Annotated in this window: 111 protein-coding genes, 2 tRNA genes and 1 CRISPR repeat array (2 of these 114 cut by a window edge); of the genes, 68 read left to right on the top strand and 45 right to left on the bottom strand. The window is 40.8% G+C overall.

The window, feature by feature from the left end; all coding sequences use genetic code 11:
- From argC to HKX39_RS01170, 4 genes are all read left to right on the top strand, one after another.
- A protein-coding gene (gene argC / locus HKX39_RS01155; RefSeq protein WP_171679476.1) for an N-acetyl-gamma-glutamyl-phosphate reductase crosses the window boundary here: on the top strand, positions 1–455 show its 3' portion. The gene continues 595 nt to the left of window position 1, outside the view; only the last 455 of its 1,050 coding nucleotides appear in the window; its start codon lies off the left edge, out of view; it ends in the stop codon at positions 453–455.
- Positions 455–1,177, top strand: a complete 723-nt coding sequence (locus HKX39_RS01160) for a DUF6776 family protein (protein WP_171679477.1) — start codon at positions 455–457, stop codon at positions 1,175–1,177. The genes argC and HKX39_RS01160 overlap by 1 nt, the downstream gene beginning before the upstream one ends.
- 70 nt (positions 1,178–1,247) lie before the next feature.
- The gene (erpA, locus tag HKX39_RS01165) at positions 1,248–1,613 is read left to right on the top strand and encodes an iron-sulfur cluster insertion protein ErpA (protein ID WP_216605009.1); all 366 of its coding nucleotides are present in this window, start codon (positions 1,248–1,250) and stop codon (positions 1,611–1,613) included.
- Positions 1,614–1,818: 205 nt separating this feature from the next.
- On the top strand, positions 1,819–3,381 hold the full coding sequence (locus HKX39_RS01170) for a Fic family protein (protein ID WP_246225945.1): 1,563 nt from the start codon (positions 1,819–1,821) through the stop codon (positions 3,379–3,381).
- Positions 3,382–3,383: 2 nt separating this feature from the next.
- On the opposite strand, the gene HKX39_RS01175 is transcribed toward HKX39_RS01170, so the two are convergent.
- A complete protein-coding gene (locus HKX39_RS01175) occupies positions 3,384–4,499 on the bottom strand; it encodes an anhydro-N-acetylmuramic acid kinase (RefSeq protein WP_246225947.1) in 1,116 nt (371 codons plus the stop codon).
- 137 nt (positions 4,500–4,636) lie between these two features.
- Here HKX39_RS01175 and tyrS point away from each other — a divergent pair, with 137 nt between their 5' ends.
- The 9 genes from tyrS to HKX39_RS01220 all read left to right on the top strand — a co-directional run bounded on the left by tyrS (position 4,637) and on the right by HKX39_RS01220 (position 13,059).
- A complete protein-coding gene (gene tyrS / locus HKX39_RS01180) occupies positions 4,637–5,860 on the top strand; it encodes a tyrosine--tRNA ligase (protein WP_171679479.1) in 1,224 nt (407 codons plus the stop codon).
- A 16-nt stretch (positions 5,861–5,876) separates the two neighbouring features.
- Positions 5,877–6,509 carry a YbhB/YbcL family Raf kinase inhibitor-like protein gene (locus HKX39_RS01185; protein ID WP_171679480.1) on the top strand — a complete coding sequence of 211 codons (633 nt, stop codon included), beginning with the start codon at positions 5,877–5,879 and terminating at the stop codon, positions 6,507–6,509.
- Between the two features lie 24 nt (positions 6,510–6,533).
- Positions 6,534–7,778 carry a serine hydroxymethyltransferase gene (gene glyA, locus HKX39_RS01190; RefSeq protein WP_171679481.1) on the top strand — a complete coding sequence of 415 codons (1,245 nt, stop codon included), beginning with the start codon at positions 6,534–6,536 and terminating at the stop codon, positions 7,776–7,778.
- A 2-nt stretch (positions 7,779–7,780) separates the two neighbouring features.
- Entirely contained in the window at positions 7,781–8,233 is a 453-nt protein-coding gene (gene nrdR, locus HKX39_RS01195) for a transcriptional regulator NrdR (protein WP_171679482.1), read from the top strand.
- An 8-nt stretch (positions 8,234–8,241) separates the two neighbouring features.
- On the top strand, positions 8,242–9,375 hold the full coding sequence (ribD, locus tag HKX39_RS01200; RefSeq protein WP_171679483.1) for a bifunctional diaminohydroxyphosphoribosylaminopyrimidine deaminase/5-amino-6-(5-phosphoribosylamino)uracil reductase RibD: 1,134 nt from the start codon (positions 8,242–8,244) through the stop codon (positions 9,373–9,375).
- A gap of 32 nt (positions 9,376–9,407) precedes the next feature.
- Complete coding sequence (locus HKX39_RS01205) at positions 9,408–10,022, top strand: riboflavin synthase (protein ID WP_171679484.1); 615 nt, start codon at positions 9,408–9,410, stop codon at positions 10,020–10,022.
- A tRNA-Ser gene (locus tag HKX39_RS01210) sits at positions 10,022–10,109 on the top strand. Before HKX39_RS01205 ends, HKX39_RS01210 begins: the two co-directional genes overlap by 1 nt.
- A gap of 26 nt (positions 10,110–10,135) precedes the next feature.
- On the top strand, positions 10,136–11,731 hold the full coding sequence (locus HKX39_RS01215; RefSeq protein ID WP_171679485.1) for an inorganic phosphate transporter: 1,596 nt from the start codon (positions 10,136–10,138) through the stop codon (positions 11,729–11,731).
- An 83-nt stretch (positions 11,732–11,814) separates the two neighbouring features.
- Positions 11,815–13,059, top strand: coding sequence for an O-antigen ligase family protein (locus HKX39_RS01220; RefSeq protein ID WP_171679486.1), 1,245 nt, complete (start codon positions 11,815–11,817; stop codon positions 13,057–13,059).
- 2 nt (positions 13,060–13,061) lie between these two features.
- On the opposite strand, the gene HKX39_RS01225 is transcribed toward HKX39_RS01220, so the two are convergent.
- Positions 13,062–13,577, bottom strand: a complete 516-nt coding sequence (locus HKX39_RS01225) for an exonuclease domain-containing protein (protein WP_171679487.1) — start codon at positions 13,575–13,577, stop codon at positions 13,062–13,064.
- A gap of 91 nt (positions 13,578–13,668) precedes the next feature.
- Here HKX39_RS01225 and rfbB point away from each other — a divergent pair, with 91 nt between their 5' ends.
- From rfbB to HKX39_RS01260, 7 genes are all read left to right on the top strand, one after another.
- Positions 13,669–14,733 carry a dTDP-glucose 4,6-dehydratase gene (rfbB, locus tag HKX39_RS01230; protein ID WP_171679488.1) on the top strand — a complete coding sequence of 355 codons (1,065 nt, stop codon included), beginning with the start codon at positions 13,669–13,671 and terminating at the stop codon, positions 14,731–14,733.
- Positions 14,734–14,742: 9 nt separating this feature from the next.
- Complete coding sequence (gene rfbA / locus HKX39_RS01235; protein ID WP_171679489.1) at positions 14,743–15,630, top strand: glucose-1-phosphate thymidylyltransferase RfbA; 888 nt, start codon at positions 14,743–14,745, stop codon at positions 15,628–15,630.
- Positions 15,627–16,532, top strand: a complete 906-nt coding sequence (rfbD, locus tag HKX39_RS01240) for a dTDP-4-dehydrorhamnose reductase (protein WP_171679490.1) — start codon at positions 15,627–15,629, stop codon at positions 16,530–16,532. The genes rfbA and rfbD overlap by 4 nt, the downstream gene beginning before the upstream one ends.
- On the top strand, positions 16,529–17,062 hold the full coding sequence (gene rfbC / locus HKX39_RS01245; RefSeq protein ID WP_425500261.1) for a dTDP-4-dehydrorhamnose 3,5-epimerase: 534 nt from the start codon (positions 16,529–16,531) through the stop codon (positions 17,060–17,062). Before rfbD ends, rfbC begins: the two co-directional genes overlap by 4 nt.
- A gap of 73 nt (positions 17,063–17,135) precedes the next feature.
- Positions 17,136–17,708 (top strand): AAA family ATPase, encoded by a 573-nt coding sequence (locus HKX39_RS01250; RefSeq protein ID WP_171679492.1) that lies wholly within the window; start codon positions 17,136–17,138, stop codon positions 17,706–17,708.
- Entirely contained in the window at positions 17,698–18,609 is a 912-nt protein-coding gene (locus HKX39_RS01255) for an AAA family ATPase (protein WP_171679493.1), read from the top strand. The genes HKX39_RS01250 and HKX39_RS01255 overlap by 11 nt, the downstream gene beginning before the upstream one ends.
- A gap of 58 nt (positions 18,610–18,667) precedes the next feature.
- Positions 18,668–19,159, top strand: coding sequence for a hypothetical protein (locus HKX39_RS01260; RefSeq protein WP_171679494.1), 492 nt, complete (start codon positions 18,668–18,670; stop codon positions 19,157–19,159).
- 16 nt (positions 19,160–19,175) lie between these two features.
- On the opposite strand, the gene HKX39_RS01265 is transcribed toward HKX39_RS01260, so the two are convergent.
- Entirely contained in the window at positions 19,176–21,749 is a 2,574-nt protein-coding gene (locus tag HKX39_RS01265; RefSeq protein WP_171679495.1) for a hypothetical protein, read from the bottom strand.
- A 2-nt stretch (positions 21,750–21,751) separates the two neighbouring features.
- Positions 21,752–22,768, bottom strand: coding sequence for a UDP-glucose 4-epimerase GalE (gene galE, locus HKX39_RS01270; RefSeq protein ID WP_171679496.1), 1,017 nt, complete (start codon positions 22,766–22,768; stop codon positions 21,752–21,754).
- A 171-nt stretch (positions 22,769–22,939) separates the two neighbouring features.
- Between galE and HKX39_RS01275 the strand changes: the two genes are divergently transcribed.
- The 14 genes from HKX39_RS01275 to tviB are packed head-to-tail and all read left to right on the top strand — an operon-like array spanning position 22,940 to position 41,172.
- A complete protein-coding gene (locus HKX39_RS01275; RefSeq protein ID WP_171679497.1) occupies positions 22,940–23,884 on the top strand; it encodes a Gfo/Idh/MocA family protein in 945 nt (314 codons plus the stop codon).
- On the top strand, positions 23,884–24,459 hold the full coding sequence (locus tag HKX39_RS01280) for an acyltransferase (RefSeq protein WP_171679498.1): 576 nt from the start codon (positions 23,884–23,886) through the stop codon (positions 24,457–24,459). The genes HKX39_RS01275 and HKX39_RS01280 overlap by 1 nt, the downstream gene beginning before the upstream one ends.
- Positions 24,460–24,462: 3 nt before the next feature.
- Complete coding sequence (locus HKX39_RS01285) at positions 24,463–25,542, top strand: DegT/DnrJ/EryC1/StrS family aminotransferase (protein ID WP_171679499.1); 1,080 nt, start codon at positions 24,463–24,465, stop codon at positions 25,540–25,542.
- 3 nt (positions 25,543–25,545) lie between these two features.
- The gene (locus HKX39_RS01290; RefSeq protein WP_171679500.1) at positions 25,546–28,602 is read left to right on the top strand and encodes a hypothetical protein; all 3,057 of its coding nucleotides are present in this window, start codon (positions 25,546–25,548) and stop codon (positions 28,600–28,602) included.
- 8 nt (positions 28,603–28,610) lie between these two features.
- Positions 28,611–29,873, top strand: coding sequence for a lipopolysaccharide biosynthesis protein (locus HKX39_RS01295; RefSeq protein WP_171679501.1), 1,263 nt, complete (start codon positions 28,611–28,613; stop codon positions 29,871–29,873).
- Positions 29,863–31,287, top strand: a complete 1,425-nt coding sequence (locus tag HKX39_RS01300; RefSeq protein ID WP_171679502.1) for an O-antigen ligase family protein — start codon at positions 29,863–29,865, stop codon at positions 31,285–31,287. Before HKX39_RS01295 ends, HKX39_RS01300 begins: the two co-directional genes overlap by 11 nt.
- Position 31,288: 1 nt before the next feature.
- Positions 31,289–32,434 carry a glycosyltransferase gene (locus HKX39_RS01305; protein WP_171679503.1) on the top strand — a complete coding sequence of 382 codons (1,146 nt, stop codon included), beginning with the start codon at positions 31,289–31,291 and terminating at the stop codon, positions 32,432–32,434.
- Between the two features lie 5 nt (positions 32,435–32,439).
- Entirely contained in the window at positions 32,440–34,266 is a 1,827-nt protein-coding gene (locus HKX39_RS01310; RefSeq protein WP_171679504.1) for a glucosamine 6-phosphate synthetase, read from the top strand.
- Between the two features lies 1 nt (position 34,267).
- On the top strand, positions 34,268–35,500 hold the full coding sequence (locus HKX39_RS01315) for a glycosyltransferase family 4 protein (protein ID WP_171679505.1): 1,233 nt from the start codon (positions 34,268–34,270) through the stop codon (positions 35,498–35,500).
- A gap of 49 nt (positions 35,501–35,549) precedes the next feature.
- Positions 35,550–36,164: a sugar transferase gene (locus tag HKX39_RS01320; RefSeq protein WP_171679506.1), complete on the top strand. Its 615-nt coding sequence runs from the start codon at positions 35,550–35,552 to the stop codon at positions 36,162–36,164.
- A complete protein-coding gene (locus tag HKX39_RS01325) occupies positions 36,157–36,777 on the top strand; it encodes an acetyltransferase (RefSeq protein WP_171679507.1) in 621 nt (206 codons plus the stop codon). The genes HKX39_RS01320 and HKX39_RS01325 overlap by 8 nt, the downstream gene beginning before the upstream one ends.
- 15 nt (positions 36,778–36,792) lie before the next feature.
- On the top strand, positions 36,793–37,971 hold the full coding sequence (locus HKX39_RS01330) for a DegT/DnrJ/EryC1/StrS family aminotransferase (protein ID WP_171679508.1): 1,179 nt from the start codon (positions 36,793–36,795) through the stop codon (positions 37,969–37,971).
- A 59-nt stretch (positions 37,972–38,030) separates the two neighbouring features.
- Positions 38,031–39,875, top strand: coding sequence for a polysaccharide biosynthesis protein (locus HKX39_RS01335; protein ID WP_171679509.1), 1,845 nt, complete (start codon positions 38,031–38,033; stop codon positions 39,873–39,875).
- Between the two features lie 22 nt (positions 39,876–39,897).
- Positions 39,898–41,172: a Vi polysaccharide biosynthesis UDP-N-acetylglucosamine C-6 dehydrogenase TviB gene (gene tviB / locus HKX39_RS01340; RefSeq protein WP_171679510.1), complete on the top strand. Its 1,275-nt coding sequence runs from the start codon at positions 39,898–39,900 to the stop codon at positions 41,170–41,172.
- Positions 41,173–41,237: 65 nt separating this feature from the next.
- Here tviB and pgi read toward each other — a convergent pair whose 3' ends face one another.
- On the bottom strand, positions 41,238–42,794 hold the full coding sequence (pgi, locus tag HKX39_RS01345) for a glucose-6-phosphate isomerase (protein WP_171679511.1): 1,557 nt from the start codon (positions 42,792–42,794) through the stop codon (positions 41,238–41,240).
- A 129-nt stretch (positions 42,795–42,923) separates the two neighbouring features.
- Between pgi and galU the strand changes: the two genes are divergently transcribed.
- A complete protein-coding gene (galU, locus tag HKX39_RS01350; RefSeq protein ID WP_171679512.1) occupies positions 42,924–43,763 on the top strand; it encodes a UTP--glucose-1-phosphate uridylyltransferase GalU in 840 nt (279 codons plus the stop codon).
- A gap of 95 nt (positions 43,764–43,858) precedes the next feature.
- Here galU and HKX39_RS01355 read toward each other — a convergent pair whose 3' ends face one another.
- Positions 43,859–44,947 (bottom strand): LPS O-antigen chain length determinant protein WzzB, encoded by a 1,089-nt coding sequence (locus HKX39_RS01355; protein ID WP_171679513.1) that lies wholly within the window; start codon positions 44,945–44,947, stop codon positions 43,859–43,861.
- Positions 44,948–45,133: 186 nt separating this feature from the next.
- On the opposite strand from HKX39_RS01355, the gene HKX39_RS01360 reads away from it, so the two are divergent.
- From HKX39_RS01360 to HKX39_RS01420, 13 genes are all read left to right on the top strand, one after another.
- Entirely contained in the window at positions 45,134–46,510 is a 1,377-nt protein-coding gene (locus tag HKX39_RS01360) for a hypothetical protein (protein WP_171679514.1), read from the top strand.
- Positions 46,511–46,603: 93 nt separating this feature from the next.
- Positions 46,604–48,379 carry an ABC transporter ATP-binding protein gene (locus tag HKX39_RS01365; RefSeq protein WP_171679515.1) on the top strand — a complete coding sequence of 592 codons (1,776 nt, stop codon included), beginning with the start codon at positions 46,604–46,606 and terminating at the stop codon, positions 48,377–48,379.
- A 15-nt stretch (positions 48,380–48,394) separates the two neighbouring features.
- Positions 48,395–49,903, top strand: a complete 1,509-nt coding sequence (locus HKX39_RS01370) for an ABC transporter substrate-binding protein (protein WP_171679516.1) — start codon at positions 48,395–48,397, stop codon at positions 49,901–49,903.
- Positions 49,904–49,908: 5 nt separating this feature from the next.
- Positions 49,909–50,835 carry an ABC transporter permease gene (locus HKX39_RS01375; protein WP_343043404.1) on the top strand — a complete coding sequence of 309 codons (927 nt, stop codon included), beginning with the start codon at positions 49,909–49,911 and terminating at the stop codon, positions 50,833–50,835.
- Positions 50,836–50,838: 3 nt separating this feature from the next.
- Positions 50,839–51,672, top strand: coding sequence for an ABC transporter permease (locus HKX39_RS01380; RefSeq protein ID WP_171679517.1), 834 nt, complete (start codon positions 50,839–50,841; stop codon positions 51,670–51,672).
- A gap of 1 nt (position 51,673) precedes the next feature.
- Entirely contained in the window at positions 51,674–53,356 is a 1,683-nt protein-coding gene (locus HKX39_RS01385; protein ID WP_171679518.1) for a M14 family metallopeptidase, read from the top strand.
- A gap of 103 nt (positions 53,357–53,459) precedes the next feature.
- The gene (locus HKX39_RS01390; RefSeq protein ID WP_171679519.1) at positions 53,460–54,575 is read left to right on the top strand and encodes an AAA family ATPase; all 1,116 of its coding nucleotides are present in this window, start codon (positions 53,460–53,462) and stop codon (positions 54,573–54,575) included.
- Positions 54,572–55,333 (top strand): hypothetical protein, encoded by a 762-nt coding sequence (locus HKX39_RS01395; protein WP_171679520.1) that lies wholly within the window; start codon positions 54,572–54,574, stop codon positions 55,331–55,333. The genes HKX39_RS01390 and HKX39_RS01395 overlap by 4 nt, the downstream gene beginning before the upstream one ends.
- A 292-nt stretch (positions 55,334–55,625) precedes the next feature.
- Positions 55,626–58,685 (top strand): type II CRISPR RNA-guided endonuclease Cas9, encoded by a 3,060-nt coding sequence (cas9, locus tag HKX39_RS01400; RefSeq protein WP_171679521.1) that lies wholly within the window; start codon positions 55,626–55,628, stop codon positions 58,683–58,685.
- Complete coding sequence (cas1, locus tag HKX39_RS01405; RefSeq protein WP_246225950.1) at positions 58,686–59,609, top strand: type II CRISPR-associated endonuclease Cas1; 924 nt, start codon at positions 58,686–58,688, stop codon at positions 59,607–59,609.
- Positions 59,610–59,618: 9 nt separating this feature from the next.
- A complete protein-coding gene (gene cas2 / locus HKX39_RS01410) occupies positions 59,619–59,945 on the top strand; it encodes a CRISPR-associated endonuclease Cas2 (protein WP_171679522.1) in 327 nt (108 codons plus the stop codon).
- Positions 59,946–60,009: 64 nt separating this feature from the next.
- Positions 60,010–60,967: a CRISPR direct-repeat array (repeat unit 37 nt; unit sequence AGTTTAGCAGATTAAGAAATGAACTCTAAGCGGAACA).
- Between the two features lie 121 nt (positions 60,968–61,088).
- Positions 61,089–61,367: a type II toxin-antitoxin system TacA family antitoxin gene (locus HKX39_RS01415; protein ID WP_171679523.1), complete on the top strand. Its 279-nt coding sequence runs from the start codon at positions 61,089–61,091 to the stop codon at positions 61,365–61,367.
- A complete protein-coding gene (locus tag HKX39_RS01420; protein ID WP_171679524.1) occupies positions 61,368–61,865 on the top strand; it encodes a GNAT family N-acetyltransferase in 498 nt (165 codons plus the stop codon).
- Positions 61,866–61,917: 52 nt separating this feature from the next.
- On the opposite strand, the gene HKX39_RS01425 is transcribed toward HKX39_RS01420, so the two are convergent.
- Positions 61,918–61,993, bottom strand: a tRNA-Phe gene (locus HKX39_RS01425).
- A gap of 267 nt (positions 61,994–62,260) precedes the next feature.
- Between HKX39_RS01425 and hemA the strand changes: the two genes are divergently transcribed.
- From hemA to HKX39_RS01450, 5 genes are all read left to right on the top strand, one after another.
- Positions 62,261–63,571, top strand: coding sequence for a glutamyl-tRNA reductase (gene hemA, locus HKX39_RS01430; RefSeq protein ID WP_171679525.1), 1,311 nt, complete (start codon positions 62,261–62,263; stop codon positions 63,569–63,571).
- A 99-nt stretch (positions 63,572–63,670) separates the two neighbouring features.
- A complete protein-coding gene (prfA, locus tag HKX39_RS01435; RefSeq protein WP_171679526.1) occupies positions 63,671–64,750 on the top strand; it encodes a peptide chain release factor 1 in 1,080 nt (359 codons plus the stop codon).
- Positions 64,743–65,573, top strand: coding sequence for a peptide chain release factor N(5)-glutamine methyltransferase (prmC, locus tag HKX39_RS01440; protein WP_171679887.1), 831 nt, complete (start codon positions 64,743–64,745; stop codon positions 65,571–65,573). Before prfA ends, prmC begins: the two co-directional genes overlap by 8 nt.
- Positions 65,574–65,659: 86 nt before the next feature.
- Positions 65,660–65,989, top strand: a complete 330-nt coding sequence (grxD, locus tag HKX39_RS01445) for a Grx4 family monothiol glutaredoxin (protein ID WP_171679527.1) — start codon at positions 65,660–65,662, stop codon at positions 65,987–65,989.
- Positions 65,982–66,545 (top strand): UbiX family flavin prenyltransferase, encoded by a 564-nt coding sequence (locus HKX39_RS01450; protein ID WP_171679528.1) that lies wholly within the window; start codon positions 65,982–65,984, stop codon positions 66,543–66,545. The genes grxD and HKX39_RS01450 overlap by 8 nt, the downstream gene beginning before the upstream one ends.
- 38 nt (positions 66,546–66,583) lie before the next feature.
- On the opposite strand, the gene HKX39_RS01455 is transcribed toward HKX39_RS01450, so the two are convergent.
- From HKX39_RS01455 to mpl, 7 genes are all read right to left on the bottom strand, one after another.
- Positions 66,584–67,420 (bottom strand): symmetrical bis(5'-nucleosyl)-tetraphosphatase, encoded by an 837-nt coding sequence (locus HKX39_RS01455; protein WP_171679529.1) that lies wholly within the window; start codon positions 67,418–67,420, stop codon positions 66,584–66,586.
- The gene (lptG, locus tag HKX39_RS01460; RefSeq protein WP_171679530.1) at positions 67,410–68,564 is read right to left on the bottom strand and encodes an LPS export ABC transporter permease LptG; all 1,155 of its coding nucleotides are present in this window, start codon (positions 68,562–68,564) and stop codon (positions 67,410–67,412) included. Before lptG ends, HKX39_RS01455 begins: the two co-directional genes overlap by 11 nt.
- A gap of 102 nt (positions 68,565–68,666) precedes the next feature.
- The gene (gene mtgA / locus HKX39_RS01465) at positions 68,667–69,389 is read right to left on the bottom strand and encodes a monofunctional biosynthetic peptidoglycan transglycosylase (protein ID WP_171679531.1); all 723 of its coding nucleotides are present in this window, start codon (positions 69,387–69,389) and stop codon (positions 68,667–68,669) included.
- A complete protein-coding gene (aroE, locus tag HKX39_RS01470; RefSeq protein WP_171679532.1) occupies positions 69,377–70,204 on the bottom strand; it encodes a shikimate dehydrogenase in 828 nt (275 codons plus the stop codon). The genes mtgA and aroE overlap by 13 nt, the downstream gene beginning before the upstream one ends.
- Before the next feature lies 1 nt (position 70,205).
- Entirely contained in the window at positions 70,206–72,089 is a 1,884-nt protein-coding gene (locus tag HKX39_RS01475) for a ribonuclease catalytic domain-containing protein (protein WP_171679533.1), read from the bottom strand.
- A gap of 6 nt (positions 72,090–72,095) precedes the next feature.
- The gene (locus tag HKX39_RS01480; RefSeq protein WP_246225952.1) at positions 72,096–72,650 is read right to left on the bottom strand and encodes a YqiA/YcfP family alpha/beta fold hydrolase; all 555 of its coding nucleotides are present in this window, start codon (positions 72,648–72,650) and stop codon (positions 72,096–72,098) included.
- A gap of 8 nt (positions 72,651–72,658) precedes the next feature.
- A complete protein-coding gene (gene mpl, locus HKX39_RS01485) occupies positions 72,659–74,020 on the bottom strand; it encodes a UDP-N-acetylmuramate:L-alanyl-gamma-D-glutamyl-meso-diaminopimelate ligase (protein WP_171679535.1) in 1,362 nt (453 codons plus the stop codon).
- A 111-nt stretch (positions 74,021–74,131) separates the two neighbouring features.
- Between mpl and HKX39_RS01490 the strand changes: the two genes are divergently transcribed.
- The 7 genes from HKX39_RS01490 (at position 74,132) to HKX39_RS01520 (ending at position 80,082) form a co-directional block, all read left to right on the top strand.
- On the top strand, positions 74,132–74,674 hold the full coding sequence (locus HKX39_RS01490) for a TlpA family protein disulfide reductase (protein ID WP_171679536.1): 543 nt from the start codon (positions 74,132–74,134) through the stop codon (positions 74,672–74,674).
- 139 nt (positions 74,675–74,813) lie between these two features.
- Positions 74,814–75,245 (top strand): type II 3-dehydroquinate dehydratase, encoded by a 432-nt coding sequence (aroQ, locus tag HKX39_RS01495; RefSeq protein ID WP_171679537.1) that lies wholly within the window; start codon positions 74,814–74,816, stop codon positions 75,243–75,245.
- A gap of 62 nt (positions 75,246–75,307) precedes the next feature.
- Positions 75,308–75,769, top strand: a complete 462-nt coding sequence (gene accB, locus HKX39_RS01500) for an acetyl-CoA carboxylase biotin carboxyl carrier protein (RefSeq protein ID WP_171679538.1) — start codon at positions 75,308–75,310, stop codon at positions 75,767–75,769.
- 18 nt (positions 75,770–75,787) lie between these two features.
- Positions 75,788–77,137 (top strand): acetyl-CoA carboxylase biotin carboxylase subunit, encoded by a 1,350-nt coding sequence (accC, locus tag HKX39_RS01505; RefSeq protein ID WP_171679539.1) that lies wholly within the window; start codon positions 75,788–75,790, stop codon positions 77,135–77,137.
- A gap of 87 nt (positions 77,138–77,224) precedes the next feature.
- Positions 77,225–78,133: a 50S ribosomal protein L11 methyltransferase gene (prmA, locus tag HKX39_RS01510; RefSeq protein ID WP_171679540.1), complete on the top strand. Its 909-nt coding sequence runs from the start codon at positions 77,225–77,227 to the stop codon at positions 78,131–78,133.
- 4 nt (positions 78,134–78,137) lie between these two features.
- The gene (locus HKX39_RS01515) at positions 78,138–79,136 is read left to right on the top strand and encodes a zinc-ribbon and DUF3426 domain-containing protein (protein WP_171679541.1); all 999 of its coding nucleotides are present in this window, start codon (positions 78,138–78,140) and stop codon (positions 79,134–79,136) included.
- A 10-nt stretch (positions 79,137–79,146) separates the two neighbouring features.
- Positions 79,147–80,082 (top strand): carbohydrate kinase family protein, encoded by a 936-nt coding sequence (locus HKX39_RS01520; protein WP_171679542.1) that lies wholly within the window; start codon positions 79,147–79,149, stop codon positions 80,080–80,082.
- Positions 80,083–80,181: 99 nt separating this feature from the next.
- Here HKX39_RS01520 and HKX39_RS01525 read toward each other — a convergent pair whose 3' ends face one another.
- The 3 genes from HKX39_RS01525 to gltX form a co-directional block, all read right to left on the bottom strand.
- Positions 80,182–80,736, bottom strand: coding sequence for a YggT family protein (locus HKX39_RS01525; protein ID WP_171679543.1), 555 nt, complete (start codon positions 80,734–80,736; stop codon positions 80,182–80,184).
- A 244-nt stretch (positions 80,737–80,980) separates the two neighbouring features.
- Positions 80,981–81,763 carry a hypothetical protein gene (locus HKX39_RS10600; RefSeq protein ID WP_216605010.1) on the bottom strand — a complete coding sequence of 261 codons (783 nt, stop codon included), beginning with the start codon at positions 81,761–81,763 and terminating at the stop codon, positions 80,981–80,983.
- A 508-nt stretch (positions 81,764–82,271) separates the two neighbouring features.
- Positions 82,272–83,663: a glutamate--tRNA ligase gene (gltX, locus tag HKX39_RS01535; protein WP_171679544.1), complete on the bottom strand. Its 1,392-nt coding sequence runs from the start codon at positions 83,661–83,663 to the stop codon at positions 82,272–82,274.
- 104 nt (positions 83,664–83,767) lie between these two features.
- Here gltX and HKX39_RS01540 point away from each other — a divergent pair, with 104 nt between their 5' ends.
- Entirely contained in the window at positions 83,768–86,224 is a 2,457-nt protein-coding gene (locus tag HKX39_RS01540) for a bifunctional acetate--CoA ligase family protein/GNAT family N-acetyltransferase (RefSeq protein WP_171679545.1), read from the top strand.
- Positions 86,225–86,387: 163 nt separating this feature from the next.
- Here HKX39_RS01540 and HKX39_RS01545 read toward each other — a convergent pair whose 3' ends face one another.
- The 6 genes from HKX39_RS01545 to HKX39_RS01570 form a co-directional block, all read right to left on the bottom strand.
- Positions 86,388–87,107, bottom strand: coding sequence for a pyrimidine 5'-nucleotidase (locus HKX39_RS01545; protein ID WP_171679546.1), 720 nt, complete (start codon positions 87,105–87,107; stop codon positions 86,388–86,390).
- Positions 87,108–87,117: 10 nt separating this feature from the next.
- Complete coding sequence (gene argB / locus HKX39_RS01550; RefSeq protein WP_171679547.1) at positions 87,118–88,005, bottom strand: acetylglutamate kinase; 888 nt, start codon at positions 88,003–88,005, stop codon at positions 87,118–87,120.
- A 9-nt stretch (positions 88,006–88,014) separates the two neighbouring features.
- Positions 88,015–88,506, bottom strand: a complete 492-nt coding sequence (locus HKX39_RS01555; RefSeq protein WP_171679548.1) for a peroxiredoxin family protein — start codon at positions 88,504–88,506, stop codon at positions 88,015–88,017.
- Positions 88,507–88,508: 2 nt separating this feature from the next.
- The gene (locus tag HKX39_RS01560) at positions 88,509–89,201 is read right to left on the bottom strand and encodes a BON domain-containing protein (RefSeq protein WP_246225954.1); all 693 of its coding nucleotides are present in this window, start codon (positions 89,199–89,201) and stop codon (positions 88,509–88,511) included.
- The gene (locus HKX39_RS01565) at positions 89,198–89,791 is read right to left on the bottom strand and encodes a phosphoheptose isomerase (RefSeq protein ID WP_171679549.1); all 594 of its coding nucleotides are present in this window, start codon (positions 89,789–89,791) and stop codon (positions 89,198–89,200) included. Before HKX39_RS01565 ends, HKX39_RS01560 begins: the two co-directional genes overlap by 4 nt.
- 114 nt (positions 89,792–89,905) lie before the next feature.
- Complete coding sequence (locus HKX39_RS01570; protein WP_171679550.1) at positions 89,906–90,355, bottom strand: YraN family protein; 450 nt, start codon at positions 90,353–90,355, stop codon at positions 89,906–89,908.
- A 53-nt stretch (positions 90,356–90,408) separates the two neighbouring features.
- Here HKX39_RS01570 and rsmI point away from each other — a divergent pair, with 53 nt between their 5' ends.
- Entirely contained in the window at positions 90,409–91,335 is a 927-nt protein-coding gene (gene rsmI, locus HKX39_RS01575; protein ID WP_171679551.1) for a 16S rRNA (cytidine(1402)-2'-O)-methyltransferase, read from the top strand.
- 4 nt (positions 91,336–91,339) lie between these two features.
- Here rsmI and HKX39_RS10710 read toward each other — a convergent pair whose 3' ends face one another.
- From HKX39_RS10710 to HKX39_RS01625, 10 genes are all read right to left on the bottom strand, one after another.
- The gene (locus HKX39_RS10710; protein WP_281356397.1) at positions 91,340–92,035 is read right to left on the bottom strand and encodes a septal ring lytic transglycosylase RlpA family protein; all 696 of its coding nucleotides are present in this window, start codon (positions 92,033–92,035) and stop codon (positions 91,340–91,342) included.
- Positions 92,032–92,916, bottom strand: a complete 885-nt coding sequence (rapZ, locus tag HKX39_RS01585; protein WP_171679552.1) for an RNase adapter RapZ — start codon at positions 92,914–92,916, stop codon at positions 92,032–92,034. Before rapZ ends, HKX39_RS10710 begins: the two co-directional genes overlap by 4 nt.
- Before the next feature lie 13 nt (positions 92,917–92,929).
- Positions 92,930–93,856: an HPr(Ser) kinase/phosphatase gene (gene hprK, locus HKX39_RS01590; protein ID WP_171679553.1), complete on the bottom strand. Its 927-nt coding sequence runs from the start codon at positions 93,854–93,856 to the stop codon at positions 92,930–92,932.
- A 60-nt stretch (positions 93,857–93,916) separates the two neighbouring features.
- Positions 93,917–94,363, bottom strand: coding sequence for a PTS IIA-like nitrogen regulatory protein PtsN (ptsN, locus tag HKX39_RS01595; protein WP_171679554.1), 447 nt, complete (start codon positions 94,361–94,363; stop codon positions 93,917–93,919).
- 177 nt (positions 94,364–94,540) lie between these two features.
- Positions 94,541–94,858, bottom strand: coding sequence for a ribosome hibernation-promoting factor, HPF/YfiA family (gene hpf, locus HKX39_RS01600; RefSeq protein ID WP_171679555.1), 318 nt, complete (start codon positions 94,856–94,858; stop codon positions 94,541–94,543).
- Between the two features lie 136 nt (positions 94,859–94,994).
- A complete protein-coding gene (gene lptB, locus HKX39_RS01605; RefSeq protein ID WP_171679556.1) occupies positions 94,995–95,756 on the bottom strand; it encodes an LPS export ABC transporter ATP-binding protein in 762 nt (253 codons plus the stop codon).
- Between the two features lies 1 nt (position 95,757).
- A complete protein-coding gene (lptA, locus tag HKX39_RS01610; protein WP_171679557.1) occupies positions 95,758–96,360 on the bottom strand; it encodes a lipopolysaccharide transport periplasmic protein LptA in 603 nt (200 codons plus the stop codon).
- A complete protein-coding gene (gene lptC, locus HKX39_RS01615; RefSeq protein WP_171679558.1) occupies positions 96,357–96,968 on the bottom strand; it encodes an LPS export ABC transporter periplasmic protein LptC in 612 nt (203 codons plus the stop codon). Before lptC ends, lptA begins: the two co-directional genes overlap by 4 nt.
- 10 nt (positions 96,969–96,978) lie before the next feature.
- Complete coding sequence (locus tag HKX39_RS01620) at positions 96,979–97,575, bottom strand: KdsC family phosphatase (RefSeq protein WP_171679559.1); 597 nt, start codon at positions 97,573–97,575, stop codon at positions 96,979–96,981.
- Positions 97,576–97,586: 11 nt separating this feature from the next.
- Positions 97,587–98,561 carry a KpsF/GutQ family sugar-phosphate isomerase gene (locus HKX39_RS01625; protein ID WP_171679560.1) on the bottom strand — a complete coding sequence of 325 codons (975 nt, stop codon included), beginning with the start codon at positions 98,559–98,561 and terminating at the stop codon, positions 97,587–97,589.
- 117 nt (positions 98,562–98,678) lie between these two features.
- Here HKX39_RS01625 and HKX39_RS01630 point away from each other — a divergent pair, with 117 nt between their 5' ends.
- Positions 98,679–99,215: an adenine phosphoribosyltransferase gene (locus tag HKX39_RS01630; RefSeq protein ID WP_171679561.1), complete on the top strand. Its 537-nt coding sequence runs from the start codon at positions 98,679–98,681 to the stop codon at positions 99,213–99,215.
- 74 nt (positions 99,216–99,289) lie between these two features.
- On the opposite strand, the gene ilvA is transcribed toward HKX39_RS01630, so the two are convergent.
- Genes ilvA through phoB form a run of 6 tightly spaced genes read right to left on the bottom strand, consistent with a single transcriptional unit; the run spans position 99,290 to position 105,292 of the window.
- Entirely contained in the window at positions 99,290–100,798 is a 1,509-nt protein-coding gene (gene ilvA, locus HKX39_RS01635; protein WP_171679562.1) for a threonine ammonia-lyase, biosynthetic, read from the bottom strand.
- Complete coding sequence (locus HKX39_RS01640) at positions 100,795–101,538, bottom strand: LamB/YcsF family protein (protein ID WP_171679563.1); 744 nt, start codon at positions 101,536–101,538, stop codon at positions 100,795–100,797. Before HKX39_RS01640 ends, ilvA begins: the two co-directional genes overlap by 4 nt.
- A 12-nt stretch (positions 101,539–101,550) precedes the next feature.
- Entirely contained in the window at positions 101,551–102,561 is a 1,011-nt protein-coding gene (locus tag HKX39_RS01645) for a 5-oxoprolinase subunit C family protein (RefSeq protein WP_171679564.1), read from the bottom strand.
- 1 nt (position 102,562) lies between these two features.
- On the bottom strand, positions 102,563–103,291 hold the full coding sequence (gene pxpB / locus HKX39_RS01650; protein WP_171679565.1) for a 5-oxoprolinase subunit PxpB: 729 nt from the start codon (positions 103,289–103,291) through the stop codon (positions 102,563–102,565).
- The gene (phoR, locus tag HKX39_RS01655) at positions 103,288–104,589 is read right to left on the bottom strand and encodes a phosphate regulon sensor histidine kinase PhoR (protein ID WP_171679566.1); all 1,302 of its coding nucleotides are present in this window, start codon (positions 104,587–104,589) and stop codon (positions 103,288–103,290) included. Before phoR ends, pxpB begins: the two co-directional genes overlap by 4 nt.
- A gap of 7 nt (positions 104,590–104,596) precedes the next feature.
- Positions 104,597–105,292: a phosphate regulon transcriptional regulator PhoB gene (phoB, locus tag HKX39_RS01660; protein WP_171679567.1), complete on the bottom strand. Its 696-nt coding sequence runs from the start codon at positions 105,290–105,292 to the stop codon at positions 104,597–104,599.
- Positions 105,293–105,410: 118 nt separating this feature from the next.
- Here phoB and ubiE point away from each other — a divergent pair, with 118 nt between their 5' ends.
- The 5 genes from ubiE to rfaE2 all read left to right on the top strand — a co-directional run bounded on the left by ubiE (position 105,411) and on the right by rfaE2 (position 110,043).
- The gene (gene ubiE, locus HKX39_RS01665; protein ID WP_171679568.1) at positions 105,411–106,172 is read left to right on the top strand and encodes a bifunctional demethylmenaquinone methyltransferase/2-methoxy-6-polyprenyl-1,4-benzoquinol methylase UbiE; all 762 of its coding nucleotides are present in this window, start codon (positions 105,411–105,413) and stop codon (positions 106,170–106,172) included.
- A gap of 125 nt (positions 106,173–106,297) precedes the next feature.
- Positions 106,298–107,275 (top strand): Tim44 domain-containing protein, encoded by a 978-nt coding sequence (locus HKX39_RS01670; RefSeq protein ID WP_171679569.1) that lies wholly within the window; start codon positions 106,298–106,300, stop codon positions 107,273–107,275.
- Between the two features lie 109 nt (positions 107,276–107,384).
- Positions 107,385–107,990 (top strand): ubiquinone biosynthesis accessory factor UbiJ, encoded by a 606-nt coding sequence (locus HKX39_RS01675; RefSeq protein WP_171679570.1) that lies wholly within the window; start codon positions 107,385–107,387, stop codon positions 107,988–107,990.
- Positions 107,991–109,550 (top strand): ubiquinone biosynthesis regulatory protein kinase UbiB, encoded by a 1,560-nt coding sequence (ubiB, locus tag HKX39_RS01680; protein WP_171679571.1) that lies wholly within the window; start codon positions 107,991–107,993, stop codon positions 109,548–109,550. It begins immediately after the preceding gene.
- Positions 109,551–109,563: 13 nt separating this feature from the next.
- Positions 109,564–110,043, top strand: a complete 480-nt coding sequence (rfaE2, locus tag HKX39_RS01685) for a D-glycero-beta-D-manno-heptose 1-phosphate adenylyltransferase (protein WP_171679572.1) — start codon at positions 109,564–109,566, stop codon at positions 110,041–110,043.
- On the opposite strand, the gene HKX39_RS01690 is transcribed toward rfaE2, so the two are convergent.
- From HKX39_RS01690 to thiD, 6 genes are all read right to left on the bottom strand, one after another.
- Positions 110,040–110,846, bottom strand: a complete 807-nt coding sequence (locus HKX39_RS01690) for a heme ABC transporter ATP-binding protein (RefSeq protein WP_171679573.1) — start codon at positions 110,844–110,846, stop codon at positions 110,040–110,042. The two genes, rfaE2 and HKX39_RS01690, sit on opposite strands and share 4 nt — an antisense overlap.
- Positions 110,843–111,832 (bottom strand): FecCD family ABC transporter permease, encoded by a 990-nt coding sequence (locus HKX39_RS01695; RefSeq protein WP_171679574.1) that lies wholly within the window; start codon positions 111,830–111,832, stop codon positions 110,843–110,845. Before HKX39_RS01695 ends, HKX39_RS01690 begins: the two co-directional genes overlap by 4 nt.
- The gene (locus tag HKX39_RS01700) at positions 111,832–112,665 is read right to left on the bottom strand and encodes a heme/hemin ABC transporter substrate-binding protein (protein ID WP_171679575.1); all 834 of its coding nucleotides are present in this window, start codon (positions 112,663–112,665) and stop codon (positions 111,832–111,834) included. Before HKX39_RS01700 ends, HKX39_RS01695 begins: the two co-directional genes overlap by 1 nt.
- Before the next feature lie 3 nt (positions 112,666–112,668).
- Positions 112,669–113,697 (bottom strand): hemin-degrading factor, encoded by a 1,029-nt coding sequence (locus tag HKX39_RS01705; protein ID WP_171679576.1) that lies wholly within the window; start codon positions 113,695–113,697, stop codon positions 112,669–112,671.
- 155 nt (positions 113,698–113,852) lie between these two features.
- The gene (locus HKX39_RS01710) at positions 113,853–114,530 is read right to left on the bottom strand and encodes a protein-L-isoaspartate O-methyltransferase family protein (RefSeq protein ID WP_171679577.1); all 678 of its coding nucleotides are present in this window, start codon (positions 114,528–114,530) and stop codon (positions 113,853–113,855) included.
- Positions 114,531–114,587: 57 nt separating this feature from the next.
- On the bottom strand, positions 114,588–115,343 hold the 3' portion of the coding sequence (gene thiD / locus HKX39_RS01715) for a bifunctional hydroxymethylpyrimidine kinase/phosphomethylpyrimidine kinase (RefSeq protein ID WP_171679578.1). It continues 69 nt past the right edge of the window; the window shows 756 of its 825 coding nt (coding positions 70–825); the start codon falls outside the window, past its right edge; it ends in the stop codon at positions 114,588–114,590.

Raw genomic sequence — 115,343 nt, forward strand, 5'->3', positions numbered from 1 at the left:
AAGCATCAGATAACTTTAAGGCTTATGGTGTGTCGGGTCATCGTCACCATCCAGAGATTACTGAGCAGTTGAGCAAATTGGCCAAAGAGCCTGTACAGCTCTTATTTGTACCTCATTTGGTGCCGATGATTCGCGGTATGTTATCGACGATCTATGTAAAAATTAAACCTGAGGCATTACAAACAGATTTCCAAAAGCTCTACGAAGAACGTTATGCTAAAGAAGCCTTTGTTGATGTTATGCCTGCTGGCAGTTTGCCCGAAACGCGTAGTGTTCGTGCATCTAACCAGTTGCGTATTGCTTTGCATCGTCCTGGCAATGGCGATACTTTAGTTATCGTGGTTGTTCAAGATAACTTAGTTAAAGGTGCCTCAGGTCAGGCTGTTCAGAATATGAATGTTCTTTTTGGTTTGCCAGAAGATACTGGTCTAGGTCATGTGGCGGTATTGCCATAATGATTGCTCGTTCTTTTTTATTGTTTGTGGGTATTGCCATTGGTGGCGTAGCGGTACATTATTACGACCGAGCAGAGTGGCAAAAGGCTCAGGATGCTATTGATATTGCACACCAGGCGGCGATTAAGCAGGCGCAAGAGCAAGGGAGTGTTGAGGTAAAAGCCTTACAGCAGCGTCTTGATGAGTTTGAGGTTAAGGCTTTGCTTGACCAGTTGATGATTGATCGGTATACCCGAGAGATTGCTAAGCTACAAGATGAGCTTAGTAGCGTAAAAAGTGATTTGGAGTTTTATGAGCAAGTGTTACCTTCTGGTCCTGCAGGTGGCGTAAGTGTGCGAAGCTTTGAGGTTGTACAAGAAGGGCCTATGCTTTCGTATAAGCTGTTACTATCGCGTCATGCCGTGGAAGGTTCGACTTTTAAGGGGAGATTGCAATTTATTGCGAAAGGACGCTTAAATGGTAAGCCAGAAACAGTTGATTTAGTACCAGCGGTGATGAATGCCGAAAATGAGTTGGCTGTCCCCAGTGATAAAGCGGATACAAAGACACTCTTGAAAGACAGAGCAACGAGCACCATATTATCGTTACAGTTTGAACGTTGGCAACAAGCCAAGGGTAATTTAGTGCTTCCTGCAGGATTTGAGCCAGAAGAGATTGTGCTTAATGTCCTCGAAGGTAAGCATGTCCGTGCTAGTAAAACGGTTATAGTTCAAGCCCCTTAGGCTTTATGCTAAAATGGTCTAACCTATTTTAAAATTATTTAACGGTGATGTTTATCACCCGGAGCTAATAATGAGCGTTATTGAGTCAGTAGATTTACAAACACCACCGCAGATGTTGGTGTTTACCGATGCTGCTGCCACAAAAGTCAAAGACTTATTAATTGATGAGGGCAATGCAGATTTAAAATTGCGTGTCTTTGTTCAGGGCGGTGGTTGTTCAGGCTTTCAGTATGGTTTTACTTTTGATGAAAGCGTAGCAGAAGACGATACAGTAATCGATAAAGATGGTGTGCAGCTATTGGTGGATCCCATGAGCTTACAATATCTCGTCGGTGCAGAGATTGATTACAAAGAGGATATCGAAGGTTCTCAGTTTGTGATTCGCAACCCTAATGCGAGTACAACATGTGGTTGTGGATCATCGTTTAGCGTGTAAGCAATCTGAGTTTATCGGATTATTGGCTCAGCTGTTTTTTATAATAGCTGGGCTTTATTTTTGATGAAAGTTTAAATGATGTAAAGTATTCCATAGCACGAAATAAAATTAGCGATTTTCTGCAAAATAACCAAATAATTATTAATATTTTGCAGAAATGAATAAAATTTGCCATAATGTCGAGAACATTATTAATTTTCTATAAATGATGAGAGAAAATATTCAGGATCCTATAGGGGCGCAATGGTTAGTAAATTATTATGGTATCCAGGTATTGCAACCCTTGAGTGTATTGAGTGGTATCGCCTCTCGTCGCGTATCACAATATGATGAGGGTAGGCGGTTAGAGTTCTATCAGGAGCGGCAACGACCAGAGTCAACTCCTGTGGCTCATCTGCAATTTTTCTTACGACATGAGATTCCTCATTTTGAATTTTTATCTCGACTTTTCCAAAAGATGGGGAATCAACCTATTCAACAGTGGGTGAATCAAGAACCGACAGGACAATATGCGAGAAGAGCGGCTTTTTTATTTGAGTTTTTTACAGGTCAGGAATTAGTCCGACCAATGGCATTGGGGGGTGCCTATGTAGATGCCATAGATTCGGATAAAGTGCTCAGTACTTCAGCTGCTGCTGTGGAGAAAGTGAGTAAGTGGCGTATCAATAATAACCTCGCTGGCAATCGTTATTTTTGTCCAACCTTTGTTAAAGATAATAAGACCTTGGAGACTATAAGTGTAGATGTTAAGGCACTTTTGCGGGAGCTTAATCAAGAGGTTGGTGAGGATTTCTTGGTGCGCTCGGCAGTATGGTTTACTTTAGGTGAGAGTAGGGCTAGCTTTAAAATTGAGGGCGAAGGTCATCAGCTCACACGAATCCAACGTTTTGCTGATGTGATGGAGAGGTTCACGGGGAATTTGGATATCCCCTTGGATTTGGGTATGCTGCAAAGAGAAATTCTGGGAGATAAAACGCTTATTCAACAGTTTGGAGTACGCCAGTCGCCGGTGTTTGTCGGCAAGACACGTAATTTCCGAGAGGAGGTGCATTATATCGCCCCATCTTTCGATTTGTTAGAAAAACAGTTAGAGGGTTTGTATCTTTTCTGGAATAAAACAACAGGACAGTCGCCTGTTGTAAGGGTCGCCGTCATGGCATTTGCATTTGTCTACCTTCATCCTCTTGCTGACGGTAATGGACGATTGCATCGCTTCCTATTCAATCATCTCTTGCGTAGTTTAGGAGAAACCGCAGCACCTATTATTTTACCTATTTCAGGGGTAATTGCCGAGAGTGCAGAGGAACGGTTGGCATACGCCAAAACGCTAGAGATATTGTCAAAACCTTTGATGAGAGGTCTAGAGGGAACTTATTCTTTTGTTGCAGAGGAAACCCAATATGCTGATGGGATTTATTCAAATTTAGTATTTGATGGAGAAGAAATAGCTAAACCTGTTTGGTTCTATATGGATTTGACGCAGCATGTGATTTATTTTGCGAGATTGATTCAAAAAACCATCGCCGTGAATATGCGCCAAGAATCCTTATATTTACGTAATTATGATAAGGCAAGAGAGGCTTTACAAGAGGTTATTGAAATGCCGGGGCATTATGCGGATAGAGTGATTCGTAGTATTCTAGATAATCAAGGTATACTGAGTCAAAAACTTAAAAAAGAGATGCCTCTTCTAGAAGAGGAGGGTGTTTGGCAACAGTTAGTCGATATCGTTCGCACTTATCTCGGAGAAGAGACTCAATCCCATTAAATCTATCTCGGATATAGAGCTCCTGCAATAGTGGCATGTCGAGAGCCAGTTAACTCAGGAAAGTTAAGTGGCTCTTTGTCATAAAAGGCTTTGGCTAACCAAGCAAAAGCTAGAGCTTCAATCGCTTGACTATCAAAACCGTATTGTTCAATTGCATTTACTTCACAGCCCATTAACGCTTTTAGTTCTTGCATAAGGGCGATATTTTTTACGCCTCCACCACAGACAATAATCTCATCAACCTTATCGCTATGACGCGTAATTGCTTGAGCAATGCTATGCGTGGTCAGTGCGCGTAAGGTCGCCATAATATCCACCGCAGGAATATGCTCGTTAAAAGCGACTACATGTTGGTCTAACCATAAGGGGTTAAATAAATCACGGCCGGTTGATTTGGGCGCTGATTTAGCAAAATAAGGTTCGCTGAGTAGTTGAGTGAGCAGACCATTGTGGATATTCCCAGATGCTCCCCATGCACCATCTTTATCAAAGGTTTTACCTAGGTGCTTATCAATCCAGTAATCCATTAAGGCATTTGCTGGACCCGTATCAAAACCTAAGAGGGGCTGATGTGGGGCGAGTAGCGTGATATTGGCAATCCCACCCAGATTGAGGATAACGCGAGTTTTTGTTGTATCGCTAAACAAGGCTTGATGTAAAAGAGGAGCAAAAGGGGCTCCTTGTCCACCGGCAGCGACATCACGACTTCTAAAATCAGCAATCACATCAATCTTGGTGAGCTCAGCCAGACGAGCTGGGGCATTGAGTTGAATGGTAAACCCTAAATCGGGGCGATGACGGACAGTTTGGCCGTGAGCGCCAATAGCCGTGATGTGTTCGGTGGAAAGTTGAGATTGTTTTAATAAATCATGGCAGCATTCAGCATATAAATCAGCAAGTCCATTGGCGGCTAGGTATGCTTGTTCAAGCTCATTGTCGCCTGCCTTGTTTAGTGTTAGAAAGGTGTGGCGTAAGTCACTCGGCATTGCTAGGCTAGAGAAAGCGATAATACGAGGAAAGGTATCCTTTTGAAAGGCAACTAAGGTACCGTCCACACCATCCGTACTGGTTCCTGACATTAAACCAATAAAATACTGTACGTCTGAATGAGTATTCATCTGATAACTTCCTCTAAACATAGGTATAATGTCGATATTGTAAATGAAAGTCGATGTTTTAAAACTCAATCGCTACTGAGTCTATCGAATAGGTAACTGAGTAAGCCTATTCATTCCTTTTGAATTAGAGCAAAACAATGTCAGAAGAAATTAAAATGAGTGCCGAAGTTGAGCGTGATATGCGTACGGTATTACGCGGTGTTGATGAATTACTAGTAGAAACGGAGTTTGCCCAAAAGTTGCAAAAGAGCCGTGATACAGGGGTTCCGCTCCGCATTAAATTAGGTATGGATCCGACAGCACCAGATATTCACTTGGGGCATACGGTGGTACTGACAAAAATGCGTCAGCTACAAGATTTGGGGCATCAGGTCATTTTCTTGATTGGAGACTTTACCGCAGCGATTGGTGATCCAAGTGGTCGTAATAGTACTCGTCCACCGCTCTCGCGTGAGCAAATTGAAGTTAATGCTCAGACGTACTACGAGCAAGCCGCTAAAATCCTCGATCCTGCACGTACAGAGATTCGCTATAACTCGGCATGGTGTGACCAACTGGGCGCACGTGGCTTGATTAAACTTGCCTCGCATTACACAGTAGCGCGTATCATGGAGCGTGATGATTTTACTAAGCGTTTCAAAGGCGGAATTCCTATCTCTGTCCATGAGTTTTTATATCCATTACTACAAGGCTATGACTCTGTCGAGCTTAAAGCAGATTTGGAACTCGGTGGTACTGACCAAAAGTTTAATTTATTGGTAGGTCGAGAGCTACAAAAAGAATACGGTCAAGCACAACAGTCCGTATTGACGATGCCTTTATTGGTTGGTTTAGACGGCGTGGAGAAAATGTCTAAATCAAAAAATAATTACGTAGGCATTACAGAGACGCCTGATAGCATGTTCGGTAAGATTATGTCGATTTCCGATAGCTTGATGTGGAATTACTATGAGCTATTATCTGCTAAAACATTAGATGAAATTGAGACTTTAAAACAAGCGGCAGCGGCAGGTGAGAATCCTCGTAATATGAAAGTCGCTTTGGCACAAGAAATTATTACGCGTTTCCATAATGCCGCTGCCGCAGAAAAAGCCTTGGCAGATTTTGAAGCACGTTTCCGTGATGGACAGATTCCAGAAGATATGCCAGAGGTGACGTTGCCAGCGGGGCCATTGGGAATTGTGGCTGTGTTACGCGAGGCAGGCCTTGCACCTTCAGGTTCTGAAGCTACACGTAATATCCAACAGGGTGGTGTGAAAGTAGACGGTCAAAAAGTAGAAGATAAAGCGTTACAATTAAGTGCAGGTACTTACGTCGTTCAAGTGGGTAAGCGTAAATTTGCCCGTGTAACGATTGCTTAGTTTTGAGGAATAGACGATGAAATTGACAAGTTTAGGTATTATTAATGGGCAGGCGATTCATCCTCGTTATGCATTTGGCAAACAAGATAAAGAGAATCGTGTAGCACTTTCTACCAATCTCAATCCAGACTTCTCTTGGACTGATATCCCTGTAGGCACTAAGTCTTTTGCTTTAATTATGGTGGATGTTGATGTGCCGACCAAACCTGATGATGTGAATCAGATTGACCGAGAAGTTCCAGCGGACTTGCCTCGCACAGACTTTTATCATTGGACCTTGATTGATATTCCTGCTAATGTCAATGAGATTGCAGAAGGGGAATTCTCATCGATTGTGACCCCAAAAGGTAAAGCAGGTCCATTAGCGGGTAAAGGCGATATGCGTCACGGCTTAAATAATTACACCGAGTGGTTTGCGAGCGATTATGATATGCAAGGGGAGTATTTTGGTTATGACGGCCCATGTCCGCCATTTAATGACTCTATCGTACATCACTATCATTTTACTGTTTACGCCCTAGACGTGGAAACCCTTCCTGTTGAAGGCACATTTACCGCACAAGACGTACTTAAAGCCATGGAGGGGCATATCCTTGGACAGGCTACGTTAGTTGGCACCTATTCTTTAAATCCACGCTTAACAGCGTAATCCAGTATCTATTAGGAGAAATATATGTTTGATCGTTCGCTAACGCTTGATAAACAAGACCCAGAATTATGGGCAGCGATTCAAAAAGAGGACGTACGTCAAGAAGAGCATATTGAGCTAATTGCATCTGAGAACTACACTAGCCCAGCGGTGATGCAGGCTCAAGGTTCTCAATTAACGAATAAATACGCAGAAGGTTATCCGGGTAAGCGCTATTACGGTGGTTGTGAATATGTGGATATCGTTGAGCAATTAGCGATTGATCGTTTGAAAAAAATGTTTGGTGCTGAGGCGGCCAACGTTCAACCTAATTCAGGCTCACAAGCTAACCAAGCTGTCTATATGGCGGTTCTAAAACCGGGTGATACGGTATTGGGGATGAGCTTGGCTGAGGGTGGTCACTTAACGCATGGCTCACCAGTCAATGCCTCTGGTAAATTATACAACTTTGTGTCTTATGGCTTAAATGACAAAGAAGAAATTGATTATGAGCAGTTAGAGCGTTTAGCAAAAGAGCACAAACCTAAATTAATCGTTGGCGGTGCTTCTGCTTATGCATTGCGTATTGATTTTGAGCGTATGGCAAAAATTGCGCGTGATAACGGTGCTTTATTTATGGTGGATATCGCTCACTATGCAGGTTTAGTTGTGGGTGGACAATACCCTAACCCAGTACCACATGCTGACTTTGTGACATCTACTACGCATAAATCATTACGTGGCCCACGTGGTGGCGTGATTATGATGAAAGCAGAACACGAAAAAGCGATTAACTCAGCTATCTTCCCAGGTATTCAGGGTGGTCCATTAATGCATGTGATTGCTGGTAAAGCGACGGCCTTTAAAGAAGCCTTATCGCCAGAGTTCAAAGACTACGCCGCACAAGTTGTTCGTAATGCACAAGTGATGGCAGATACTCTCGTTAAGCGTGGTTTACGTATTGTGTCTGGTCGTACAGAAAGCCATGTGATGTTGGTGGATTTGCGTAGCAAAGGTATCACGGGTAAAGTGGCGGAAGAAGCCCTAGGTAAAGCACATATTACAGTTAATAAAAATGCTATCCCTAATGATCCAGAGAAGCCTTTTGTGACGAGTGGTATTCGTGTGGGTACACCTGCAGCGACAACCCGTGGCTTTAAAGAAGCTGAAATTGAAATCACAGCTAACCTTATTGCGGATGTATTAGATAATCCAACGGATGAGGCTAATTTAGCGGCGGTTCGTGCCAAGGTTCATGAGTTAACGAAGCGCTTCCCTGTGTATAAATAATTATGAAATGTCCGTTTTGCTCTAATGCAGATACCCAAGTAACCGACACACGTGTTTCAGAAGATGGTTTTACGATTCGTCGTCGCCGTCGCTGTTATGCGTGTGAAAAACGATTTACGACCTATGAGCGTATGGAGTTGAGTATGCCTGTGGTTGTTAAGCGTGATGGTTCACGTATGGAATTTGATGTGGATAAACTCAAATCGAGTATGCGCTTGGCACTACGCAAAAGACCCGTGCCGGCAGAAAAGCTTGATGAAGCGGTATCTCGCATTCAAGATCGCTTAGCGAATTCGCAAAGCAAAGAAATCCATACAGAGCAAATCGGACAGCATGTGATGCAGGAACTGCGCCAATTGGATCAAGTCGCCTATGTGCGATTTGCATCCGTGTATCAGAGCTTTGAGGATATTCAACAGTTTGTCCAAGCTATCCAAGAAATTCAAACCCCTTAGAATGCCAGATGTCGTTTTCTGAACAAGATCATGCGTATATGCGCCGAGCCTTAGCATTGGCAGAAAAAGTCTTATATTTAACCGATCCTAATCCTCGTGTCGGGTGTGTTATTGTTAAAGATGGGATAGTCATTGGTGAGGGGGCTACACAAAAAGTCGGTGGCCCGCACGCAGAGGTCATGGCAATACAGGATGCCAAACATCGAGGGTATGCTAATCAGCTTGCTGGGTCAACCTTTTATGTGACGTTAGAGCCATGTAGTCATTTTGGACGAACGCCTCCTTGTGCAGATGCTTTAGTGACACATCAAGTAGGGCGCGTAGTAGTGGCGAGTTTAGACCCCAACCCCTTAGTCGGTGGAAAAGGGATTGCCAAGCTGAGAGAAGCTGGCATTCAAGTCGATTATCCTTTGCTGGCAGAGGAGGCTTTGGCGATTAATACAGGCTTTATTTCCCGAATGGCTGCACAACGACCATGGACATGGACAAAATTAGCGTGTTCGCTGGACGGTAAAGTTGCCTTGAATAATGGTGTTTCCCAATGGATTACAGCAGAGCCTGCTCGACGAGATGGGCAACATTGGCGTGCGCGTAGTAGTGTTGTATTGACAGGTATCGGGACTATTCTAAAAGATAATCCTTTGCTCAATGTTCGAGCCATAGCAACCGAGCGTCAGCCGATTAGAGCGGTTATTGATGGGCAGTTTCAAATTCCCGAAGACGCTCAGATTTTTAATGGTTCACCTGTGTGGATTTTTACCCATACAGATAATTCTGCTAAGCGAGTACGTCTACAAGCAAAGAATGTAGATGTTATCGTATTGCCTAAAAAAGGCGAATATATTGATTTAGCTGAAGTATGGCAAGTCTTGATGCAGCGAGGCATTAATGAGGTCCATGTAGAGGCAGGTCCTACATTAAATGGTGCGCTATTGGAAGCAGGATTGATTGATGAGTTACTGATCTATATGGCACCTAAAATCTTGGGACCGGGACAGTCGTTATTTAATCTTCCGGCTTTATCAGATTTGAGTGCTGTTAAGCAATTCACATGGGTAGAGCAGTTAGCTGTGGGTCAAGATTTACGTTTGCGCTTAAGAGCAAAAGAGCGCTGGAATACTTTATTGCAAGCCATTGTATAATAACGCTACCTATTAATACGTAAGGAATAGAAATGTTTACCGGAATCATCTCTGCCATTGGTCAAATCACTCACGTTAGTCCACTGGGAACAAGTGCAAATGACGGCGTTCGTCTTACTGTACAAGCGAATGATTTTGATATGAGTCGCGTTAAACTCGGTGATTCTATTGCGATTCAAGGGGCATGTATGACAGTGGTAGAGTTTGATCAACATTGTTTTAAAGTAGACGTTTCGCGTGAGAGCTTGAATAAAACGCGAGGTTTGGATAGTATTGGTGAAGTTAATTTAGAGCATGCTATGCGCTTGTCGGATACCGTGGATGGTCATTTGGTTTCAGGGCATGTCGATGGTATTGCTGAGGTAGTGAGTTTTGAACCCGTAGGAGAATCGCAGCAATTACGAATTCAAGTGCCTACAGATTTAAGTATCTACCTTGCGTATAAAGGCTCTGTGACCATTAATGGTGTTAGCTTGACGGTCAATAGCGTAGAGGATAATGAAAAAGGATGTATTATTTCGATTAATCTTATTCCTCATACTGTTCAGGTGACGACATTAAAACATCTGCGTGCGGGCAGTCTTGTTAATTTAGAAATTGATACAATCGCACGTTATGTGCAAAGAATGTTAAAATTAGCAAATTAGGATCGGTGGCCGAGTGGCTTAAGGCACACGCTTGGAAAGCGTGCATACGGAAACGTATCGGGGGTTCGAATCCCCCCCAATCCGCCATTACTTTTGTTCCATAGGGATTTCAGATGCCAACCACCCAATCAGTCAGTAGTATCCAGAAATTTACTAGCGTTGTTTTCGCCGCCTTACTTATCGGTATGGTCGGCTATTTTATTATCTGGGGCTTGGGTTATACCCATGGTAACTCGCCAACCTTATTTGTGTTGGCGACGCTGTTTGGGGTCTTTATGGCCTTTAATATCGGGGGCAATGACGTTGCTAACTCCTTTGGTACCAGTGTAGGCGCAGGGACATTAACGGTACCCCAAGCGTTAGGGGTTGCCGCGGTCTTTGAAGTATCAGGTGCGGTGATTGCTGGTGGAGAGGTGACACGGACGATCCGCTCTGGTATTGTGGACTTACAAACACTTAATGTTCAGCCGATTGATTTTGTATTTATTATGATGGCGGCATTATTAGCCTCCGCATTATGGCTTTTATTTGCCACCAAAAAAGGCTGGCCTGTTTCGACAACACACTCCATTATTGGTGGTATTGTCGGTGCCTCATTGACCTTGGGGTATCTTCTTTCCGCCGATACAGGTGCTAGCAGTTTGGATATGGTGCAGTGGGGAAAGATAGCTGAGATTGCTATTTCTTGGGTCTTATCACCTGTTTTAGGCGGTCTGATGGCGTATGTGCTGTTTCGCCAGATTAAGACTTATGTCTTAGATTACAATGAGCGTGTTGATGCTCAGCTAAAAGAGCTCAAAAAAGAGAAAAAAGCCCATAAAGAAGACTATCGTGCACGTTTTGAAGCGTTACCTGAGCATGAAAAAGTAAAAGTGGCTTCTGCCATGGCACGTGATGCCCAGACCTATGGTGACCGCGAAAATACAGAAGAAGAATTAGAACTTGAATCCGATTATTACAAAGGGCTTTACGCCTTAGAAAAACGCCGTCATGCTCTTGGTGCTCACAAGGCATTACAACATTGGGTGCCGATGATTTCGAGTATCGGTATTATGATGATTACTGCTATGCTCTTATTTAAAGGTCTGAATAACCTTAAATTAGGGTTGAGTGCATTACATAACACCTTGATTGTGGTGATGGTGGGTGCATTAGTATGGATGGGGACGTATATTTACGCACGCACCTTAAAGCATAAAGATTTGGTTAAATCGACTTTTATTATCTTTAGTTGGATGCAAGTATTTACGGCGGCAGGTTTTGCGTTTAGCCATGGCGCTAATGATATCGCCAATGCCGTAGGTCCTTTTGCGGCTATTTTAGATGTATTGCGTACAGGTGAGATTGCGAGTACTGCCAGTATTCCACCCGTGGTGATGATTACCTTTGGTATTGCATTGATTGTAGGTTTATGGTTTATCGGTAAAGAAGTTATCCAGACCGTAGGAACGAATCTTGCCGAAATGCACCCAGCCTCAGGTTTTACAGCAGAGTTAGCGGCAGCAACCATGGTGATGTTGGCTTCGTTACTAGGCTTGCCCGTCTCGAGTACACATATCCTAGTCGGTGCGGTATTGGGTATTGGGATTGTCAATCGTAATGCAAACTGGCAGTTGATGAAACCTATCGCCACCGCTTGGGTGGTGACATTGCCTTCAGCTGCGATTATGGCGATGTTGGTGTTTTTGGGGCTAAGGGCTGTTTTTTAATTGATTTGTCGTCAAATTTCTTAAAAATCGAACTTTATGTCAATGATATGGGTTCGGTTTTTTTGTTTTAGTGTCACGAATTTATGTTTCCTACTATTAAATTTAATGCCTCTTTCTTTATTCATTTAGCGTTATTTATCCTGTTTTCCTTGGGGATGGTTATTCCTAAAGGTTATTCATGGGGTGTGGGGCTGCTGTTGGTAACAGCACTTTATATTGTGTTGCGCTACCGAAAAGAGATTGATTTTAAATCAGAGAAATCTTTGGTATATATGCTACTAGCTTATGTGCTGGTGAGTGTTAGTGTGAACTTAATTGCAGGACATTCAGGACGTGATTATGAGTTGGATGCTAAGGTTTTTTTGACTATTCCTATCTTATATGCGCTGGTTTATCGAGGATTTAACCGAAACTATTTGATTTTAGCCTTTGGTTTAGGCGGTGTGGCGATGGGTCTAGACTCAATCTATGAGTTTTATGTGTTGAAGGTGCCTCGTGTAGGTTTATATCCTATTCGCTATGGGTATATTGCGGCTTGGTTAGCAGTGGCTTCTTTAATTAGTCTGATATTTTTTGCTAAAACCTCACGTGTATTTATAAGAGTTGTTTTGGTATTGGGGATTTTAGGTGGTGTAACGGCAGCTATTTTATCGGGGGCACGAGGCAGTTGGTTGTTTTTTATTGTGGCTTGTTGCTTGTTGACAGTATATGGTTGCTTTTATACCCAGGGTAAAACAAAGATTTTACTATTATCCATTTTAGCAAGTTGCTTTATGGCAATGCTGGTGATAGGACTGACGGATAACCCTATTTTCCAGCGAGTTGGACATGCTGTTGCCGAAGTACAGAAATACAAACCGAATGATCCGTCAGCAGGAACATCATTAGGAATGCGACTAGAGTTATTTAGATTATCAGAGGAAATTATTCGTGAACATCCTATTCTCGGTATTGGCACAGATGAATTTCGAGGAAAAATAGTCCAATTTGTTCAAGAAGGGAAGGCGCAGCCCTATATGACGGCACTTAAGCATACACATAACGATTTTGTTGATAAGGCGGTCAAAACAGGCTTGATTTCTGCCGTAGCGATGATGCTTTTTTTATGTCTTTATCCTTTTATTTTCTTTGTAAAAAGGATACGCCATCCACATCAGGACATACGTTATTATGCCTTAATGGGTAGTTTGTTGGTTATCGCATGGGTTGAGTTTGGTATGACAAATATCTTCCTGACGACGAATCAAGGAGCGATTTATTATCTGGTGAGTTTGGCGATATTTTGGACAGGTATCCGTCGCGTAGAAAAAGGCGCATCGACGGGTTAAGCCTACTTATGTGGCCATTTATCAAGTGATTTGCCAGAAACCTTTAATGCCTCACAGAGAATTTGACCGCAGATAATGGCATCCTCAAGTGCATCATGGTGCTGAGTTTGTGGGATATCCAGAAAAGTCGCCATCTTATTGAGAGCAAATCCTCCTTTATCAAATTGTGGCCACACTTTACGTACAATAGCGGTGACATCATACCAGTGTGTTTTAAAACTATCTGGATAATTGCTATAAATCGCATGTCGATCAAAAAGACCGTAAGAGACCACCGCTTGGCCGTCAAGGTAGTGACGCAAATCGTCGATAATCTCGTGTTTTTTAGGTGCTTGATAAACTGTCCATGCGTCAATACCATGTAACTTGGTATTAAAAGGATTAAAGTCTTCTACTGGATCGATATAACTATCCCAAGTCTCTACTAATTTACTGTCTTCAAATACCGCAATCCCAATCTGACAAATTGAAGATAGATGATGGTTGGCAAGTTCGATATCGATGGCAGTAAAGTACATGGTAATTCTATGAAAAGAAACTTGTTTTATTTTACTATGTTAGCATCATACTTAAAGTATGATATGACAGTAAAAATTTTTTGAGACTTCTATGCGAGTTTTAGTCACTGGTGGTGCAGGTTTTATTGGTTCAGCGCTTATTCGTTATATTATTCAGCACACAAAAGATAGCGTAATCAATGTGGATAAGCTCACCTATGCAGCTAATCTACAGTCCTTAGCAACTGTTTCTGATAATGAGCGGTACGCTTTTGAACAAGTCGATATTTGTGATACTCAAAGTATGCAACAGATTTTTCATCATTATCAGCCCGATTGTGTAATGCATTTGGCTGCTGAAAGTCATGTTGACCGCGCTATTGATGCGCCAGCTGCTTTTATTCAAACGAATATTGTGGGTACTTATACATTATTGGAAGTGACACGCCAGTATTGGCAGGGTTTGGAACGAGATAAAAAGTTGGCTTTTCGTTTTCATCATATTTCTACAGATGAAGTATATGGTGACTTAGGTGGTACGGATGATTTATTTACAGAAATGACAGCTTATGCACCGAGTAGTCCTTATTCAGCCTCTAAAGCCTCTAGTGATCATTTGGTGCGTGCTTGGTACCGTACTTATGGTTTACCTACAATCATTACGAATTGTTCAAATAACTATGGTTCTTATCAGTTTCCAGAAAAACTGATCCCACTGATGATTTTAAATGCGCTAAAAGGTTGCTCTTTACCTGTTTATGGTGATGGCTCACAGACTAGGGATTGGTTGTTTGTGGAGGATCATGCACGGGCTTTGTATGCCGTTATTACGCAAGGAAAGATAGGTGAAACCTATAATATCGGTGGTTACAATGAAAAAACGAATTTGGAAGTTGTGCAGACGATTTGTGGATTATTGGAAGAGTTGGTGCCCAATAAACCTGACGGTGTTAAATACTATAAAGATTTAATTCGTTATGTAAAGGATCGTCCAGGACATGATTTACGTTATGCAATTAATGCGAGCAAAATAACAAAGGAGTTAGGTTGGCGACCACAAGAGACTTTTGAGTCGGGAATTCGTAAAACAGTACAGTGGTATTTACAGCACAAAGACTGGTGGAGTCCTATTCTAGAAGTCTCTTATCGATTGGAACGCTTAGGTAATAGCAATTAGGGAGAGGTCATGAAAGGAATTATTCTAGCCGGAGGATCCGGAACTCGCTTGTATCCTATTACTCGTGGCGTTTCCAAGCAGTTACTGCCAGTCTATGATAAACCAATGATTTATTATCCTTTGTCTGTGCTTATGCTTGCTGGTATTAGGGAGATATTGATTATTACAACTCCCGAGGATAGTACCGCTTTTCAGCGATTATTAGGTGATGGTAGTGATTTTGGTATATCGTTGCAATACGCTGTGCAACCTAGTCCAGATGGTTTGGCTCAGGCTTTTCTGATTGGGGAGTCTTTTATTGGGGATGATAATGTTTGTCTGGTGTTAGGAGATAATATCTTTTTTGGACAACATTTTACTGTAGCGCTTAAAGAGGCAGCGGAAGCCGTTGCTGAGAAAGGAGCAACCGTTTTTGCTTATAAAGTAAGAGATCCTGAGCGATTTGGTGTTGTGGAGTTTGATGAAAGCTTTCGAGTACGGTCTATCGAAGAAAAACCTAAGCAACCTAAGTCGAATTATGCGGTAACGGGGTTGTATTTCTATGATAATCGAGTGATTGATTTTGCCAAAAAAATTAAACCCTCTGCCCGTGGTGAATTAGAAATTACAGATATTAATGACTTATATCTACAAGATGGTTCTTTAAATGTACAGTTACTTGGTCGAGGGTTTGCTTGGTTAGATACAGGAACGCAAGAGAGTTTGCATCAAGCAGCTGCATTTGTACAAACAGTACAGAATATTCAAAATATGCAAGTGGCGTGTTTAGAAGAAATTGCATGGCGTAATGGTTGGTTGAGTGATAGGCAGTTGATGGCACAAGCGCAAAAAATGGCTAAGAATGAGTATGGACAATATCTTTTGCGCTTATTGTGTGATGGTCAGGGTAAGCGATGACAAAGCGTGTGTTGCTCACAGGGGCTAATGGGCAGATAGGAACTTGGTTATATCAGCGATTGAGGGAGGATACTCAATATGAGTTATTCGCTTTTAATCGAACGGAACTTGATATCACGGACGAGTCATTGGTTAAGCAGCTGATGGCTACTGTAAAGCCAGATGTGGTGATTAATGCTGCGGCTTATACGGCTGTCGATAAAGCAGAAAGCGAAGTGGATAAGGCGATGCAGGTTAATGTGGAGGGGGTTAAGTATTTAGCCCAAGCCGCCAAACAACATGATGCACTATTAGTGCATTTATCCACGGATTATGTCTTTCGTGGTGATAGTGATGTTCCTTATGTAGAGCAAGATAAGCCTTCACCACTCACACATTATGGGCGTAGTAAGTGGTTGGGAGAGGAGGCTGTTATTGCAGAGAGTCCTGCTTATATTATTTTGCGAACAGCATGGGTATTTGGCGAATATGGGCATAATTTTGTGAAAACCATGTTGCGCTTGGGGGCAGAACGAACTCATCTCAATATCGTCAATGATCAATTGGGTGGACCTACCTATGCGGGTGATATTGTTAATGCTATTTTAGTGATATTGCAGCGATACTTTACGGATGGTTCTAGGATAAAGAGTGGGATATATCATTTCACAGGAATACCTTATATGAGTTGGTATGATTTTGCTAAGGCAATTTTTATTGAAGCAGTGGCTCAAGGCGTGTTACAGCAAGCACCGACAGTGAGCGCTATTTCGAGTGCAGCATATCCAACGCCTGCACAACGCCCTGCTAACTCACGATTAGCGCTAGATAAAATTGCAAAAGACTTTGGTATCGCTCCGAGTGATTGGCAAGCTGCTTTACAACAGGTAATCAGTGATTATAAAAAGAAGATACAGGAATAGAAATGAAAGTTATTGATACAAGCATCCCCGATGTGAAGCTACTAGAACCTCGAGTCTTTGGTGATGAAAGGGGTTTTTTTATGGAAACTTTTCGTGACCAATGGTTTCGAGAGCATGTCGCTGATCGAGTATTTGTTCAAGAAAATCATTCCTTATCAAGAAAAGGTATTTTACGAGGACTGCATTACCAAACGGAGAATGCACAAGGGAAATTGGTGCGTGTGGTGGTGGGAGAGGTTTTTGATGTGGCAGTCGATTTGCGTCAAAGCTCACCGACTTTTGGGCAATGGGTAGGGGAAGCTCTTTCTGCTGAGAATAAACGTCAGTTATGGGTACCTGAAGGCTTTGCGCATGGGTTTTATGTATTGAGTGAGGTGGCTGAGTTGCTCTATAAATGCACAGATTACTATAACCCTAGTGCAGAGCATACTTTACTGTGGAATGATGAAATGGTGGGGGTTAACTGGCCTTTGAATGGAGAGCCAGTTTTGTCGGAGAAGGATAAAAAAGGGAGAAAATTGCTAGGATAATAATAGCATAGGGGTGGTATATAAAATTAAAAATCCGTACACTTAATACGATGAAATTCTTTCTGGAGTGATTATGCATTTTAACTTTGCCAATATAGGTAAGATTCAAAAGGCAGATATTGAATTAAAACCTTTAACGATTTTTATTGGTAAAAATGGTAGTGGCAAGACTTATGCTGCAACGGCATTATGGACAGTGATTTCATATATCAAAAAGCAGACCGCGAGACAGCTTCTGTCGAGAAAAACCTACCAAGATCTTGAAAATGCGTTTTATGCAACATTAAAAACACTATCGAATGAATCCACTACAGAGTTAAGCATTTCATTGCAGGAATTGGAAGACATCGTTTATGAGGTTAATAGCCATCTTCAGCAAAGTTTCTCCGAACTACTTAAGAGAACTTTTAATGCTGATGTTTTTCAAGAGGCTACTCTTTACTTACGTAACGAGATTTTAGGGCCGTTGAGGGTATATTTCCGAGTAGTTAAGAAGAATCACTTATTGATAGATAAGGAAGAGCATACTGGTACACAATTGGATATTAATTTTCTCTTAACAGAGACTTATCGGCAGGGATATACATTCTTGTCTAGTGCCATCAATGAGTTATTGTTCCCTAGGAGTAGTGGTATTGAGAGATAGTGCAACCAGTGAGCAGATATTGAACTTTTTGATAAAAGAGGTGATAGAAATTGCCGTTTTTTATCGATTATCTAAACAGTTCACTCGACTGATGTATATGCCAGCAGCAAGAACAGGGCTAATGTTTGGCTACCATAATATTGTGCAAAATGACTTTCGGAAGAACAATGAACAATGGAGTCTTCAAGTAGAGTCTATCAATAGAGATAATGCTGAATTAACCATGCCTTTGAAGAGTTTTGTTGCGGATTTGAATGATCTTCGACATTATCACAGTTATCACCAGAATCACGGGCTGATTAATCCTTTGGAAACACGGCTGATGGAGGGCAATATCTGCATCAATCCGGATAAGCAAATTTATGAATTTAAACCAGAGGGATTGCAAAATTCCCTTCCTTTGTCGGCTAGCTCATCCTTAGTGACGGAGCTGGCTGCATTATCTATTCAATATAATCAGCTTAATAATCACTCGAGTTTTGTTATTTTTGAGGAACCCGAAGCACATTTACATCTGTCAGCGCAAAGGGAAATGGCAAAGTTAATCGTTGGTTTGGTTAATCAAGGAACATATGTTTTACTCACGAGTCATAGCGATACTTTTTTACAGCAAATCAATAACCTAGTACTTTTGAATCGATTGCAAGACCAAGCATTATTAGAACAACTGCAAATTAAAGACTATGAAACGTTATCAGCAGAAAAGGTAGCACTATATGACTTTAAGGTAGAAGAGGGTAAAACCAATGTTCAACGTATTGAATGCGGTGAGTATGGCTTTGTTGCACCTTCAATTAATGAAGAGTTGTTTCAGTTATTACAAGAAACTAACTTAATCCTTGATAGAGTGAGTAAAGATGAACAAGACACAGCAGTTACAACGGACAAAGAAGGTAGTTAATGAATTATTAAATGCATCCTACGTATCATTTGAGGAGGGAACATTTTTTATAGAGGAGATGGTTGACTCAGGAAAGGGAAGAAGTTTCTTTCATTCAACGGCTCCCGTATTATTGATGAAATCTAATCATCAAGGTCCTTTAATATGGGCTTTGGATAATAAGAAATGTGCAGAAGGGGGATTCATTGTTTTTAATGATGATGGTTTGACATTGCACTTATTAGAAATGAAGAGTCAATTGAGAAGGAGAGATTGGTCTCGCGTTAAAGAACAGTTAATGGGGATGTATTTAGCCTCAATTGCCATTATGCATATTTTGCGGCTGGAATGTCCTATTTCTGTGATAGCATATGTGGCGTATACGGAAGACAAAACTCAGCAAAGAGATGAGCGTTCTTACATCAATAATAAAACGATAAATCCAGCACAAGATATTGAATTGCGAGAGTGGTCTCAAGGCAAACTTCATTTGCCCCATGGCATAGTCGCTGAGATCAGAAAAGGATTGAGGAACAGTACAGGGGATATTGATTTTGGATGGGTGAATTAAGATATTAACTGCTACTTTAGCAGAGTGGTTTGTTTGCATTGATAGGTAGAAAAGATTGTTTAACATTAATATGAGGATTTGTTTTGCTCATTAGGTGATGAAAAACCTCTACTTTTCTATGAGAGAGAGTTTTTTCAAAATTGGTGCCAAGAATTACCTCATTCACCATTTTTGTGGCATCACCAAATGTTAGGAAGGTAGAGTTAGTAACGTTGCAATACTGAATGTCTTTTGATGAAATATTGGAAAGTTTGATGCTTCGGAATTCTTCTTCATCAATAAAAGCGAAGTCCTTAAATAGGTAACGTATGTATTCTAATGCTTGATAGTCATCAGAAGAAAGAGGCTGCTGGTGAAAGTATTTTTCTAATTGCATTAATGCTATTTTTAGTTGATTTAATCGCAGAGATTGCCATGCATTGCTTGAATGAACTTGTCTGAGTGTAATACCAAACAATTTTTGATTATGAGTGTTAAGTTCAAAGTTAATTTTCTTGGTATCGGTATATTCATCAATCATTGTTACATAGACCACTTGATATAGTGAGGGGGCAATAGGTGGTGTCCTGACAGCGCTAATTTTGTTAAGTATATTATCAGTAGAGACAAGAGTGGCTAATTTTCTGTAAGAAGGAGCCTCTTGGAAGTAGGAGTCTTGGATGTTTGGGTGTCGTAGCCAGTTCCCATGTTTATTAAATATTAAACAGCATCCAGATGCTTCTACACCATTTTCTTTTCCATAAAGTCGGAACTGATTTAAGTCATTTACTCTTGTTGAGAAACAGGTAAAAAATGCTAAACGGCGATGAGAAAATGTGTACTGATTTATGGAACTGGAAGTTTGGTTTAACAGAGAAAGAAGACTTTTCCCTTCTTGAGGATCATTCATATAGGTAGCACTGTTCATTCGTAAATCTTGCCTAGACTGTTGGATTCCTAAGAGGATTTCCGTTACAGCGGGGCTGGTATAGTGCGCGATAGGTGTATTGTCTAACTCTGCAGGGAGTATGTGTAATACAGCAAGAATGCTGCTTAATACATCGGTAAACTTAATTTTTTCTGATTGATTGTTAAATAGTTTGTTGTGGATAGTTTGTTTTTTCGATTCAAAGTATTCATCAAAACGCTCTAAACAAAAGAGTATTTCTTGATATTTTAGGGTAAAAACCTCTTCTATGTGCAAAAGTTCATCATCTGTAAGATTGAATTCACTTAGTAGAGAAATTCCTTTTTTGCAGTTTTCTAATGCATCACAAAGAAGATTGTGTTTTACTTCCTTATCTGAAACATATTGGCTAAGATCCTTTTGACATACAGCTAGATGATATAGGAAAGTTGCTTGTGAATCATTTTGTGTTTGATTGGAATTTTCTAAGTTATGTTGAGTTAAAAAAGCAATCGTGTCTTCCAGTATACTCTTAGCGATTTGCTTGTTAGATAGTGTTCTTGCTTGCATAAAACTCACTATGCTGAGCATGTTTAATGATGCTAAGACCTCTTCTTCTGGATGCTTGATGGAGTCTTCTGCAAGGTGATAAACAGAGTTTTTAAAGAATTCTCTTGCTTGTTGGCAATAGATTAGTTGTTTTTCAGGGATGTGATGAAACTGCATTTTAGCGAAGTATGCACAACCTAACCAAAAATTAGCACGGGCTATTTCTATAGTTAATCCTTCGTTTTTTGCACTTTGTAGCTGAGATTTAAAGTGATGTATTGCATGATGGATAATGTTTAGAGTATTGTTATTTTGAAGATATAAAGCCTCTTCTAAAAAACATCGACCTATCCAAGAGTTTGCTTGAGATACGTTATCTCCAGGTTGTTCTAGTGTTTCTGCAAGGGATAAAAATGTTAGAAAAGAGGAGCGTGCTTTCTGTAAATAGATAATTTTATTGTCATCTTCATAGGTATCCGCTTGCAAGAAGAAACAGTGAGCATATAGGTGATGTACCTTGATTTGCTCATGAATCATATCGATGGGATTCGAGATATTGTTAGAAAAACTTAATTTCTTGTTTAATTGTTCTCTAGCTTTTTCGAAAAAAAATGTTTGTTCCTCGTTATTGGTACTGCTTCTAGCCTTAGCTAAAAAGGTTTGATAAAGCCAGTAGTAAGTACTGAGATTGTTAGAGGTATAAATATGTTGGTTGCTGTTACACTCTTTAATCGCTTCTGCTAAAGATACGAGATCTTCAAAATATTGATGTGCTTGATCTAAAAGCTGATGGGATTGTTGTGACTTATTGAGTGTGGTCGCTTCAGTATAGGTAATCTGACCTAATAGGGAGTTGATATTGTATTGCGATTGCAACTTGTTTGATAGGATGTGGTTTTGATAAGCGTAATCTAGACTTTTTTTTAAATAAGTTTTTGCTAAGGCGAGCCTTCTATTTTGTCGATGAAGGATTTTTTTAGCTAATTCAAAATGACAGTAAGCTAACCAATAGTAGGTATTAAATAGAGAGAGGTTGTCTTCTTCTGAAGGACGAGTCTTAAATTGGTATTGTAGTAATCTACGCAAGCAGCTTAGATTAGGAATTGCTTCCTTGTAACGATGGTTGTGTAGTAATTCTTCAATAAGCTCAATCATAATCACCCCTCAAACCCATTCGGATTCTTTTGTTGCCAGTTCCAACTATGTTTGACCATGTCCTCTAGTGTATATTGCGCTTGCCAACCTAGTTCGCGAGTGGCTTTTTCTGGATTAGACCAATAAGCCGCAATATCGCCAGGGCGACGAGGGGCGAGTTTATAGTTAATTGTGATGCCATTCTCTTTTTGGAATGCATTGACAATATCTAAGATAGAGTAACCCACACCTGTTCCTAGATTCCAGATATGACATCCTGTCGAATGATTTAAAAAGTCTAGTGCTTTTAAGTGTCCAATCGCTAAATCAACTACATGGATGTAATCACGCACCCCAGTCCCATCATGTGTTTCATAATCAGAGCCAAACACAGAGAGTTCAGGTAATTTACCAATAGCGACTTGTGTAATAAATGGCATTAGATTATTAGGAATTCCATTGGGGTTCTCTCCAATTAAACCACTAGGATGTGCACCAATAGGATTGAAGTAGCGAAGGATGCCAATTGACCAGTCTGGTGCTGATTTAGCAAAGTCCTCGAGAATTTGCTCTACCATCAGTTTTGATGTCCCATAAGGGCTGGTTGGGCGAGATGTAGGGCAGGTTTCAGGGATTGGCACAATAGCAGGGGTGCCATAAACAGTTGCGGATGAACTAAAGACTATACGATGTACTCCAGCAGCTTGCATCGATTCTAATAAGGTAATAGTACCAGCAACATTGTTGTCGTAATACATCAGCGGATTTTGTACGCTCTCGCCCACCGCTTTAAGACCTGCAAAGTGAATCACGGCATCAATTTTACGTTGATTGAAGGTCTTGTCTAAGCAATCTCTATCACGAATATCACCCTTAACTAAGGTGGTTTTTTGTTGAGTGATAGCTTCTACTGCTGATAGGGCTTTAGGTGAGCTATTACAGAAGTTGTCTAAGATAAAAACAGAGTGATTATTATTAAGTAGCTCAACAACAGTATGTGAGCCGATATAGCCGGCTCCGCCAGTGACGAGGATGTTCATTATCTATTATATTAATTATAGAGAAAGTTTGGTAGATACATGGTAGCGAGAAGGATGAAATGTTATTTTCTACTTTGTAAAAGAGTGAAAATTTACCATCGCTTTGCTATTCATAGGGTGTAGGTTATTGTACAATCTGCAATAGTACCATTTTCAATAAAAGGCATAAAAATGAAAAATTTTGCACTTATTGGTGCCGGCGGTTATATTGCACCTCGACATATGCAAGCTATTAAGGCTACGGGTAACAAGTTGGTTGCTGCTTATGATGTTAACGACTCTGTTGGGATTATGGATAGCCATAATCCTGATGCTGAATTCTTCACAGAATTCGAGCGTTTTGACCGTTTTGTAGATAAGATTCGTCGTGCTAATGATGCTCGTAAGATTGATTATGTGTCTATCTGTACGCCAAACTATCTGCACGATTCTCATATGCGCTTTGCTTTGCGATCTGGCGCAGATGCCATTTGTGAAAAGCCACTCGTGTTGAACCCATGGAATATTGATGGCTTATTAGATATTGAGAAAGATACAGGACAAAAAGTCAATACTATTCTTCAATTGCGCGTGCATCCTGCAATTATTGCTTTACGTGAGAAAGTACAAAATTCATCTAAAGATAAGAAATATGATGTGGATTTAACTTATATTACTTCTCGTGGGAAGTGGTATCTTCAGTCTTGGAAAGGGGACGTGAAGAAATCAGGCGGTATTGCGACAAATATCGGTGTACATTTTTTTGATATGTTGCATTATATTTTTGGTGCATTACAGCAGAATGTTGTTCATTTGTGTACAGAAACTAAGGCAGCAGGTTATTTAGAGTATGAAAATGCTCGCGTGCGTTGGTTCTTGTCGGTGGACTTTGAAGATGTTCCTGCTAAACAACAGGATGAGGGGCAGCGTACATTCCGTTCAATTACTGTGGATGGTGAAGAGATTGAATTCTCAGGAGGTTTTACCGATTTGCATACTCGTAGTTACGAGGAAATTCTGGCAGGTCGTGGCTTTGGTTTAGAGGAAAATCGCACGGCAATTACTACAGTAGCACATATTCGTAATGCTGATATCGCACCATTAACTGGTGATTATCATCCATATTTGAAAAAATAATGAGTTTCTATAAACATGAAAGTGCCATTATTGACGATGGCGCAGTAATTGGAGAGGGCTCTCGTGTATGGCATTTTGCACATGTCTGCGCTGGGGCTCGCATTGGCAAAGGCGTATCTTTAGGTCAGAATGTTTTTGTGGGCAATAAGGTCAGTATTGGGGACCATTGCAAAATTCAAAACAATGTCTCTGTGTACGATAATGTATACTTAGAAGAGGGCGTGTTCTGTGGCCCGAGTATGGTCTTTACTAATGTCTATAATCCTCGTTCCTTAATTGAGCGAAAAAGTGAGTACCGGGATACTTTTGTCAGAAAAGGCGCTACATTAGGTGCAAACTGTACCATTGTTTGTGGGGTAACCGTAGGCGAATTTGCTTTCGTTGGTGCTGGTGCGGTTATTAATAAAGATGTTAAACCTTATGCCTTAATGGTAGGAGTTCCAGCCAAACAAATCGGTTGGATGAGTGAGTATGGTGAGCAGTTGGATTTGCCTGTTGAAGGTGATGGCGAAGTGGTGTGTTCTCATACTGGCGCAAAATATATTTTACGTAATTCATTTTTAAGCAAAGAGTAAATCATGCAATTTATTGATTTGGCAGCACAACAAGCACGTATTAAAGATCAAATTGATACAAATATCCAGAAAGTCTTAGCTCATGGGCAGTATATCTTGGGGCCAGAGGTCTCTGAATTGGAAGAAAAGCTTGCGGCTTACGTGGGTGCTAAGTACTGTATTTCTTGCGCGAATGGGACAGATGCATTGCAGATTGCATTGATGGCATTAGGCGTTGGTGTAGGTGACGAGGTTATCACGCCAGGATTTACTTATATTGCTACGGCAGAGACGGTTGCTTTGCTTGGTGCTAAGCCTGTATATGTCGACGTAGACCCTAAGACATATAACTTAGACCCAGCTCTACTAGAAGCGGCTATTACACCAAAAACTAAGGCAATTATCCCGGTTTCTCTATACGGTCAATGTGCTGATTTTGATGTTATCAATGCTATTGCTGCAAAACATAGCTTGCCTGTTATCGAGGATGGAGCACAGAGTTTTGGTGCTACCTATAAAGGTTGTAAGTCATGTAACCTAACGACAATTGCTTGTACGAGTTTCTTCCCTAGCAAACCTCTTGGTTGTTATGGTGATGGTGGTGCAATTTTTACCAATGATGAGCAGTTAGCCATTGTGCTACGTCAGATTGCGCGTCATGGACAAGATCGTCGTTATCATCATATTCGTGTGGGAGTGAACAGTCGCTTAGATACTTTACAGGCTGCTATTTTATTGCCTAAATTAGCCATTCTTGATAATGAGGTTCAGTTACGTCAAGAGGTGGCTGATCACTATAATCGCCTTTTTGCAGAGGAGGGTGTTGATACTACGCCTTTCATTGAGTCTCATAATACGAGTGTATATGCACAGTATACTATTCGAGTTAAAAATCGCGATCAGGTGATTGCCAAGTTAAAAGAGGCGGGTATTCCTACTGCCGTTCATTATCCTATCCCTTTAAATAAACAGCCTGCCGTTGCTTCTGCTGCAATACTGCCTGTCGGTGATTTAATTGCCGAAGAAGTGATTAGTCTACCATTCCATCCTTATATGAGTAAGGCTGATGTGGCTAAAGTTGTTGGAGCTTTTTTAAAAGGGTAGAAGTTGATTGTACGAAAATGGTTAATAGGTTGCTTAGTAATACTAACTTTCTGTCTTATTGGTTGGTATATTCATGCTTTTAATAGTGATAAAGGTATGGATGGGGGCGGTGTTTATGTAACTGCTGATACTAAAGAGATATATCAACGACTCAAGAATAGTTTAAATATTGACTATCCTGGCTATGGGGTTAGTGACTATGGCGACAATGATGTTGCTCATATTCCTAAAGCGTATGCAATGGTCTTGTCTTCGGAACTATTGCAGTATTATAAATCTTTTGGTAAGTATGACCTGACACTAGCCAATAAAGCGGGTCGTTGGCTTTTAGACAATTATGATCTTAATAAAGATGGTATAGCTGGTTGGGGAGTACCTATAGCTTGGGACGCTTTTGGTGATGGAACTGTTAATCCTGCTAACTCAGAATATACTATTACCACAGGGATTGTATTAAATGCGTTGTTAGATTGGGTAGAATTAGCCCCTGATACTGCCCCTAAACAAGAAATTTTTCAACGTATTCGTGCGGCAATAGAGCCCTATCTGGACGATGCTATTTTTTCGAACTCTGGACTTTTTAATTATTCTTTAACAAGACAGGACAGAAAATATAATGTATTTAATGCTGCCGCTTATATGGCGGGACAAATGCAGCGTTTTCATCGCTTTTTGGAAGATGATTATTTGAAGAAAAGAATTGAAAAAGTTACTGATAGGGTCATGTTGGCTCATTTTTATTTTAAGCAAATTGACGCTAATGGGGGATGGTTTTGGTCGTACTCTATTGAGGAGGCGAATACACCAAACGATTTGGCTCATGCAGGTTATGTTATTGAGGGTATTTTGAGTTACATGGATAACCAAGGTAACTTAGCGGGTTTATTCGATAGAGCGGCCATATTAAAGCATTTGGAATTGTTTGCAAATACAGATTATTCGGAATGGTTTTTTTTGCCTCATACTTATGGAAGTAAGCCACTTGGTGCGAGATTATACGGTTTGGGCTTTACGTTGCATATTTTGTCTAAGTATTTTGCTGAGGATGACAGAATCTCTCCATTAATTGCTTTTTTAGAAAAGTATAGACAAGGTGAAGAATACAGTAGATGGCAAAATGAAAAAATAGTTATTACAGAGTATTTGACGTATGTTATGTATGGTTTGGCGTCAGTGGATGCTTACCCCATCATAAACAATACGGTTTTTTTAAAAAAAGCGGAGCAGTCAGGTGCTGTCTTAGAGGATGATTCTTATAAAAATGAAGTCCCTATTGCGTTAGCGAGTTTTTTAGATGGAGTCAAGGTATCTTTATCAAGGAGTACTTTGCAAACAAACATAGCCTTTGAAGGTCACAAGGTTTTGTTAGATAAAATACAAGCAGTGCCCCTTAAAATTATTGAGGATGGTGACCGTTATCTTGTTTTGATGCGAGAATTGCTGACTAATCATCTGTACTTGGTATCTTTGAATAAGTTGAATTTACAAGTTACTTATCAGTATATTGATGATTATACTGATTCGTTTCTAGATTTTAGAGAGGGTCTTTTTCACCAAGAACAGTTACTAATAGTGGCGTATGATAGTTTACGAGGCAGAAATATTTTAAAAGTATTTGTTGAGAATGACAGAGAGTTTAAAGAAAAACAAACTATTGAGTTACCTTCTGTCAAGGATCCTGCGGGTTCTACGTATGAGGTAATACCTAAGTTTTTTTTATTACCGAGTTATCACGAAAAATTTAGGGTTCATATCATGGCAGGTCAGTTGTACATGATATATGATGGACATTCTCTTATAGAGAAACCATTGGTAGATGATATAGAAGTATTTGTTGAGGTTATAAAAAACCATCATGATGAGTTGTTTGCTTTAGTTAAAACTACAATGTCACTGTTTGCTATATATGATTTTCAGAAAAATCAGATTGTACATTCTTTTGAGTATGGGGATATTCCCTTCAATCTTGACTTTTATGGTAATCGAGTCCAGTATCAATTGTTAAATACTAAAAATGATATAAAAGAGTTATTTATCAAAGACTTTTTGGCTAACAAAGCAAATGGTATTTTATATTTAGGCAGTAATAATATAGAGGGGTGGAGTGCTTGGGCACAAGTTTATTATTTAAATGGTTTACTTAGTTTTTTAGAGTTAGCCCGTGACGATATAGATTTTTTTGAAGTTTTTAAAGATTATGTGATATTTGTAAAGCGTAGAGTAGAACTGGAGATGTTGCTGTTAACACATCAGCTGAATTCCGCTGACGGATTGCGGGTGCGAGTTTTTAGTGTGGACAGAAGTTTAGCTACGTTTGCTGTACAGAGTAGTCGATTTGCCCTGTTGTATAAACGTTATCTTCGGTTATTCCCCCATGATACTTCAGCAAAAGAAGCTTTACGAGTTTTGGATAATGAGGTGGTTCATTTAACTAATCACATGGAGGTGTTAGAGAAGGGAGTTGGAAAAACAGTCTCTAAGCAGTGGAATAGTGAAGATGCTTATTATCTTGCATGGCCTTATGGTAATGCGTTTTATTTTGATGGTGTACCAGTACCTTATAATCATCAAAATGAATGGGCAACTTATGTAATACAAACAGATAAACATGAGGTTGCGGATAGTGTCATTAATCTATTTGTTAATCATATTACTGACTATCGCAAGCGGGAAGGGTTACCTAAAAAAGCAATCTGGCCGTATTGGTGGGCGAAGGCCTGGGAAGGTTGGAGTGAACAAGAAGAAATATCAGTTAATAAGCCTACTTATGCTGGAGATAAAGGTGATGGTTGGATTTCTTTTAGAACGATTGATACTATTGCAATGCTGAAATTGTTCGCAGCTAGACATGAGTACCAGTATGTGAATCAAGTAATGGATTTTGTTCGAGAAGGAGATGTATATCCTTTTGTCGCAAAAGAGTTAATTTCTTTTAATCGTGTACCTGTTTTTTTAGATAGTACCATTTCTAGATTTATTCGCTTTACATCTCCTTGGGAGCTGGATAATGTTGTCTGGTCATATTTTGGTTTTATCAAGAAGATGAACAAAACATATTGAGTGAAGAGATGCGTAGCAATTGGCAGGACTTTTTTAAAAATACATTTACGATAGCACTTGGTTCTGGATTTGCACAATTAGTCACAGTTTTGGTTAGTCCAATTCTGACCAGACTTTTTTCTCCCGAGGATTTTGGTCTATTAGCATTGTATGGTGCTATGGTGTCTGTGCTAACAACGGTTGCAACTTTACGTTACGAGCAGACTATTGTTTTGCCTGATAGCGATAAAAAATCAATGGCGTTAGTCGTTTTGTCATTATTAATAACGACTGGTTTGAGCGTTTGTGTATTTTTATTAATCTGTATATTTGAAGAGAAAGTTGTTAGCACCTTTAGAGTGACAAATATAGTAGATATTCTATATTGGGTACCTTTGGCATTGTTTGGTAACGGAGTCTATCAAACCTGTAGTTACTTTTCTATCAGAAAGAAGCAGTTTAAGCAGATTTCGGGTGCACAAATCACGCAATCTTTGGTGGCGGCATCTGGACAAGTTGGTATGGGGTTAATCTCTATCAAAGGGGGGTTGATTTTAGGGCAGCTTTTGGGATTATTTGGTGCTTGTATCATCTTGGGTAGAACGTTGCATAGGATGATTTGTGCATCCTCATCTAAAGTAACAGGGAAGGATTTATTTGGCGTGGCAATTGAGTATAGGAGTTATCCGACATTTTCTCTAATAGGAGCTTTATCTAACTCTCTTTCAGCACAACTACCTATTTTTTTTATCGTACGTTATTTTGCTGATAGTGTAGTAGGCATATATGCATTTTCTTACAGAATAGTGACTTTACCCATAAGTATTTTGGGGCAGGGAGTATCGCAGGTTTTTTTGCAGAGAATTTCTACATTACAACATACACATCCAGAAAGAATTTATGGTGAAGTATGTAAAATGTCAGCTGTTTTGTTTGTGCTGATGTTACCTGTTGCTATTGCGGTGTGGGTTTGGGGAGAGAGTTTATTTGCAATGGTATTTGGAGAGCTTTGGAGGGAAGCTGGTGGTGTTGCTGGTATGTTGATCATTGCCGTTATCTTTCGTTTTCCTGTGAGTGCTTTAAGTGGTGTACTCGTTTTGAAAGAAACTTTGAAGTTTGGAGTTGCTTGGCAAATGGTTTATTTATTGACGTTATTAATTACTTTAATGTGTTTGCAATCATTTTCATTTCATGCATTTTTGATTGTTTTTGTATCTCATGAGGTATTACAATCCCTTGTGTACTTATGGTTTATTTTAAAAGGTGCGAGGAAATTAGGTCATGTTAAATAAATTTAATGATGAGAGTCGGCAGTTTTCTCCGTCGGGTATATGGTGGAGCTCTTTTTTTGCTGCACTGAGTGTATTGTTGCCTTCAGCACCTTTTATGCAGGGTATGACTGTTGTTAGACCTTTGATTGTGGCCGGAATTCTTTTTTTCTGTGCAATACTCATTTTTTTTGCGTCAAGAGAAAAAACTCAGAATCAACAGTGGAGTTTGCCAGCAGATAATTTGGTGAGTACTAAATTTATTATTGTTAGTCTTATTGGATATGTTTTATGGATGCTATGTAGTGGATATTGGTCGTCAGGTAAAGAATATAGTGCTTTTCAATATTCGCAACGAGGGTTAGTTTATTTGATGCCAATGGTTTTTGTAGCATGGCTAGCAAGTCGTCATAAGAAAGCGGTGGAATGCGTGTTGTCTTTGGTAGGGGTTATTACCCTTATTGTGTATTATCAAAACATTGCAGCAGAAGGATTTGCTATGCGAGCAATCCTGCTATGTTTGAGTTGTTTTTTTATCGCCTTACTTGCGACAAAATCGATAAAGCCTGAATTATGGTTAATCGGTTTGGTCGGATTGGCAAGTATTTTGAAGTTTAATCAGATATTAGAGGGATTTCCTGTAGACTTGAATTTTTATGGAATAAAGGTTGGCAATTTGGTTATATACCAAGAGACAACAATGTATATTGGGTTTAGTGCAATATTTTTTTTATTAAAGTTTTACCATCATCGGAAAAAAAATAGCCTAGTTCAATCTATGTTTTTGGGGCTTTTTTTATTTGCCTTGTTATCTGTTTTTGATTCTGCGGCAAGATCTGCGATGGTTGCTTTGTCAGCGATTGTGTTGCTTTCTCTATATGGACAACCATCACGTACTAAAGTATCAATTATTTTGACTCTTATAGCAACTTTATGTATTTATCAATGGTTTTTTCCTTCGACGGGGATATATAGAATTGTTCAGATTAAAGATGATTTAACTTATCAGGTGAGTGAACAATTATTATCTTTAAATTCGATTGCAGTTGATGGAGTTGATTCTAGTTTAAGAATATTTTTATATACTTCTGTTGTGCAACAGTGGTTAGGTTCTATTGAGAGCATTGTATTTGGTAATGGATTGGCTTCTTTTCCTGTGTATATTGGAAAAGCATTAGAGTTGGGGTGGTACCCTCATAATTTTATTTTGGAGACCCTATCTGAAGGAGGGTTGATTGGTGCTTTTTTCTTGTCGATTGTTCTATTATCAGTTATCGTTAGATTTTTTAAGGAGCAGAAAACAGGTAGCTACTTAATGTATACAGCCATTTATGTGCTGTGTGTATATATGTTTATTGGTGGTATTCAAGTAATACACTTCATATTGTTTACCCCTTTATGTTTTTTATTTGCGATATTTAATAGGGTAAATACATAAAATGAATATTTTGCATTTAACCCACACCGATATTCGTTCTGACTCTCGAATTTTGAAAGAGATGGGTTGTTTAGCAAGGGAATATCCAGCTGCTAATATACTTGGATTGGGTATTATGCTAGAGGAGGAAGTTCATAAGACGGAGGAGTCTCTGCCTTTTGATGTTGTTTCTTTTAAGCTAATGAGTCGAAAGTGGTTTTTGTTGCCCAAAGCGATTCGTCATATCTTTATTTTAATAGAGTTAGTGATGAGGATGTTACTTCGTGCTCTCAAACATAAGCCACGGGTTATCCATTGTCATGATACAGTAGTTTTACCGCTTGGATGGTTACTTAAAAAACTCACGAAAGCAAAATTAATATACGATGCTCACGAGTTGGAGTCAGATAAAAATGGGCAAACTCCTTTAATGAGTAAGGGGACGTTGTGGATTGAGAAATTTGTCTGGCCTTGTGTAGATGCACTTATTGTTGTGAGTCCTTCAATTGCAGGGTGGTATGAACGGCATTTGGGTGTTGTAAAAACAGAAGTTGTTATGAACTCACCATATATTGATACTCAATTTCGGGAAGTGAACGCTTTTTATCTAAGAGATAAATTTAATATACCGCTTGAGGCTAAAATTTATATTTATATCGGTATATTAGGGTATGGCAGGGGTATTGAGTTAATTTTAGAGGTTTTTAAAAAAACGACTACTCAATCGCATGTTGTATTTTTAGGTTATGGTGAGTTAGCAGCACGTATTAAGCAGGATGGTCTGGATTATCACAATATTCATTATCATGAAGCTGTGCCTCATTCTCAAGTGGTAGGTATCGCAAGAAGTGCTGATTTTGGTTTTTGTCTCGTGCAGAATGTATCATTAAGTGATTATTATTGTTTACCCAATAAACTGTTTGAATATGCTTTTGCGGGTCTACCAGTGCTAGCCTCAAATTTTCCTGATATTTCTGCGCTGGTACAGGAGTATGATCTAGGTAAGTGTATTGAGTTAAGTATGACTAGTATTGGTGAAACTCTAGATTCACTTCAATTTCAAGAGAAGAAAATGATTAATACTTTGAGTTTGTATCCTTTAAGTTGGCAGGCTCAAGAGGAAAAAATTATCAATTTATATCATCAGTTATCAAAAGAGAATAGGTAAGTTATATGTGCGGCATTTTTGGTGTTATTGCGCAGCAAGCAATTGTTAAAGAAGATTTTAAAAAACTTGTTCAGCATTCTCGTCAACGGGGACGCGATTCAAGCGGTTTGGTGTATTTAGAAAATCATCAATATCGTATTTCACGAGCGGATTATGATGTGGTTAAATTGTTATCTAAAGAGAGACCTTATCATAGCCACGTGATATTGGGACATAGTCGGTTGATTACCAATGGTTTAGGTGATAATCAACCTGTGATTAGAGGGGATATCTGTGCTATTCATAATGGCATCATCGTAAATGATGATGAAGTTTGGGACAAATTAAAGGTTAATCGACAATATAAAATTGATTCGGAGGTGATTGTCGGTATTGCAGAGGAAATGCTGCAATATAATGCGAGCATAGAAGATATTCCGGCTAGGGTTTTAAGTTTATGTAAAGGAATTATTGCCTGCGCCTTGATGCTGCCAAGCAAGGGAAAATTATTACTCTTTTCAAATAATGGCAGTTTATATACGGGAGTAAAAAATAAACAAGTTTATTTTGCTTCAGAACGCTATGCGTTGGATTTGATTCATTGTGAAAATATACAACAGATTAAGGAAGATAGTGTTATTCTGGATATTCCCACCTCGGTGATGCCTTTTGTTGTGGAGGATCAGAAGAGTCGGAAAGAAAATCTTATTCCTGAGTTTATTTTTAATGCTCAGGAAGAGGCACTGTTAAAATACGAGCATCCTAATTTAAAACGCTGTACACGTTGTGTGTTGCCAGAGACGATGCCGTTTATTCGCTTTGATGAAGAGGGTGTTTGTAATTATTGCCATCATTATGAACCTCGTAATAATCCCAAACCAAAAGAGGAGTTATTTAAACTTGTGGAGCCTTATCGTCGAGCAGGGAAGGAGTTAGACTGTATTGTACCTTTTTCAGGGGGGAGAGACAGCTGTTATGGGCTTCATTTAATTGTAAATGAATTGAAGATGAAGCCTGTGACCTATACTTATGATTGGGGGATGGTAACAGATTTGGGGCGTCGAAATATTAGTAGAATGTGTGCGCAATTGGGCGTTGAAAATATTATTGTTGCAGCAGATATTTCTAAAAAAAGAGACAATATTCGTAAAAACCTAAAGGCATGGTTAAAATCCCCCCATCTTGGAATGATGGCGATGTTAACGGCTGGTGATAAGCATTTTTTCCGTTATGTTGAGCATATTAAAAAACAAACAGGAATTAATTTAAATCTGTGGGGAGTAAATCCGCTGGAAGTAACTTATTTCAAAACAGGCTTTTTGGATATACCTCCTGATTTTGAGGAGAAGCGTGTTTATAGCCATGGCTGGAGTAAGCAATTGGTTTATCATAAACAACGCTTTAAAGCGATGCTGGAGAGTCTGGGTTATTTTAATACATCATTGTGGGATACTTTGTCAGGGGAGTACTATCGTAGCTTTACTGAGAAAAAAGATTATTACCATTTGTTTGATTATTGGCGATGGGACGAGGAAGTTGTTGATGATACACTTTTAAATCAATATGATTGGGAAAAAGCAATAGATACAACGACAACATGGCGTATTGGTGATGGGACTGCCGCTTTTTATAATTACGTCTATTACACCGTAGCTGGTTTTACTGAACATGATACATTCCGTAGCAATCAAATTAGAGAGGGACAAATGACGCGAGAGAAAGCGTTGTCTCTAATCGCAGAGGAAAACAAACCACGTTATCAAAATATCCGCTGGTATTTGGATACATTAAATATGGATTTTGCTAGTGTAATTAGTGTTGTTAATAATATTCCTAAGCTTTATAAGGAATAATATGAATATTTGGTGTATTTCTAAATACGCAAGCCCTGCTAAGTATGCTAAGTCGCCGGCCCGCCTTTTTCATTTTTGCCAAGAATGGCAAAAATTAGGGCATGAGGTACACCTGTTTACTTCAGACTCTAATCATTTGGCACATTTTCCTGAAACAGCACAGGTTTACGAAAAAGAGTATATAGAGGGTGTTTGGGTGCATTGGTTTAAAACTAAGAAGTATTCGAAGACGGCTTCTATTGCACGTATTTTGAGTTGGTTTGACTTTGAAAGACGTTTATTTGGTTTTAAGCATCAACAGTTAAATCCTCCAGATGTAGTGTTGGTATCATCACTCTCTATTTTTAGTATATTGTATGGATATTATTTAAAGAAAAAATATGGAGGAATTTTAGTATTTGAGGTTCGTGATATTTGGCCATTGACAATGACGGAGGAAGGAGGAATTTCAAAGTATCATCCTTTGACTTTGTTAATAGGTGCTATTGAAAAGTTTGGTTATAGGGTGGCTGACTTGATTGTGGGTACTATGCCTAAACTAGATGAACATGTCAGAACAATTATTAAAAAGCGTCATTTTAATTTTCATTGTGCACCTTTGGGTTTTCATCCAGAAAATTATGTAGAAAGTTCGGTAAAAAAAAATATTTTTGTGGGACAGTTTCCTGAAAATAAAATTATTGTTGGTTACGCAGGAAGTATGGGAATTACTAATGCCTTGGAACCATATATAGAGGCGATTTATCAGCTACAGCATAATAATCGTTTTCATTTTGTCTTGGTAGGAGGCGGTGATTTAAGAACTCAGTTTGAGGGTCGGTTAAAGGGATGTGAGAATGTTACTTTCTTGCCTCGTATTGAGCAGGAGCAGGTTAAAGATTTGTTAGCATGTTGTGATGTGTTGTATCTTTCTACCAAAAACTCTAAGGTATGGGAATATGGTCAGTCGATGAATAAGGTGGTGGAGTATATGCTAGCAGCGAAACCTATAATTGCATCTTATACGGGTTATCCATCTATGATTAATGAGGCAGAGTGTGGTTATTTTGTTAAACCTGAAGAGGATGAGTCTTCTTCAGAGGCTATTATTAGAGTCCTATGTGAGGTAGCTGAGATGCCAAAGAGTGAACAGAAAATGATGGGAGAAAGGGGGAAGCAATGGATTTATCAATATAGAACGTATGCTTTGTTAGCCCAACAATATCTCGAAAAAATAAAATCCATTCAAAGGTAATAAATAGTTATTTATGGCGTTATAAAGTTGACTGTGTTGGAGCTATTTAATGTACCGCTATTTTTTGAAAAGAGTTTTCGATTTTATAGTAGCTTTGGTTTTATTGATATTCTTAAGTCCTCTATTTTTAGTTACTATGATAGCGCTTTGGGTTGTGAATAGAGGTAACCCATTTTTCATACAGCGTCGCCCTGGTAAAGACGGTAAAATATTTAATATTATTAAATTTAAAACCATGAGTGATAGACGAGATGCTGAAGAGAATCTGTTACCCGATGCTGAGAGATTAACTAAAACGGGTAGAATTGTACGTAAAACTTCTTTAGATGAAATACCTCAGTTGCTCAATGTTATTAAAGGAGACATGAGTTTAATAGGACCTCGACCATTGTTGGAGGAATATTTACCGTTATACAATATGGCTCAAGCGCGTCGTCATGAGGTTAGACCGGGGATTACTGGTTGGGCACAAGTCAATGGACGTAATGCGATTTCTTGGGAAGAAAAATTTAAATTAGATGTCTGGTATGTAGATAATTTATCTTTTAGTATAGATATAATGGTTTTGTTGAAAACTATTAAGAAGGTGTTTATTCAAGAAAATATTAATGCTGATGGACATGTGACCATTGCAAAGTTTACAGGTAATCACGACAATGACTGATATTTTAGCGATTTATGGTGCCGGAGGTCATGGTAAAGTTGTTGCTGATTTAGCAGAGGAGTTGGGTTATCAGAAAGTCGTATTTTTTGATGATGAATATGCGGTAAAAAAGAAACTGGAGCATTGGGATGTTAAGGGTGATTTTGCCGCTTTATTGGCAGATGTATCAAAATATGCTGGCGTGATTGTTGCAATCGGTAATAATCGTGTAAGACTGGAGAAAATTACACTACTGATTAATAAGGGGGCTAATGTAATTTCGTTAATACACCCCACGGCAAATGTAAGTAGATATGTTTCGCTTGGTATAGGTAGTGTTGTGTGCTCTAATGCCAGTGTTAACGCATTCGCAAAAATTGGGATGGGTGCTATTATAAACACCAATGCCAGTGTAGATCACGATTGTGTTTTAGGACAGGGTGTTCACATTTGTCCAGGAGCAAGTTTAGCAGGCAATGTCATTGTAGGTGATTTTTCTTGGATTGGGATAGGAAGTAGTATTATTCAGCAGGTTTCTGTTGGGTGCGACTGTTTTGTTGCTGCTGGCAGTGTCGTTGTGAAAGATGTGTTGGATTCTCAAAAGGTTAAGAGTAATCCCGCCAAACCTTATTAATATTAAGAGCATATCATGTTAAATACTCCATTTTCTCCTTGGCCTTCCTTTACGCAAGAAGAGGCTGATGCTGTTCAGCGCGTGTTATTGTCAAATAAAGTGAATTATTGGACAGGGAATGAGTGTCGTCTTTTTGAGAAAGAATTTGCTGAATATGTGGGTACTAAATATGCTGTGGCTTTAGCTAATGGTACTTTGGCATTGGATTTGGCATTGAAAGCTATGGAAATTGGAGAGGGAGATGAGGTAATTGTGACTTCTCGCACTTTTTTAGCCTCTGTTTCCAGTATCATTAATGCAGGCGCAACCCCCGTATTTGCAGATGTCTCTGCAGATACACAGAATATTACGCCGGAAACTATTAAGGCTGTTCTAACGCCTAAGACGAAAGCTATTGTTTGTGTTCACTTAGCGGGCTGGCCTTGTGATATGGATGGGATTATGGCGATTGCAGATGAGCATAAGCTATGGGTCATTGAAGATTGTGCACAAGCTCATGGTGCGTATTATAAAGGCAAAGCAGTAGGGTCGATTGGTCATGTGGGAGCGTGGTCTTTCTGTCAAGATAAGATTATGACAACCGGTGGTGAAGGTGGTATGGTTACCACTAATGATAAAGCATTATGGAGCAAAATGTGGTCTTATAAAGATCATGGTAAATCGTGGGAAGCTGTTTACGAGCGTGAACATCCCCCAGGTTTTCGTTGGTTGCATGAGAGCTTTGGCACCAATTGGCGCATGACAGAAATTCAAGCCGTTATTGGTCGTATTCAAACTGCACGTATGCCTGCTTGGCATGCCGCACGGATAGCGAATGCTGAAAAAATCTGGTCACTCGCAAGAACATTAAAGGGTTTGCGAGTTCCTACGATTCCTAGTGATATTGTGCATGCAGCTTATAAGTGTTATGTATTGGTAGAAACTCACTTGCTAAAAGAGGGGTGGTCTCGTGATCGCATTATGGCTGAAATTAATGCACAGGGAGTACCGGTATATTCAGGCTCCTGTTCAGAAGTTTATTTAGAAAAAGCATTTGATGATAAGCCATATAAACCAAAAAAATCGTTACCTATTGCAAAAGAGTTAGGAGAAACGAGCTTAATGTTTTTAGTGCATCCTACGTTGACAGAAGCAGAGATTGAGAAAACTTTATTAGTGTTAAAGAGTGTAATGTTAGAAGCTACTGCGACTTAGTTTTTCTTATTATGTGATATAACACTAGGATTTCTTGAAGAAAATGTACGGTTTATAAAATGGCTTTTAATCGCAAATTCCGATCAACATTGATTTTTATTTATGATCTTTTAGCGGTGTTAGTTGCCTGGATAGGGGCATACTTACTTCGGTTTAATTTTGATGTGTCTGCGGTATTGAGCCACAATCCAATTACATGGATGTTATTCGTGTTATTGGTCACTCAATATTTCGCCTGTCGTATGGTGAAACTATATCGAGGGATGTGGGTGTTTGCGAGTATCCTAGACTTGTTGAGAGTTTTCAAAGCCATACTGATTTCATTTTTCGTCTTACTGGCATTAGCGGCTTTCGTGCGCAATGATGACATTATTCCTCGTAGTATTGTTGTACTTTATCCTGTCTTATTGTTGTTTTTAATGGGGGGGGCACGTTTTACTTGGCGTATTTATAAAGAGTATTTAAAGTACGGGCGTGGTGTAGGCAAGGGTAAACCTGTTGTTGTGATTGGTGCTGGTACCGCTGGTGCGATGTTGATTCGAGAGTTAGATCGTACCCAAGAGTGGAATGTGGTGGCGATTCTCGATGATGATCGCACTAAGTGGGGGCTGGAAATTTTAGGCTGCCGTGTGGTGGGAGCTGTCTGTGAATTACCTCATGTGTTGAGTGATTATAATGCGCAACATGTAATCATGGCGATGCCTACGGCTCCTGCAGACGTATTGCAGTCTATCGCAAAGATGGCTAGTGAGGCCAAGGCAAGTGTATTTACCGTTCCAGGTCTAGCTGAGTTGATGAGTGGGCGTGTAGCAGTGAATATCATGCGTCCAGTTAAGATTGAAGACTTGTTGGGACGTGAACCAGTGCGTATCAATTCTGAACATGTCGAGCAGATGCTTTCTGAAAAAACGGTATTGGTGACTGGTGCAGGTGGTTCTATCGGCAGTGAGCTATGCCGTCAAATCTCACGCTTTAATCCCAAACGTATCGTATTGGTGGAAACAAGTGAGTTTGCGCTTTATATGATCGAGCAGTGGTTCCGTGATCATCATCCAGAAATTCATATTGAACCGCTTACGGGTGATGTAAAAGACGCGGTACGGATGAACGACATTTTTGCTACTTGGCAACCTCAAATTGTTTTTCATGCGGCAGCGTTTAAGCATGTGCCTTTAATGGAGGTGGGTAATGCTTGGCAAGCAGTTCGTAATAATAGTGGTGGTACATTGACGGTGGCTGAGGCGGCAGTGAAGCACGGAGCCCAGAGGTTTGTATTAATCTCTACAGATAAAGCTGTAAATCCAACTAATGTGATGGGGGCAACAAAGCGTCTTGCAGAAATGCTTTGTGAATTGATGCAAAAGCAGTATGGTGATAAAACCATTTTTAATATGGTGCGTTTCGGTAATGTGTTAGGTAGTACCGGTAGTGTGATTCCTAAGTTTAAGGAGCAGATTGCACGAGGAGGTCCAATTACCGTTACCCACCCAGAAATTAATCGTTACTTTATGTCTATTCCTGAGGCTGCACAGCTCGTCTTGCAAGCCGCCTCGATGGGGCAAGGTGGAGATGTATTCGTATTGGATATGGGTGAGCCTGTCAAGATTGTGGATTTGGCGAGGAATATGATTCGTCTATCGGGATTTACGGAAGATCAGATTCGTATTGAGTATACAGGTCTTCGCCCAGGAGAAAAGCTGTATGAGGAATTATTGGCAGATGCAGAGGAAACCAGAGATACGCCACATCCTAAATTGCGCATTGCTCGTTCAAGAGATGTCGATGATAACCTATTGACGGAGTTCAAAGAGTGGATTAGTACGGAAGTAGTGTCTGATAACGATGTTCGTACTTGCTTAAAAAAATGGATTCCAGAATATACTGCGATGAATATTAGTCAGTGACGAATTATGGGAGTGTTTTAAAATGCAATTACAAGACATCAAATTAGCCGTTGTAGGCTTAGGATATGTGGGCTTACCGTTAGCGGTAGAATTTGGTAAAAAGCGAGAAGTTTTAGGTTTTGATATTAACCAGAAACGTATTGCGGAATTACAATCGGGTGTGGATCATACCTTAGAGGTGTCGAGCGAAGAATTAAAAGAAGCGACCCAGTTACGTTTTAGTGCAGAAGGTGCAGAGCTTGCTAAAGCCAACACGTTTATCGTGACAGTGCCGACGCCGATTGATGAGTACAAACAACCGGATTTAACGCCCTTGGTGAAAGCCAGTGAGACGATTGGTAAGGTACTGAAAAAAGGTGATATCGTGATTTATGAATCAACGGTATACCCGGGAGCGACAGAAGAGGTGTGCGTACCTGTATTAGAGAAGGTATCAGGCTTAAAATACAATGTGGATTTTTACGCAGGTTATAGCCCAGAGCGTATTAACCCGGGTGATAAATTGCACCGTGTATCGACGATTAAGAAAGTGACCTCAGGTTCGACCCCAGCGATTGCCGATGTAGTGGATGAGTTATATCGCTCCATTATTACAGCAGGTACGCATAAAGCCTCTAGTATCCGTGTAGCAGAGGCAGCTAAAGTGATTGAGAATACGCAGCGCGATGTGAATATTGCGTTAATTAATGAGTTGGCATTGATTTTTAACCGTTTAGGGATTGATACGCAGGCGGTATTAGAGGCAGCGGGCACGAAGTGGAATTTCTTACCGTTCCGTCCGGGTTTAGTGGGAGGTCACTGCATTGGCGTAGACCCATATTACCTGACGCATAAAGCGCAAGCGATTGGTTATCATCCAGAGATTATTTTGGCGGGACGTCGCTTAAATGACAGCATGGGTACCTATGTGGTGTCGCAGTTAGTGAAAGCGATGACCAAGCGTAAGATTCAGGTACAAGGTTCACGCGTATTGGTGATGGGATTAACGTTCAAAGAGAACTGCCCAGACGTGCGTAACACACGAATAGTGGATATTGTGAAAGAGTTAGGTGAATACGATATTCAGGTGGATGTGTATGACCCATGGGTGGATGTAGAAGAGGCGCAGCACGAGTATGGGATTATGCCTATTAAGACACTAGAAAGAGGTGTTTATGACTCTATTGTCATCGGCGTAGCTCATGATGAGTTTAAAGAAATGGGGGTCTCTGCCATCCGAGCATTAGGTAAAGAGGAACATGTGCTTTATGATTTAAAGTATATTTTAAGTGCTGATGATGCGGATATACGCTTATAGTTGAGAGTCTGCTTTTTTGAAAATAGATAGCCTTCTGATAGGAAGGCTATTTTATTGAATGTTTTTTATTTAAACATCTCTACCCAATACTGCGTAGATGGGTTATGCTTTTCAGAGATAGGTGTCTCATCTTTAATTTCTTTTTCAATCCCTTGGGCGAGAACCTTACCTAGCTCAACACCCCATTGATCAAATGGATTCAGTCCCCACACTACTCCTTGAACAAAGACTTTGTGCTCGTAGAGGGCAAGTAATGCTCCCAGTGAAAATGGGGTCAGTTGCGGAAGTACTATTAGATTAGAAGGGCGACCACCTGGTTGCATGCGATGTTTGGCAATCAGGCGAGCCTTATTTTCACTCATACCAGTTTGAATATTTTCAGTATATGCTTCTTCTTCTGTTTTGCCATTAAGTAATGCTTCGCGTTGCGCAAGGCAATGAGCAAGTAACTGTTGATGATGCTCTTTCCAACGATGGTCTTCTGATTGACAGACAATAAAGTCAACAGGAGCACCGTCGGTACCTTGATGTAACCATTGGAAGAAGGTATGCTGTGCATCAGTACCTGGCATCCCCCAGACGACAGAGCCAGTGGGTACCTCAATCGCCTGACCATCAATATCAACAGATTTCCCTAGTGACTCCATCTCAAGTTGTTGGAGATAGGGAATAAGGTTAGCAAGTCGGGAGTCATAGACAGCTAGATTGCGAGAACCATAACCGAGTACGCTACGGTTCATAATCTCTGCCATGGCGAGTTGTACGGGTGCATTTTCTTCGATAGAGGCATGTAGGAAGTGTTGATCCATGGCGTGAGCCCCACTTTGTAGACCTGCTAAAACATTAGAGCCAACGGTGAGACCTGCCGCGACACCGACAGCTGACCAGAGTGAAAAACGACCACCAACCCAATCCCAGAATTTAAAAATATTATGTTTAGGGATACCCCATTTCTCAGCGACTTCAGGTTTTGCGGTGACGGCAATTATTTGATTATAAGGATTGGTGATATTGGCATCTTTTAGCCACTCAAGTGCGCGTTGAGCATTGGCCATGGTTTCTGCTGTGGTAAAGGATTTCGTCGCAACGACAATGAGTGTGTCTCGAGGATCTAATCCAGATAGTCCTGCTTCGATGGCATGACCGTCAATATTAGCCACATAACGAATATTACGCCAAGTACCTGCATAACCAAAAGCACTGTTAGCCAATCGTACACCCCAGTCACTCCCACCAATCCCAATATGGACAATATTGCGCCATTTGCGGTCACTGTCGGTGCGACGGATAAATTCAAGGATACGATTGCGTTCATAGGCAACTTCAGGAAGTGGTCGTGGCTCGCGTAGCATAGTGTGCCAAGCGGGACGATTCTCTGTGGTATTACAAATCTCTCCGTGAAATAGTGCATGACGCTGTCGAATGAAGTGTCTATCTTCGAGCAACTGCGCAATGGATGTTTGTAATTCGGCTGAATTGCGTTGTGCGCTAAAGTCAATGGTCAAGCCTGCTGCATTGACTAAGCGCAATGCATTTTTATCCAAAAAGGATGATTTGACGGCGTTAGTGAATGCATCCCAAGAGTGAAGCTGATGCAGAGGGCTTATCGTTGTATGGGTCATAAACTTTGCGAAAAATTAGAATTAACTCTACGAAATAATGAGGCGATTTTATGCCCATTGACTATAATAAGGATTATAAAATGGTTTCGTTTTTGTGATTGTTAATTTTCATCATTTGAGGTTTTTAGTATGAATCCTATTCGTAAGGCTGTTTTTCCTGTGGCGGGTCTTGGTACGCGCTTTTTGCCAGCAACGAAAGCCATGCCTAAAGAAATGTTACCTGTGGTAGATAAGCCATTAATTCAATATGCGGTAGAAGAAGCTGTTAAAGCAGGAATTACGGATTTGGTTTTTATTACGGGTAAGCATAAAAGGGCGATTGAAGACCATTTTGACCGTATTCCAGAGTTGGAAGCTGAGCTAGAGGCAAAGGGAAAGGTGGAGTTGCTGAATACTTTAAAAGGGATTATTCCTGATAATGTGAACTGTATCTATATTCGTCAACCCGCTCCTTTAGGTTTAGGGCATGCTGTTCTTTGTGCCGAGCCTGTGGTGGGCAATGAGCCTTTTGCCGTATTATTAGCGGATGATTTAATTGATGCGGATGTTTCTGTTACCCAGCAGTTAATTCAGGTTGCTCATGCGCAAGGTGGCAGTGTCTTAGGCACGCAGGAAGTACCTCAGGCGGAGACCAAGAAGTATGGCATTATTGCAGGGGATATGTGTGCAGACCGTACTATGCAAGTAGAGAGTATTGTTGAGAAACCAGATCCTTCAGTAGCGCCTTCTCGTAATGCTGTAGTAGGACGTTATATCTTAGAGCCTGAGATTTTTGAGCATTTACGTCATATTGGTCGTGGTGCTGGCGGTGAGATTCAGCTGACAGATGGTATTGCCGCTATGCTTAAAACGCGTAAGGTATTTGGCTATAACTATGAGGGAACGCGTTATGATTGTGGTAGTAAGGAAGGCTTTTTTAAGGCAAATATTGCTTTAGGTCAGAAATATCATGGTTTAAGTGTGGATTAAGCTTACAAGCCTAGAACGGATATTAGGGAGGCGTCATCAGATAATGAGGACGCCTCTTTTTGTTAATGGATAGAGGGTTTCTAGGTGGGGTATTTTTACAAGGGCTTACGACGGTTGCGTAGTGCCTGTTGTAGCAAGACAAATAGGCTACCTAAGACTCCCCCCAGTACAGCACCAGCAAGGAGAATAAGTGCTTTTTTAGGTTTATCCTTAGTTAATGGTAAACTTGGAGTACGAGTAAACTCAAAGGTTTCTCCGCCGGGTTTAATGGTTAGAATTTGTTTAAGATTTTGAATGTTCTCTTTGGTTTGATAATAATTGGCTGCGTAAATTAAGGGTGAGTTGTTTAATGCATCCAACTGTGCTTGCAGATAGTTCGTGCCTAATAAGAAAAGGTTATTATTGTTGGTGAGGTCTACAATATTATTGTTGGTGAAGTCTACAATCATCGTAGCGGATGTCTGACCTTTATAGTCCGAGATACCAGCAGATTGAGCAACTTGTAAGGCTTGTTTAAATTGTTCAATTTGGTTTTTGCGATTTTGTTCGGTTTCTTTTTGGGTATTGAGGACAGATTGTTCTAGTGTCGCAATACGATCTTCTACACGTTCAAAAAGATTCTCAAAGAGTTTTTGTTGCGTAACTTGATTGCTGTGAGTAATGAGTTTAGCGAGAGTATCGTGTGCATCATGGGCTGTTTCTGCTGTGAAGCTGATATCAAAAGAATCTTTTTTGTTCTTTTCTGTTTCTTGAATTTTAGTATCTTTAAAGGCGATATTTTCAAGTTGTAGTTGTTTGGCGGTTTCGTCTGTGATATCTGCAGTGATGGCTTGATAATATGCCGAGTCTTTGAAAAAAGCCAAACGATTGTCCGTTGCGCGTAGTGTTTGTATAAATGAAGCAAATGCGTTATTTAAAGAGTCTTGCAAGTCGAAGTCTTTTTCGATATCAGCGTAACGATAATAGCGACGCTCTGCTTCCAAGAAAGCGCCCAATTGGATAGCTTTAGCAGGCACAACTTGAGCCTTACTTGTCCATGCTTCTTTGGCGGTAAACGCATAGAGAGAAGCTAGGACGATTGTACAGGTAGTAAAGAGAATAATGGTGAGTTTATTCTTCCAAAGCGTAGCGAAGAGATCGAATAAATCAATTTCTTCAGTAGATGGCTGTGTATTTGTATGCATTATGAGTAAACCTAAATAGGTCAAAGATAGTTAACAGTGCTTCTCATTTTAGCAAAGATAGATAAGTGATATGGAAAAAGAGGTATCAAGGGCAAATCCTAACTTATTTATTATAAATATAAGGGGCATAATGAACTTAAGATGAATATGAGTGTCTAGATGAGAGTATTTAGAGAGGAGAATAAGATGTATAGAAACAGAGAAATACTAAAAAGACCCAAAGGAAATACAAGTTCTTTTATGCAAGAAAAGATGGAGAGTGAGCACAAGATAATCAATCTATGGGGGATTGTAGGAGGGTACCCAGGATTATTGGCGGGAATGATTTTTTTGGGGCTGCTATCTCTTTTTTTTATGTTGAAATCATTAAATGCAATTGAGCTTTGGGGGACGTTGTTATCTGACTCTAAGGTAGCAATCACAGTATTTTGTATTTACGCACTATTTTTTGCATATTTTATATTTATGTTGTTTGCTGCGCCTTGGATGTTGGCGAATGAGTTTTTAATAAGTTCAAAAGTGAGGCAATCATTTGAGGCATTAAAAATGAATGTTTTTATTTTGCCGATAAGTCTAAGTTTATGTTTTCTAGGTGCTTTATGGTTTAGCTTTTTAAATGGAATAGTTGGTTTTGTTTTGTGTATCGTTATAGCATTAAGTGTTTCGTCAGTTATAGCATTAGGTATTTATCCCGTGCTGAGATACTTGTTGAGTGGCCATTGTAAGAGATTACCTGTTAAATGTGTGTTTTTTTATTATGAAGGAGATATTTGGGGGTGTTTGAGGATTTGGGTGTTGAAGGTATTGCTTGTATTCATATGGATAGTTGTTTTTTATGTATTTCTGTTGCTTCCTGGGGATGATATAAATGGCATTATGCAAGTTCTAATTTTGGCTTTTATTTGGGGGATATACTTATCGGTGATATTGAGTCAACGTCATCGACTTTCAAGTCAGGAAGAGAGATTTTGTCTTTATGCTGTGGTTAGTTGTATATTGATTGGAGTCGTGATGTGGCTCTCTGGAAACTCTTTGAGTTACGGACTTTATCGTATGATAGATTTTATTCAAACAGAAAGTAATGCACGTACTTATCAGATTAGTCATGAATTTTTTAATACACAACAAAAAGAGGACTTGGCTGCGCGTTTATACATGCAAGAGCAATACGCCAAATTACATATGGCGAAATTTGTAAATCATCCAAAGGTACGAGTTTTTCAATCTATAACTCTTCACCTTGCTACGAAAGCATCTGAAGTGACAGGTTTTGGTCAATGTAGAGATATAGCAAGAAAACTAGTCAAGAGTCAGGGAGTTAATGTACCAGAGTCAAGAGATGAAGCTATTGCTCATATTAAGAAACAATTGGAAGCGCCATTTGAAGCCTATTTAGGGTGGAATTTGGGTGACAAGGTGGTATTGTGTGCATCGGAAAAGCTATGGTTAAATTGTCGCTCTATGAATAGTAGCTCAGCAATAAGGACAAATCTTGCGTCAGGTTTATTGATTGATCGTAAGTTTTTGAAGATTTTACCGGAAGTGCCTTATGTAACGAGATAGAGAACGCGCCATAAAAACAAACAAGGGCTATCCCTAATTTACTTTAAACCTTGACTAAACCATAATACTGCCTTTATTCATCAGGTTTTTAAGATGTCGAATATATTGACCGTCAATGATTTAAGTGTGGCATTTTCGGGTAAAGAGGTTGTGCGGCATCTGTCATTCCATGTGCCCAAAGGCAAAACCTTGGCCATTGTGGGTGAGTCAGGGTCTGGTAAGTCGGTTACTTCTTCGGCGATTATGCAGCTTTTGCCATGGTTAGGTGGCAAAATCACCTCAGGGTCTATTCAGTTTGAGAGTCAATCTGGAGCGATAGATATTGCGACAGTGACGCCAGAGCAGATGCGCCATATACGAGGTAAGGAAATCGCCATGATTTTCCAAGAACCCATGACTTCATTAGATCCTGTATTCACTGTAGGGCATCAGATTAAGGAAGTCCTTGCTTTACATCGCGGTTTAAAAGGTAGTGCTGCGGATAAGGAAGTTATTCGCCTACTGGATTTTGTGAGATTGCCTAATGCGGCACAACTGGCCAAACGCTATCCTCATCAGCTATCTGGTGGTATGCGTCAGCGCATTATGATTGCGATGGCGGTTGCATGTCATCCTACCTTACTAATTGCCGATGAGCCGACAACTGCATTAGATGTGACGATTCAAGCACAGGTCTTACAAATTCTACGCGATATGCAACAAGAGCTCGGTATGTCGATGATTTTTATTAGTCATGACATGGGCGTGATTGCGGAGATGGCAGATGATTTGCTCGTGATGAAACGAGGTGATCAGATTGAATACGGTAAGGCACGAGATATTATTCTTAATCCGCAAGCAGAATATACTCAGCAGTTATTGGCTGCTGTGCCTCAAATTGGGTCTATGCAAGGCATTGATTTGCCCTTAAAGTTTGAAATTCCTGGTGAATCACGTGTTGAGTCGCCTGATTTATCGGTGCTTTCTAAGGAGCCTTTAGTCATTTTGGATAAGGTATCAACACATTACCCTATTCGTAGTGGTTTCTGGGGGAGAGTAACCCACAAGGTGTATGCGGCTGAGAATGTCTCTTTGGAGATTTATCCGGGAGAGACGCTCGCGTTAGTTGGGGAGTCGGGATCTGGCAAGTCAACGATTGGACGCACATTGCAGCAATTAGTGAAACCTTCGGGTGGTTTGATTCAATTCAAAGGGCAAGATGTTTTTGGTATTCATCAAGAGCGCTTTAAGAAAGAAATTCAATATGTGTTCCAAGACCCTTATGGATCGCTTAATCCACGCAAGACTATCAGAGAAAGTCTTTTAGAACCTATGCGTGTACATGGTCTTGTTAAAAACCCTCAGCAGCAAGTGGCGAGTTTATTGGAAAGTGTACATTTGCCCGCAGAGTTTGCAGACCGTTATCCCCATGAGTTCTCTGGTGGTCAGCGTCAGCGGATTTGTATTGCTCGTGCTTTAGCGACGGAGCCTTCTTTAATCATTGCCGATGAGGCGGTCTCGGCATTAGATGTGTCTGTACAAGCACAAGTCATTAATTTATTGATGGATTTACAGGCAGAGCGAGGATTGGCCTATCTCTTTATTAGTCATGATATGGCTGTCGTGGAGCGCATTAGTCATCGTGTAGCGGTGATGTACCTCGGTCAAATTGTTGAGTTAGGCTCTCGCCGTCAGATTTTTGAAAATCCACAACATCCGTATACTAAGCGCTTATTATCTGCTGTTCCTGTGATGAACCCAGATAAAGAACCTGTGCGCGTGGAGTTTACAGGGGATATTCCAAGTCCTATTCGTTCTATTCATCATCCACCGATACATCATCAATATCAAGAGGTAGAGGCGGGGCATTTTGTCGCGTTAACGCAATAATTTTTGGAGAGAGTTATGTTTAAAAAGGTCGTATTGAGTACGGTTTTATCGAGTGTTTTTATGGGAGCTGCCTATGCGGCTGCTCATGAATTGACAGTGGCACAACGTCAAGACCCAGGTAGCTGGGATCCTATTGATACTTTCTTGGTGGCATGGTCATCAGCGGGTAATAGTCTTTATGATGCCTTAGTATTGCGTGATGAACAATTAAAGCTACAACCAGGGTTAGCAGAGAAATGGGAAGAATTAGATGATGGTTTACGCTTGCGATTTTATCTGCGTAAAGGCGTGAACTTCCACAATGGTGAGCCATTTAATGCAGAGGCAGTGAAATACACGATTGAACGTTTGTTGGGTGAGGAGGGTAAAAAAGGTCCGCAGCGCTCTAACTATACAGCGATTGAATCGGTGAAAATCATTGATGAACACACGGTGGATTTTGTTTTGAATAAACCAGATCCTGTGTTGTTAACTAAACTTGCTGGTTATGGTGCGATGATTGTGCCGCCAAAGTATATCGCTGAGAAAGGTGATGCCTTCTTTAATGAAAACCCTGTGGGTACGGGACCGTTTAAATTTGTTTCGTATAAGCAAGGTGATCGTTTGGTGCTTGAGCCCAATAACGATTATTGGGGTGGTAAACCAAAATTACAAAAACTGACTTATCGTTTTATTAAAGAAGATGCGACGAGTTTAGCGGAGTTACAAGCGGGTCGTATCGATGTTTGGCATGATGTTGCTATTTCGGCGGTACCTATTATTGAGAAATCTAAGGATAATAAAGTCATTGCTGAAACAGGTCCAACGATTATGTCATTGCAATTTAACTTAGAAAATGGCATTACTAAGGATGTGCGTGTGCGTAAGGCATTGAATATGGCGGTAGATAAGAAAATGCTGATTGATGCTTTCTTAGCGGGTTATGCAGAGCCAATTGCTACGTTACAAAGCAAGCTTTCTTTCGGTTATGACGAAAACTTAAAAGATTATCCTTTTGATCCAGAACAAGCTAAAAAGTTATTGGCTGAAGCGGGTGTTAAGCCGGGTACGAAGATGACGATTGACTATCGTGCTTCGCAATCGACATTTGGAGAGGTAGCTCAAGCATTGACGGCATTCTTTGGTAATGTGGGTCTTGATGTGAGTGTGAAACCTATTGAGGATGCGGTATTTTTAAATGAGAATGTCCCTCAAGGTAAGACCAATGAGGCTTTCCAGTTTGGTTGGGGTGGTTGGACATTTGACTTTGATAATACGGCTTACTTAGTATATCACTCTGGTCAAAAATGGAACCCCTACTTGAAGTCAGATAAAATGGACGCTTTGCTTGAGAAACAACGTGTGGCGACCAATAAAGAGGATCGCTTAAAGCAGCTCCAAGAAGTGGCTCGTTTAGCACAAGAAGAAGCTTATCACTTACCACTCTACAATACGAAAACCTTATATGGCGTGAGTAATAAAGTGAAGAATTTCTTACCTGCACCAGATTTTCGTGTGCGCTATTTCCAAACTGATGTTGAGTAATCGTTGTGCCAATTGTTTCTTATTTAGCTAAGCGAAGTATACAAGCGCTCTTTGTGATTATTGTCGTATCCTTATTGGTAGCATTTGCTATCCGTATGACAGGTGACCCAGCGATGACTTTATTGAGTCAGAGTGCGGCCGTCAGTCAGGAGGATATTCAAAATATTCACAATGCTTTAGGTCTAAACAAATCTTTTTGGGCTCAGTATACCGACTTTATGGTGGGCTTGCTAAGTGGTGATATGGGCAATAGCTTCTTTCGAGGAGCTATTGCTCCCTTGATTCAACAAGCCTTGAGTTCGACAGTCTTGTTAGCTTTTTTGTCACTGGGCATTTCTTTACTGATTTCCATTCCTTTAGGGATCTATGCTGCATGTCGCCCAGGTTCGTTTGGGGATCAGTTAATTCGTGTATTGACGTTGACAGGTCTATCTTTCCCTAATTTCTGGTTAGGCATTATGTTGATGTTATTCTTTGCTGTCTATCTGGGATGGTTACCACCATCAGGATTTGATAGTTGGTTGGGATTGATATTGCCCGCTGTGACAATGGGCTTGATTTTGACAGCGAGTAATGTACGGCTAGTACGTACGGCGATGTTAGAAACGTTGGCTAAACAGCATATTATGGTGGCACGAGCCAAGGGGCTAAGTGAGTGGTCTGTTGTCTATAAACATGCTTTACGAAATAGCTCTATTACGATTATTACGTATTTAGGCTTGCAGTTCGGTGCCTTGTTGGGGGGCATGGTGGTTGTAGAGATGGTGTTTAATTGGCCGGGTATGGGAACCTTAGCGATTGAGGCGATTGCTCAGCGAGATTATCCTGTATTACAAACGAGTATTACCTTGTTGGCGATTATGATTGTGCTTGTTAATTTACTGGTGGATATTGCCTATGTCTTACTCGACCCTCGTATCCGTTTGGGGTAAGCGATGAAAAAGTCATCATTTAAACACTTTGAGTTTATTCTGGGTGGTAGCTTGTTATTGTTGATGGGTGGGTTGGTGCTATTGGCGCCGGTGTTTTTCCCTGACGGTGGCAAGACCATGAATTTCTTGGCACGTCTTACGCCTCCATTTAGTGAGAATTTCTGGCTAGGTACGGATCCAATGGGACGTGATGTTTTGGCACGGGTCGCTACTGGCGGTAAGGTATCGTTTATTGTTGGAATCTTTTCTGCATTAGGTGCTGTGGTATTAGGCACGATAGTGGGGCTATTAGCAGGCTATTACCGTGGTTTATGGGATACGCTGTTTATGCGGTTTGCGGATATTCAATTGGCATTGCCATTTATCTTATTAGCGATTACCGTGATAGCCATTGTAGGTCCTGGCTTAGATAAGATTATTTTGCTAATGATTGTGGCGCAGTGGGTGCAGTATGCGCGCCTTGTTCGTGGTTCGGTGTTGTCGTTACGAGAGGCAGAGTATGTGCTAGCCGCTAAGAGCTATGGCTTGTCCAATTTTAAAATTATGTTTAAGCATATTTTACCTAATGCCTTAGGTCCTTTGATTATTTTGATGACGCTCAATGTCGCTAATAATATTTTATTAGAAAGTAGTTTGACCTTTTTAGGCTTGGGTATTGATCCTTTGACACCGAGCTGGGGAGGAATGTTGGCTGATGGACGTAATTACATCCAGACAGCCCCTTGGGTCACTGTTTTTCCGGGTATTGCGATTATGTTAACTGTTTTAGGTTTAAACTTAATTGGTGACTGGTTGCGAGATCGTTTAGACCCTTTAGGGCGTTTAGGAAAAGCATAGAATGCAGAAAATATATCAACAGGAAATACCAGAGGGTAGTGCTATAGTCTGGCTGTTTGCCTCTAAGCGTTTGCGTGAGCAGATTGCGAGGGTAGCGCGACAAGCAAAAGGTGAGAGCGCAGAGATACAAGTAAAAAGTGCTTATAAAACGCTCTTATGTGAAGTGCGTGAGCGTGGCTTGTTGGATAGTGAAAAACAAGTCACTATCTATTATCCTGTGGTAGATGGTGACGAGCCATTGCGCTTTCGATTGGAGTGCTATCCCTTAGATAGTTTGTATCCTGATTGTGATATTCAGTATCAAGCAGAGCCAAAAATGGTAGGCAATGGCGTTTATTATCGTCTCGTTTTTGCTGATGGTAGGGAAGAAAAGATTTTTACGCCAGTTAAATGGCGAGATAAAGCGAATGGGCAGCGCGAATTATGTGCTAGCGCTTGGGTAGCATATAGTGATGGGCATTCGGAAGCCATCCATAGTCCGTATGAAGACATATACAATGAGGCATGTAATTATCTTCAAAATTTGCCATTGACGGTTTGTCAGCAAGGTTTGGGCAGTGTCGTCTTTGATATTGAATTGCAGGGTGAGGATGAGCCTTTAGGCGTTGGACATGAGAGCTTATGTTTAGCAGAGGCTTTACATGAGGATTTGTATTTTAGTGCTTTAGAAATTTTTCAACATCGTTTAGGTTTATCATCAGGAGACCGTACGCTCAAACCGGGTCAAATTTTGCCTGTGGTGCGTTATGGTCAACAAAATAGTTTACGTATTCGAGAAGAGCAATGGGCTGAGGTAGAGGCTATCTCTGCCTGTGAGATAAGATTGGATTTATCGAATATAGATAGACCATTAAGTTTTGCACAAATTCAAGCTGAATTTAACGCCTTAAATGGCGAGTGTTTTAATGCCAATAGTCAACAAGGAAGACCCTTGTTTGGGGCTGGTTTTAATACGCATTTGGCGCGAGGATTGGCATTGTCATCAGGACAACATGCGAATGAATCGAGTGGTGTCGTAGGAGGTCTTAGAGCGGCACAGCAATTATTAAAAGAAGGTGTTTTGGCGTTTACTTATCGACCTTTAGGTAATCCAGATGGCTATGCTGCATTTTTAAAACTATGTGAGATTTCTCCTCGTCAAATGCATCATGCAGCACGTTATACAGCTAGTGGTTGTGATTTGGCTTATGGTGATGTGCCAGAGAGGACGTTTGCAGATGAGGCGAGAAACAAACTTCCCCAAGCATTGGTACATCTTAACCTACATGGATATCCTGCTCATGAGTGGACGCGACCATTGTCTGGTTATGTCCCTAGAAATTTTTCGCGTTGGACCATACCAAAGGGTTTTTTTCTGATTATGCGTTATCAGCCAGCGTATAAGGCGATGGCTGAAGAGGTACTACAAGCAGCGATTGAAGCGGTGATGGGTTATCCAGAACAAGTTGCGATGAATAAAGAAATGCTATCTCGCTACTTAGGTACTGTGGGTGGTGCAGATTTTCCTATTGCCCATGATGTTGTTCCGTATAGTATCACTGAGTATCCTAATCAAGATTATCCGATTGAGCTGATTACAGAAGCGCCCGATGAGACAGTACAAGGGGATTGGTTTAGGATTGCGCAGGAGTCGCATTATCGTGTGGTGATGGAGGTAGCGAAGTGGTTGGAGAGGTTGAGTTAATCATTTTAAATACATTTAAAAATCAATGCCGTAATTTTTTTACGGCATTTTTGTTTGTGTTATGATGTCAATTAACTTATTCATCTAACTGGAAGACATTGCTGTGTTAAAGAAAATACAAGTTACCAATTTCAAGTCGTTTAAGGATACTTTTGTATTTAATTTAGGAGAGGTGCATCAGTATACATTTAATCAAGAATGCATTAAAAACGGTATTGTTAATAAGGGCATTATATATGGTATGAATGGCTCTGGTAAGTCTAATATTGGATTGGCTATCTTTGATTTAATTGGACATACGACGAATAAGTATGACGGTAGAGAGTTATTTCTACGACATTATGTTTACGCAGGATTACCAGATAAGGAGGTTTCTTTTGAATATACTTTTGAGTTTAATGGAAGTTCGTTAATTTATTCTTATTCCAAGAAAGATTACGATACTTTAATTAAAGAGAGTCTTTCTATTGATGAATTAGAGTGTTTATCCATAAATCGTAACCACAGTAATGTGGCAGTGATAAATTTGCCAGGAGCAGAAACCCTAAATAAGAGAATAGATAATTCAGCCCTCTCTATTATTTCCTATATTAGGTCTAATGCTAATTTAGATAAGAGAAAAAAAATTAATAAAATTTTTTACGAGTGGTTAGATTTTTTAGATGGAATGCTTTTTTTCCGTACTTTGAAAGAAAATATATTTATTGGACATTCATCACTACCAAACGATAGTATTCCTTTGCGTATTATTAAAAATAAAAAAGTTAAAGATTTTGAGATGTTTTTGAATGCAGTTGGTATTGAGTGTGTATTGACACATGATGAAAAAAACATCTTTTGGGATATAGATGGTTATCATGTTCCTTTCTATGAAATTGCATCAAGCGGTACAGAAGCATTGGCTACTTTTTATTATTGGTTTCTTTTCCTAAGTAATAATTCGGTATCATTTTTATTTATTGATGAATTCGATGCTTTTTTTCACCATGATTTAACGTATGCAATTGTGGCGATGTTGAAGAAAAAGGAAAATCTACAAGTCTTATTAACCACGCATTCTACATCAATTATGACTAATGATTTACTGCGACCAGATTGCTACTTTGTCATTGATAAACAACACATATCGTCATTGCCAGATTTAACTTTTAAAGAGTTAAGGCAAGCACATAACTTGGAAAAAATGTATAGAGGAGAGGCTTTTCGGGGTGATACATGAGAGAACGAGTACTTGTGATTTTTGAAGGAGAAAAGAGGGAGTCAGAAATTTGGAAATCTTTTAGTCAAAATTCATTTTTTCCTTTTTCTGAATCGAGTCAAGTAGTATTTGGTAGTGATATTTATCAATTATGGAGTCAATTAAGTAAAGATAAAGATATTGATTTAATTGGTTTGTTACAGGAAAGAGGGATTCTGAGCAAAGAGTTACGGAGAGAAAGTTTTTCTTCGGTTTATCTGTTTTTTGATTATGACCCACATTCACAGATGTTAATAAATCAAGAGGGTGAACGAATAATTAATCGAGATTTAGTTGAAAATCTCTTACTAGAAATGCTTCGTTTTTTTAATAATGAGACAGAAAATGGCAAGCTTTTTATTAGTTATCCGATGGTTGAGGCTTTACGCCCATGTGTTTGTTATAACAGTAAAAATGATTTTTTAAAATGTTCTGTTACCTATGATAAGGTAAATAAGTACAAGCAACAAAGTGATTCTCATGCACAAGATAAAAAGTTTACCTACTCTAAGATTTCTAATGAGCAGTGGAGTTTGATTGTACAGAAACACTGTGTGAAAATTAATTATTTATTGCGACAAGAGGAGACTTTTCCTCTTGAAAAAATTTCTCAAGAGGAGGTATTTAGTTGTTACAAGAGTTCGAATGAAATTTATTCATTATCCGCTTTTCCATTGTTGCTGTTAGATTATTATGGAGCAACAACCTTATTGAAACTGCTGAAGGTAAACGATTTATAATTTATACCTATATCATGGCGCTCATTTCTTAATCTATTAAATCGCCTTCAAAGTTTCTTAATTGAAAAGGGTCGCCTATAGCGACCCTTGGATTTGGTGCGTTTAAACGCTTGTTAGCGCTCAAAGCTCATTTCTTAATCTGTTAAATGAGCCTTCATTCTATCAATAAAAAATAAATCTGTAAATATATTAGATAGAGAGGTTAGAACATAACGGACTTGTCGTTGGTGGTTATACTATTTTTGTTTACAAAGGCTTAGGGTAGAATAACTTAAAAACATTGAGGAGAGCAATGATGAAATATCGTCTAGGGCTAGATTTGGGTAGTACGTCTATTGGTTGGGCTGTATTACGGTTAAATGAAATCGAGGTGGGGAAATATGAGCCCGCTGCGATTATTCGTACGGGGGTACGAATTTTTTCTGACGGTCGTAATCCAAAGGATGGTAGTTCATTGGCTGTTACTCGTCGTGTTGCTCGTGCGGCACGACGTCGCCGAGACCGGTTGTTACGACGTAAAGAAAGTATGTTGCGTCAATTAGTCGCATTGGGTTTTTTTCCTGCTGATGAGGAGGCACGTCAACGATTGGTTGATTTAAATCCCTATCATTTACGAGCCAAAGGGCTTGATGAAGCACTGACACCTAATGAGTTTGGGCGAGCGTTATTTCATATTAATCAGCGTCGAGGCTTTAAGAGTAATCGCAAAACAGATAAGTCAGATGCAGATGGCAGTGTGATGAAAAAAGCCATTGCTGATTTAAAGGCTAAACTGGATGAGTTAGGTGTACGTACAGTGGGTGAATATCTATACCAACGTATGCAAAAGGGGCAACCAACTAGAGCTCGATTACGACAATTCACTGTTCAGCAAGATAATGGTCGAAATAAGATTGAAAAGTCGTATGATCTTTATATCGATCGTGGTATGGTCGAATATGAGTTTGAGCAATTATGGTCTGTGCAAGAAAAGTTTAACCCTGAGCTTTATAATGCTACAGCTAAAGAGTGTCTCAAGCATATCTTGTTGTATCAACGACCTTTAAAGCCTGTAGATCCTGGACGTTGTAGCTTTTTACCACAGCAGAAGCGTGCTGCTAAGGCGCTACCTATCGCACAGCATGCGAGAATCTATCAGTTCGCTAATCATTTGCGTTATCTAGATGCGAATAATCAAGAAGTGCCCTTAACTTTATCACAACGGAATATTGTTGCGAGTGAGTTATTAAAGTCCTCCAAAAGAACTTTTGACCAATTGCGTAAAGCGCTGGATTTCTCTGGGACGGCTAAGTTTAACATTGAGGATGCTAAGACTAAAGATGTCCAAGGGGATAGAACTGCGGGTATTTTGAGCGGGAAAAAGTACTTTGGCAATCAATGGTTTAAATTTGATGCAGAATTGCAAAATCAGATTGTTGAAAAGTTGCTTTATGAAGAAAATGAAGCAGAACTGATAGATTGGTTAGTCGCTCATACAGGGGTAACATCAGAGGACGCAGAGGTAATATCAGCCGCGCCTTTACCTGATGGTTATGGTAGTTTATCGGTGATGGCGTTACAAAGAATTCTACCTGAGCTGAAAAAGGACGTTATTAGCTATGATAAAGCTGTGGTGAATGCTGGCTTTGAAAGTCATAGTGCTTTGGCAACTTATCATGACGGTGAAATTTATCCTGAGCTTCCTTATTACGGAACAGTATTAGCACGCCATATTGGCTTTGGTACGAATAATCCAGACGATACGGATGAACAGCGTTACGGACGAATTAATAACCCCACTGTGCATATTGGTTTGAATCAATTACGGCAGGTGGTGAATGGTTTAATTAAGGAATATGGTCATCCTACGCAAATTGTTATTGAACTTGCGCGAGATTTAAAATTGGGTGTGGATGAGCGCAATCGTATTAAGAAAGAGCAAGCAGAAAATCAGAAAAATAATGAACGTCGTCGCCAAGAAATTGCGGCGATTATAGGTAAAACAGCTGAGCAAGTGACTCGCTTAGATTTACAAAAAATGATTTTGTGGGAAGAGTTAGCAGAGTCTCCTCAGGACCGTTGTTGTCCATATACTGGACGGCATATCAGTGCAACAATGCTTTTTTCGGCAGAAGTTGAGATTGAGCATATCTTGCCGTTCTCTCGTACCTTAGATGATAGTCTAAATAATAAAACCGTGGCAATGGCATGGGCGAATAGAGCGAAAGGTAATGCCACCCCATTTGAGGCTTTTGCTGGTCAACAGATTGAAGGTATTCATTATGCGGACATCCTTAATCGTACGGGTAGAATGAAAAAGGAAAAACGTTACCGTTTTGCTGAGGGTGCTTATGAAAAATGGTTGCGTGAGGATAAGGATTTCCTAGCACGAGCACTGAATGATACACGTTATTTTAGTCGTATTGCCAAAGAGTATATTAGTGTGATTTGTCCGAAACATACTTGGGCAATACCAGGACAATTAACGGCATTACTACGTACGCAATTGGGGTTGAATGCGATTTTAGATGAAATAGAAGAAAAGAAAAATCGTCATGACCATAGACATCATGCTGTCGATGCTTGCGTAATCGCAATGACGGATCGAGGTATGTTGCAACGCTTTGCGACAGAGAATGCCAGAACGCAAGGTAAGCAATATAGTCGTCTTATTCAACGTATCGAGCCACCATGGCCGACTTTCCGTGAGCAGGTGCGACGAGCTGTGAGTGCTATTTGGGTGAGTTATAAGCCAGACCATAGTCATGAGGGTGCGATGCATAATGATACGGCGTATGGTTTATTGGGTGATGGGAAAATGCATCATCATAAGGTAGTTGATGGACGTAGAACTGAGGTCATCGAAGCGTTAAATGTTATTCCGATGACTTGCGAGAAAGCGAATAAACGTCATGGAATGAATGCTGATGGTTCTCCTAAGGCTTATAAGGGGTATAAAGGCGATAGTAATTATTGCATGGAAATTTTCCTTAATGAAAAAGGAAAATGGCAGTCCGATGTTATTAGTACATACGATGCTTATCAAATAGTGCGGAAACAAGGATTGGAGCAATTGCGTCATAAAACATTAGCGCAAAATGGTAAACCATTAGTGATGCGTTTGATGCGGAATGATTTAATTAAGATGGAGCATAGTGATTTGCTTGGTTTATATAGAGTGTGTGCCTTGTCTACGAATGGAGTAATCACGTTAGCACCTCATAATGAATCTAATGTGGATGCTAGAAATAGAGATAAGGATGATCCATTCTCATATACGTTTAAAACAGCAGGTTCGTTGCAAAAGGCTAAAGCTCGCTTGACTACTGTATCGGCAACGGGGCGTTTAAAAGATCCTGGTTTTAAGGAGTAAATGATGTTAGGGCGAATTGTCGAAATAGCTGACAACAATCGCCATCTGTCTGTTTATCGTGGTTTTTTAGTTGTTAAAGCGACTGATGGCGATAAAAAAGAATTAGGGCGGATTCCTTGTGATGATATCTGTGCGCTTATAGTGAATGCGTATGGCGTCTCATATACCAATAATGTATTAATTATGTTGGCAGAGAAAGGAGCTCCCTTTGTATTGTGTGCTAATAATCATAATGCTATTGGTATGCTTTGGCCGATTGGCGGTAATTTTGAAGTGTCTAAACGCATTGATGCACAGATTAATGCAAAATTACCATTGAAAAAACGGCTATGGGCAGAATTAATCAAAAATAAGATTGCACAACAGGCAAATGTTTTGCGTGCTATTGAGGTGCCAGATAAGCCGCTAAGTGCCTTGGTGAGTAAGGTGCGTAGTGGTGATCCAGATAATGTAGAGGCACAAGCGGCTAGACGATATTGGACATTATTGTTTGGTAAAGATTTTCGGCGTGACAGACGAGGGGAAGGTGCTAATGCTTTACTAAACTATGGCTATACCATTTTAAGAGCAACAGTAGCTAGAGCGGTGATTGCGGCTGGCTTGCATCCTAGTATAGGAATCCATCATAGCAATGCCTCTAATCCAATGCGATTGGTGGATGATCTTATTGAGCCTTTTCGACCTTATGTAGACTATCAGGTGTATCAGCTTTTGCAAGAGGGTGTAAATGATGTTAATCCTGACAGTAAGCGACAATTAGCACGATTAATGTATGAAGATTTGGTTACCGAGGCAGGGATGGTACCGATAACGGTTTGTGCTCAGAAGTTAGCAGTTTCATTGGCACAAGTGTATTTGGGAGAGAGGGAAAAACTAGAATTGCCACTTATTGGCGCGCCTATTATTTTAGGGGCGATTATGTAGGAGAGATGTATGTTATCGGGGTATAGAGCAATGTGGTTACTTGTCATGTTCGATTTGCCCGTTACGCAGAAGGCTGAGCGTAAAGAGGCAGCAGAGTTTCGGAATTATTTATTAGACTTGGGATTTGAGATGGCACAGTTCAGTGTATATATGCGATTTTTTACGAGTGCTAAACAAATTGAAACGTGTTGCCAACGTATCTGTGCAGCTTTGCCAAAAGGTGGTAAAGTGAACATAATGCAGTTTACTGATAAGCAATACGAGAAGATTATTTCATTCTATGGACAGGTTAGACAGCCAGAAAAAAGTTCACCAGATCAATTTGAGTTATTTTAATGAGTGATTTTTATAAACTGATACCCCATAATATCTTTTCAAATCAAAGTGTTATGGGGTATCGAGTTTAGCAGATTAAGAAATGAACTCTAAGCGGAACAATGCCGACAGAAAGCTAAAACTAAGCGATAGTTTAGCAGATTAAGAAATGAACTCTAAGCGGAACACTCCATAGTGACTAATGTTGCAGAGGCAGAGTTTAGCAGATTAAGAAATGAACTCTAAGCGGAACAGTAATCGTGCGTGGAAATTCGAGCACTCAGTTTAGCAGATTAAGAAATGAACTCTAAGCGGAACCGTTAATGTAAGTCAATTCTATTTTCATTTAGTTTAGCAGATTAAGAAATGAACTCTAAGCGGAACTTAATTTCTTTTCAAAAGCAAGATGGCGATAGTTTAGCAGATTAAGAAATGAACTCTAAGCGGAACTAGATGATGCCACTGTATTAAATATGCTAAAGTTTAGCAGATTAAGAAATGAACTCTAAGCGGAACGAAGTTGAGGCGATTAATCCAATCTACATAAGTTTAGCAGATTAAGAAATGAACTCTAAGCGGAACATGTCTTTAATAATTGTGTGTGCTTGTACGAGTTTAGCAGATTAAGAAATGAACTCTAAGCGGAACAACTTAACATTATGATGTTTAAACAGGCTTAGTTTAGCAGATTAAGAAATGAACTCTAAGCGGAACATATTTTTAATTATACTGCCAATATTAAAAGTTTAGCAGATTAAGAAATGAACTCTAAGCGGAACTATGGGATGCAGTTATGGGCATTACTTAAAAGTTTAGCAGATTAAGAAATGAACTCTAAGCGGAATGGCAATGCGATTACAGTATCAACCATCAGAGTTTAGCAGATTAAGAAATGAACTCTAAGCGGAACAGAATATAACGATACGCGACAACTCAATACAGTTTAGCAGATTAAGAAATGAACTCTAAGCGGAACAAAACACGAGCAATCAGCTGTACACGCATTAGTTTAGCAGATTAAGAAATGAACTCTAAAACAAACAACAGAGAGGTATCCAAAATTTCCATATCTGCTTAGAGGATTATTTGTATCAGTATTTTTAATCATATAATTGATATATACGGCAAATTGCCGTATAATTTATCGTGTATAGGAGATTTTGTATGGAAAAAATAGCAACGGCTCGTCTTGAAGCAAGACTACAGCAGGATATTTATAACATCATTAAGCAAGCTGCAAAAATGACTGGTAAATCGGTTACTGAGTTTGTGGTTAATTCTGCTTATTCTGAGGCAACAAAAGCCATTAAAGAGCATTCTTTGATTGAGTTGGCTATTAGTGATCAGCATAAGTTGATTAATGCATTAGCACAAGATTATGAGCCTAATGAGGCAATGAAACGAGCTGCCAAACGCCATCAAGCCATTTTGCAGGAAAAATAAATGACATATTCGTTCGTTGAATTGTCTTCTTCAGTGAATAAAAAGGATTTTGCCAGTCGTTTTGATGCTTTAAATGAGTATTTAAGAAAATTTGCCGCTCAAGACCAAAAACGTAATCTAGCGAAGTGTTACGTTTTACTTTCTGATAATGCTGACGTGGTGGGGTACTACACAATTTCAGCGAGTTCGATTCCTCTAACAAGTTTTCCTGAAAACGTTCAGAGGCGAGCAGCTTACGAGGTACTGCCAGTAGCATTGATAGGTCGTTTGGCTATCGATAAACAGTTTGAGGGTAAGGGTTTTGGGTCAGTGTTGATTTATGATGCTATTGAGCGAGTCAAAAATAGTGCATTAGCGGTATCAGCGGTGATTGTTGTAGCTAAAGATGATAGTGCTAGCCGTTTTTACAGACACCTAGGTTTTATTCCCTTTGATGAGTCTGTTAATGGAAAAGAAGCGTTATTTTATCCTTTATCTAAAATTTTTAACTCTAATTAGGATTGGCAATATGCAAAAACCCGTTAAGCTTGCGCCTAACGGGTTTAAATTCTGGTGGCCTGGGGCGGAATCGAACCGCCGACACAAGGATTTTCAATCCTCTGCTCTACCGACTGAGCTACCTGGCCTTGAGAAAATAATATTAACCTAAAAATAAAAAAGATAAAAGGAAAATTTATAAAAAATCATCAAACTTAGTTTTTCACTATTGAAATCATTAGTTTTTTTATTTTTGATGTTGTTTTTTTAATACAAATATGCGTCTTTCAAGGAGTATAATAGAGCACATTCACATTAATGGATTGTGTGCAGAGGATATGAGGTGCGTGTAGCGACAGATAGCATTTTACCAATCTCTTTTGCATAAATATTTATTTCAGTTTAGTTTTCCCGTTATGGCAGACGTTTTCACATTTGGCTTAAATCATCACTCGGCACCGGTATCGGTGCGTGAGCGGGTGTCTATGGCTGGTGATTTGGTGCGTCCTGCATTAGATGCGTTACGCTCGACATTTGGTTCTTCTTTAAAAGAGGCGACAATTTTATCGACATGTAATCGCACGGAGTTATATCTTGCCGCACGTCCTGAGATTGTGGATCATATTCCAACATGGATGGCTGATTTTAACTCTTTAGATGCGAGTCTTATTCGTCCTCATCTGTATTTATACAATCAAGAGCAAGCGGTACGTCATGCGTTTCGTGTTGCCTCTGGTCTAGACTCAATGGTGTTGGGTGAGGCGCAGATTCTTGGACAGATGAAGACGGCGGTGCGTACAGCTGATGAGGCAGGTGCATTGGGCACGATGCTGAATCAACTCTTCCAAAAGACTTTTTCTGTAGCGAAAGAGGTGCGTACGCAGACTGCGATAGGAGCTCAATCTGTTTCTATGGCGGCAGCGGCTGTTCGTCTGGCTGAGCGAGTGTTTGGTGATATTAGCGATACTAAGGTGCTATTTGTCGGGGCAGGAGAGATGATTGAGCTATGTGCAACTCACTTTGCTGCACAGAATCCTAAGTCGATTATGGTCGCTAATCGTACATTAGAGCGAGGTGAGGCATTGGCTTCACGCTTTGATGGGCAGACAATGCGTCTTGCAGATTTACCAGACCATTTGCATGAGTATGATATCGTAGTGTCCTGTACGGCATCTACTTTACCGATTTTGGGCTTAGGTATGATTCAAAAGGCCATTCGCCAGCGCCGTTTTAACCCTATGGTGATGGTGGACTTGGCGGTGCCTCGTGATATTGAGCCAGAAGTAGCGACCTTGAGTGAGGTCTATCTTTATACGGTGGATGATTTGGGTCGTGTGGTGCAAATGGGCAATGATGCTCGTCAGGCAGCGGTAGTGCAAGCAGAGGCCATTATCGATAGTCGTGTGCAGAATTTTATGCATTGGTTACAAAACCGTAGTGTTGTGCCAGTTATCCAAGGACTTAACCATGGTGCTCATGTTGTTGCAAAGCTTGAGCTAGAAAAAGCGCGTAAGTTATTGGCTAAAGGTATTAGTCCAGAGCAAGCGCTAGAGCGTCTGGCAAAATCACTAACTCAAAAATATATGCATGCGCCTATGCAAGCATTAAATCGTAGTCAAGCAGAGGAAAAGGCACAACTCTTAGATGTGCTGCCTAAGTTATTCCCTTACCAAGAAAAAGACGATACAACGCCTGCACAATCGTCTATCTCACAAGCAGAACATTAGCTAATAAATCGCTTGTTCATCATCCTTGAGAGGGTGATAAAGATTTATGTTGGCAATCTATTTTTTAAATTTAAATTATTTTTTAGTTGAGATTTTATTATGAAAGCATCTATGCGTTCTCGCCTAGAACAGTTGAGTCAACGTCTTATTGAAGTGGACGCTATTTTAGCGGAGCCTGATACGGTAGAAGATATGGATCGTTTCCGTAAACTCTCTCGTGAGCGCAGTGAAATTGACCCTGTGGTGGCATTATTTAAGACTTATACGAGTACAGAGGGAGATTTAGCTACAGCGATTGAGATGATGTCTGACCCTGATATGAAAGAAATGGGTGAGGAAGAAATGAAGGCGGCTAAGGCGCGTATTGAGGAGCTAGAGGCGCAATTACAGGTTGAATTGCTACCTAAGGACCCAGATGACGGTCGTAGTGTGTTCCTAGAGATCCGTGCGGGTACGGGTGGTGATGAGAGTGCGATTTTTACTGGAGATTTATTCCGTATGTACAGTCGTTATGCAGAGCAAAATGGTTGGCGTGTCGAGGTAATGAGTGAAAACCCATCAGAGTTAGGTGGTTATCGTGAGGTGATTGCGCGTATTGAAGGTGAGGGTGTTTATGGTCGTCTTAAGTACGAATCAGGTGCTCACCGTGTTCAACGTGTGCCTGAAACCGAGTCTCAGGGACGTGTGCATACTTCAGCATGTACAGTAGCGGTATTGCCAGAAGCCGATGAGTTGGCAGAGGTTGTTTTAAACCCAGCAGATTTGCGTATTGATACGTTCCGTGCAAGTGGTGCAGGTGGTCAGCATATTAATAAGACCGACTCTGCGGTGCGTATTACGCATATTCCAACAGGTATTGTGGCAGAGTGTCAAGATGACCGTTCGCAACATAAGAATAAAGCGCGTGCGATGAGTGTATTAGCGGCGCGTATTAATGATATTCAACGGCAAGAGCAACAGGCCAAAGAGGCCGCAGAGCGTAAGAGCTTGGTGGGTACAGGTGACCGCTCGGAACGTATCCGTACATATAACTATCCACAAGGTCGTGTGACTGATCATCGTATTAATTTGACTTTATACAAATTAGCGCAAATTATGGAAGGTTCTTTAGATGAGCTTACAGGTGCGTTGATTGCAGAGCGTCAAGCGGAGTTATTGGCGGCATTAGGTGATGACTAATTCTCCCTATACCTTAAGAGATTTTTTTGCACAGTCAGGCTTACCTTTATTGGAGGCAAAGATGCTGGTAGAGCAAGCGCTGGGAGTTTCTCGTGCGTGGATGATTACGCATGATCTTGATGTTTTGAGTGAGCACCAATGGCAAGCTTTACAAGCTTTGTGTAATCGACGTACCGCTGGTGAGCCTATGGCGTATATTATGGGGTCGAGAGAGTTTATGGGATTGGATTTTACGGTGAGTCCGGCAGTCTTAATTCCTCGACCAGATACAGAAACCTTGGTTGAAGCGGCGTTAGGGTTCCTAAAAGATAAAGTGACAGCACGTGTATTAGATATGGGTACTGGGAGTGGAGCTATTGCATTATCCATTGCGCACTTTGCTCCACAAACTCAGGTGTTTGCGAGTGATATTAGTCAGGAAGCTTTAGCGATTGCACAAGTTAATGCAGAAAAGTTCAAACTCGATGTGGATTTTCGTCAAAGTAGTTGGTTTGATCAATTCTGTGGAGAGACTTTCCATTTGATTGTTTCTAATCCCCCCTATATTCATCAAGGCGATGAGCATTTGAGTCAAGGTGATTTGCGTTTTGAGCCACGATTAGCCTTAACGGACAACGCGGATGGTTTAAGTTGTTATCGCATCATTATTCAGCAAGCACCTCGTCATTTAACACAGGGAGGTGCTATTTATCTTGAACATGGTTGGAATCAGGCTGAGGCAGTGCGAGCGTTATTGATACAAGCTGGGTTTGCTCAGGTGTGTAGCATTCGTGATCTGGCTGGTATTGAACGAGTGAGTGGGGGAGTATGGTTAGCTGAGTAGTCGTACGATTGCTAAGGTTAAAGCGCAACCGCTCTAAAAAATTAGTACAATAAGTTTTTAGTCCAAATTTTGTAAAAGGTTTTATGATGAGTGAAGTTCAAGATTTTATTCGCCAAACAGTAACAGACCACCCTGTTGTTTTATTTATGAAGGGTTCTGCACAGTTCCCACAATGTGGTTTCTCTGGTCGTGCGGTACAAATTCTGCGTGAGCTTGGTGTTAAGAAACTGGTAACAGTAAATGTGCTAGAAGATCAAGAAGTGCGTGAAGGTATTAAGCAATTTTCAAACTGGCCAACCATTCCTCAGCTCTATGTTAAGGGTGAGTTTATTGGTGGTGCAGATATCATGACAGAAATGGCTGGTAATGGTGAGCTAAAAACGGTACTAGAAGAAGCAGGCGCGTTTAATGACTAAACGATTAGTGATTGGCATAACAGGGGCAACAGGCTCTATTTATGCCATTCGTATGCTTGAGCGTATTAAGGAGATTCCTGATGTGGAGTCTCACTTAATCGTATCTCCTTCAGGTTTGTTAAATATTCATTATGAGTTAGGTATGGATCGCAAGTCGGTCAATGCCTTGGCAGACCATGTACATGGTTTTAGGGATGTCGGTGCGACGCTAGCGAGTGGGGCATTTGATACGGCAGGTATGATTGTGTTGCCATGTTCAATGCGTACTTTGGCAGCTTGTGCGCATGGTTTCTCTGATAACTTAATTACGCGTGCTGCAGATGTTCATCTTAAAGAGCGTCGCCGCTTAGTGTTAGCTGTACGTGAGACACCGTTTAATCTGGCACATTTGCGTAATATGACGGCGGTCACAGAAATGGGCGGTATTATTTTTCCTCCATTACCTGCATTTTATCATCACCCCAAGAATTTGGAGGAGATGATTGACCATACAGTAGCACGTATGTTGGAGTTGTTTGGTATTGATTCTGGTGGTCCAAAGTGGGAAGGGACGTAGCGCTTTTATAAATCGTAAGAGCTACACTACGTACTTTCTTACCTTCTTTTTCCAGTACATTCAACTTGTACTAGTTTACGATCACTTAAGCGAATAGCGCTTAATTTACCTCCCCAAACACAACCCGTATCTAGCGCGATGAGGTTTTTTCTAATCATTAATCCTAATGTTGACCAATGACCGAAAATAATAGTGGTTTTTTCGGTTTTGCGATTGGGTAATTCAAACCAGGGCATAATATCGTTGCTTTTATTATCGAAGGGCGAGTCTTTAGATCCAAACTCCATAGAGCCATCTTCAAAGCACATACGCATACGCGTTAAGGCATTGATAATCACACGACGGCGTTTGGAGCCTGTGAGTGAATCACGCCAACGGTTAGGTTCGTTACCGTACATCTTTTGTAGGTATTTTTGCCAATGTTTGGATTGCAATGCATCAGAAACCTCTGCGGCAAGTTTGAGCGTTTTCTTTTCATCCCATTTTGCCATCACACCTGCATGCACCATCAGATGATTTTGATCAAAGTGAGCAAGAGGGCGGTGGCGTAGCCAATGGATAATTTCCTCTACATCAGGTGCTTGCAGAATTTCATCAATGGTATCTGATTTATTTTCGCGACGAATACCTGCGTAGACCGCTAAGAGGTGTAGGTCATGATTGCCTAAGACGCAAACAGCTCGTTCGCCAAGTTGCATAATGGTGCGTAATGTTTTGAGCGAATGAGGTCCGCGGTTAATCAAATCACCAGCAAACCAAAACTGTGCGTGTTCATCCTCTTTAATCTCAGGATGATTGAGTAATTCTTGTAGGGCATCACAGCAACCTTGAACATCGCCGATAGCCCAGATAGTCGGGGTCTTTTTATTTGGCATGAATAAAATTACGAGGTTTACTACGGCGCTCCATTAAATAAAGCGCTCCAAAAGCTAAAATTAAGGCAATGATATTGGGTAGAAGGGCAGTTAACCAAGGCGGGAGGTTGTTGAGCATTCCCACATTGAGGGCCAGTTGATTAGCCATAAAGAAGATAATGCCAATCAAAATACCCAAGAAAATTTTGGCCCCTACACCACCTTTACGACTTTGTACAAAACCAATAGGAGCCGCGAGCGTAATCATAACAAGAAGTGTAAATGGATAGCTTCCTTTACGCCAGAGCGCAACAATATGACGGTTAGCTTGCAGATTATTTTCTTCTAAGTACTGGACATAATTGAGTAAATCAGGTGTGCTCATCTTATCGGGTTGCAACTCTGTTGCTACCAATCGCTCACTCGTTAGTGAGGTTTTAAAACTGATTGTTTTTTGAGTTTTTAAGCTTGAAATACTTTCAAGAGGTGCTTGCTCATTCGTTAGTACTTGGGCAAGATTGGATGTTAACGTGCGAGTGGTGACATTATCTAAACGAAGTTCACCATGCTGTAAAATGCCTTTGGCAGCATTCGTTACGCTAGAGAGTTGATTATCTTGCGTGTTATATTCGAAAATAGTGATAGTGTCTATTTCAGTACTAGAGTTCAAACGACGAATATTGATAACACGGTAATGAGCGTCATCGACTGGCTCTCTAAACCAATAACCACTATCCATCTTCGTGCTATTCTTGCCTAGTGCAGAGATTGTAAATTCACTTGTTTTCTTTTCTGTATAAGGGGTGACGACTTCCGAAACAAATGCTGCAAAAATCATAAAAGGAATGGTAATCAGCCATAACATCCATAATAGGCGTTTGCTACTAATGCCTGATACGCGAAGGATAACTAATTCGTTTCTTTGTGCTAGACCAGCCAGGGCAATGACCGTGCCAATGAGTACGCAAATGGGTAATAAATCATAGAGACGGTTAGGGATTTGTAAGGCTTGTACGTAGAGTAATGATACAAAGGTAAACTTCTCGTTGAGATTATCTAGTGCATCAATCATATCAAAGAAGATAAATAGACCGAGTAGCACCAAAATAACCGCAATGGTGGTGCGATAAATTTCACTAGCAAGGTAACGTCGAGCAGTTTTCATCGTATGTTTTTTATTTAAAAGGCAACTTATTATAATAACATTGTGGGCGCTTATCTTTATGAAATCCACTTTGTCACAAAAGCTTAACAATTACGGTATGTGTTAAGGTGGACTGACTTGGCGCATACGTTGGCGAATGATGCTTGCCCTACCATTCACATAAGCGCCTTTGATATGCTGACCATAGTAGCGAGGGTTAGGTAGTAGTACGGCTAGTCGAGAAGCCTCATGATTATTGAGTTGTTTGCTACTCTTTTTGAAGTAAAATTGGCTTGCCGCTTCGGCACCAAATACGGTTTCTCCAAATTGTGCGGTATTGAGATAGAGTTCTAGAATACGTTTTTTTGGCATTGTCCATTCAAGCATATAGGTAATAACCAGTTCTTGTGCTTTACGCCAGTAAGAACGATCCTCACTGAGGAATAGATTTTTGGCGAGTTGTTGGCTGATTGTCGAGCCCCCTCGCATTCTTTCTTTGCCTTTGCGCCATTGCTTGAGGTTAAACATAAAAGCATGACGTATGGCTAACCACTCAACACCACCATGTTGCTTAAAGCCACTATCTTCTGAGGCGATAACCGCTTTTTTCAAAGAAGCGCTGATATTCTCATAATCAACCCATATATATTGGATAGTTTTATTGTCTAGTTCGGCCGCCTGAGCACGCATAAAAGCCGTACTGCTTGGATTGATAAAGCGATAGAGTAAAACGTGGGAAAACAGAAAAATTTGATAAGCCAGCACAAGCCCGAGTAGAGTCAATAGACTCCACTTAAGACTCGTACGAATAGGGTGTTGTGTAATGGATTGTGCTAGACCTGACATTGAAGCTCTTTGCGTAGTATACCTAATACTTCTTCTGGGTTTGGGTACATACCGTTCCAAATGCTAAACGCCTCAGCACCTTGATATACCAACATGCCCAGCCCGTCAGAACATTGTAAAGCACCATGTCGATGCGCTTGTTGTGTAAATGGAGTCTGTGCATCAGCGGTATAAAGCATATCGTAAGCTAATTTTACTTGATGAAATACAGAGGTCGGGAGAGGAAGTTCATCAGCAGATAAGCTGCTGGCACTTGCATTGATAATAATATCCCATTGTCCAGTAATGTTATCTAGACCGCTGGCGGATAATTGTTTGAGATGGCTAAAAGTTTGAATCAGTTCATGTGCCTTTTGTTCGGTACGATTAGCGATGTGAAGATGTGAGCAACCCGCTTCTATCAGAGGAAGAATGGCTCCTCGGCTAGCGCCACCTGCACCGATAAGTAAAATATGTGCATTATTGAGAGTGATGCTAAGACGTTTAATATCGTTAACTAAACCAATACCATCCGTATTATCGCCATAAATTTTGCCGTCTTTATGCCATAAGGTATTCACCGCTCCAGCACTTGATGCTCTGTCACTCAGTATGTTGGCTAATTCAAAAGCTCTTATTTTAAAGGGAACGGTGATGTTCAGTCCCTTACCGCCTTGATTAAAGAAATTTTTTACTGTTTGTTCAAAAGCATCAATATCGACAAAGGTTTTGACATAACTAAAGTCTTTAAGGCCGCAATACTCTGCAAATAGTTGGTGCATTTTAGGAGAGTAGCTATGCTTAATGGGATTACCAAAAACAGCAAATTTTTTCATTCTAACTTTCCAATAATTGAATTAGACGACTTTCTACCTTAAGGTTGTAGAGGTCTACAGATAGAATATCAATTTCGACTCTATCATCCCGTTGAGCATCCACAAGCTCTGGAACAGCAATAACGAGAGGCATATTATCGAGTCGTACTAAATCATCACGGAGAACAGTAGCTGTTGTGCGTTTAATATTATTTTGCTCTACGTAACGCAAGCACCAATAGCGCTCCATTTTATTTTGATGATCTGAATAGCTAGTATAACAAGACTCAAAGCGACTAATAATAGAAAAAATATCAGCATCTTTAGGCTTATAAGGTGCTACCAAGCGAGCAGAGATGCCGTGTTTAACAGCCGCAATTAACTGTCGTTGATTAAATAAGTCGATATAACGGCGTAATGGCGAAGTTGTCCATGCATAATGGTGAACGCCGATAGCCTCGTGAATGAGGGCATGAGTACTCATGCGTACACGTCCATTTTGTTGTGAACGAAAAATACCTGGCAATCCTAATTCGTCTAAGAGTTTTGCCCAACGGCTATTGCAGAGAATCATAAACTCTGCCACCATCAAATCAAGTGGAGCATTACGTAACCGTGGCGTGAGAGTGAGCTGAGAGTTTGGGTCATCAGCTGGCCCCTCTAAACTAAACAGATATTCAACGCGATTATGATTCTCTGGTTTCCCTCGAACCTCTTCTCGTGCCTTACTAAGATGCTTAGTCAATGCCCACATCGGTTTAAATAAATTTGCGTGCGGTAACTCGCTAAGCGGATTCTCTAACGCTTCGGCACTAAGAACATGGTCGAGATGATTGGTGCGAAGATTTTCTTTAATAAAGACTTCTTCAAGTTTTGTTTGTTCATCAATTACTTCGCCTGTTTGAATATTGGCGGTGATATAAAGAGAGAGCGCGGGAGCATAATTGCCCTCATTAAGGGAGAAAGCTTGAATAAGTTTCTCACTTTGCATAGGGATTTTATCGCCCGGGAAATAGACGGTAGACATACGCTGTCTTGCCACCTTGTCTAAATCACTATCTCGACTAACGGCCAGTGCTGGGCAGGCAATATGAATACCGAAGATAAATTCTTCTTCACTAATCTTTTGGATGCTAAAGGCATCATCAATTTCAGTTGTAGAAATATCATCCACAGAGTAGGCATCTACTGTTGCACGCTCCAACGGCTCCCATGTTGGAATCTCAACATCGTCATGAGTAGTACCTTTAGGGAAGTATTGCCCCAGGAATCTTGCACGATGGACGGCTAAAGCATGCGGGAATACTTGCAGTTTTAATAAAAATTCTGCGGGTTGTAAACCTGTGATGTCTAAGGCTTGATTAAAGGCTTTCCATTCTAATGTATTTTTATCGGGATTATTAAGATACGTAGGCAAAATATCGCGTAATACCTCAGGAACCTCTCCTTGAACAAGTGCTTGCGTCCATTCTTCTTGTTGTTGAGCTTGTTGACGTTTTTTCTCTTGTGCAAGTAGTGCTGCTTTGATAATCTCCTCTGGAGCTGAGAGGTAAAGCCCTTTTCCTTTGCGATGAAAATAAATGGGGTTGGCATGTAAGCAAAGGAGTAGCGCAGTTTTCTCAACCGTACCTGCGTTGTCGCCATAATACTCTTTGGTGATGCGTTCTACATTAAATGTTTCTTTGGGGCCCATCTCCCACAGAAATTCGACATCAATATCATTGGCTAATTGTGTTGCTGACTCGATAAGTGTATCTGGTAGGGCGTCTTTAAATGTAAAAATAACATTGGCTCGCTTTATCTTGCTGCGTTTGCCAGAGGTGGTTTCGACTTGTAAGGAACTGTCAGCTTCTGACAGGATAGTGGCACTTTTAAATTGACCTGATTCTTCAAAGAGTACGTACATTCGGCATTAAGAGAAAATAAAATCTAAAACAGTCGGGAGGTAATGTTCAAAACCACTAAATGCATGATCTTGATCTGGCGCAATGATTTGCTTTGCGCCATGATAGCGAGCTTGCATTTCTTGCCATTCTAATAGTTCATCTTGCATGCCTGCTAAGAGTAAAAATCGTTCCGGTTTAGTCAGTGTAGGGATAAATAAATCAGCAAGCTCTTTAATGTAGGATGCTTTAAACTCAAAAGGTTCCTCGCTATGATACTGTGTGCGCACTTCTAGTTGTGTGGCTAAATCGCGAGCAGCATAGATACTAGGATTAATACATACAGCACGGCAGTCGAGCGTCTCAGCTAAGTAGGTGGCGTAGTATCCACCTAAAGAAGAGCCAACAATGTAGAGGTCTTCTTTAGGTGTATTTTTGGTCAGTGATAAGCAGAGCTCAATGGCTTTTTGGGGTGATGCAGGCAATGCAGGGGACATCAATAAATGCGCTTGTCCACGCGCAGTCATCACTCTTTCAAAAAGTTGGGATTTTGCCGATTGTGGGCTAGAACGAAAACCGTGCAAGTATAAAATCATAAGGCCTTTAAGAGTTTATCGTGTAATCCGCCAAAGCTACCATTACTCATAATAATGATATGGTCACCAGTTTGAGCAATCTCTACCAAGGCTTGTTTAAGGAGTTCAATATCATGGAAAGTTTTTACTTTATCCGCTTGTGTCCCAAATACTTCCTCTGGCTTCCAGCCAAGAGCATGTTTGCCTTGTGTCTCACCATAACAGAAAACTAAGTCAGCTTGCGCTAAGGCTTCAGGTAACCGTGCAGCCATAGTACCAAGCTTCATCGTATTAGAACGAGGTTCCAATACACCGATAATACGCGCACTACCAACGCGTTTACGTAGACCATCAAGTGTTGTCGCAATGGCTGTTGGATGGTGAGCAAAATCATCATAAACCGAGATATTATTGACTACGCCACGTAATTCCATACGACGACGAATGCCTTGGAACTTGCTTAACGCCTCAATGGCTTTGGCGGGCTCAACGCCGATGTCTTTAGCTGCAGCAATAGCGGCTAAGGCATTATTGATATTGTGCGTACCGGTATGTTTCCAATTGACTTTGCCGACCACTTTACCTTGATAGATGACTTCAAAAGACTGACCTGCTGCATCTCGTTGACCACATTGCCAGTTGGCGTTTAAGCCAAAATGATCTTGTTTTGACCAAATGCCACGAGCAATCACGCGCTCTAATGCATCATCTTGTGTGGGCGTAATCACTGTACCACTTTGAGGAATGGTACGGACTAAATGGTGAAATTGCGTTTCAATCGCTTTTAAATCAGGAAAAATGTCTGCATGATCATATTCTAGATTATTAAGGATAGCTGTGCGTGTGTGATAATGGACAAATTTTGAACGTTTATCGAAAAATGCCGTATCGTACTCATCTGCCTCAATCACAAAATATTTGTGATTTGGGCTAAAACGAGCAGAGATGCCTAAGTCGCTTGCAATACCTCCAATAAGGAAGTTGGGTTGTAAGCCAGCATACTCTAGAATCCACGTTAGCATTGAGCTAGTGGTGGTTTTGCCATGTGTGCCTGCGACAGCAAGGACGTGCTGCTGACGTAGCACGTGGTCACCAAGCCATTGTGGTCCTGATACATAAGGTAGATTTTTCTCTAAAATGGCTTCCATTAGCGGATTACCGCGCGTCACCACATTACCAATAATGTATAAATCAGGGTTTAAATTGATTTGATCTGCGCTAAATCCCTCAGTAAGTTCAATACCTTGTTCTTCTAATTGCGTGCTCATAGGTGGATAAACACCTGTATCGCAACCAGTAACCTTATGTCCAGCAGAACGAGCTATCAATGCAAGACCACCCATAAAGGTGCCGCAAATACCTAAAATATGAATATGCATATGTTTCTCTTAATGTCGAATAGTAGTATTTTAAGCGTATTCTAAGGGTGGTTTTATCTAAAGATAAGAAATAGCGATAAAATTATGAAAGTTTAACGAAGAGGTTTTCTTATGAAGTTTGCGATAGTGTCCAAGTTTTTATTATCTTTATTCTTGGTAGGCAGTGCTTCTTTAGTTGTCGCTCAGACAGATGCACCCAGACCGTGGGTTTCTCAGCCCGAGATAAGCAAGAGTGCGTTAGAAACGTTTTGGGCGATTGAGGCGAAAAGTTTACCAGAGGATAATCCGCAGCTTAAACGCTTGGCAGACTTTAAGGGAAAGCCAGTTTTAGTGAACTTTTGGGCAACGTGGTGTGCACCTTGCGTCAGAGAAATGCCGTTATTGGATAGCTTTGCTAAAGAAAATCCTCATTTGCCTGTGGTGGGACTTGCTTTAGATAGCTTAAAAAATATGCAAAAATTTGAAAGTAAAGTGCAAGTATCTTATCCTTTACTCCAGTTGGATGCACATCATTTAAAACTTGTTAAACAGTTGGGTAATACAAAAGGTGGATTGCCGTTTAGTATTTTATTTGGTGCTGATGGGCAGGTTAAAGCTATTTATCTCGGTGAATTGCATAAAGAGCAGTTGCAGGAACTATTATCTTTGCTCTAAAAGCAACTGTTGCAAATATCACAAACATAATTTTAAACAATCGTTTTAAAATCAAACAAAAATTTGAAAATTAATCGAGATTAATAGACAAAAGCGTAATTTTGTCGTTAAATAGACGTTATTTGATGTTGAACATAAAATGTCATACAAAGTACTTATCATCAACGGCCCAAATCTTAATCTTCTAGGAAAAAGGGAGCCTCATATTTATGGCTCGCAAACACTAGATGATATTAATCTGGCTTTAGTGGCTAAAAGTTCTGAATTGGGGTTAAGGTGTGAGTGCTACCAGAGCAATAGTGAAGGTGAAATAGTGAGTCGTATCCATGAGGCTATGGGTAATACTGACTATATCATCATCAATGCTGGGGCTTATACGCATACAAGTGTAGCGATTCGTGATGCGTTGTTGGGAGTGGCAATTCCTTTTGTGGAGGTACATCTTTCTAATGTACACGCGAGAGAAACGTTTAGACATCAATCGTATTTGTCTGATAAAGCGCTTGCCGTCATCTGTGGTTTAGGTGCATATGGCTATGAGGCTGCCTTGTCATTCATTGCGAAAAAATAGCTTATTTTCGTGTGGTTTGGAAAAACTGCGTTCAAAACAGAGACCAATATATTGGAAGCATTATGGATCTTAGAAAATTAAAAACACTTATCGATTTAGTGGCTGAATCAGGTATTGCTGAACTTGAAGTAACCGAAGGTGACGGTAAAGTTCGTATCGTTAAAACTCAACAAGCGACTGCAGCGACGACATATGTTGCAGCACCAGCACCTGTAGCGGCTGCATCAGCAGCGCCTGTGACTCCGGCAGCAACGCCGGCTGCTCCTGTGGCAGCGGAGCCAGTGGTTAGTGGTCATATTGTTAAAGCACCAATGGTGGGTACATTCTATCGTGCGCCAAATCCAAACTCTCCTCCATTTGTTGAGGTGGGGGCATCAGTAAAAGAAGGTCAATCACTCTGCATTATTGAAGCGATGAAGTTATTAAACGAAATCGAAGCAGATAAAACAGGTGTTATCAAAGAGATTTTGGTAGAAAACGGCGAGCCAGTTGAATTCGGTCAACCATTGTTCGTTATTGCTTAAGCTTTGAGGCTAGCGACTATGTTTCAAAAAATTCTTATTGCCAATCGAGGTGAGATTGCGTTGCGTGTGCAGCGTGCTTGCCGTGAATTGGGTATTAAAACCGTAGTGGTGCATTCTGAGGCTGATCGTGATGCGAAGTATGTGCGCCTTGCCGATGAGTCTGTATGTATTGGTCCCGCAGCACCACAACAGAGTTATCTACATATGCCAGCGATTATTGCCGCTGCAGAAGTGACGGATGCAGAAGCAATCCACCCGGGTTATGGGTTTTTGTCGGAAAATGCAGATTTTGCAGAGCGTGTAGAGCGTAGTGGTTTTGTATTTATTGGTCCTCGTCCTGAGTCGATTCGTGTGATGGGCGATAAGGTCAGTGCAAAACAAGCGATGATTGAAGCAGGTGTGCCTGTCGTACCAGGTTCTGACGGTGCATTGCCTGATGATCCAGCTTATATTTTGGCGACAGCTGAGCGTATTGGTTATCCAGTGATTATTAAAGCGGCTGGTGGTGGCGGTGGTCGTGGTATGCGTGTTGTGCATACGGAGGCAGCCCTATTAAATGCAGTGCAAATGACAAAAGCAGAGGCTTCTGTGGCATTTAATAATCCAGAAGTTTATATGGAGAAATTCCTCGAGAATCCTCGTCATATTGAGATTCAAGTGATGGGTGATGGAGAAGGGCAAGCTGTTTGGTTAGGTGAGCGTGATTGTTCTATGCAACGCCGCCATCAGAAAGTCATCGAAGAGGCTCCTGCACCAGGTATTGATCGTAAATTAGTTAATTTTATCGGCGAACGTTGTGCACAAGCCTGCCGTCAGATGAAGTATCGTGGCGCGGGTACATTTGAGTTTTTATACGAAAATGGTGAGTTCTATTTTATTGAAATGAATACACGTATTCAGGTAGAACATACTGTGACCGAATGTATTACGGGTATTGATTTGGTTCAAGAGCAAATTAAAGTCGCTGCTCAGTTACCATTTACACTACGTCAAGAAGATATTCAACTTAATGGTCATGCAATCGAATGCCGTATCAATGCTGAAGACCCTTATAGTTTTATTCCATCGCCTGGACTGATTAGTGCTTGGCATACACCGGGAGGTCCGGGTGTGCGTCTAGATTCACATGTGTTTACAGGATATCGAGTTCCGCCAAATTATGACTCAATGATTGCGAAATTGATTACATTTGGTGGTACACGTAGACAAGCCTTATCTCGTATGAATCTTGCTTTATCAGAAATGGTGGTTGAGGGTATTAAGACGAATATTCCTTTACATCGTGATTTAGTCAATGATGCAAACTTCGTTGAGGGTGGTACAACCATTCACTACCTTGAGAAGAAATTAAGTGAATTAGGTAAGTAAGTTTTTCTTATTTATCGGCACTTATCGCAACCCCGATCACTGGTCGGGGTTGTGTTACTTTTATAAATAATGACTGTTAGGAAAATTATGCGAGAGTTAGTTCTATTAAGCTTAGAGAGTGAAGCAGAGGCCTTATCTGATTTGCTTTTAGAGTGTGGTGCATTGTCTGTATCAGTAGAGGATGCAGATTTCAATACGGATAGTGAAAAACCGTTATTTGGTGAGCCAGGAACTGAGCCTGAAGTGCAGGCGTGGGTGCGTAATTATGTGATTGCTTTGTTGCCTGATGATGTGTCGGCGGAGCAAATGTTAGTTGCCCTAACAGAATTAAGCGGTAAAGATTTTAGTGACGTTGCTACCGTGAGAGAAGTGGCAAATGAGGATTGGGTGCGTTTGACGCAATCACAATTTGACCCTATCCAAATTGCCGATCGTATTTGGATTGTACCGAGTTGGCACAAAGAAAATCCAGATGTGTTAAAGGCAAACGAAGATAATCACAATATTTTTATTGAGCTAGACCCAGGGTTGGCGTTTGGAACAGGTAGCCATCCAACAACACATTTATGTGCAGAATGGTTGGCTCGTAATGTACAAGCGGGCTTAGATATATTGGATTATGGTCATGGATCGGGTATCTTGGCAATTATTGCTAAAAAACTCGGTGCTAAGCGTGTACTAGGGGTTGATATTGATGAGCAAGCTGTAGTGACAGGTCACTATAATGCACAGGTTAATAATGTTGAAATAGATTTTATGCTTCCTGATGCGTTAGCAGACGGTCAGTTTGATATTGTGGTGGCAAATATTCTCTCAAACCCACTAAAAGTCCTTGCACCTATGTTGGCTAGTCGTGTAAAAACAGGTGGTCATTTGGTGTTATCAGGCGTTTTGGAGCGTCAAGCAGAAGAAGTAGCGCAGGCGTATGCGCCTTATATCCAACTAAGTGTCTGGAAAGCAGAAGAGGGTTGGGTTTGTTTACATGGTGTAAAGTAAGTTAATGATGAAAACGTGTTGTCCGCAGTGTGAAACTGTTTTAACTTTAAATCAACAGCAAATTGAGCAACGTAATGGTATGGTTCGTTGTGGCGTTTGTCGTCAGGTCTTTAATGCATTAGAGCATTTATATGAAGAAGAGGACGACTATCCTATTTTGAATGAAGACCATGAGCCAGAGCTTATTCAGCCACATGTTGAGCCACATTATCGTGCGCATCAGTCGTCGTCACCCAAATTCAGTGGGGCAGTACGTCCAGTTGAGGTGCCGCGCAAGGAAGAGCATGCTCAGCCTACGGTACATATTCATGTGAATAATGCCGTACCGTCAGCGCCGACGCATGAGAGAGGAGAGCCTCGTATTGTGATGAATGCTGTTGAGCCTGAAGATAATCACTATATCGGTGGTGATGCTCGTCATACACGGGATGTGCGCATTCATGACGATGATAGTGATTTCCGTATCGTCGGTGATAGTGTTTATGACGAGGACTATGAGCCTACAAGACGACGCTCTTCTGGTTTAGGGCTGTTTGTACTTGTTTTATTAGCGTTATTATTGATTGTGGGACAAGTGTTTTATATCTTCCGTAATCAAATTAGCACGTCGTTTCCAGCGGCGCGTCCTGTTTTAACACAGATGTGTGCTTTATTTAAATGTGAAGTCGGTGTTCAGAAATCAGTAGATAATTTGGGTTTAGAAAATGTATTGATTTCGGTGGATAAAACCAAGTTGCCTAAGCGTGGTCAGCATGCGTTATTATTGCAGGCGGTTTTAGTGAATAAAGTGGATCAAGCACAAGAATGGCCAATGTTGATTCTGCGTTTAAAGAATGCCGAGGGTGCAGTGATGAATAGCAAAAATATTCAGCCTAAGGAGTATTTAGCGACAGAACAAGTCTTACAATTGTTTCCTGCGCAGTCTCGTCAAGCAATCAATTTGCCTTTTATGTTAGAGGGTGATGCGATTAGTAGTTATGAAGTCAGTATTTTTTACCCCTAAGGATAACATTATGAGTTCCCCAGTATTGATTTGTGGTTCCGTTGCTTTTGATACGATTACCCTATTTGAAGGGCATTTTAAAGATCATATTTTGCCCGAAAATATTAAATCGTTAAGTGTTTCCTTTTTTGTACCAACTATGAGAAAAGAGTTTGGTGGTTGTGCAGGTAATATTGCTTATAGTTTAAAGATGTTGGGTGGTAATCCCATTCCTGTGGCAACGGTAGGCAAGGATAGTGCAGAGTATCTTAAACATTTTGAAAATTTAGGCATTAGTACTGAAGCGATTAAAGTATTGCCAGATGCATTTACCGCACAGTGTCACATCACCACTGATTTAGATGGTAACCAATTTGCGGCATTCCATCCGGGCGCTATGTTGAGCTCTCATACAAATAAGATTGAAAAAACTGGTGCTGTATGGGCGATTGTTGCACCAGATTCTAAAGAGGGGATGTTTGCTCATGCAGAATCATTGAATGCACAAGGTATTCCCTTTATTTTTGATTTAGGACAAGCCATGCCGCTTTTTGATAAAGCGGATATTGAGAAAATGCTAGGTTTGGCTCAAGCCATGACAGTTAATGATTATGAAGCGTCTGTTATCGAGCAGCGTTTGGGTCGTAGCATTGAGGACTTATCGCATTTTCTAGAGGCGATTGTGGTGACACGTGGAGCAGAAGGTGCAAGCTTGTATATTAAAGGGGAAGAAACACAGATTCCTCCTTTAAAAGCAAGTAAGGTATGTGACCCAACTGGCTGTGGAGATGCGCATCGAGGAGGGTTGCTTTATGGTCTGACTCAGGGGTGGTCATGGTATGAAAGTGCTTGTTTAGCGAGTTTGATGGGAACATTAAAGATCGAAGTACAAGGCCCACAAAATTATGTCTATACGAGAGAAGAAATCGCTGATAAATTAAAAGAGGCTTATGGCGTAGAAATGTAATCCGAAATGGCTATTTAGAGTATCAGAAATTACTCTGTATTTGAAATAATGTCCCGCAGCTTTATGGCTGGTGGGACATTATTTTATAGAGTGAGTTATTTAAACGACTATCATTTGTAATGCAATAATCCCAATCATAAGTAGCATTAATGAAATATCAATAGGCGCTGTTTGTAAAGACTTAGGGAGCGTTTGACGAATAGCGCTAAGAATCGGCTCCAGTAGTGCGCGTAAGAATGATTGAAAAGGTGATAGCGGGCTTATCCAACTGAGGATGGCATAGACGATACCCAACCATAACACCATGGATAATAAACCATTAATAAAAATTTTAAGTGCAGCAATAGGTAATATGCTCATATCCACAGGGACTTCACTCAGACCATCAATGCTATTTATGGCAAGCTTAGTTGTTAAGAAGAGCTGCACTAAGCAAATGATATAAGCAATAATCAAACTAGGAAAGTCGATATTGCTACTAGAGGGAATGATTTTACGCACAGGAACAACGATAAAATCCGTTAACTTGTAGATAAAGGCACAATAAGGATTGAAGTAAGGAATACGGCGCCAGAAAATCCATGCTCTTAAAAATAAGGCACTACAAAATAACGTGGCAAACGTTGATATTAAAAAAATTAAGGCATTGGTCATTGCAATTTATTCCAAACAAAAGCAAACTCACTGCTCATAAGTAGCATTATGCAGATGCGTTTAGCTAATAAAAAAACCGTTTGAACATTATAAAACGTTCAAACGGTTTTCGTTTAAAAATAACCTAAAGAGACTTAAGGACGATGTGATCCAGTAGGAAATGGCCAAGGATTAGGGGTATCCGCCTTTTTATGGGCACTCGCTTTAGTCACCGTTGGTGCTGCTTTGGGGGCAGCTTGTTCAGTTACTTTTTTTTTGAGCCTGCCTCAGCTACTTTTTCTGCAACATTAACTGTTGCTTTAGCTTCTGTTTCTGTTGATTTAGTTGCTGCTTTCTTAGCAGGAGCAGCGGCTTTTTTCGCAGGTGCTTTAGCGACGGTTTTAGTTGCCGCTTTCTTAGCAGGAGCAACGGCTTTTTTAGCAGGTGCTTTAGCGACGGTTTTAGTTGCCGCTTTCTTAGCAGGGGCAGCCGCTTTTTTAGCAGGTGCTTTAGCGACGGTTTTAGTTACCGCTTTCTTAGCAGGAGCAGCGGCTTTTTTAGCAGGTGCTTTAGCTACGGTTTTAGTTGCCGCTTTCTTAGCAGGGGCAGCCGCTTTTTTAGCAGGCGCTTTAGCTACGGTTTTAGTTGCCGCTTTCTTAGCAGGAGCAGCCGCTTTTTTAGCAGGTGCTTTAGCTACGGTTTTAGTTGCTGCTTTCTTAGCAGGAGTAGCGGCTTTTTTAGCAGGTGCTTTAGCGACGGTTTTAGTTGCCGCTTTCTTAGCAGGAGCAGCCGCTTTTTTAGCAGGTGCTTTGGCTACGGTTTTAGTTGCCGCTTTCTTAGCAGGAGCAGCCGCTTTTTTAGCGGGTGCTTTAGCTACGGTTTTAGTTGCCGCTTTCTTAGCAGGAGCAGCCGCTTTTTTAGCAGGTGCTTTCGCTACTGTTTTAGTGGTTGATTTTTTTGCTGTTGCTTCAGTTTTAGTCGCAACGGTCTTTTTGTCGTCTACTTTTTTAGTATTTTTTGCAGGTGCCTTGGCTTTTGTAGTTGCCATCATCATACTCCTGAATAGGGTCCTAATTGCAATTGTTGAATTTGAGATATCCCCCAGGTGAGATGAGAAATATATCAAATTGACATCATCGGTATGCCTTTAAAAATATAGGCTTACACATAAATGAAAGATTACAACAAACTGTCTTGAAAATCATCAGTTTTTTATTATTGTTCAATAACTTATCTTGTTGTGGATAGCTAATGTTTTGCGAGGTTTTAATGGTTTTTAATTTAAAAATTTTATATTTAAACTATTTTGATGAAGTTTATTAAGGGATAAAAATAATGTTTTATTCATCTTCATATGGAATAAAATTCAGATTTCACAGGCCTTTTAGAGGTATTTTTACTTTTAATTTGTTTTATATTTAAATTAATTTTTGAAAAAAGAGAAGGTGTGCTCTTATAAAAAAAGCACCTGATAAAAAGGTGCTTTGCGAGGATAAGTAAAATGCAAATAATTATTAAAATTAGCATAAAACCAACAGGGCAGAGGGTTGCAGTCCTTAGGCTTTTAGTCGGCTGAGAACGGTGTCTTTGCCCATAATGGCTAATACTTGATCAACAGCAGGTGTTTGTTTCTGTCCGGTGACGAGTAGGCGTAATGGAATACCTAATGCGGGCATTTTTGCATTATGCTTAGCTAAGGTTTCTTTAATGATACGAGCGAGCTCTTCGCTAGTCCATTGCGCTAGATTGTCTGCGGCTTGTGCGAAGTCGTTTACTAATAGGCGAGCCTCTGGTGTCACAAACTGTGCGAGTAATTCGCTATCTGCTGCTTTAAAAGGAGAGCAGAATAACATTGCATCATTAGCGAGTTGTTCAAGTGTTTCGGCGCGCTCTTTAAATAAGGCTAAGACCGCTTTTAAATCTACGATAGAGGTATCGCCTCCGCGTGCTTGTATACGAGGAGCAACAGCTGCGACAAGTGATTCATCATCAAGTTGTTTGATATAGTGCGCATTAACCCAATTCAGTTTTTTGGGATCCCATTGTGCAGCAGATTTTGACATGTGATTGCCATCGAACCATTCAATAATTTGCTCGCGTGTAAAAATCTCATCATCGCCGTGACTCCAGCCCAAACGAGCAAGATAATTGACCATGGCATCAGATAAGTAACCGTCACTATCATATTGCATAACACTTACCGCACCATGACGTTTTGAGAGCTTTTGACCATCTGGTCCCAAAATCATCGGGACATGCCCATAGATAGGAAGTGGCGCATTAAGTGCTTTTAGAATATTGATTTGGCGAGGGGTGTTATTGACGTGATCATCGCCACGGATGACATGTGTAATTTGCATATCCCAATCATCTACTACCACGCAGAAGTTATAGGTAGGTGTGCCGTCTTGGCGAGCAATAATTAAGTCGTCAAGCTCTTGATTATCAATCGTAATGGTACCCTTGAGCATATCATCCCAAGAGACAACACCTTCTGTTGGATTTTTAAAACGGACGACGGGTTTGCGCCCTTCAGGAATCGGAGGAAGTGTTTTACCTGTCTCTGGTCGCCAAGTACCGTCATATTTAGGTTTCAGGCCTTTTGCCTTAGCAATTTCCCTCATTTGTTCGACTTCTTCGGGTGTGCTATAACAGTAGTATGCTGTGCCATTTTGGAGCATTTGTGCGATAACTTCTTTGTAGCGATCAAAGCGTTTTGTTTGATAGAATGGACCTTCGTCATGCTCAAGCCCTAACCACTGCATACCATCCAGAATAGCTTGGACGGCTTCTGGTGTTGAACGCTCTAAATCCGTATCTTCGATACGAAGAATAAAGGTGCCTTTATGGTGACGAGCAAAAGCCCAAGAAAATAATGCGGTGCGCGCACCACCTAGATGCAAGTAGCCTGTGGGTGATGGAGCAAAACGAGTGCGAATGGTAGACATAGAATTAATTGAGTAGAAATAAATCAAAAAATAGCTACTAAGTTTAAAATAGTAGCAAACACAGATAGACTGTATTTTAACTTAAGTTGACTGAGAGTACGCGAATGTTAAGACATCGTTTAGCATCCTTTTTTGAGCCCAAGTCTTTATTAGTCATTACGGATATTGAATTACCTATTTTGAAAGCGCTTCCAGCATCATTCGCTGCTCATGCCACGGTGATTCATATTCAAGAAGGACAGTCTATATCTACCGTATTGGCAGATAGTCCATTATCAGAATCTAAAGAGTTAGCACTTATTTGTGTGCAACCTTCGCACTTATCGGCAGTATTAGCTTATTTATCTGCACGACCACCTCAGGCACTCTTGTTATTACCTCCGAATGTTATTGATATGGAGCCTAAAGAAAGTGCTGCTTTGCTTTCTCAATGGGTCAAGGATAATAAAGTGATGCTATTAGGTGCGCGCAGTTTTGGTGTGCAGCGTCCTCATCTGAATTTGAATTTGAGCCGTTCTGAAAATGCTAAAGCAGGACGGGTAGCGGTGGTTTCTCAATCAAGAATGTTGGCTATGTCGGTGTTAGATTGGGCACTAGATACGCACATAGGTTTATCGGCGATTGTTTCTCTAGGAGAGACGGTCAATGTGGATATTCCAGAAATTATTGAGTACCTAGCTGGCGATGCTCGTACAGATAGTATCGTGCTTTATTTGGATAAATTTAGTAGTGGACGAGAGTTAATTAGTGCTATCCGAACGGCAGCTAGTGTTAAACCGGTAGTGGTGTTACGGGCAGGACGTACGGATAAGGTGTTAATGGGAAGCGATCAGGTCTTTGATGCTGCTTTACGTCGCTCTGGTGCTGTGCGAGTACATTATTTCGTTGATATGTTCTCTTCGTTAAAAGCCTTAACGCATAAGCGTCGTCCTAAAGGAGGGCGAGTGGCTGTGATTGCTAATGGCCGAGCACAGGCGCAGTTATTGATGGATGAGATGTTATCTTGCAATCATAATATGCAACAGGCAGATTTTTCTCAAGAAACACGTACCAAACTTATGGACTTATTGGGGCCAGGATGCTTGGTGGGCAATCCCGTTATCGCGTATGAGCCTATTACAGGGGATAAGTTAGTAGAAGGCTTAAAGATTCTGCAGGACGATAATAATGTGGATGCTTTAATGGTTGTTCTTGCTCCAGATGATGCAACGGATATGGAAAAAGTAGTGGATCATTTAGTGCAGTTTGTTCCACGAGCCAAAAAACCTATCTTAAATACCTTATTAGGTGAGTATTCGATGAAACCTTTGCGTCGTGTGATAGACCAGTCAGGTTCACCGGCGTTTCGTACACCAGAAACCGCTATTTCAGGAATGGGTGCCTTAATTTCTTATCACTATAATCAGCAACTTTTACAGCAAACACGCATTCCTTTTTTTGATACAGCGACACCTGATAAACAAGCAGGGATTAATTTAATTAATGGTTTGCGAGCAGAAGGGCGTAGAGAGCTAACCAAAGCAGAAAGCTATCAATTGCTCAAGTTTTATCATGCCGATATTTATCTTGGTGCGGATGATAAGGATGAGCAATATTCGGTAGAAGATGATATTCCTGCACTTAAAGTGATGGTAAAAAGGGATCCCGTTTTTGGGCCTTGGATTTATTTTGGTGAAGGCGGTCATGAAGTTAAAGTACCTGTGGATGACCAAGGGCTAGATTTACCTCCTCTGAATGCTTATCTTGCTGCACAGCTTATTGAGCGTAGTCGCTTGTATCGTCAAGAGTTGCAAATGTATGTTGAACCACCGATTTTCAAAAAGTTACAAAAACTTTTAGAAACGGTATCTGAGCTGGTAACAGATTTTCCCGGGATTGAAGAGATTGAAATTAATCCCATCATTATTGGATATAGAGAGTTGAATGTGCATGATGTGCGTATTAAGCTAACAGAGCATGTTATGCCAGATATGCCAGAAGAGGGTGGTTATGCGCATATGGCCATTTATCCTTATCCCGATTATTTAATTGAACATCATACGTTTAAAGATGGGAATGAATGGGTATTAAGGCCTATTCGCCCAGAAGATGCAGAGCAGATGCAAGCGTTTATCCGTAATTTATCGGATGAGTCTCGTTATATGCGATTTGTGTCGATGATGAAAGAACTGACACCCAAAATGCTGACGCGATATACCTATGTGGATTATCACAGAGAGTTGGCATTGGTTGCGACGACAACCATACCTAATCCTGAAAACAGAGGATTACCTAAAGAGATTATTATTGGTTTAGCTCATTATCTACGTAATGCCGACGGAGTAGGTGCTGAATATGCTTTAGTTATTGCAGATGATTGGCAGGGACATGGTTTAGGGAAGAAGCTTATGTCAAAATTACTAGCGGAGGCCAAAAATCAAGGATTAGAGTATATTGAAGGCGTAGTATTGGCGAATAATAAACCTATGTTGGGATTGATGACGGGATTGGGACTTATTAATGATATGGATCCTGAAGACCCCTCAATGAGAAGGGTTTGGATGCCCTTCGACAGGAAATAGTCGATTGACGACTATTTCCTGCGTAGGGCATCTGAGAGCCTCTGGCTCGAAGTGGATGAGTCTTGACAAGAAACAGTCATAGTTGACTGTTTCTCGCAGACGAATCTGAGCAAGTTCTGATGCGAAGTGGACAGCCCTGAGAGGCATCTGAGAGCCTCTGGCTCTATTTCCTCGCCCATTTATTAAGTAGTAGAGCCTGAATAGAGTGAACTTTGATATCCACATAATCTGCTCTTCCATCGTAAATCGTACTAAAAGGTGTATGTGGATTTGCGATATGGGCGCAACGCATACCTAATTTCTTTGCGGCTTTCAGGTTTTTTAGCGTATCTTCTACTAGCGTAATGCGGTTAGCAGGAACATTTAGCTCTCGTAAGAGTGTGCGCATTAAACGCATAGAGGGTTTAGGGTGATATTCGCCTTGTAAAAACATATGATCAATCGCACAAATACCAGAAAAGCAATCTTCAATCTTTAAGGTTTTGAGAACCTCTCGTGCATAGGCATAAGGCGCATTGGTGACAATATATTTTATCCCGGGAGTTTGTCTTAGGAGATGTCCTAGGTGAGGTTCTTTTTTGACATGAGTAGCAATATCAAAATCATGGCTAATATGCAAAAACTCAATAGGATCTACGCCGTGATGGCGTTGCATGCCAATCATTGTGGCACCGTATTGTTCCCAGTATTGTTGACGTAATGCCGTTGCTTGTTCGAAGTCTAAATGGAGTGACTTCATGACTGCAGTCGTCATACTCTTATCAATTTGAGAAAATACCGAATGTGAGGCATCGTGTAAGGTATTGTCTAAATCAAAAAGCCATACCCTGTCAGAGACAGGGTAATGTGCTTTAGAGGGTAATGGATGAATGAGTTTCGCCATATCAAAGGGATTAGGCAGTAATCATTGTACCCACGCCGTCATCTGTTAGGATTTCTAGCAGTAAGCAGTGAGGAACGCGTCCGTCAACGATGTGTACTGAGTTGACGCCTGTGCGAGCAGCATCTAAGGCTGAAGAAATCTTTGGCATCATACCACCAGTAATAGTGCCGTCTTCAAATAGTGCATCAATGGTTGCTGTCGATAGGCGACGAAGTAAATTACCGTTCTTGTCGAGTACTCCCGGGATATTTGTCATTAATAAGAGTTTCTCGGCCATTAAGACTTCAGCAATTTTACCTGCCACTAAGTCGGCATTAATATTGTAGACAGAGCCTTCTTCGTAGTTAAAGCCGATAGGAGAAATAACAGGAATAAATTGATCTTCAATAATGGCTTTAAGTACCGCAGGGTCGACAGATGTAATTTCACCAACAAAACCGATATCAAGGGGTTGACTAGGATCTTCTTTATTGGGCATCAGTTTTTTCTTAGCCTGAATAAGTCCACCGTCTTTACCCGTTAAACCAATGGCTTTACCGCCTGCTTGATTAATCATCATCACGATGTCCTGTTGTACTTGACCTCCTAGAACCCACTCGACGACTTCCATGGTATCGGCATCGGTGACGCGCATACCTTGGATAAAGTTACCTTCTTTGCCTAGGCGTTTGAGAGCAGAGTCAATTTGTGGACCACCACCATGGACAACGATAGGGTTTAATCCAATGAGTTTTAACAGCACAATATCGTGAGCAAAGCTTTTTTGTAAGCGCTCTTCGGTCATTGCATTGCCGCCATATTTAACAACAACGGTCTTACCATGAAAGCGTTTGATATAGGGAAGTGATTCCGCAATAATGTCAGCTTTGATTGATGGGCTAATGGTTTGCTCTGCCATTTGTTGCTCCTATTTTTGTGCGAGTGTTTTTTCTAAGGTTTGAATAAATTCTTTTTTATCGTATTCGCCTATATAGCGTTTGACAATATTGCCATCTCTATCAATTAAAAAAGACACGGGGGTGAAACGAATACCACCAAAGTCCGTGGCAACTTGACCTGATTTGTCATAAGCGACAGTAAAAGGTAATTGGTATGACTCACGGAATTTATGCAGTGCTTCCGTATTGTCGTAGCTCATGGCTACAGCAATCGTATCGTAACCTTTGTCTTTATAGGTGTTGTAGTATTCGATGGTATCCGGCATTTGTTTAACACAAGTCACACAAGTGGTTGCCCAAAATTTAACAAGGACTACTTTGCCTTTGAGTTCCTCAGTATTGATTTTTCCACCGTCTAGTGTTTGGAAGGTGACATGAGGAGCACTATCTTTATTGAAAAAGAAGAAAAAACCTGCAACAGCAATAATGATGGCAGTAATCGCAATGATAAGTTTATTCATGTTTAGTTCTGTAAAGGAGTCGTTGTCATTCCTGACGATGTGTTTGAAGAAGTATTGCTTGTGTTTGATGATGTGCTAGAAACACTACTCGTTGAACTATTTGCTTGAGCATTGCTAATAATGTCAAATACTTTAACGACACGAACTACACCATCGACAGAGGCGGCTGTTTGAGCGGCCAAATCCCCTTCGGCTTGGGTAACTTGACCCATGAGGTATACCACACCTTGAGAAGTGGTGATAGAGATGGTGCGAGAAGGGATATTTTTAGTAATAAGTAGTTCGCTGCGAACTTTTGAGGAAATCCAAGAGTCACGCGAACGAACACTAAATTCGGCAGGTTTGCCAATTAATAGCTCGTTTAGCACTTCTTTTACATCATTAACGCCACGAGCAATTTCGGTCACACGATTTTTGTCTTCTTGTGAGGATACTTCGCCTGTGATTAATACGCGTTGATTAAAGGAGGTAGCATTAACACGGATGGTGTCGGCATTAAGTTGTGTTTTGGCTCGATTTTCAACGGTTATGCCGATGGTTTTATCGGTAAGCTGCATGCCTGCGCTACGACGGTCGGAAACAACTAGGCCTGTCGCTGCTGCTCCGCCTAAAACCATGGATGTTACGCAACCTGATAATAAAGTCGCTCCAGTTAAAGCGGCAATCATAGCAGGGCGGAAGAGTCGAGAAGTCATGAAAAATCTCCTAACAAGAAAGCATCAATACCGTCACATAGTATATGAAGCAATAAGATATGGATTTCTTGGATACGCATCGTTCTATCATGAGGAACACAGAGGTGGATATCGTTGGAGGTAAGTGCTTCATTCATGGCGCCACCTTTTTTGCCACTTAAAGCAATAACCGTCATGCCTCGTGCATGAGCGGCCTCAATCGCTTTGATAACATTGGGCGAATTACCGCTAGTCGTTATGGCAACGAGAATATCACCCGGCATTCCTAAGGCCTGAACTTGGCGCTCAAAGATTTGATCAAATCCGTAATCATTACCCACAGCGGTAAGAATAGAGGTGTCTGTGTTGAGTGCAATGCCTGCCAAGGGGATACGATCTCTTTCGAAACGTCCGACTAACTCAGCGATAAAGTGTTGTGCGTCAGCAGCTGAACCACCATTGCCGCAGGCTAAAATTTTATTGCCTTGCTCAATTGCTTGAAGGAGAGCAAAGGTCGCTTTGGCAAGAGGCTCTTGCAGGATTTTAGTACTTAATGCAAGCGCTTCGGCACTATCTTCAAAATGCTGTGAAATTCTATTCTTTAAGTCCATTGCAATCATTGATGATAAACGATGAAACTATTAGTATAACCTTGCTAGATGGGAAGATAGGGAAAAAATACGTTCTCAGAGCAATCAAATGTTTCAATAGGTTCAAATTGTTATTTATAGGAAAATATTTTTTAGCCAATGCGTTTCTCTAGGGGACTCTTGAAAACAAACTGCATCAAATCGACAAAAGGGTTGTTTGCTTTGAAAGTGCTTATGGGATAGATAGGGAAGAAAGTAGGCAAGCGTTTTTAGAAGTTTTTGTTGTTTTGATTTTGTTATGCTGGTGATGGCTCCTCCATAAAGATTATTTTTACGAACGCGTACCTCTACAGCAACAAGGATGTTGCCATCTTTCATGATTAGGTCGAGTTCTCCGCATTTGCAAGAAAGGTTCTTTTCTAACAGTTTTAACCCTTTCGCTATGAGCAATTCAATCGCGGCTTGCTCGTATTGCAGTCCTTTTGATTGGCTTGGAGAGATAAGCCTGATTTCCTTGGGCGATTTTTTTTGAGGTGAAGGACGATTTTGTTTTCGTGGCTTGATGAGTTGAAATCGAATATCCATGACTATTTTTTGCCATAATAAACACTTTAGTATTTTCTATAAATAGGTCATATATGTCGATAGCCGTAGGACAGTTTAATCATAGTGTTGAAATCATGTTTGAGGATTTACATCGTCAATATTGGCCAGAAAGTGCGCTGTATATCGTGGCGACACCTATCGGTAATTTAAGTGATATATCATTGCGTGCTTTATATACCTTGCAGATGGTGGATGTTATCGCTTGTGAGGATACACGTTCGTCCAAAAGCTTATTAAATACGTATGGAATTACGACAACGTTGATAGCAGCACATCAGCATAATGAGATGGAAGCGTCTCAGCAGATTATTCAGCGACTCTCACAAGGGCAAAGGGTTGCTTTGATTTCTGATGCTGGAGCGCCTGCGGTGAGCGACCCCGGAGGGAGGATTGTTGCTTTAGTAAAGCAAGCTGGGTTTGATGTCAGACCTATTCCAGGTCCCTCTGCGGTAATTACGGCTTTAATGGGGAGCGGAGTAACCGATGATATGCAGCCGGGATTTACGTTTGCCGGATTTATTCCACACAAGACTATGGCACGTCAACAATGGTTTGAGCAATGGAAGCAGAGTTCTCTGGCAGTATTGATGTTTGAGTCGCCCCATCGCATTATTGATAGTTTAGAGGATTTATGTGCAATTTATGGTGATAATCGTCAAGTGACGATTGCAAGAGAGCTGACTAAGCGGTTTGAGCAAATTGTGAGCCTACCGGCAAAGGCGTTATTGCAATGGATTCAGGAGGATAGCAATCGCCAACGAGGAGAATTTGTATTAATTATTTCTCCCGAAGAAAAATCCGGTGATAACGAAAGCCAAAACGTCTATTTAGATGAGCTTTTACAGGTTATGTTAGCTCAGGTATCGTTAAAAGATGCCGTCAAAATGGCGACTAAATTGACAGGTTTCTCTAAAGATATGGTTTATAGTCGTGCGCTGATGTTAAAAGATACTCTCTAATTCTTTAAAGTGTAGGAGGACTGTTCTTTTTGCTAATCAGCTCAATTTTTACTTTTTCTGAGCCTCTATGCACAATACCTAATTGTTTAGCAGCGCCATACGACAAATCAATAACCCGATTGCTATGAAATGGTCCTCGATCATTAATTCGCACAACAATACTTTTACCTGTTGATACACGCGTCACACGAACAACGCTATTGAGAGGAAGCTCTTTGTGTGCAGCGGTGAGAGCATGTTGATTAAATGTCTCGCCATTAGCGGTGCGTTTACCATGAAAACCAGGACCATACCAAGAGGCAACGCCTGTTTGTGAGAATTCTTTGAGGCTAGCAAATGGAACGTAGCGTTTACCATTGACCGTATAGGCTTTACCGCGTCGCGCATGCGACGGTTCGACACGGAGCTTTGGTGCGTTGTCCTTCTTGAGGGCTGATGTGTCAGCTGATACAACAATATCCGCAAGATTAATATCGTCGCCATTGCTTTCCTCTGCTGTGTTGCTAATGAATAAGCTGTCGCTGGAGGCTTGGTTGGGCATATCAATACTCGCCCAACGGTTAGTTGGTGAGTCGGGGAAAATACCATTAACGGTAATTCGAAAAGTAGTCTTGTCGTGAGCAGGTGATGTGCTTTCTTGCGCGGAAGAGGCGGTAAAACAAACAAAACCAACTACTAAAAAGCAAAGTCTTTGTATCATACTATATCGCTATAAAACTGTGCTTGTGCACGGTGTCTCACGCGTAATGGTTGGTGATAGCTAAAGCGTTTGGCAAGTTCTTCTGCCACATAAACTGAACGGTGCTTTCCGCCGGTACAACCAATCGCTACGGTAAGGTAGCTGCGTGTATCCTGCATATAAAAGGGTAACCATTTTTCAATATATACAGCGATGTCGTTAATCAACTCATTAACGCTATCAAATTTTGATAGCCAGTCTGCTACTGCCTGATCACGTCCTGTCTGGGGACGTAGCTCTGAATCGTAATGAGGGTTAGGTAAACATCTTACATCAAAAACAAGATCTGCGCTACTTGGCATTCCTTTTTTAAATGCAAATGATTCAAAAGTTAACAGTATTTCACCAGGCCCCACCTCACTTAGCTCTCTTACCCAAGCACGTAACTGGCTAGGAGCAAGTGAGGATGTATCGATGACATGTTCTGTTTGGCGAAGGGGGGCTAACAGTTCTTTCTCGTATTCAATGCATTCTTCTAATGAGGGAGGTGTACCCGTTTGTTGTTTGAGTTTTTGAGTAAGTGGGTGAGCACGACGTGATTCAGAATAGCGCTGTAGAAGAGTTTCTGTGGCGGCCTCTAGAAATATTACTTGAATAGGTGTGCCTCTTGCTCTTAAGCCACTAATAATCTCGGGCATATTGCTGATATCGCCATGAGAGCGAGCATCAATAGCAACAGCAATGCGATGTAAATTATTATTTAAGGCATCAGCAATGTATTCGTGTAATAAAGATACAGGGAGGTTGTCCACGCAATTATAAGCCAGGTCTTCTAATTGCCGTAGCGCAACTGATTTTCCTGAGCCAGAGATGCCTGTAACAAGAACAACAGATTTTTTCATTTGACAATCACTTTTATAAACGACTATTTTCTAAAATGAGTTTGGATTGGCGCTCCATGAACTCGCTGAGTGTATCAATGCCACGTAATTTAAGAATCGTATTACGCACAGCAGCCTCGACTAAGACGGCAAGGTTGCGACCAGCCGCTACTTGTAGCATGACACGTCGAATAGGCATACCTAATATATCTTGAGTCTGATCCTGAATCGGTAAGCGTTCAAACTTTTCATTATTAGCACGGACTAAATGTACGATAAGTTTTAGGCTCATTTTACGACGAACAGAGGTTTCGCCAAAAATGGTGCGAATATCTAATAAACCAAGTCCACGCACTTCTAATAGATTACGTAATAATTCGGGGCATTGTCCTTCGATAAGTGTGGGTGCTGTACGGGAAAATTCAACGGCATCATCGGCGACTAGTCCATGTCCACGAGAGATGAGTTCAAGAGCAAGTTCGCTTTTCCCTAAACCAGATTCTCCTGTAATAAGAACGCCTAGTCCCAAAACATCCATAAAGACACCATGCACTGTTGTGGTCGGTGCGTAGCGACGAGCAAGGTACACGCGTAAAACATCAATGACACGAGCGGAGCTCACCGACGAAGATAGGAGAGGGATTTTGCTACGCTGACAGAAATTTAAAATATTTTGAGGAGGATCAATAGACTCTGCCATAATCATTGCAGGCACGCTACCTTCCGCTAATCCTACTAAGGCACGTTCTTGTTGTGCGGGTGCTAGACGACTGAAAAAATCAATCTCCTCTTGTCCGAACACTTGAATGCGAGCAGGATGAATCATATTTAAATGACCCACTAAGTCAGCCGCATCACCTGTGCTTTCAGGAAGATGACGATCGGCTGATACTTGACCTGCCTTCCAAGAGAATTTTAAGGTTTCAATATTGTCGTCAATCAGTTCTTGAATAGATAACATAGCGTATCCGATGCCATATGCAAAAAAGCCAATGTAGAGACATTGGCTTGTAGATGATAATTAGTTAGTCAGTAGCGAGAGGATAGTCTGAGGATTTGTCTCAGATAGCAGCTTTTGTCGTATATCGTTATCCGAAAGCTTGTGAGCAATAGCGGCTAATAAATCTAAGTGTTGCTGTGTTGCGCTTTCGGGTACGAGCAAACAGACGAGCAACTGTACATTTTGACCGTCTGGTGCATCAAATGGAATGGGAGTGGATAAACGCACGAATGCTGCATGAGCTTGTTCTAGCTTAGGAATCCGTCCGTGAGGAATGGCGACGCCATGACCCAGAGCCGTAGAGCCTAAACGCTCACGAGAAAACAAACCGTCAAATACGGTTGACCGCGCAATGCCTTGATTGTTTTCAAACAACAGGGCAACTTGTTCAAAAGCTCGTTTTTTGCTAGTAGCATTAACATCCAAAAGGATGTTATCGAGCGACAAAATAGAAGATAATTGATTCATAGTTGTGATTATAAGCTATTTCTTATAAATGTTATAAAAATTTACAATCGTTGTCGTATGTTCACACTATTTCGCAAAAAATGATTATAAATGAAGAAATCTTCTTTTGTATATAACAATAAAAACTCCCGATAATCGGATGCATCATCGGGAGTTTGGTAGAAAAATTATCTTGAACTAACTAGCTAAATGTTTAGCGGCGGTATTATCAAAGTTCTTTTGCTTCTCTTTGTGTTTGACAACTAAACGGTCTGTTTTGTCGACGAGTAAATCAATTGCCGCATAAAGATTGTCATCTATAGATTCTGCATGGATGTCTTTGCCTGGGACATGTAGCGTAACTTCTGCCTTTTGTTTGAGAGGTTCTTTGGAGAGAATGACTTGGACATCAATAACATTATCAATATGTCTTAGTACACGAGCAAATTTAGTTTCTACGTATTCGCGAATAGCAGGAGTAATGTCAAGATGATGACCTGAAATGTTTAAATTCATATAGATTCTCCTTTTTCATTTAAACAAACAGACGCATTCGTCTGATTAAATTAGTGACAAACAAGAATTGTTTGTCACTGTCATTAATTTGTCTAAATTTAAGTGTATACCGTTTTGAAATTTAATCAATAGGTAGTTACATCTTGAAGTTTTCACCGAGATAAATCTTACGGACATCAGGGTTATGGATAATGTCAGCCGGAGAGCCACTAGTAAGTACGGTGCCATCAGAAATGATATAGGCACGGTCACAGATGCCGAGTGTTTCTCGAACGTTATGGTCGGTAATCAGTACTCCGATGTTACGCTCTTTTAGGAAGCGAATAATACGTTGAATTTCAATAACGGCAATCGGGTCTACGCCCGCAAAAGGTTCATCGAGTAGAATGAAACGAGGATTGGTTGCTAATGCACGAGCAATTTCGACGCGTCGACGTTCACCGCCTGATAAAGATAAAGCCTGATTGGTGCGGATATGGGTAATTTGTAATTCGTTAAGGAGATTTTCTAACTGAGTATGGATTTGATTTTTAGTCAGGCGTTTGCCGGTTTGACTATCAATCTGTAACTCTAGAACGGCTTTAATATTTTGTTCTACTGTGAGTCGACGGAAAATTGAAGCATCCTGAGGTAGATAAGAGAGTCCGATACGAGCTCTTTGATGAATAGGTAGCGCTGTGATGTTTTTCCCATCAATTTCAATTCGACCAAAATCAGCAGGAACAAGACCAACAATCATATAGAAGCTTGTTGTTTTACCAGCGCCGTTAGGACCTAGTAAGCCAACTACCTCACCGCTAGATACTTCGAGGGTGACATCTTTGACAACGGTACGCTTGCCGTAAGTCTTACGCAGACCAATGGCTTGTAATTTGCCGGAACTAGTTGATGAAACCATATTAGCCTTTTTTGATATTTGATGGCATCGGTTTGCCGTTATAACGTTTACGGCATTCTGCAACAGCCGTATCTACTTGTGATCGTGCTTGTATGATAGAACGAACCCGACCTCGATCAGGAGAGTTTGGTCCGCCATCTGCAGAATATGTGCCTTTTTTGCTATTGTATCTCACCACATCGCCGCGTAACACATCCACAACTTTACCGCATACACTACGTGTTACGATAGACTGTCCTAGTAATTGGACAACTTCAGTTTCACCATTGTAAGTGGCTTTGAGACCCTCAGCATGAATGGTTTCATAATTCTCTGGACGCTCTTCATAGATGGTAACTTTTTTGTTAGGACTAACAGTAGCAACAGCGTGTTGAAAGCCTTTGGCATCTTCTTTGAGGTTGACATCGTCTGCAGTTAAGCGCATTAAGCCACGAGTGAGAATGACATTGCCTTTAAAATTGCTTGTCTTATTGGCATCATCATAACTGAGAGAGTCAGATAAAATAAGTGTTTCTGACTCATCCGCTTTTTTGGGTGTCTGTGCATGGGCTAAAAGAGAGAAGCTACAGAGACTTAACGCACTGAGCAATAAAACCTTTTTCATTCTGAAGAGCCTTTGTTTTGGTTTGCTTTGTTAATATCATCTGGTGAAATTCTAACGTTAGAGTTATTGAAAACTTCAAGACGACGAGTTTCATTATTGTAAATCATTCCTGTACCCTTCATGCGAGAATTACCTTGTTGGACATCAGCTACTTTATCTGTTTTAACGATATCTTCTTTGGGCAAAATAGTTAATTCTTCGCTACGTACATCAAGAGCAGAGTTTTCCTCTGTAGGGAAACGATGGATATGTGCGTCTCCTTGCAGGAGAATTAAGTCGCCTTTGTCTTTTAAGGTGGTTAAGTTGGCGCTTGCTAGTGTGCGAGGGTTGTTAGGATGCATGCCGATAAGATGTGCTTTGTCGGCTTCATACGAATCATCGTCAGGGTAATGGCGTAGCTTCTCACCGGTTAGCCGGTTAATGGCTTGACCTTTTTCATTGGTGGTAATCATAGTGAATTTGCTGGACCATGCATCTGGCTCATGTCGTATAGTGATGGGTGCATCAATAGGGACTGCTCGTTGTGCGTAATCCGCTGCCCACCAGGTTGTCAGTACAAGACCGATGAGTAGGAATAGTGCAATGAGAGCAGGAAGACGATCTTTCATAATGCCTCAGTTATTGAATAGCTAATCCACGAACGAGAAGAGAGCCTTGTAAAAAAGGACCTAATAAACCTTGAGAGGCAAGAATAACGTCTGCAAGCTCTCTTGCAGCGCCATATCCTCCTTGAACAGAGGTTACCCAATGTGCAGCTTGTTGAATATAAATTGGGGCATGGGGTACGCTGACCGCTAAGCCTACTTTTTGCATCGCTTGTAAATCAATAATATCATCACCAATATAGGCGATTTGGTCTAAGGTAAAACCATTTTCTGAGGCGACAGTTGAAATCAGCTGACCTTTATTGCGTGCATCTTGGTAGACGAGAGCAATGCCTAAGTCAGCCGCACGACGTGTGACGATAGGACCGCTACGCCCCGTAATCAGCGCCACTCGGATGCCGCTTTGTTTAAGCATTTTTAAACCATGACCATCTAGAGCATTAAAGCGTTTGAGTTGCTCTCCTGCTTCGTTATATAAGAGAGAGCCATCTGTAAGTACACCGTCTACATCTAGTGCAAGGAGACGAATATTTTCAGCGCGTTGACGTACTGTTTCGGGTACTTTTGAGAGAATCAATGATTCAGCAGGATGAGGGATTTTATTTGTCATGGTGTTTTTTATTAAATAACTTTGGCGGTCATTAAATCGTGCATATGTAAAGCACCAATAAGAACGCCGTTTGAGTCAGTGACTAAAATATGAGATACACGAGCTGTTTCCATAACGCTAGCAGCTTCAACGGCTAGTGCGTCTGAGGCAATGCTTTTAGGTTGAGCGGACATCACGTCTTTGATGAGATAATGTCGAATATCCCCTTCTTTTTGGATAAGGCGACGTAAATCTCCGTCGGTAAAAATGCCAATAGGTTTGCCATGCTTATCTATGACACAGGTCATCCCCATGCGTTTGCTTGACATAATAGCCAGCGCTTGCGTCAATGGTGTGTCAGGTGTAGTAATAGGTAAGTCATCTCCTTGGCGCATAACATCATAAACATGGGTGAGTAAGCGACGTCCTAATGCCCCACCCGGATGAGAACGAGCAAAGTCAGATGCACCAAAATGACGTGCTTCTAAACAGGCGACTGCTAATGCATCACCTAGGGCAAGCGTCACCGTGGTACTGGCAGTGGGAGCTAGACCAAGAGGGCAGGCCTCCTTTTCTACGTGCGCATTGAGAAAAATATCACTCATTTTTGCTAAGTCTGAGCTAGGATTTCCACCGATACCGATAACCTTAGTGCCTAATCGGCGAATCACAGGCAAGATGGTAGATAATTCATTAGACTGTCCGGAATAGGAAATGGCGATGACGACATCTTCTCCTGTTACCATGCCTAAATCACCATGAACCGCTTCAGCAGAGTGAACAAAAAAGGCAGGAGACCCTGTGGAAGCAAGAGTAGCGGCTATTTTGCGACCAATATGACCTGATTTGCCGATGCCAGTGACGACAACACGACCTTTGCATGCTAGAAGTATTTCTACAGCTTTAATAAAAGTATCGTCTAAGCGAGCAGCAAGAGATACCAAAGCCTCGGCTTCGGTAGAGATTGTATTTTTTCCTGATAAAAGATAAGCATGCATATTCTTCATAAGTGTATTTTAATGTAAGTCATTAGCAAAATTTGGAGTTTCGTAATGACGTGCAAAAACTTATCTGTTTAAGGCTATAATCATGAGTTGCTATTTTACTCTTTTAGGTTTATCGATATGCAATACAATCCAGTTGAAACCGTTCGTCAGTCTATTCGTTCGATTAGTGATTGGCCAAAACCAGGGGTCACTTTTCGAGATATTACGCCTGTATTGCAAGACCCTCGTTGCTTTCGTATGTTGATTGATATCTTTGTTGCTCGTTATATGCGCCAGCGATTGGATTTAGTCGCAGGAGTGGATGCTCGAGGCTTTATCATTGGTAGTGTGATTGCTTATGAGTTGAATCTTGGATTTGTGCCTATTCGTAAAAAAGGAAAGTTACCTTTTGAGACTGTTGGAGAGGACTATGATTTGGAATATGGTAGTTCTTCGGTAGAAATTCATACAGATGCTGTTAAGCCTGGGCAAAGAGTGCTATTGATGGATGATCTTATTGCAACAGGAGGCACTTTGTTGGCTGCAAGTCGGTTATTGCAACGCTTGGGCGCTAATGTGGTTGAAGCGGCGGCGATTATTGATTTGCCAGAATTAGGCGGGTCTAAATTGATTAAAGAAAGCGGTTTACCAGTTCATGCCTTATATGAATTTTAATAAGTCGATAAGCACTTCTTGTAAAAAAGCTCAGCCTGAACTGAGCTTTTTTGTTGTGTGTAATGTAAAAATACCTAGAGAAATAATTTATAAGCAGGATTATTGCTCTCATTGGTATAGGGATAACCTAGTTCTTCTAAGAAAACTTTAAAGGATTTTTTGTCAGAAGGAGGGACTTGCATACCGACTAGAACGTGTCCAAAATCACCTCCCATATTACGATAGTGGAATAAGCTAATATTCCACTCTGGACTCATAGCATCCAAGAATCGCATTAGAGCACCGGGGCGCTCAGGGAACTCAAAACGATAAAGCTCTTCATGTTCGGCGAGTACAGAGCGTCCACCGACCATATAGCGTAGATGAGTTTTAGCTAAATCATCATTGGTCAGATTAAGTACTTCAAACTTGTTCTTTTCGAGTAATTTTTGCGTTTTTTCAGCATCATCTGCTAGCGATGTTTGTACGCCAACAAAAACATGTGCTTTGGTTTTATCGGAAATGCGATAGTTAAACTCAGTGACATTACGACTACCAAGTGTTGCACAGAGCTGTTTAAAGCTTCCTCGTACTTCAGGTAAGGTGACAGAAAACAATGCTTCTTTGTGCTCACCTACTTCGGCACGTTCTGCTACAAAACGTAGGCGGTCAAAGTTCATATTAGCACCAGAGGTAACGGCAACGATATTTCTATTTTTCCAGCGGTGTAGTTGTGCGTATTTTTTGGCACCAGCAACGGATAGTGCTCCTGCAGGTTCTAGGATATTGCGTGTATCTTGGAAAACATCGCGTAAAGCCGCACAAATTTCATCGGTGTTTACGGTGATGTAGTCATCCACCAATGTTTTACATAATTTGAATGTTTCTGCTCCAACTTGTTTTACGGCAGTACCGTCAGAGAATAAGCCGACATCATTTAAGGTGACGCGACGGTTATTTTTGACGCTCTTAATCATAGCGCAAGAGTCTTCTGTTTGAACGCCAATGACCTTGATAGAGGGATCTAATGCTTTAATATACGCCGCTACCCCTGCAATCAGTCCGCCGCCACCGATAGCACAAAAAATGGCATCGGGTTTTTGAGGGGATTGACGTAAAATCTCCATAGCAATCGTGCCTTGGCCTGCAATTACATAAGGGTCATCAAAGGGGTGAACAAAGGTGAGTTTCTCTTTCTTTTCAAGTTCAAGAGCATGTGCATACGCATCTGAATAGCTGGTTCCTGCAAGAATAACCTCACCACCTAAACGACGGACGGCGTCCACTTTTACCTGAGGAGTGGATGTTGGCATGACAATCACAGCACGACAGGCTAGTTTTTGGGCAGAAAATGCCACGCCTTGTGCGTGATTACCAGCTGAGGCAGCAATTACCCCTCGATCTAACTCTTTACGAGAAAGATGCGCCATTTTGTTATAGGCACCACGAATTTTAAAACTGAAAACTTGTTGCGTATCTTCACGTTTTAAATAAATGGCATTGTTAGTCTTACTGGAGAGTAATTTTGCAAAATCAAGGCTAGTTTCCTCGGCAACCTCATATACTTTTGCGGTGAGAATCTGTTTTAAATAAGAGTTTTTCATGCGATAAGCCCTTCTTGCTTAAGTACTGAATGGATTTTTTGGGCAAAAACTAAAGCACCAGCTTGATCGCCATGAATACATAGGGTATCGGCTTGAATGGGAATTTTTTTGCCTGATTGAGCTATCACAAAGCCGTCTTTGACCATATGTAGGACTTGTTGAATAGAGACTTCTATCTCGGTAATCATCGCACCTGCCTGTGTACGAGGCGTTAGCATGCCGTCATCTTGATAACTACGATCGGCAAATACTTCTTGTTTGACCGTAAGTCCCAACGATTGTGCAATAGTGACTGCTTTGCTATTAGCGAGTGTAAATAATATGAGAGAAGGGTCTACATCATACACAGCCTGTGCAATGGCCGTCGCTAGCCCTTCATTATTGGCCGACATATTATAAAGGGCGCCATGTGGTTTGACATGATGAAGTTTTGCCCCTTGGCTTTTGGCTACGGCTGCGAGAGCACCAATTTGGACAACGACTAAATCATAGGCTTGTTCTGGTGTAATAGGAATATTGCGACGACCAAACCCTATTAAATCATTAAAACCGGGGTGGGCACCAATATTGACGTTGTGTTTAATAGCATCAGCAACGGTTTTTCTCATTGTATGGGGGTCACCGGCATGGAAACCACAAGCAATATTAGCGGAGTGAATATAAGGCATAATGTCGCTATCATGTCCCATTTTCCAAGCCCCAAAGCTTTCACCCATATCACAGTTTAAATCTATCGTCATTTTGTTCTTATCCTAGAAATATGTGAATTTGTCCGTTAAAAAGTCTACTGTATCACGAAGTTGTACTTGGAGTTGTTTAAATCGAGCATTTCGTTCTGCCCAGATTTTTTGTGCTTCATCAATGGTAGTTAAGGAAAAACGAACACTTTGTCCCGGTAAAGATTGTGCGAGATAGCCTAAGTCTGCTGTGATAACATTAGCCAGTTTAGGATAGCCTCCAGTACTTTGGCGATCTGCCATGAGCACAATAGGGTTTCCATCGGGAGGTACTTGAATAGTGCCAAAGGAGGTAGGCTCTGAATAAATTTGTAGTGGTTCAGTAAGATTTAGTGAACAACCTTGCAAGCGATAACCCATCCGATCGGATTGAGCGCTAATTTTGTATTCTGTATCTAAGAATTGATGAATAGAGTCATCGGTAAATTTTGCAAAATGGGTGCCTGGTATCACTCGTAAAGTTTGTCTTGGCTGAATACCTAGACCTGAGGTCAAATATAAGCTACGTGAGGCGATAAATTGTTTGATTTCTAAAATATGACGAGAGCGGAAACGACCATTTAATTCAAGGATATCGTCTTTTTGTAGCGCTCTTCCTTGGATGCCACCTAGTTTTGACTTTAAATCGGTGCTAAAACTATTGAGTACTTTATTGCCTTTTAGTCCTCCAAATAGCGCTAAATAAGCTCGTGCTCCCGTATTGTCAGAGCTGGATTTAAAGCTTAGAGTTTGTCCTGGAGTTAAGATATAACTACGGTTGTTTTGAATAGGTTCATTATCAATATGGGGACTCAGAAAGGCCCCTGTAATAGCGATGCATGCATTGCTATCAAATCGTAGGGTAGGGCCTGTGAGAGTGATTTCTAAGCAGGGTAGAATACGAGAATTGCCTACCAGAATATTGGCTAGTCGTAGGGCACTAGGATCCATAGCACCTGTAACGCCAACGCCTAGCCGCTGATATTGCCAACGTCCTTCATCTTGGATGGTACTAAGCATGCCGGGTTTTATAACAACAATACTCATCTTATTTTAAGCTTAAAAATTCTTCTTTAGAAATGGGGTTGAAAACAATTAAATCACCGGGCTGGTAGAGCGTATATGGTGCATTATTCTCATCAAATAGTTTAATAGGGGTTCTGCCGATAATATGCCAACCTCCTGGAGTTTCGTAGGGATAGATAACACATTGACGATTAGCAATCGCAATGGAGCCTGCTTCTAATTTTACTCTAGGTGTAGCACGACGAGGAATGTTAAGTTTTTCGTCGAATAGTCCTAAATAAGGTAAACCGGGAGAAAAGCCCAACATAAATACACGAACAGGGTGTTGACTATGAAGACGAATAATATCTTCAACACTGATTTGTAATGTGTGAGATAGTTCTTCTAAATCAATGCCAAACTCTTTGTCGTAACAAACGGGTATTTCTACGGTTTTTGTAAAATTATTGTCATTGTTGCCTAGTACGAGATGTGCATCACAAATCGGTTTTAGCCAGTCGCTCAGTGTTTGAAATGCCGTAGCGCCTAGGATATCAAGATTGTAATAGACACCGACTGTACTGAAGGTCGGGATTGCCTCAATAATACCGTGAGCTGATTTATTGGTTATTCGTGTATTGATTTCGTTAGCAATACGAATAGCAGCAGCATTAACCTCCACATCTGGATGTTGTTGCGAAAGAGATTGAATACGAATGATAAGCGTGCTATCACCTTCGTATTCGAATAAATAAGGGAGTGCTGTACTCATAAATTTGATGCAATATTTTCTTGTGGAAATACTAAACTAAAGGTGCTGCCTTTATTGAGTTTACTTTTAATCTGTAATTTTGCATTATGTCGAATCGCAATATGTTTAGTGATGGCTAGCCCTAAGCCTGTACCGCCTGATGCTCGCGAGCGGCTTTTATCTACGCGATAAAAACGCTCGGTAACGCGAGGAATATCACTTGGTGCAATGCCAAGACCTGAGTCAGTGACACTAAAGACAGCTTCATTTTGCTCATTGACCCCCCAGAAGACACTAATTGTGCCACCTGAAGGTGTATATCTTACTGCATTTGTAAGCAAGTTGGTAATAGCTGAGCTAAGTTCTGTTGCATTGCCTGTTATGGTGAGGTCTTGGTTAATATCCCAATGAAAGCTATGTTGTTGGCTGGATAGTGCTTCAGTTTGTGCCCGCGCTTGTTCGATAAGGCTCTGTATCGCAACGGGGGGCTGGTCGCCGAGTTTGGTGGATTCTAGTGTTGATAAGGTGAGCAAATCACTGACAATAGCCAACATTCGGCTAGTTTGTTCTTGCATTAAACTTTCAAAGTGTTGGCGCTGTTCGGCTGAAATGGCTTCAGGGGGTAAGTCTTTGAGTGTTTCTAAAAAACCACTTAATACCGTTAGTGGAGTACGAAGTTCATGAGAAACGTTGGCAACAAAGTCTTGTTGTGTGGTACGCAAGGTTTCTAATTGTGTGTTATCAAAACAAAGCAGTAGGATATTATCACCATTGTATTGGGTTAACTCATATTTGAGGTGATAACGTCTTCCATCGCGAACTTCTGACACAAGAAAAGGTTTTGACCAATTGCCTTCAGAGACGTATTGATAAAAATCTGGAGTACGAATATAGTTTAGTAAGTTGTGACCACTATCTTTTTTGTAATCAATATTAAGGAGCTGCTTGGCATGACGATTACACCAACGAATCAGATAGTTTTTATCTAAAATAATGACAGCAGCGGGAAAGGCGTTGGCTGCCCATAAGATATTTTGATTAAGTTGATTTGATTGGGCTAAATCAATGGTTTGGCTACGAAAATGCTTATAAATAGGGTAGATGATTTGTTCGTATTTGCCAACATAACTTGGCGGTGTATTTTCGATATTATTGACCCAGCGTAGTGTTTTCAAAAATAAGCGGTAGTCCATAAGGACATAAGCAAATAATAAAATACCGATAGTAATAAGACCGGAAAAGCCTCCTTGCCATGATTGGACAAGAGAGGCTATGAGTAGGGTCAGGATTAAAAAAATAAAGGGTCTGGTGTTTAGCATATATATGTCAAAGCGCGGGTTTGCTCGTAAAGCGATACCCGCTACCTCGTACTGTCTCAATGAGATTATGGTGTTCGCTTGGTTCTAGCGCTTTACGTAAGCGACGAATATGCACATCAACGGTGCGTTCCTCTAAGAAAACATGATCGCCCCATACTAAATCAAGTAATTGGCCTCGTGTGAATACACGGTCGGTATGGGTCATAAAGAAATGCAGTAATCTAAATTCCGTTGGGCCAAGGGTGAGCTTTGTATCGTGACCTGTCACCCGATGAGCAACGGGATCTAAATGTAGACCAGCCACTGTAATTTCATCGTCGGTTAGCTGAGGGGAGCGACGACGCAATACAGCTTTAATACGTGCGAGCAATTCTTTGGGTGAGAATGGCTTGGTAATATAATCATCAGCCCCGCTTTCTAGCCCCTCAATTTTGTCATCTTCCGTACTTTTTGCTGTTAGCATAATAATAGGCGTATCACGCGTGCGTTCATCTTGTCGTAATGTGCGAGCGAGTGTGAGACCTGATGTAGTAGGAAGCATCCAATCTAATAGGATAAGGTCGGGTAGTTCAGCGTTAATCAGAATCTTAGCTTGTTCAGCATCCATTGCACGGAGCACTTTATGACCGGCAAAGGTCAAATTGACTGCAATGAGTTCTTGAATTGCGGGTTCATCTTCAACAACGAGAATGGTACTTGCCATAATAGGGTAAAATAAGAAAATCGATTGATAGGAAATGTATAAGTGACAGCTTATACGCTTAATTAGCTTATCCTAAACTTATTTTATGTCATGTTTGTGACAATTTATTGTAAAAATTATGAGTATTGAAAATAAAACACCTGAACAAGAAACGACTCACTTTGGCTTCCAGACAGTAAAAGAAGTCGAAAAAGCGAATAAGGTCGCCAATGTATTTCATTCGGTGGCGGCACGTTATGATGTGATGAACGATTTTATGTCGGTTGGTTTGCATCGCATTTGGAAAATGTTCACCATTGGTAAGTCTAATGTGCGTCCCGGCATGAAAGTGCTAGATATTGCCGCAGGGACGGGTGACTTAACCATGGCTTTTGCGAAAAAAGTGGGCAAAACAGGTGAGGTATGGCATACCGATATTAATGAGTCTATGCTGAGTGTAGGTCGCGATCGTTTGATTGATAAGGGTTTTAGTGTACCTAGTGTTGTGTGTGATGCGGAAGCTTTGCCTTTTCCAGATAATTACTTTGATATTGTTACGGTGGCGTTCGGTTTACGGAATATGACGCACAAAGATAAGGCGTTGGCTGAAATGCTACGCGTCTTAAAACCGGGTGGTAAGCTATTAGTTTTAGAATTTTCACAAATCTATAAGCCTTTAGCTCCAGCGTATGATTGGTATTCTTTTAATATTCTTCCTTGGTTAGGTAAAAAAGTGGCGAATGACGAAGACAGCTATCGCTATTTAGCGGAGTCTATCCGTATGCATCCAGACCAAGAAACACTGGCTCAAATGATGAGGGATGTGGGTTTTGAGCGAGTGAATTATCATAACCTAACAGCGGGTATTACAGCTTTACATGAAGGAATTAAGCTTCGCTAATCTGAGGCGTAGTGAGTGCTGGAAACCAACTGAAACTTAGTGATTTTACGTATAGTGAGGAAATTGTATTTTATGCTACACTTGACTTCACTTAGTATGAAATTCACTAATATTTAAAGGAAGTTATGAGAAAGAAGTTTTCTAAAGTTTTATCGGCAGCTGTGGTAATATTTGCCTCTTCTACGATGTTTATGGCGGATGCTGAGGCTCGTCGTGCAGGTGGTGGCGGTAGTTTTGGTCGTCAGTCTAGCAATATTAATCGAGCGCCTGCTACTCAAGTTCCTGTAGCACCGACAGCACGTACTAATAATGCGGCAGCACCTACGGCAAGTAGTACGACGACAGCTCGTAATACCGCAACACAACCACAACGCAGTGGTATGTCGCGTTTCTTAGGACCTATTGCAGGGATTGCGGCAGGTTTAGGTATTGCGGCCTTACTTTCTCATTTGGGCTTAAGTGGCGCTTTCTTAGAGTTCTTATCTAGTGCTATTCTGATTGCGATTGTCGTATTTGGTGTGATGTTTATTCTACGTCGTTTACGTGGTGGTGCTACTCGTCCAGTGACAGCGGGTGCAGGTGCTTACTCGGGTAGTCATACTGCAAATAATACATTTCGTGCTTCATCAGAGAGTCAGCAACCTGTGGTTACACCAGCCGCAACGTCAGCACCGAGTGTTGCCGATACGCAAGTGGCTCAACCCTTAGATTCAAGTTGGTTTATTCCTGCTGATTTTAATACGGTAGCTTTCTTGCAAGAAGCCAAAAAACAATTTGTCTTTATCCAAGACTTGTGGGATAAGGGGGATGTTGTTCAGTTGCGTCAATATATGACAGATGATTTAGTGCGTGAACTCACACCACAGATTGAGGCACAGTCAGGTCGTACCAAAACTGAGGTAGTCTTATTAAATGCTGAATTGCTTGGTATGGAGAAAATTACCGATGCTGGTTTTGATGGACATTTAGCGAGTGTCCGTTTCTCAGGTATGTTACGTGAGGAGGCCAATCAAGCAGCTTTCCGTTTCGAAGAAGTTTGGAATTTATATAAAGCAGACAATAGTGGTTGGTTACTTGCTGGTATTCAGCAAATTGATGTCTAATCAACTAAATGCTCATTTAATGTAATCTGTGCATTGTAAATCCCTGATTGATATTTTTCAGTCAGGGATTTTTGTTAAACTAGAGTTCTTATTTTTATTGTTTTCTATTATGTTTTCTAGCCTTCAGCCACAGCAAATTGCTATTAACTTACTCAATGCGTTATTACGACGCGAAGAATGGGCCTTAAAAAAAACGCAATTACACGCTGGCAAATATATTCGTTTGAAAATTAGTCGTTTTCAGCTTGTTTTATTGATATTGCCAACAGGATATATGAGCTTGGCAGATGCAGAAACAATGCCTAATGTGACATTGACAATCGATGATTCATCATTACAACGTCTACCTACGGTGTTGCGTGAAAAAGCGAGTATGGATGAGTTAGCTTCTTTATTACATATAGAGGGTGATGCTGGTTTGGCGAGGTTAGTGTCTGAGTTGGCGCATGATTTACGTTGGGATATCGGGGCAGAATTAAGTAATATGGTTGGCCCTTTTATGGCTAATATCATGCTAAATACCTTTAAGAAAGCGATGGTAGTGGGTAAGGAAGTTCACGAAAAAGGACTTGAAAAAACAAAGGCATTCTTAAGTCAAGATTACCACGTTATTGTGCAGGCACCAGTCGTTGATGTACTAAAAGAGGATATTCAATCTTTGCATCAATCTATCGCACAATTAGAACAACGCATTCAAAAATTACAGAAGGTTTAAATGAGATTTTTGCGTTTAATACGAATTACCTTTATTTGTTGGCGATATGGGCTAGATGAGTTATTGCTCGAAAGTATTCATCATCCTGTGGCGACATTTCTCATGAAAATGACCCGTTTGGGGCGTAAATACAGCAAACCACGAGGCGAGCGCTTACGAGAGGCGCTGGAGACATTAGGGCCTATTTTTGTGAAGTTCGGGCAGGTTTTATCGACGCGTCGTGATTTAGTCCCACATGATATTGCGGATGAGTTAGCTTTATTACAAGACAAAGTACCTCCGTTTGCCTCTGAGAAAGCTGTCGAAATGATTGAAAAATCTTTAGGCAAACCGCTAAATGAACTTTTTGCTGAGTTTAATCTGACTCCGCATGCGTCAGCCTCGGTAGCACAAGTACATATTGCCTATTTGTTTAATGGTAAAAAAGTAGCTGTTAAGGTATTGCGTCCGGGCATGCTCTCTGTCATTGAAAAAGATTTGGCCTTAATGCGCTCTTTTGCTTCCCTAGTGCAACGTTATATTCCTGATGGAAAACGCTTAAAACCTAAAGAAGTCGTTGCAGAATTTGATCAATATTTGCATGACGAACTCGATTTGCAAGTGGAAGCAGCGAATTGTAGCCAGTTGCGTAGAAATTTTATCAATGATCCTAAGCGTGCTGGTTTGTTACTCGTTCCAGAAGTATTTTGGGAGTATTCCAGTAAGGATGTCTTTACGATGGAATGGATGGAAGGTATTCCTATCAATCGTATCGATGAGTTAAAAGCTCATGGTGTCGATATTGCTAAGTTAGCGCGGATGGGAGTGGAGATTTTCTTTACGCAAGTATTTGATGATGGATTCTTTCACGCGGATATGCACCCCGGTAATATTCTGGTTTCTTTGGAGGAAAAGACATTTGGTCAATATATTGCGGTGGATTTTGGTATCGTCGGCTCTTTATCTGAGTTTGATAAAAATTATTTAGCGCAAAACTTTTTGGCCTTCTTCCAGCGAGATTATCGTCGTGTGGCTCAATTACATATTGAGTCGGGATGGGTGCCACGAGATACTCGCGAGGAATTGCTTGAAGGTGCTGTACGAACGGTATGTGAGCCTCATTTTGATCGACCCTTATCTGAAATTAGTTTGGGGCAAGTATTGATGCGTCTATTCCAGACATCACGTCGGTTTAATGTAGAAATTCAACCTCAATTAGTGTTATTGCAAAAGACATTGTTGAATATTGAGGGAATGGGTAGAGAATTAGATCCCAATTTAGATTTATGGCAGACGGCAAAACCTTTCTTAGAAAAATGGATGTGGCAAAGAATTGGACCACAAGGGTTTGCTTCTCGGCTTAAAAAAGAGGCGGCACAATGGTCAGGGATTCTTCCTGCATTACCTCGCCTTTTACAACAAAACTTATCAAAAGAGGATTATTCTGCAGAAATTCTTAAGGCTTTGCAGACACTAAGTGCGGAACAAAAACAACGTAAACGCCTTGCATGGGTTGGTACAGGGATTGCTTTAGCAAGTTTTGCTATGGTGGTGTATTTTGTTGTGTTACCGATGCTATAACGAGGAATGAGTGATGGCAAAGTTTGAACAAAAAATCCTTTCTCCTGAGCAAATTTTAGAAAAAATAGCGGCTGGGGAGTTGCAAAGACCTTTGATTTTTACCAATGGGGTATTCGATATTCTACATCGAGGCCATGTGACGTATTTAGAGGCAGCAAAGGCATTGGGTGCAAGCCTAGTGGTAGCAGTGAATACCGATGAGTCCGTTAAGCGACTTGGTAAAGCCCCAGATCGCCCTTTTAATACAATGGAAGATCGTCGCGCTTTATTAGCTGCACTTGCCTCAACAGATGTAGTAACTTACTTTGCAGAAGATACACCTTATGAACTTATCGATAAACTACGTCCTGACGTAATTGTTAAGGGTGGAGATTACGATATGAGTAAGTTGCCTGAAACGGCTTTAGTCCATCAGTGGGGAGGTAAAGCCGTGGCGATTGATTTTGAGCATGATCGCTCGACAACGGCGTTAGTGAAAAAAATAAAAGCTTAACTCCAGACGACTAAGACTTTTCCTTCGACAAAAGGGTGAGCAATAGTTTGTCCTTTAATGCCATAGAGGGTCTCTAAATTTTGGGTGTTAAGTACTTGTTCTGGTTTTCCTTGTGCAATGATATTGCCATGAGCAAGCAAAACTAATTTATCGCAATGTAGTGCAGCTAGATTCACATCATGCAAAACAATGAGTACGCCGAGCTGTAACTCATGGGCTAGGCGACGAAGTACTTTTAACAAGAGTTGTTGGTTTTTAGGATCTAAACTAGAGGTGGGCTCATCTAGTAAGCAATAGCGAGGGTTCTCTGTGGCTTGATAGCGGGCAAAGAGTTGAACAAGAATGCGCGCAAACTGAACCCTTTGTTTTTCCCCTCCAGAGAGTTCTTGATAGGGGCGATGTTGTAAGTGGGTGATATCAATCCATTCCATGGCCTGATGGACAAGGGATGTTGTTTCCGTTGTTGAGAGTTCAGGAAAAGGATAAGCACCCATTTCGATTACCTCATCGACAGATAAGGCAAAATTTAAGCTTGGATATTGGGTCAGCACAGCACGTTGTTTGGCAAGTGCTTGGCCTGATAATGTTTTGATGGCGATCTCGTTGAGAAAAACCTCTCCCGAAACTGAGGGTAAGGAGTGAGTATCCCCCGCTAAACAAGAGGATAGTGTAGACTTTCCTGCACCATTAGCGCCTAGCAAGGCAACGACTTCACCAGCGTTAATCGTAAGATTTATCCGATCTAAAATTAGGCGATGATTAGCTTGTGTAACGGTTAGGGATTGTGCTTTTAATTGTTTCATCTATGACGCTCCCTTAATAGCAAATATAGGAAGAAAGGCCCACCTAGTAGACTTGTTAAGAGTCCAACAGGGAGTTCGGCTGGGGCGACGAGTGTTCTTGCAACGGTATCGGATAAAGAAAGTAGTAAGGCGCCCCCTAGAATAGAGGCTGGGATAAGATATTTGTGGTTGGCTCCCAGTAATAGACGCATAATATGAGGAACAATAAGTCCTATAAACCCGATGCCTCCTGTAATAGCAACAAGAGGGCCTACTAATAAGGCAACGCTCATAATGAGGCGACGACGTAGAGCTTTTAAGGAAAAACCTAGATGATTGACTTCGCGGTCACCAAGCAATAAGGCGTTTAGGGCACGCCATTGCAACATTAGACTAATCAACCAGAATAGTGTCCAAGGGATAAGAAAGCTTAAAATCATCCACGATCCAGTCGCTAAACTACCCATACTCCAGAATGTTAGGTCTCTTAATTGAGCATCATTTGCCATATAAGTGAGAATGCCGATAATGCTGACTGAAATTGCATTAATAGCAACACCTGCGAGGAGAAGTCCAGCGGATCCACCAAAGCGTTTGCCTACTAAATAAGCAATCATTGTGGCACCTAAGCTGCCTAAAAAGGCTAAGGGAGCAATGAGACTTAGTCCTGCTCCGAATAGGACAATAGCGACCACAGCTCCTAAAGACGCTCCCGCAGAGACACCCATTAAGCCTGGTTCAGCTAAAGGGTTACGAAAGAGTGCCTGCATAATAACGCCAGCAATTGCCAAGATTGCCCCTGCAACTAAAGAGAGGATAACGCGAGGAAGTCGGATATCGATAAGAACTTTTTGGAATACTTGTTCTTGTGCAGATACTTCACCTATTAATAAATGAGGGATATCTGACCAAGGAATGTGTACCGCTCCTTGACCCGTTACCCATAATGTACTTAATAGTAGTAGAACGCTTAAAAGTATTAAGAAGGATGTTTTTGAATAAGACATTATTTAGTCATTAGTGTTGCATTTTTAATTTGCCGGATAGCTTCACCAGTGCGCGGACCAAGCGTCATCGCTAATAAATCGTCTAAAACGAGAATGCGGTTATTTTTGACGGCCGGCGAATCTATTAAGGCTGGTAATGATTTTAACCTGTCTATTTCACCACTATTTTGTGCAGAGAATTCGGTGATAATAATTAACTCAGGTTTTGCGCTAGCTAGGCTTTCGTTAGCGACGGGTTTAAAACCTTTTTGATGGGCGAAAATATTGTTCACACCAGCTAATTTCATTATTTCATCGGCAGATGTTTCGCTACCAGCGGCCATCAATGAGCCTGTGCGGTTAATAATAAAAATAGTATCCAGCTTTTGAGCAGGAAGGGTAGTGGCAGAGTCGATATCTTGCTTGGTTTTGTTGAGTAATTGTTTACCATCTTCACTTACATTTAAAATATCAGCAATGGTTTGGATACGTTGATATAAACTGTCAATAGAGGGTCTATCTGGAATAGTCTGAATTTGAATGCCGAGTTGTGCTAGTGCATCTAAAGATTTTTTTGGACCAGCAATTTCTGAGCTCAAAAGTAGAGAAGGGTTGAGTGCAGCTACGCCTTCTACAGGAATGGAGCGATAGTAACCCACTTTAGGAATTTGTTGTGTTGCATCGGGATAGATGCTTGAACTATCAATGCCTACAAGATTTTTTTCTTGTTTGAGGGCATAAATAATCTCGGTAACACTACCACCTAAACTCACGATACGTTCAGCTGCTAAGGTTGTTGGTGATATAAACGCCAATGGTAGTGCGGAAAGTAGAGAAAGGATAAGAGTTTTCATTGTTTATCCTAATAGAGGTGTCTCGCAAAAACCGTTGAGTAAATTCCGCCAAGAGGTTAATTCAGGAACGCCCGGCTTGCGTTCACCAAAGAACTGAGCGATGAGTTCCCCCTCTTTTTCATAAATTTCTACGGAAGTAATATAGCCATCTTCAGTAGGCTTATTCACAATCCAAACGCTATCAATGGCATCTGTATTGAGATGAAGATTAAATTTTGGGTCTAGAACGTTATACCAAGGCCCTGTGCGAACTAATTTTTTGATAGGGCCTGAGTGAATTTGAATAAGACTATGATTGCCGACAAAACACATAATAGGGATTTGGTGTTCGGATGCTTGTGTTAGCATGGCTTCTACGGTATGTGTAGGAACTTGTTGTGCTAGGTCTGAACCCGCTGCTTTTAAAGCACTCACACGAGAGATATTCCATTTTTTAAGGAGAGGAAAGAATTCGTGAGTGTCTTTCATGGCTAACCAGTCTGTGCGTAAATTGCTGGGTGCTTGTTCAGCATAGGTTTTATGGTTTGGGATAAGTTCAATGTCAGGGATGTCATCGGTACTGATAAAGTCTTGAATGAGCATTTGCCATGCCTCTTTATTGGTTTTGTCTGTGGCATACACTTTATGAATAGCAACACCTGCTTTATCGAAGAATTGTAAGCTTTTATGTTCTCCTTGTTGGACATACCAAACCGTCCCCCAATGCATAAAGAATAGACGTAAATCAATATCAGGACCGAGTACTAAGCCTACAGGCGCTTCGCTTATAGAAATATCTTCATATTTGCCATGACGTTCATGAACGCACCAAGGATTACGGGTGAGAGCCATCACTTCATCTAGCTCACCGAGACGCTTGAAAATTGATTTAAAGTCTTGACCAAGGTATTGACTGTGGACATCGCAACATTCTGCTTCAACGAGATCTCTTTCGCAGACACCAAGACGATCAGCTACATTCTTGATGCGAAGTTTGGGTTCTTGTACCAATAGAGCGGCACTTTGCTGTTGTAAATATAAACGGTTTATCATATAAAAACATTAATTAAAAATTTTAAATGATATTAATTATCATTTATATTTAAAGGAAGTGCAAGTTCTTTGTTGGATACAAATAAGAAAAACGCCGATTATTTTTGAAGAGTAATCGGCGTTTTTCTGTCTGTATCAACTGAAATCAGCAAGAATTAGAATTTAAAGCGAGAAACTACAGGACCACGTAAAGGCTTGATATATGTTTCTTGGAGGACTTCTTCGGTGAATTGAGAGGCACTTTCACGCGTAATGCGAAGGAGCTTCATCGTTTGACCTGTCCCGACGACGGCGATTAAACGACCACCTACAGCAAGTTTATATTTGAGTGCATCATTCAATGTAGGGAGTGAACCTGTCACTAAAATAGCTGGATACTCAACAGATCCCCAACCATTTTGGCCGTCACCTACTTCGACGGTGACATTAGCGATATGATTTTTTTCGAGATTGGCTTTAGCAAAGGTAGCTATTTTTGAGTCAATTTCAACACTGATAACATTGGCACAAAGCTGACTGAGTAAGGCTGCCTGGAAACCACTCCCTGTGCCAATCTCAAGCACAGTATCTGTTGGTTTGAGTTGTAGAGCTTCTGCAAAGCGTGCTTCTAAGCGAGGAACTAACATGGTTTCATATGTTTGAGTGCCATCTACCTCAATAGGAATTTCGGTATCTGTATAAGCAATGTTTTTATAGTTATCACTAACAAAGGCATCACGAGAGAGGTTAAGCAGAGCATTTAAAACTTTTTCATCTAAAATGCCAGCAGGACGAATCTGTTGCTCAATCATATTGAAGCGGCTTTTTTCTAATAAAGAAGATGTGTTGCTCATAAAAAACTCTAAAAAGAATTAACAGTGAATAGGAGGATTTTAACTGATATAGCCTTTTTATTGTACTTCGTTCTGCCAAGTCTTATGAAAATGGTGAATAGGTCCATGACCATGACCTACAGTGAGTAGGTCGGCATGCGCAATGGATTGGTGAATAAATGCCACTGCTTGACGGGTGGCTTCGGGTACATCTCGTAGCCGCGCTTGTAAGGCACAAATGGCTGATGAGAGAGAGCAACCTGTACCATGAGTATTTTTGGTATGAATTTTGGGGTTGGCGATTTCTATCATTTTATCCCCATTAAATAGTAAATCTATAGTATCGTTGTTCGGAAGGTGTCCACCTTTGAGTAAGACCCAACTTTCACGAGAGTGATTCATTAAAGCGTGTAAGAGTTCAGCCACTGTGTACATTTCTTTGATACTTTCGGGGGCACGACGATTGAGAATTACACCTGCTTCAGGAAGGTTGGGGGTAATCATATGTGCTTGTGTAATTAGGGCTTCAATTAAGGCAGAGACGGCTTTTTCTTCTAGCAATAAATCGCCACTTTTAGCCACCATGACAGGATCTAAAACGATGAAGGGAGGCTGATACTTTTCTAGTTTATCGGCTATCATTTTAATCACAGGTTCATGACCTAACATGCCAATCTTAACACCGTCAATACGCACGTCTTGGAATAAAGTATCCATTTGCAAACCGATAAAGTCAGGGGTAATAGGAAGGATTCCTGTCACGCTTTGGGTGTTTTGTGCTGTTAAGGCAGCAATAACGGCTGTTGCAAAAGTGCCAAGAGCACTCATGGCTTT

Origin of the sequence: Pelistega suis, from assembly GCF_013133795.1 — a bacterium.
Taxonomy (GTDB): Bacteria; Pseudomonadota; Gammaproteobacteria; order Burkholderiales; family Burkholderiaceae_B; genus Taylorella; species Taylorella suis.

Coding starts and splice junctions, on each gene's coding strand:
- HKX39_RS01160 (WP_171679477.1), top strand. CDS start 455: ATGATTGCTCGTTCTTTTTTATTGTTTGTGGGTATTGCCATTGGTGGC.
- erpA (WP_216605009.1), top strand. CDS start 1,248: ATGAGCGTTATTGAGTCAGTAGATTTACAAACACCACCGCAGATGTTG.
- HKX39_RS01170 (WP_246225945.1), top strand. CDS start 1,819: ATGATGAGAGAAAATATTCAGGATCCTATAGGGGCGCAATGGTTAGTA.
- HKX39_RS01175 (WP_246225947.1), bottom strand. CDS start 4,499: ATGAATACTCATTCAGACGTACAGTATTTTATTGGTTTAATGTCAGGA.
- tyrS (WP_171679479.1), top strand. CDS start 4,637: ATGTCAGAAGAAATTAAAATGAGTGCCGAAGTTGAGCGTGATATGCGT.
- HKX39_RS01185 (WP_171679480.1), top strand. CDS start 5,877: ATGAAATTGACAAGTTTAGGTATTATTAATGGGCAGGCGATTCATCCT.
- glyA (WP_171679481.1), top strand. CDS start 6,534: ATGTTTGATCGTTCGCTAACGCTTGATAAACAAGACCCAGAATTATGG.
- nrdR (WP_171679482.1), top strand. CDS start 7,781: ATGAAATGTCCGTTTTGCTCTAATGCAGATACCCAAGTAACCGACACA.
- ribD (WP_171679483.1), top strand. CDS start 8,242: ATGTCGTTTTCTGAACAAGATCATGCGTATATGCGCCGAGCCTTAGCA.
- HKX39_RS01205 (WP_171679484.1), top strand. CDS start 9,408: ATGTTTACCGGAATCATCTCTGCCATTGGTCAAATCACTCACGTTAGT.
- HKX39_RS01215 (WP_171679485.1), top strand. CDS start 10,136: ATGCCAACCACCCAATCAGTCAGTAGTATCCAGAAATTTACTAGCGTT.
- HKX39_RS01220 (WP_171679486.1), top strand. CDS start 11,815: ATGTTTCCTACTATTAAATTTAATGCCTCTTTCTTTATTCATTTAGCG.
- HKX39_RS01225 (WP_171679487.1), bottom strand. CDS start 13,577: ATGTACTTTACTGCCATCGATATCGAACTTGCCAACCATCATCTATCT.
- rfbB (WP_171679488.1), top strand. CDS start 13,669: ATGCGAGTTTTAGTCACTGGTGGTGCAGGTTTTATTGGTTCAGCGCTT.
- rfbA (WP_171679489.1), top strand. CDS start 14,743: ATGAAAGGAATTATTCTAGCCGGAGGATCCGGAACTCGCTTGTATCCT.
- rfbD (WP_171679490.1), top strand. CDS start 15,627: ATGACAAAGCGTGTGTTGCTCACAGGGGCTAATGGGCAGATAGGAACT.
- HKX39_RS01250 (WP_171679492.1), top strand. CDS start 17,136: ATGCATTTTAACTTTGCCAATATAGGTAAGATTCAAAAGGCAGATATT.
- HKX39_RS01260 (WP_171679494.1), top strand. CDS start 18,668: ATGGTTGACTCAGGAAAGGGAAGAAGTTTCTTTCATTCAACGGCTCCC.
- HKX39_RS01265 (WP_171679495.1), bottom strand. CDS start 21,749: ATGATTGAGCTTATTGAAGAATTACTACACAACCATCGTTACAAGGAA.
- galE (WP_171679496.1), bottom strand. CDS start 22,768: ATGAACATCCTCGTCACTGGCGGAGCCGGCTATATCGGCTCACATACT.
- HKX39_RS01275 (WP_171679497.1), top strand. CDS start 22,940: ATGAAAAATTTTGCACTTATTGGTGCCGGCGGTTATATTGCACCTCGA.
- HKX39_RS01280 (WP_171679498.1), top strand. CDS start 23,884: ATGAGTTTCTATAAACATGAAAGTGCCATTATTGACGATGGCGCAGTA.
- HKX39_RS01285 (WP_171679499.1), top strand. CDS start 24,463: ATGCAATTTATTGATTTGGCAGCACAACAAGCACGTATTAAAGATCAA.
- HKX39_RS01295 (WP_171679501.1), top strand. CDS start 28,611: ATGCGTAGCAATTGGCAGGACTTTTTTAAAAATACATTTACGATAGCA.
- HKX39_RS01300 (WP_171679502.1), top strand. CDS start 29,863: ATGTTAAATAAATTTAATGATGAGAGTCGGCAGTTTTCTCCGTCGGGT.
- HKX39_RS01305 (WP_171679503.1), top strand. CDS start 31,289: ATGAATATTTTGCATTTAACCCACACCGATATTCGTTCTGACTCTCGA.
- HKX39_RS01310 (WP_171679504.1), top strand. CDS start 32,440: ATGTGCGGCATTTTTGGTGTTATTGCGCAGCAAGCAATTGTTAAAGAA.
- HKX39_RS01315 (WP_171679505.1), top strand. CDS start 34,268: ATGAATATTTGGTGTATTTCTAAATACGCAAGCCCTGCTAAGTATGCT.
- HKX39_RS01320 (WP_171679506.1), top strand. CDS start 35,550: ATGTACCGCTATTTTTTGAAAAGAGTTTTCGATTTTATAGTAGCTTTG.
- HKX39_RS01325 (WP_171679507.1), top strand. CDS start 36,157: ATGACTGATATTTTAGCGATTTATGGTGCCGGAGGTCATGGTAAAGTT.
- HKX39_RS01330 (WP_171679508.1), top strand. CDS start 36,793: ATGTTAAATACTCCATTTTCTCCTTGGCCTTCCTTTACGCAAGAAGAG.
- HKX39_RS01335 (WP_171679509.1), top strand. CDS start 38,031: ATGGCTTTTAATCGCAAATTCCGATCAACATTGATTTTTATTTATGAT.
- tviB (WP_171679510.1), top strand. CDS start 39,898: ATGCAATTACAAGACATCAAATTAGCCGTTGTAGGCTTAGGATATGTG.
- pgi (WP_171679511.1), bottom strand. CDS start 42,794: ATGACCCATACAACGATAAGCCCTCTGCATCAGCTTCACTCTTGGGAT.
- galU (WP_171679512.1), top strand. CDS start 42,924: ATGAATCCTATTCGTAAGGCTGTTTTTCCTGTGGCGGGTCTTGGTACG.
- HKX39_RS01355 (WP_171679513.1), bottom strand. CDS start 44,947: ATGCATACAAATACACAGCCATCTACTGAAGAAATTGATTTATTCGAT.
- HKX39_RS01360 (WP_171679514.1), top strand. CDS start 45,134: ATGTATAGAAACAGAGAAATACTAAAAAGACCCAAAGGAAATACAAGT.
- HKX39_RS01365 (WP_171679515.1), top strand. CDS start 46,604: ATGTCGAATATATTGACCGTCAATGATTTAAGTGTGGCATTTTCGGGT.
- HKX39_RS01370 (WP_171679516.1), top strand. CDS start 48,395: ATGTTTAAAAAGGTCGTATTGAGTACGGTTTTATCGAGTGTTTTTATG.
- HKX39_RS01380 (WP_171679517.1), top strand. CDS start 50,839: ATGAAAAAGTCATCATTTAAACACTTTGAGTTTATTCTGGGTGGTAGC.
- HKX39_RS01385 (WP_171679518.1), top strand. CDS start 51,674: ATGCAGAAAATATATCAACAGGAAATACCAGAGGGTAGTGCTATAGTC.
- HKX39_RS01395 (WP_171679520.1), top strand. CDS start 54,572: ATGAGAGAACGAGTACTTGTGATTTTTGAAGGAGAAAAGAGGGAGTCA.
- cas9 (WP_171679521.1), top strand. CDS start 55,626: ATGATGAAATATCGTCTAGGGCTAGATTTGGGTAGTACGTCTATTGGT.
- cas1 (WP_246225950.1), top strand. CDS start 58,686: ATGATGTTAGGGCGAATTGTCGAAATAGCTGACAACAATCGCCATCTG.
- cas2 (WP_171679522.1), top strand. CDS start 59,619: ATGTTATCGGGGTATAGAGCAATGTGGTTACTTGTCATGTTCGATTTG.
- HKX39_RS01415 (WP_171679523.1), top strand. CDS start 61,089: ATGGAAAAAATAGCAACGGCTCGTCTTGAAGCAAGACTACAGCAGGAT.
- HKX39_RS01420 (WP_171679524.1), top strand. CDS start 61,368: ATGACATATTCGTTCGTTGAATTGTCTTCTTCAGTGAATAAAAAGGAT.
- hemA (WP_171679525.1), top strand. CDS start 62,261: ATGGCAGACGTTTTCACATTTGGCTTAAATCATCACTCGGCACCGGTA.
- prfA (WP_171679526.1), top strand. CDS start 63,671: ATGAAAGCATCTATGCGTTCTCGCCTAGAACAGTTGAGTCAACGTCTT.
- prmC (WP_171679887.1), top strand. CDS start 64,743: ATGACTAATTCTCCCTATACCTTAAGAGATTTTTTTGCACAGTCAGGC.
- grxD (WP_171679527.1), top strand. CDS start 65,660: ATGAGTGAAGTTCAAGATTTTATTCGCCAAACAGTAACAGACCACCCT.
- HKX39_RS01450 (WP_171679528.1), top strand. CDS start 65,982: ATGACTAAACGATTAGTGATTGGCATAACAGGGGCAACAGGCTCTATT.
- HKX39_RS01455 (WP_171679529.1), bottom strand. CDS start 67,420: ATGCCAAATAAAAAGACCCCGACTATCTGGGCTATCGGCGATGTTCAA.
- lptG (WP_171679530.1), bottom strand. CDS start 68,564: ATGAAAACTGCTCGACGTTACCTTGCTAGTGAAATTTATCGCACCACC.
- mtgA (WP_171679531.1), bottom strand. CDS start 69,389: ATGTCAGGTCTAGCACAATCCATTACACAACACCCTATTCGTACGAGT.
- aroE (WP_171679532.1), bottom strand. CDS start 70,204: ATGAAAAAATTTGCTGTTTTTGGTAATCCCATTAAGCATAGCTACTCT.
- HKX39_RS01475 (WP_171679533.1), bottom strand. CDS start 72,089: ATGTACGTACTCTTTGAAGAATCAGGTCAATTTAAAAGTGCCACTATC.
- mpl (WP_171679535.1), bottom strand. CDS start 74,020: ATGCATATTCATATTTTAGGTATTTGCGGCACCTTTATGGGTGGTCTT.
- HKX39_RS01490 (WP_171679536.1), top strand. CDS start 74,132: ATGAAGTTTGCGATAGTGTCCAAGTTTTTATTATCTTTATTCTTGGTA.
- aroQ (WP_171679537.1), top strand. CDS start 74,814: ATGTCATACAAAGTACTTATCATCAACGGCCCAAATCTTAATCTTCTA.
- accB (WP_171679538.1), top strand. CDS start 75,308: ATGGATCTTAGAAAATTAAAAACACTTATCGATTTAGTGGCTGAATCA.
- accC (WP_171679539.1), top strand. CDS start 75,788: ATGTTTCAAAAAATTCTTATTGCCAATCGAGGTGAGATTGCGTTGCGT.
- prmA (WP_171679540.1), top strand. CDS start 77,225: ATGCGAGAGTTAGTTCTATTAAGCTTAGAGAGTGAAGCAGAGGCCTTA.
- HKX39_RS01515 (WP_171679541.1), top strand. CDS start 78,138: ATGATGAAAACGTGTTGTCCGCAGTGTGAAACTGTTTTAACTTTAAAT.
- HKX39_RS01520 (WP_171679542.1), top strand. CDS start 79,147: ATGAGTTCCCCAGTATTGATTTGTGGTTCCGTTGCTTTTGATACGATT.
- HKX39_RS01525 (WP_171679543.1), bottom strand. CDS start 80,736: ATGACCAATGCCTTAATTTTTTTAATATCAACGTTTGCCACGTTATTT.
- HKX39_RS10600 (WP_216605010.1), bottom strand. CDS start 81,763: ATGGCAACTACAAAAGCCAAGGCACCTGCAAAAAATACTAAAAAAGTA.
- gltX (WP_171679544.1), bottom strand. CDS start 83,663: ATGTCTACCATTCGCACTCGTTTTGCTCCATCACCCACAGGCTACTTG.
- HKX39_RS01540 (WP_171679545.1), top strand. CDS start 83,768: ATGTTAAGACATCGTTTAGCATCCTTTTTTGAGCCCAAGTCTTTATTA.
- HKX39_RS01545 (WP_171679546.1), bottom strand. CDS start 87,107: ATGGCGAAACTCATTCATCCATTACCCTCTAAAGCACATTACCCTGTC.
- argB (WP_171679547.1), bottom strand. CDS start 88,005: ATGGCAGAGCAAACCATTAGCCCATCAATCAAAGCTGACATTATTGCG.
- HKX39_RS01555 (WP_171679548.1), bottom strand. CDS start 88,506: ATGAATAAACTTATCATTGCGATTACTGCCATCATTATTGCTGTTGCA.
- HKX39_RS01560 (WP_246225954.1), bottom strand. CDS start 89,201: ATGACTTCTCGACTCTTCCGCCCTGCTATGATTGCCGCTTTAACTGGA.
- HKX39_RS01565 (WP_171679549.1), bottom strand. CDS start 89,791: ATGGACTTAAAGAATAGAATTTCACAGCATTTTGAAGATAGTGCCGAA.
- HKX39_RS01570 (WP_171679550.1), bottom strand. CDS start 90,355: ATGGATATTCGATTTCAACTCATCAAGCCACGAAAACAAAATCGTCCT.
- rsmI (WP_171679551.1), top strand. CDS start 90,409: ATGTCGATAGCCGTAGGACAGTTTAATCATAGTGTTGAAATCATGTTT.
- HKX39_RS10710 (WP_281356397.1), bottom strand. CDS start 92,035: ATGATACAAAGACTTTGCTTTTTAGTAGTTGGTTTTGTTTGTTTTACC.
- rapZ (WP_171679552.1), bottom strand. CDS start 92,916: ATGAAAAAATCTGTTGTTCTTGTTACAGGCATCTCTGGCTCAGGAAAA.
- hprK (WP_171679553.1), bottom strand. CDS start 93,856: ATGTTATCTATTCAAGAACTGATTGACGACAATATTGAAACCTTAAAA.
- ptsN (WP_171679554.1), bottom strand. CDS start 94,363: ATGAATCAATTATCTTCTATTTTGTCGCTCGATAACATCCTTTTGGAT.
- hpf (WP_171679555.1), bottom strand. CDS start 94,858: ATGAATTTAAACATTTCAGGTCATCATCTTGACATTACTCCTGCTATT.
- lptB (WP_171679556.1), bottom strand. CDS start 95,756: ATGGTTTCATCAACTAGTTCCGGCAAATTACAAGCCATTGGTCTGCGT.
- lptA (WP_171679557.1), bottom strand. CDS start 96,360: ATGAAAAAGGTTTTATTGCTCAGTGCGTTAAGTCTCTGTAGCTTCTCT.
- lptC (WP_171679558.1), bottom strand. CDS start 96,968: ATGAAAGATCGTCTTCCTGCTCTCATTGCACTATTCCTACTCATCGGT.
- HKX39_RS01620 (WP_171679559.1), bottom strand. CDS start 97,575: ATGACAAATAAAATCCCTCATCCTGCTGAATCATTGATTCTCTCAAAA.
- HKX39_RS01625 (WP_171679560.1), bottom strand. CDS start 98,561: ATGAAGAATATGCATGCTTATCTTTTATCAGGAAAAAATACAATCTCT.
- HKX39_RS01630 (WP_171679561.1), top strand. CDS start 98,679: ATGCAATACAATCCAGTTGAAACCGTTCGTCAGTCTATTCGTTCGATT.
- ilvA (WP_171679562.1), bottom strand. CDS start 100,798: ATGAAAAACTCTTATTTAAAACAGATTCTCACCGCAAAAGTATATGAG.
- HKX39_RS01640 (WP_171679563.1), bottom strand. CDS start 101,538: ATGACGATAGATTTAAACTGTGATATGGGTGAAAGCTTTGGGGCTTGG.
- HKX39_RS01645 (WP_171679564.1), bottom strand. CDS start 102,561: ATGAGTATTGTTGTTATAAAACCCGGCATGCTTAGTACCATCCAAGAT.
- pxpB (WP_171679565.1), bottom strand. CDS start 103,291: ATGAGTACAGCACTCCCTTATTTATTCGAATACGAAGGTGATAGCACG.
- phoR (WP_171679566.1), bottom strand. CDS start 104,589: ATGCTAAACACCAGACCCTTTATTTTTTTAATCCTGACCCTACTCATA.
- phoB (WP_171679567.1), bottom strand. CDS start 105,292: ATGGCAAGTACCATTCTCGTTGTTGAAGATGAACCCGCAATTCAAGAA.
- ubiE (WP_171679568.1), top strand. CDS start 105,411: ATGAGTATTGAAAATAAAACACCTGAACAAGAAACGACTCACTTTGGC.
- HKX39_RS01670 (WP_171679569.1), top strand. CDS start 106,298: ATGAGAAAGAAGTTTTCTAAAGTTTTATCGGCAGCTGTGGTAATATTT.
- HKX39_RS01675 (WP_171679570.1), top strand. CDS start 107,385: ATGTTTTCTAGCCTTCAGCCACAGCAAATTGCTATTAACTTACTCAAT.
- ubiB (WP_171679571.1), top strand. CDS start 107,991: ATGAGATTTTTGCGTTTAATACGAATTACCTTTATTTGTTGGCGATAT.
- rfaE2 (WP_171679572.1), top strand. CDS start 109,564: ATGGCAAAGTTTGAACAAAAAATCCTTTCTCCTGAGCAAATTTTAGAA.
- HKX39_RS01690 (WP_171679573.1), bottom strand. CDS start 110,846: ATGAAACAATTAAAAGCACAATCCCTAACCGTTACACAAGCTAATCAT.
- HKX39_RS01695 (WP_171679574.1), bottom strand. CDS start 111,832: ATGTCTTATTCAAAAACATCCTTCTTAATACTTTTAAGCGTTCTACTA.
- HKX39_RS01700 (WP_171679575.1), bottom strand. CDS start 112,665: ATGAAAACTCTTATCCTTTCTCTACTTTCCGCACTACCATTGGCGTTT.
- HKX39_RS01705 (WP_171679576.1), bottom strand. CDS start 113,697: ATGATAAACCGTTTATATTTACAACAGCAAAGTGCCGCTCTATTGGTA.
- HKX39_RS01710 (WP_171679577.1), bottom strand. CDS start 114,530: ATGAGCAACACATCTTCTTTATTAGAAAAAAGCCGCTTCAATATGATT.